This window comes from Prosthecobacter sp. GW821-HT29F12 (assembly GCF_058803405.1).
The window spans coordinates 6,530,741-6,645,765 of sequence record NZ_CM179517.1 but is presented as its reverse complement, the minus strand read 5'-3'; the positions used below and the strand labels follow the sequence as shown (position 1 = coordinate 6,645,765).

Genomic DNA, 115,025 nt, shown 5'->3' with positions numbered 1-115,025 from the left:
CGACGCCGAACTCCAGCACATGGCGAAGCTTGTTGAAGAAGTGCTCGCCTTCTCCAAAGCCGAGACTCTGCCCGAACGCGAAACCGCCGAAGACATCAACCTGCATGATTTGATTGTGGCCGTCATCGCTCGTGAAGCCCCTGAGGCTGATATCCAGCTTGCTGTGTCCACGGATCTGCAGGTGCACTCATTGCGCGACGCGCTCGACCGTGCCATCGGCAACGTCCTGCGCAATGCCGCACGCTATGCCGCTGATTCGGGTCCCGTTCAGATTCATGCCGAGCAGCAGGATGGCAAAACCATCATCCGCATTTCCGATCAAGGCCCTGGAGTGCCACCAGAAACATTGCCCCGCTTGTTCGAACCCTTCTATCGTCCGGAAGCCGCGCGCCGCCGCTCCACCGGAGGCAGCGGTCTCGGCCTTGCCATCACCAAGCGCTGCATCGAAGCCTGCCGTGGCACCGTGACTGCGAAACTGCGCGAACCAACCGGCCTGGAGATCGTGATCTCAATCCCTACGGCATAGCAGCGTTCAGTCCACCTTCTTCAATTCCGCCAGCACCTCCAGCAGATTGTCTGTGAGAATCACACTCGTGTCCTCCTGCACTTGATTTGTACCCAGCCAGGTCTCATAACCTCCGAGCTTGTGCTGCTCCAACGTGGGCAGATAGCCGTGACGACCGTTGGCTAAACCCACGACCATCGTCTGAGGAAATGGGCTGCGTTTTTTCAAGTCGAGACCGATTTCGACAAAAGTCTCAAACGGAATGCCACACACCACAAGGTCGCCGATGCGGATGGCTTGCAGCTGCACTGTGAGAGTTTCTTCCTTGCGCTCCGCCGCAGCGACAACACTGCCCGCATAGTTTTTCGCCAGACGTGGCAGCTTCTCCACCGCCTCCTTGTCCTTCACCGCGAGCACAGCTTTCGCCTCAGCAACATCCTGTTCCGATGGGCGGCGAAACTTGAGCGTGATCTCCCGCTGAAGCATGCCCAGCGTCACATCACCGCGATGCTTTTCGATCTTCCGCTGCGCAAACCAGGCCGTGTCCGCCGCCTTCTGCGCCACGATGCGGATCTGTTCAAACGGCTCACGTGGCGGACGCGTCACGCCAAAGGGAATGTTGTTGATGTCGCCGGAGGTCCCGTTCGACATCATCGCCACGAAGTTCTCATCACCACGCACACGCGAAGGCATGACCCGGGCAAATTCCCCAAAGTAATCCGCAGACATTTGACCTTCAGGCGCGCCCCCGACGTAGTGCAATGAGTAGTTCGCATAAATGGCAATGGGCTTCCGCTTGGCATCCTGAACTGAAATGATCGTGATGTCAGGATCCGTGGGTCCTGCAGGATGATCCAGAGTGTTCGGATCGGTGCCGGGATTCATCTTCACCTTGTCCATCCGGCCAAAGGGATTCAGCGGCATTTTCCCCGGCTTCAAATACCAGCGACGATTGAAAACCTCATCCGGAAGCGGATGCGCCGCCGCACCGACCGACGCCGGCCTCAGCGCCGCATGCGCCTTGATGATTGACTCGGCGATCCCCTCCACAAACCGTTTGTAATAACGCGCAGCCATCTCGCTGCGAGTGTTCACCGAAGGCCCGCTGTGCGTATGCGTGGAGCTGATAAGCATCTTATCCGCCGCCATGCCTGTCTTGGCCGCTGCGATGGCCTTCGCCTCATTGAGCACATCCGGCCCCGCACCCAGAACATCCACCACGACCATGGCCACCGTCGTTTTTCCATCATCCAGCACCAGAGCACGGGCATGAAACGGATCATGCGCCTTGTTCGCCGCATTGGCACTGAATCCTCCCGGCATGTTCATCGGAAACTCCGTGGGCGTGATGTCCACCGCCGCCGCTCCGGCGCGCAGCGTTTTGGTTTGCGCAAACAGGGATGGGGCAATGAGCAGCAGGGCAAAGACAGCAGATTTCATGGCTCTCCAATACGTCTCACTTATGTGGATTCTCATACCAAATCACCCCAAGCTGATCCCGCTCCTCACAGGTGATGACATCGAGATCGCCATCCCCATCGAGATCCAGCGTTTGCATGAGGTCATACTTCAAGCCTTCTGGCCCACCCAGGGTGTGCTGCTTCCAGGGCCCATCACGCTGCTGCTCCAGCCACACGATGCCTTCAAGTTTCCCTTTGGCATTTTCACAGGTGAACAAGAGATCCGGCAGCTTGTCACCATTCACGTCCGCAATTTTCACTGCCTTGGCATCGCCCAAATTTACGCCATCCAGTTTCACTGCGTGCTCTTCCCAGCCACCATCGGCCTTGCGCAAACAGAGCACGATCTCCACAGGTTTCGCCGCCACCGCGACATCCAGCAGGCCATCACCATTCACATCGCCGAGGTCGGCAAACATGACCTGTTTGCCCAGACCACCAATGGCATGCTCTTTCCACGCTGCATGCTCACGATTCCCCGCCGCACCCGGATTTTCCAGCCAGAAGACGCCCGTGCGCTCCCCTTTGCGATCACTGATCACAGCATCCGCGTCACCATCCTTATCCATGTCCTGCGGCGTGAGTGACATCACCCAGCCGGCATCACGCAGCTTGTGAAGTGACCATGCTTTGAGGTCATCCGCCTTCTGCGGAGCCTGCAGCCAGCTCACCGCAGCGCCTTTGTTTTTCGATGCCACCAGCAAATCTGCCCCATGCTGTCCGTCGAGATCCAGCGCTGCCACCTGCATCCACATCTGCGTGTTCGTCGCTGCAGGAAAGGGTTGCGTCGTCCATGCGCCATCCACCCGCCGGTGCCAGTATAGCGTACAGGTCTTGCCTTCCGTGCCACTGACCACCTCCAACTCTCCATCACCATCCAGATCGGTGAAGATCGCCTCCTCGACATTCTTCACCTCTCCCACAGTGATCTGCGGCCACGGCTCGCGCGCTTTCGCCGTGCCCGGATTCAAATATACCCGCACCACACCACCCTCTTCCCAACCGGTCACAATGTCCGGCAGGCCATCCTTGTTCAAATCCCCCAGTTTCACCCCATCGGCCCCACGTGAAGTGTTGTCGATGGTATGCCGATTCCAAGGTGTCCCGGGTGCCAGGATCACCGAATCGTCAGCCATCACCGAGGCCGTGAAACAAAGGGCAGCTAGAAGCAAGTTGGGGCGCATGCCCCTACTGAACGGTGAGGAAGGCCAGCAAATCTCTCAATTCTTCATCTGTCAGCGACACCGCGAGCCCCTGCGGCATGATCGATGTTTTCAGCTCCGTGCGTTTCACAATGTCCGTCTGAGGGAAGGAGCGCTCCTTGCCGGTGAGATCACGAAAGACCTCCGTATTGGAAGAGCGCAGCATGATGCCAATGAACTCGGTGCCGTCCTTGAGCTTCACCTGCGAGGGGTAGTACTGCGGGGCCACCTCACGGCTGGGCTCAAGAATGGAGCGCAAAATCGCCGCGCGATCCCCCTGCTTAGAGACAAGGCTCAAATCAGGACCCACCACGTTGCCTCGCCCACTGTGACGATGGCAGGTGGCGCAAAGCCCCACCTTGGAATGAAAAAATATACGACGTCCTGCTTCCACATCCGCCTTGCCAGGCAGCGCATCCAGCAGCTTCAGCCACGCAGCGGTGTCATCAAACACAGGGCGAGTCGTGCTCATCACAAACGACTTGTCCTTGTCAGTGTAGCGCAGTGCACGCCGCGCTTCATCGCGCAGACTCCCCTGCTTGCCAGCAGTCAGTTTCACCAACAGTGCCTGTTCTTCTGCTTTAGCGGAATTTGCGAGTCCCACGATGGCGTCCGCACGCACCTCTATTTTTTGTGCTTCATCAGCCGCAATCTCCGCCAGCACCGCGCGCGCATCATCTGCATTGCGTGCCACCAGTGTACGCACCACTTCCTGAGACAGCACGGGATCGCCTGCAGCAAAAAGCTCACGCAGCAGCGGCACCGTGAGTTGCTTGTGCGTGGCTGGCGCCAGACGCAGCGCATAGCCTTTGAGCCGTGCGGGCGTCTTGGGGTTGGTGATGCGCTCAACGAGCACCTCAGGATTCGTCACACCTGCGGCAGGATCACCGCGCAGCGTGTTCCAGGTGGCCAGAACGGCTTCAAACAGATGATAGTCGAGCGTCGAGTCTGACAGCATTGCCTCCACCTGCGGCGTGAACTTGGTCAAAACCGCATCCGCAATCCAGCGCAGGCACTCGAACCGCATCTCAGGATCGTTATCACTCAAGAAAGCGCTCACCCATCGGTCATCGTTCAAATCAACCCGCCGCAGAGCCACGAAGGCCCAGAGACGGTCTTGCGCCGGCAGCTGCTTCAGCTTATCAACCGTCCACTTCACACGCGCCAGTGCAGTCAATGCGGCATCAGCCAGATACGCATCCTTGCCACGCGCAAGCTGGAGAAGCTTGTGGGTATCCAGCGTGGCTTTGCCAGTGCGCAGATCATCCGCAAGACGCGCATCATCATTCAACGCATCCGGTTTGCCTTTCACCCAGGCCGCTTTCGCTTTGTCGATCTCCAGCTTCCAAAGACGCCCGCGCTTGTGAATCGGATAAGAGCTGAACACCCAGTCATTGAGATAGTAGGAACCATCGGGACCGACCGCCATGCACGTTGGCCGGAAGAAATCACTGCCTTTGACCAGCGGAATCCGCTCTGAAGTATATCCCGCACCTTTTCGAGTGAGCGGAAAGTAATCAATGCTGTGATCACTCCAGCTCGGGATCAAGACACCGCCGCCGAGTTCCACGATGGCACAGGGGCCTTCGCCAGAAGGATGCACCATGCCAAGCGTACCGCGCAGTTCACCGTTCCATGCCACGAAAGGATGCACCGGCGCGCTGCCATACACCCACTGGAAACCGTAGTCCGCGCCTTCCACGACATACAACAACCGGCACGGCGGGCGGCTGCCTGGATCATTTTCAGCAGCGAAGATCTCTCCATCTTTGCGCACCATCAATCCAAACGGATTCCAGAAACCCCGGGCGATGCGGCGCATCTGCGCACCATCCGCTGTGCAGCGAAACACACCGCCCTCACCACGTCCGCTGACCTTGGAGCCATCCTTGGCCGTGAGCGTCCAGTCCTTGCCAAAATTCTCACCGAGCGAAAAGACCAGCCCGCCATCAGGATGCCAGGCCATGCCGCTCAGCCCATTGTGTGGATAATCCGCCACGGAATCGAGCGTGGCCAGATTCTCCTCCAGATCACCCACGCCATCACCATTGGTGTCCTTCACACGCAGCACGCGGTCCCGCTCCGCAAGGTAGATCCAGCCATCCGGCCCGATCTCCACATGCATCGTCGCATCAGTCTTGTTGTAAAACACCCGGCGGTTCTTGCCGTTCGCATCAAAGACCACCACCTCATCATGCACCGGCCCATCATAGTCTTCCGGCCGGAAATGCGTATGGCAGGAAATCGAATAGATGCTCCCGTTCTTGTCCACAGCGATGCCCGTCGGCGTCACCAGATCCGGATGCTCAGCGAGCAGCGTGAGCTTGACGCCCGGCTGCAACGTTTCGATCTGCGGCGGCAGCTGCGCCGGCACTTCCGGTGATTTGGTCGGTGCGGCACCCAGCGCGGCGAAAGCTGGCAGCAGTAGAAGCAAGTGGAGTGGTTTCATAGAGTTATGCATTGCGGACGCGTTCCAAGGCTGCGGCGATTTCTCTTTCGATGACCGGCAGCGGATTGAGCAGGGTGAGTGGATCTGAGACTGGCGTGACTTCGTTGGTGACCGGATCCCAGTTCACTGGGCCAAAGCGGCAGGGAGCTGGATTCCCAGTCAGGATATGCATCCCGGCATCGTCTTTGTCGAAGTGCCAGAACTCGAACGGGAAATGAATGAAGCCATGCTTTTCCATCATCGCCGCGATCTCTAGCCGTGTGGCGACATGCTCAGGAGCGACGAAAGGCGACCTCATCGGAGTGCATTCGCTCATTTCCAGATACGGATAGCCGCGCCACACCTCGGTGCCATCATCGCGACGAAAAACCGAAATGTCGATGGCTGAACCCGACATGTGCGCCCCGATCTTCGGCATGTTCGCCGTCAGCACAATGGCACGCCTAAACATCATCTCCGTGCTCGGAATCTCTCCCCCGAGCTCCCAGATGCACTTCTTCAAAACCGTGTCAAACACCGAAGGCTTGCGCACCAGCTGCCGCTGCATGTCCAGCGAACGAAACCCGTCCTCAATCTTCAAGATCCAGCCACGCTCGTTCATCTCGCGCCCGATGGTGATGACGTCTCGCACCAGGCTCTCGCGCAGGAAGTAAACGCGGTCCAGATCCCCGGCGATCTTGCTGGTGGAAAACAGCATCTCCACATTCGCCGCCGCAGCGGCATCAGGGATCGAGGCAAACCTCTCGCCACATTCATTGACAGGAAACTCGATGAGCTTCTGCACAATCGCATAGCCTTGCTCCATTTGATCCGCCCAGTAGGCACGGCGTGCTGCTTCGTCGTTGTTCATAAGCAGTTAGTTCAGTTGGTTTTGCGTACCGCCACGGCCTCCACCTCATAGCGCAGCGTGGGCGGCAGGCAGTTCGTGATCGTGGTGCGCGCAGGCGAGGGCTGCGGGAAGTATTCACGGTAGAGCTGGTTGTACAGCGGCACGTCCTCCGCATCTCGCACGTAGTTCCGCGTCTGCACCACGTGGGCGAGATCGCTTCCTGCGGCTTCCAGCACCTTGCGCACATTTTCAATGCTACGACGAAACTCCCCCTCGAAAGTATCGCTGACAATGTTCCCCTCTTGATCCACGGAGGCCTGGCCTGAAACAAAAATCAAATCCCCCACCACCACGCAGGGACTGAAGGGCAAATGTGAAGTCGGCGTATCGGGCAGCTGGGGATAAGAAACAAGTGGATGGGTCATGATGAAAAAGAAGATCAGGGTTTGCCGGCTGGCGCGGACTGCAGGCGCGCTTTTTCCTCGGCTTCGCGCTTCTGCATATCTTTCGGATGTTTCGAGAAACTCTCAAACACATCGCCGACCACTCGATCCGCCAGCGCGCCAAGCTTCTTCAAAATGATCGCTTCAGCTTCGGGCTTGAGCTTGGACAAGTTGGGCTCGTAACCACCCACCGTATGGGCATCCGCCGTGGCGATATAGCCAATGTTTCCGTTCGCGTAGCCGACGATGATGGGCGTGGCCCGGTTGGCGATGGCCTGTTCAAGTTTGAAACCGTATTCCACCATCGGCTCACCCGGCATGGTCAGCAGAAGAAAAGGGCCGATCTTCATCGCCATCAGTTCAGCGCGCACCGGCTGATCTTTGCCCGGCAGTTCCACCACCTCGCTGGCGACACGGATGGGGTAAAAGGTTTCGCGTTTGCGCAGTTGCTCACGTGTCACGCTGAATGCCGCCGCACGCGCCACCGCGCCGCCGAGATCGCGGCCCGCCCACTGGATGTCCGCCTCGTCTGCGCAGCGATACGGATACCCGGGTAGATTGGGCCGGATGTCTCCGGCACAGCCCTGCATAAACAAAGCACTGGTTTTTTGCGCGTAGCACATCTCCACAAACGTCTGTGCCTCTCCTGGGAAGTCAGCGCTCATTTTCGGATACCCCTTTGGATATGGCTGCGATCCTTTGTCGCCCCAGGTGAAAAAGCACGGATGACAGACCGCGTGCATGATCACCGCCAGCGGTGTGAGCGTGCGGCCATCATCAAAGCGCAGCACCTTCACACGCTTGTCATTGGGTCCGTCGGGGTTCAAACTCACCACCGCCCGGCCATCATACGTTTTGCGGCGGTTGATGCCAAAGCTGATGCGATCCTCGCCATAGCCGATGTTCACAGTCTTCATGCTGGCGGCGGCTTCTTTCGCAGCCAGCCCCAGCTTCTTGATCAACTCCGCCGCCCACCGCATGTTTTCCATGTACCCAGGCCCCGAATGATTGTGTGAGGCGGAGACAAGAATATTCGCGGATGGCACTCCTGTGTCAGCCTCAATCCGCGCCCGCGCATCACGCACCATGTCATCCCACGCACCGATGGTGTCCATCGTGACAATGGCCGCTTTCGTTTCGCCATCATCCAGGATCAAAACTCCTGCACGCAGCGGATCACGCACACCACTCACCTGACGCACATGCCCGACGATTTTGGATTCCGCCGCATCAGGCGGGGTGATGTCCACCTTGGCCACCCCGGCTTTGAGATTCGAGATGATGGGAAAACTGCCATCCTTGATCTCCTGCGCATAAGCACTGGAGATGAGGAGGCAAAGACCAAGAAGAAGTGCCGGGCGGAGATGCATGGCTCTCTTCTACGCTCTCAAAAGCTGTAAATCATCACGCGATCAACTCCGCAATCGGCCTGCCATTTTCCACAATGTGAACCGGACGGCCGTTGAGATCATTGAGGGTGACCTTGGAATAGTCGATGCCGAGATGATGATAAATCGTGGCCAGGAAGTCGCTCGCATTGCAGGGGCGCTCGACCACATCTTCACCGCGCTTGTCGCTGGCGCCGATGATGCCACCCGTCTGGATGCCGCCGCCGGCCCACACATTAGTGAAGGCACGCGGCCAGTGGTCGCGTCCTGGCTGCAGCGTGCCGGTGGGTCCGCTGGCATCACCCGCGCCTGTGCTGCGGTCAAAGCTGATCTTCGGCGTGCGGCCAAACTCACCTGTAACAACAACAAGCACGCGTTTATCGAGCCCACGCGCATAAATGTCCTCGATGAGCGCGGACACTGCACGGTCATAGGTCGGCATGCGGAAACGCAGCGCTTCAAACTGATGCTGGTTCACCGCATGGTCGTCCCAATTGTTCACTCGGCCACACAGCGGGCCGCTGAGACTGCTGGTCACAATTTCAACGCCTGCTTCGACAAGGCGACGCGCCAGCAGAAGCTGCTGCCCCCAGCGGTTGCGTCCATAACGGTCACGAATGGCGGCATCCTCCTTGCTCAGGTCAAAGGCATCGCGGGTGTGCGGATTCGTCAGCAGCGTGGCCGCCTGGGCTTCAAATTCATCCAGCGCACCGAGTTCGCCCTCGCGATCAAACGCACGCTCCATCTTGTCCAGGCTCTTGCGCAAAACGATGCGGTCGCTGAGACGGCGATTTTCGGATTCGTCAGCCAGCCCGATGTTCGGCACCTGAAAGCTCGGGCGGTTTGGATCATCGCTCACCGCGAATGGCGCATACGCATCGCCGAGATAAGCCGGACTCGAATACTCTGGCGATGCCGCAGGCACACCGATGTAATTTGGCAGCGGATTCGTTCGCCCGCCCTCCTTGGCACGCAGGTAATGCGCCACCGACATCCAGTCGGGCAGACGCGGCTTCGGCTTGTCTCGTGTGTCACTGTCACCGGAAAACATCTGCATCGTCCCTGCCGGATGTCCGCCCGCCGATTGGTTCATGGAGCGCACAATCGTGAACTTGTCCGCGATCTTCGCATTCATCGGCAGCATCTCGGTGAACTGCATGCCCGGAACCTTGGTGCTGATCGTCTTGAACGGCCCGCGATACTCGCTGCTGGCCTCCGGCTTCGGATCGTAGGTGTCGATGTGCGACTGCCCGCCCGGCAGCCACACCATAATGATGGACTTGCGCTCACCCTTCGGCTTCGCCGCATTTTCCGCACGCAGCTTCAGCAGGCCCGGCCAGCTCAGCGTCGCCATTCCTGACAATCCAAACTGCATGAAACTGCGGCGCGACAGCGGACCGGCGCAGCGAACGAGAGAAGGGGGCTGAATAATGGATGACATGCACTGAAACATACGCTCGGAGATGCATCTCTTTATCGGGCAATGCTTCGGCAAAACTCACGCCATCAAACCTGGAATCGGCCGGCCATGATCGACAATCGGCGTCGGGCGGCCGTTGAAGTCATTGATCGTGACCTTGGAGGCATCAATGCCCAGATGGTGATAGATCGTCGCAAGAAAATCCCCCGCGCTGCACGGCCGCTCGATCACGTCCTCGCCTCGTTTGTCCGTGGCACCAATGACCGCCCCCGTCTGGATGCCACCACCGGCCCAGATGTTGGAAAAAGCCCGCGGCCAGTGGTCGCGGCCCGGTTGCAGTGTGCCCGCAGGTCCGCTGGCATCTCCCGCTCCCGTGCTGCGGTCAAAGGTGATTTTCGGCGTGCGTCCAAACTCACCCGTGACGACCACCAGCACGCGTTTGTCGAGCCCCCGTGCATAGATGTCCTCGATCAGCGCGGACACCGCCTGATCATAGTTTCCCATGCGGAATCGCAGCGCCTCAAAGATGTGGTGGTCCACCGCATGATCATCCCAAACTTGAGTGCGACCGCACAGCGGACCATGCAGGCTGCTGGTGATGATCTCCACTCCCGCCTCCACCAGACGCCGCGCGAGCAGCAGCTGCTGCCCCCAGCGATTGCGTCCATATCGGTCCCGTGTCCGCACGTCTTCTTTGCTCAGGTCAAAAGCATCGCGCGTCTGTGAACTCGTAAGCAGCGACATCGCCTGGGACTCAAACTGGTCGAGCGCACCGAGTTCGCCCTCGCGATCAAACGCGCGTTCCATCTTGTCGAGGCTGCGACGCAGCGCGACGCGGTCGCTGAGCCGGCGCGTCTCCGCCTCATCCGGCAGGCCAATGTTCGGCACTTCAAAACTCGGGCGGTTCGGATCCTCGCTCACTGAGAACGGTGCATAGGATGCGCCCAGATATGCCGGTCCGCTGTAGGACGCATTGATCGGATTGACGCTGACATAGTTTGGCAGCGCCTGCGACCGCTGTGGATTTTTGGAGCGCAGATAGTGCGCCACGGACATCCAGTCCGGCAGACGCGGCACTGGTTTGTCGCGCGTATCAGGATCACCCGAGAGCATTTGCAGCGTTCCTGCCGGATGCCCGCCCGCCGTTTGATTCATCGAGCGCAGCACCGTGAACTTGTCCGCAATCTTCGCCTGCAACGGCATCAACTCCGTGAAATGCGTGCCCGGGATCTTGGTGGAAATCGTCTTGAACGGCCCACGATACTCGCTGCTGGATTCCGGCTTCGGATCGTAGGTGTCGATGTGCGACTGACCGCCCGGCAGCCAGACCATGATGATGGATTGACGCTCACTCTTGGGCAGCGCCGCGTTAGCCGCACGCAGCTTGAGCAGGCTCGGCCAGCTCAGGGTCGCCATGCCGGTCAGACCAAACTGCATGAAAGCGCGGCGCTGCATGGGACCGGCGCAACGCACGGAAGAAGGAGGCTGGATGAGGGAGGACATGGGAAAAATTCACGTAATAAAAAGCGGCCTTTCCTCCCAGCGAATGAGCTACTTCGCCCCAAACGCCACCAGCTCTTTTCCTGCGCCATCCCACACTCGCAGGATGCTGTCTTCACCACCGCCGATGATGGCGCTGCCATTGGGCGCGCTGACGGCGGCCTGCATGTAGTCTGGCAGATTGGCCATGGCGCGGACTTCGGTGCCATCGTCGGTGACAATGCGGATGCGGTTGTCACCCGCGGAGGTGACGATTTGATTCGTGGCCCCGATGAACTGCAACGAAGTGACCTCCTTGGTCCAGCCTTCGATCTTTCTCTTCCGCTCGCCGATGATCATGTCCCAAGTCACCACCGTGCCCTCCGCACCCGCCGTGGCAAGCACGCGGCCATCACTGCGGAACGCAACACCCATGACGTGATGAGTGTGGCCTTCGAAAAGGTTCAACTGCTTGCCCGTGGCGATGTCAGTGACACGCGCGATTTTATCCGCACCACCGGAGGCCAGACGCTTTCCATCCGGCGAGTAATCAAGGCAGAGCACCGTATCAGCATGCTTTTCCTTCCAGGTCTGCGTGGCCTTGCCAGTTGCGACGTCAAAGAAAATGATGTCGCCGCTGCGTGACAGCTCACCGCCCCCTGTGGCGAGGGTTTTGCCATCGGGACTGAACCGCACCGCATTCACACGATCGGCAAACAGCCCCTTCTGATCGATTTTGCGCTCCAAGACCCATTGCTTCGAAGTGCCCGCCGACTGCGTCACGGACTTGCTCGCCACAAATGAACCATCGGGAGAGGAGGTGATTGTCGTAATCGCTGCAGCACTGCCGGCGCTTTCTTCAATCGGCGTACCAGTGGCAGTTCCCCAGACGCGCAGGCTGCCATCATCGAACATCGAGGCCACACGCAGCGCATCGGCGGAGAATGATACGGCGATGGGTTTTGCGGTGGTCTTCGTCAATGCCAGCTTCGCAGCAGCGAGATCGGTCGTGGCCTTGTCCTGCACAGTTTTCGCGGCAGCGATGGCGGCATTCGCAGCAGCAACCGCCTTGGCATTGACGGCTTTGGAATCCGTGATGCGCTTCAAGTCATCCTCGGCGTCTTTCACATTGCTCTGCGTGGCGGAGACGGCCGCGAGCGCGGAAACCTCCGTCATTTTTGCGGTGATGAGCTTTTCTTGCGCGGCCTTGAGCTCCTTCTCAAGCGCAGCATCAGGTTTGCCGCCAGGCAATGCTTTGATTTTGGCAGCGACTTCATCGACAGCTTTCTGTGCCGTCGTTTTCGCCTCGGTGGTCGGCGGCACGGCTTTCTGCTTCTCGGGCAGCACCTTGTTCATGGCCACGATGGCTTCCTTGGCTTTGCCCAGTAGAATATCCAGAGCCTTGTCCTGGGCCTCGATTCGGGTGATCTCACCCTTTTGAAATGCCTGCTCCAAGGTCTGCGCCGCGATGATCCAGTCCAGTTCCGCCATCTTCTTTGCCGCCGCCACACTGCCGCGCAGTTCAATGACCGGCTTCGCGGTCGCCGCATCCCACACACGCACCGAGCCATCCTCACATCCTGTGACCACCTGCTTGCCATCGGCAGACATCGCACTGCTCAGGACAGTGACTTTGCCGGTGGTGGAAATCTTTTTGATCAACTCGGCGCTCGCGGGAGCCGAGGACGTTTTCGCGGCACTCGCCATTGGCTTGCCTTCTGCCAGTTTCCAAATCTTCACCTCACGAAAGCTGCCGCTCGCGAGGCGCGTGCCGTCCGGGCTGAATGAAAGCGACTGCACCAGCGCGCGGTGCGCTGCGCCATTTTTCTCCGCAGGGTCGCTGATCTGCGCGACGAACTGTCGCGTGGCCATGTCATAAACATAGATATGGTTCGAACGCCCGCAGGCGACGTACCGCCCGTCCTTCGTCATCGCCACGCTGTAAATCGGATCAATGCTGGCGGAGAATGCCTGCAGCACCACTGCGCGCTCCACCATCACCGAACCCTTTGCACCCTGGTCAATCCAAGCCTTCAAAGTGGCGATCTGCTCAGGGATCAGATTCACTGCGCCAGACTTGTTGTTCGGCGGCGGCATTTCCATGTCCTTCGTATGCAGCGAAGCCGTAACGATCAGACTTTCTGCCCCGTTGCCCGGAATGATCGCAGGACCGCTTTCGCCGCCTTTGATCATCAACTCCGGTGTCTCCATGTTCAGATCTGCTTTCGTCGTCGTCTTGTTATGACACGAAATGCAGTTCGCTTTCAGGAACGGATAAACGTCCCGATAGTAGTCGAGATCGGCCGCCAGAGCGGCGGTCGATGTGAACAAGAGAACGAGGAGTGAATGCGGCTTCATCACTTGCTGGCGGTGGTGGTTGCTGCGGGTTTCACCGAAACGCGGATCGGTTCAGAAATGAGTATCTCCACAGTGTCGGTGGGCGAAGCCGCCGTGGTGATGGCCTTCATGCGGCTGGTGGCTGCAGCCATCGCTGCCTCGGCCTGCTTTTGCTTCTCGGCGGCCTTCTTCGCGGCTTCCGCATCCGTCGCGGCAAGTTTTTTAGCTTCGGCGGCCACTGCGGCAGCGAGTTGCTCGGCCTTTTTCTGTTCGGCTTCGGCCAGTGGCACGGCAGCAGGATTGTAGCGGTATTTGCAAATGCCCAGGCTCTGGAACGCAAAGGTGTAATCTCCCGGCGCGATCTTCAACGCGGCAAGATCAAGCACAGCCTCGTAGGTGGCTGCTTTGAGAGGAATATCGAACTCCTTGATGGCGCTGAAACCTTCGCCGTAGGCCTTCACCTTGATCGAGGTGCCGTTGAACTCATTGCGCCAGGTGAGCTTGAGCGGGATTTTCAGCGTCTCGCCCACCTTGGCCTCAAAGACCTTGTTTTCAGCAGTGGCGATGGTCAGTGGTGCCTGCTCGGAATCACTCACGGAAACCGGAACGTCAGCCATGAGACGCGGCGCAGGAATCTCGCCCTTCGCATCTTTCACCGGCCATTCCATGCTCGCCACACGCACCGGGCGCGTCACGACTGCCCCATTGACTGTGGCTTTGCCAGTGATTTTCGCCAGCGAGAAACCGCGCTTCGCATCGCTTGAGGCAGTCAGAATCAGATGACCATAGGGCTTGCCTTTCGCGATCTTCAATCCGGCGGCACTCACCCCAGGCGGCAGGTTTTCCATGCCGATCTCAATCTCGCCATCGAACCCGTCGCGACGCTGTACTGCGACCTCAAAGGCACGCGTCTCACCCGCACGCAGAGCCATCGGCTTGGAAAGCGCAGCGCGGTCACCGTTGCGCAGTGTCATGTGAACAGCCCAGGCAGCGAGGGAGAAATCGGGCGTGGCCTGACGCACGATGAGGCGATAAATGTTGTTCGCATCGCTGCGCGTACCCCCGAACAGATCGCGCACCTGCAGGCGGTAGGTCCCGTCTTCCTTGATCTCAAACTTGCCGTTCACATCAGGGGAACCGGCGTCATACGGCGGGCCGTCATAAGAGTAGCCGTTGCTGGTGACCTTCATGGGTGGCGCGATGTCGTACAACTCGGCCACATCGGTCAGCGTTTCTTTTCCACCCGTTGCTTTTACCTGCTGCACGAGCACAAAGGGATCCGTGTTCAAGCCGAGGCGCTCTGAGGCCACTTCGACCCACCAGGTTTCGCCTTTCTTGGCGGTGAACTCAAAGGTATCGACATCCGCCGCGGGGAAAAAGGAACCGGCAATGTCACAAGGCAGCGTGATCTTCTGCGCTTCAGAAGGTTTGTTGTTCGGCTCCGTTTCATTAACCTTCGCAGTCGCAGCAAGACCGGCTGGCGGCCAGGACATTGCGCTGACGGTCTGCGTTTGTGGCTGACGTGGCGCAGGTCCGGTGCCCGGCACTTCCTGCAAAGCGAGGCGATAGAACAGGCGCTCGCCTCCTTGATAGGTGAGATCGCTCACCTTGATCAGGTAGGTGCCATCAGCAGGTGGGGTGAAGTCGATCACGCCTCCCGTGCGGTTCACTTTCAAATCACCGCCCTTGGCGTCCGCCAGAATCAGCACCGGCGTCAGTCGGGAGTCAATGCCCGTAGCAGCGCAGTCCACTGCCACGCGTTTCCCTTTCACGCCTTGGAATGCATAAAAATCCACCGACCGCTTCGTCATCGTCGCATTGCAGATGGTTCCCAGAGGCAGCACCATCGCCGTCTCCACCGAGTTGTTCGCCTTGGTGCGAATCACCTCCGGCAGTTTGTTCACCGAAAACGCACGCGCTGCCGAGACCCCAAGTCGTGACATCACCCGCGCATCATAAACGCCAACCGGTGCATCCGCCGCAATGCTCACGGTGAACTTGTTCTCCGTACCTGCGACCGGCTTCGCGGTGATCTTTGGCGTCGAGAACATCAGTTCGCTGATGTTCTCCGTGTTCTCGCCGGTGATCGTGACCTCAACAGTCGTGCCCGCCTGTCCGCCCATGGGCATGACCGTGAGCAGACGTGGCAACGGCAGTGTGACCTGCTGGGCGAGGGCCGAAGCAGCCATCCATGTGAAGACGGCGAGTGTGAGTGTGGATTTCGCGAGCATAGATTAGTGATTGTACAAAAATTCCTTCGTATTCAGCAGCGCCCAAAGCAGGTCTTCGTAGCCGTTGCGCTTCGCACGCTGGGAATCGAGCGGTTTCCCAGCAGCATCAGTGCGGGGCTTGACGACATAATTTTCACTGATTCGCACTTCATCGGCGGTGGGTTCGCGGGAGAAGGCGGCGAGGTAGAGCTCACGGATGCGCTTGGGCTCGGGCATCTCGGCCTTGCTCAAGGATTCGGCGCGCCCCCCGCTGGCGGTGAGCTTGGCCTTCACGTCGGCGGCGTTCATGAGGTGCAGGCTTTGCGCCAGGCTGGCGGACGACACGCGCTCGCACTCGCAGACGCTGGCGCCTTCAGGACGGCCGAAGACTTTGAGGAAAGGAGCGGCGCGGTTGTAGCTGTTGTCCGGCAGCGATATGGCGCGTGTGCCAGCGGGGAGGTCGGCGAAGTCGGTCTTGGAACCGGTGACCATGTCGATGCTGTCGAGCATGACCTCGGCGGTCATGCGTCTTGGGTAGTAGTGGGAGTAGGCCTGCCGATCGACGGCATTGTACTGGTTCGGCGTGGAACTGAGCTGATATGCATGGCTTTGCGTGATGGTGCGCACGAGTGCTTTCAAATCGTAACCGCTGTCCGTGAAGCTTTTGGCCAACGCCTCGAAGAGATCGGGATTGGTCGGCGGATTCGTGTCGCGCAGATCATCCTCGGGCTCAACGAGACCACGCTTGAAGAAATGCTTCCAGTAGCGGTTCACGAGAGACTTGGCGAAGAAGGGATTGTCCTTCTTGCTCATCCAATCCACCAGCGCGAGGCGGGGATCGTCATCTGGGGCGATGTCCAGTTCCGGCTCGCCGAGACCGGCGGGCTTCAGCATCACGCGAGTTTTGCGATGCTCGGTCTGCGCGATGCCTCGCTTGTGGAAAATGAGGTCTTCGCCGGCGATGGCGGTCGGTTTGCGACCAATCTGGCTGAAGAACGCGGCGAGGTGGTAGTACTCCGCTTGAGTCCAGCGTTCAAAGGGATGATGATGGCATTGCGCGCACTGCATGCGCACGCCGAGGAAAAGCTGTGCAACGTCTTCGAGCTGCGTGGTGGGCTCTTTCACGCGCTTATACCAGGCTACCGGAGGATTTGAAACGATGGTGCCGGTGGAGGCGAGGATCTGACGCACGATCTGGTCGTACTTGGTGTTCGCCAGCAGGCTGTCGCGCATCCAGGCGTGGAAAGCGAAGTTCGAGGTGATGTCTGCCGCTTCCGAACGGGTGTTCTTGAGAAGCGAAGTCCATTTGTTGGCGAAGTAGTCCGCGTAGTCGGGGCTGTTCAGAAGGGTCTCGATGGCGCGGTCCCGCTTGTCAGGCGCCTGGCTCTCCAGGAAAGCCTTTGTCTCTTCCGCCGTAGGCAGGCGGCCACCGATGTCGAGCGAGATGCGGCGCAGAAAGGTCGAATCGTCGCAAAGGGGTGAAGGTGGCACGCCAATCTGCTTCAAATTGGCAAACACATGCTGGTCGATGAAATTCTTTACCGGTGGAAGCGAGTCAACGGGCGCGCCCAGTGGAATCGAGACGCTGCAGACGGAAACACGGCCACCAAAGCGCACCATCACAGCCACATTACCGGGAATATCCAAGGTCTTTACCAATCCCTGCTCTCCTGCCTCGGCCATGGCGCGGTCATTGGCTTCAAAGAGCGCCAGTTTGGTCACATCCCGGCTGCTGCCATCCGAGTAGCGTGCGGTTACTTTGAGCTGCTGCGTGGTCTTAACTTTCATCGTCACGCGCGCTGGTTCCACCAAGATGCTGCTGAGCTTGGCCTCATCCTTTTGCGCATAGTTCATGCCTTCGGCAATCCAGCGCACGAGCATCTTGTAGTCTTCGGAGCCCGGTTCCAGTTTCTTCCCGCCTGTGTGCGGCACGATGGCTGCGCCCTTGGTGATGAGCAGACTTTCCTCCGGGGCCGGCGGAAACACACGCCGCCCCTTCCCCTGCTTCACAATCGCTTCGTAATCTTCTTCAGGCTCAAATCCCAGCACGCTCAGACGGAAGCCGCGCTGCCCGGTGATCGCCTTGGCATGGCATACACCTGCATTGCAGCCTGCCTTGGTGAGGATGGGCTGAATATCATTGACGAAGCTTAAGGGGCGTGACGATTCCGCCGCGAAACTCGTTCCGGCGAGCATCACGATCATCCATGCTTTAAGAGGTGCTTTCATTGTTATCACTTCAAACCTACGGTTTGGGGCACCCCTTTTTCGCATTCAGTAACTTTAGTATTAACTTCAATCACAATGAGACAGCTCGCATTTGCCGCTCTTTTCACCCTTGCAACTCCCTCCTTGGTCTTGGGCTGGGGAGAGCCGCATCATGCCATCACACGTGCGGCGCTGGAGGTTTTGCCGGCGTGGCAAAAGGAGGCACTGGGTGGTGAATTGGCGCAACTGGGAGACAACTACTGCATGATCCCGGATCATGTGTTCTCGGACAAGGAAAACGCCAAGTACGCCAAAATGGAGTCAGTGCCCAACGAGGTGTACTTGAAGATCCTGCACCTGCCGACGCAGCAGCCGGAATATCTTGAGGCGATGCGTTACTTCATGGAGCAGGCGGTTGCATCTTTGCGCAACGGGAAGCTTGGCGATGCAGCGCGTTACATGGGCACGGTCTGCCATCAGATTGAAGATTATGGCAGTCCTTCGCACACGGTGCCCGGGGACAACATGTTTACGCTGCTGCAGCAGTTCCTGCCGCCTTCGGATTCCATGAAGGGCCAGCTCATGCATGGACCGATTGAGAACGGGGACTTCAAGGTGAGCATTGAGGGGTATCAACCGAAGCTGCTTGGAACCACGGTGAATGAAGCTGCATGGAGGCTCATGCACCGGGTGCATGATGAGATTCTGAATGCGCGCAGCACCACGGTGCCGATCATCCAGGCACTGTACAAGGAGGACAAGGGAAGTGTCGTGAAGCATCAGCTGCGGGCGGCGACGATGGACGCACAGGTGGTGGCGGATGCGGTTTATACGATCCTTTGCCTCGGGATGCAGAAGTTTGCAGCGGAAGAGCAGGCGGCGCTGAAGGAGGTGCAGATTGGCAGCTTCTTTCCACTGGAGGCTGCCAGTTGCTACTATCCGCAGTCGCAGTTTTTCAGCTCGCCGAACTGGGGGCATGCGCGCAGCGGGGTGATTTTGGCGGGTGGGACCGCGGAGATTCCGCTCAAACTTTGTGTCGGATCCAGCAATCAGGAGTTCAAAAATGGGATCAGCGCGGGCATGGGGAAGGCGCTGACTTTTTTGCTGCCGAAAGATGTTTATGCGCGCTTCACGGTGCTGGCGGGATTGCATCCGGAATTGGGGGCCAAGGGGCGGGTAGAGTTTACGGTCAGCGGGGATGGCAAGGTGCTGACGACGGCTATTCTGAATGGGACTGATCCGGCGAAGTTGCTGGAATGTGATGTGGCAGGGGTGACGGAGCTTCAGCTTGCGCTGACCTCACGGGGTCTGGATGCGAAGAGCAACTATGCGATCTGGGCGGAGCCTACTTTGGTGAAACCTTGAGGATGCTGTCCAGCCACTCGTAAGCGGCTTGGCGTTCGGCTTCGGGGAAGTCGTGGGGGGCGTCGGGTGTGACTAGGGTGAGGTTTTTTTCGGCTTTGAGTAGGGTGTAGATTTCGGTGGCTTTGGTGAAGGCTTTGCGGACGCCGGTGATGTCGAAGTTGGTGTCGTGGATGGGGGAGTTGGAGAAGACGGCGCGGGGGGCGATGGCGGCGAGGATTTCGTAGAAGTCGAAGGGGATTTTGTCGGCGTTGTTTTCGTACATATCGCGGATGCGGGGCATGTAGCGGTCGCTGGTCCAGCCGGCGACTTTGCCGCTGTAGTAGTCGTGGAAGGGGGTGAAGCCGCAGCTGGTGACGACGGCTTTGATGCGATCATCGAAGACGGCGGTGAAGAGTGAGTTGTGTCCGCCGAGGGAGTGGCCGATGACGCCGATGCGGTCTTTGTTTACCTGGGGGAGCGATTGCAGGAGATCGACGGCGCGCATGTTGTTCCAGATGGCTTTCATGGAGCCGCTGGCGTGGTGAGAACCCTGGGTTTTGAAGTCGTAGGGGTATTCGCCGAAGGAGGGATAGTCGGGGACGAGGCAGACGTAGCCGCGTTCGGCGAGTTCGTGGGCGTAGTGGAGGGAGGGCTTGCCGCCGAGGCCTGCGGGTTCGTCTTTGCCGATCTGGGTGGTTTGATGGAGGCAGAGCATGGCGGGGGCTTTGGTGGCCTCATGGGGAATGAGGAGCCATGCGGGGACGCTATCGCCGAGTTCGGGGGTGAAGTGGATTTTGCGGCGGAGGTACTTGGGTGTTTTTTCTTCGGAGATGATTTTTACATCGAGAGGTGTCCAGCGGGAGGTGTCGTGGAGGGGGCCCATGACTTGCTGCATGTTGTTTTTGATGTGAGTGACGCGTTCGGCCCAGTCGGCGGCGGTTTGGACGGGGCGGTCGGTGCCTTTGCTATCGCGGACGATGAGGAGGCTGGAGTGGTCGGGGTAAGGGATGGCTGATGGTGCTTCAGCGGGTTTGATTTGGTCCGGGCGGGTGAGGAATTCTTTGGGGGTGACGGCATGCACTGCGGTCATGATGCGGTCTTCGACATCGGGGGCGAACTTGGTGGGGCGGTCGTAGTAGACCATGGCACCGGCGCCTTCGTAGCCGCCTTCTTCGAGGATACGACGTGAGGGGACGTAGCAGGGGACGTCGTTGGAGTAGCCGTTGACCCACATGCGGGAGCGGTCGAATTCGCGTTTGATGCGGAGGGAGTAGTCGACGGTGATTTCGCCGGGGAGGAAGACCATGGCCATGTCCTTGCCGAAGCTCCAGCGCTGGACGAGGTAGGGCAGATGGGTAGGGAGTTTTTCGCCGCGATCGAGACGGGCGAGGTTCTTCTTTGCGTGGTAGGCGATGGCAGGCGTTTTGGAGGCGGCGAGGGTCTGCCATTCTTCGCGGGTGGGGAGGGTGTCGAAGGCGAGGTCAATTTGTTTGGCCTGGCAGGCGAGCGGGCCGGTGAGGGGTTTGAGTTCGCTGGTGGCGATGCGCTTGGCTTCGGCGCCGAGGTCTTCGCCGTATTGTTTGACGAGTTCCATGGTGCGGCGTGGGTTGGGATTTTGATCGGCTCCACAGCCGAGGGCGGTGAGGGCGATGGCTCCGGGGAATTCGCGCTGGAGGGCTTCTTGCGCGACGCCTGCCCAGTCGCCGTGGATTTCATCGATGCCGATGGTGGTGCAGTGGCAGGCGTAGCTGGTGAAGATGGCGCGGACTTTGCCATCGGTGCCGGTGATACGAAGGACGGGGAGATCGTGGTCGATGGGCTTCAGTGGGAAAAGGCGGCGGTTGGCGGCGAAGCCGACTTTGCCGATGCCCCAGGCGAGTGTGGAGGGTTTTCTATTTGCGAGTGCGGCGCGGGCGGCTTTTTCGATGTTGTCGGTGAGTTCGCGGGTGTAGCGCTCAATGGCCGGGAGGTGCTCGGCGGGGATGTCCATGCCGAAGAGATTGGGGAGCACGCCGATGAGCATGGGTGCGCAGTGGGTGTGGCTGGAGCAGATGGCGAAGCGGGCGTCGGTGGCTTTGGTGTCTGCTTGGAGACGGCGCAGGACTTCAGCGCGCATGGAGGCTGGGACGCCGACGTTGTCCACGGTGACGAGGATGGCGGGGCCTTCGGCATCAGCGCCGAGGGCGAGGGCTTTGGCGAAGATGTGCTGGGAGACGCCGGTGTTTGGGGCGCGACGGCCACCGTAGCCGCTGAGGCGGACGGGGTAGTCCGGGGTGATGTCGATGGAGGAGGCGCCGGCGGGGATGAGGGTGTCTGCGGAGAAGCCGGTCAGGGGCCAGAGCAGGAGGAAGAAGGCGAGGAGGCGGAGGTGCATGGGCGTGTGCTGGAGCACTACGCGGGGGCGGTGCCTGTTCTTTGCTCGACTGCTGAGGGCACTGACATGAGGGAGCACAGATTTAAACACCGCGAGAGTTTAGAAGACCGCAGAGAAGAGCTTCTGCTCCCGCGGTGGCCGTGATCATGGCTTCTCAGTTGTCGGGGCGGACGCCGGCTCAACCGTAAGCCAAAGAAAACACCGGAAGGTCTCCGCCTGGTCCTTCTTGTGCAACTCCAGCTTCTCAAATGAGGGACGAACGATTTTCATTCGGTGCTTTCCAAGCGCCTGATTCAGCGCTGTCACCGTCGGCGTGGCCATGACGGCCTGCGAAAAGCATGTGTGCAGAGCGGTCATCTTGGGATTGTGCATGTTTCCTGCTGAGCGCCGTGCAGCCTTCAATTCTTCTGGTGCGATGCGCTCCATCTGCTCGAAGAGCTCTCTCTGGAAAGTCGCATCCTCAACTAACTGGTGAATCGTGAGCGTTTGAAGTGAACTCAGATGACCAGAGCTTGAAAGGGTTTTGAGAGAGCCTGCAATGGACTTGGTTCCTCGATCAGCATCCGGCTGGTAAATCATTACATATCTGTCCCCGTCAACGCCTTTGAGCTTTGGGACAACGTTGGTCTCCCATCCCGCAGAGGCGAGTCGGCAACAGAGTACCATTGCGAGCAGGACTGTGCCAAAAGTGTTCATGGCGAGGGGCGCTGTGGGTTGGGCGAACAGGAGGATCAGGCGATGGCGAGCGGGAAGCGTTGAGACACCACAGTTGCCTTTCGATCCGTGGACTGCATCCGTTTTGTTCGCCTTACGTGGCCGATGGCCTGTGGATCTTTGGTGGCCTAAGGCGCGGCATAGACGTCTCGGGTCGTCAGAGAAATCTTTGTTAACTGTTCGGACTGATACTCATAGTGAGCAAAGTGGCTGGGATGCTGGAGACGTATCCAATGTCTCGGTATCCCAAACAACTCGGAGCGGCCTTGTCTCATGGGTAAACCGGCCTTCTCGGCAAATGCAAGCGCCTCCCCCATGGACGCAAAAGGTGTGATCTCACCGTCAAATGCCGGGGTGACATCCACATCCGCGACTTTGATAAAAATAGTCTGCAGCCTCTGATGCTCGTCGAACGTGAGCTCAAGCCCAAGGTCAGCAATCTGGGTGGAATATGAGTCGGGCATGTTCTCGTGGCTCCGGTCAAAGTCATAGGTGACTTCGGCATCGTTCATCTCGAGCAGATCGATGATCTCGTCACTCTTGAGTGGCTGATTGAGGAGTTCGAGTAGCGACATGCTGCGGTGGCTGAGGCGAGGAAATGGGTCAGTTAGGCGAACAGAAGGATCAGCAACAAAATCGTTGGGTTTGTCCCAATACTTTTATAGCCGATGGTTTTGTTGTCATATTGCGCAAAGCCACACAAAAGCGTCGATTCGCACGCAAGAACTTTGTTCTTTTGCACCCTTTCGTCGGATAACGCTCCCGACAACGCTAATACCACGCCTGGAGGAGCAGTTGCGCATGGTCATTCGGCGGCGGCAGATGTCGCCACGCATTGAGGAGACGTACACCGACGTGAGATCGTGAGTTTTGGAGAAAATCAGAATGCGCTCGGCTCAAGGACGGATGCGCAGCGGGGCGTTTTGTAGACGCTGCTGGTGGCCGTGGAGTGTGGCGGAGTGATGGGTTTGCTTTCCGGTGACTGACATGGGTACCAGGGTAGCCTCGCCAAGGCTCGGCAACCCTTCGCTATGTTACGTGACCCCGTTGGGGTCGGCGTATGGCGGAGTGAGGAGGCGGAAGATGGCTGCAGCCTGCGTAGGAGGTGCTGGGAGGCTGGAGGGCGGGCTGAGGAGGAAGGACGGGCTTCACCTCGCGAAAGCGGTGTCGGCGATGCAGGCTTGCGCCTTGCATCTGTGCCACCGCAGTCCACGACGCTGGCGCGTTGATTGAGAGGCCTTGAGCGTTGGAAAGCAGGGTGCCTATTCTTAGCCGATTTTGCTTCGATGAAACAAAGGCATTGAGGATGATGCGCGTGCTACGCGTGAACGCTGGGTGGCTGAAATCTTCTCGCATACCTTCGGCATGCGAACTTGAACACTGAGATCATTATCCCCTGGTCCGGTGGTTCTCGCTCGGCGAGCCTAGCTTCACCACCGGCTAATTTCTCTGCTCCTTCCAGGAGCGACAGCAGTGGTGGTGTTAAGTGAGGTTGAGACTTTTCGATGGTCTGGGGGATTGGGGAACGCTGGTCGACAGACAGGAGTGTCCTATTACAAAACATCTTTTCGGCCCTATTATACCTGCATAATTTAGGTTTGAGACGGTTCTTCTTGAAGTTTTATACACCTGTTTTATACTCATGCCGCCGCCCCTCTCCGTGGGTAACAGCGGCTTCCCCATGAGTGATTCAAAAACTTGGACTTTCTCCGGCATCCCCCATCTCTACCGTCACACGAAGGGCACATATTATGCCCGTCTCTCCATTGGCGGCAAACCGACTTTCCGCAGTCTCAAAACCAAGATTTTGAGCGTTGCGAAACCCCAGCTCAACGAGCTTCTTCAGGACAACGCCCATCGTGATGAGCTGGGCAAGGATACCATCATCACTGAGAAAATGACTGGAGCGGAGGCGCTAGCGATCCGCGAAAGCCAGCTTCAAAACGACCCATCCACCAAAAAGAGCACGAAGCGTTACTGGAGGGAAATTGTCGGCCTCATCAAGAAGACTTGGCCCGACTTCAAAACTTTGGAAATGCGCCGAATCTCTGTTCAGCACTGCGAGCAATGGGCAGGTGAGGCGGTCAAAGTGATGGCTCCCACTCGTTTCAACAATTGCCTCCTGATTTTGAAATCCCTGTTCAAGATCGCCATCAAACAAGGGGTGCGCCGCACCAATCCTGCCCTTGAGGTCAAGCGGGCAAAGATTCGCCCCAAAGACCTTTCCGGTAAGCTGCCCAGCAAAAGCAACTTCAAACAATGGGTGACCACCCTTCGCGCCGCTCGTGGCCGCACATCTCAAGACCAGGCAGATTTCGTGGAGTTTCTGGCATACACGGGTATGCGTCTTGGTGAATCAAAGTTCGTGCTCTGGAAACATTGCGATATTGCCAAAGGCGAAATTCTCGTGCTTGGCGATCCCACCGACGGGACCAAAAACGGCCTGTTTCGGCGCATTCCGATGATTGCAGCCGCCAGGGAGTTGCTGGAGAAGATGAAGGCCCGCAGAAAACCTGTTTCGCTTGATGAGCCGGTAATTCGTGTGAAAAGTGCTTATACGGCAATGGGGCGGGCGGCCAAAAGAATTGGCATCGCACCGCTTAGTCACCACGACCTGCGCCATCTTTTCGCAACGATTTGTATCGAGTCAGGCGTTGATATACCGACTGTCTCGCGCTGGCTGGGTCATCGGGATGGAGGGATTTTGGCAATGAAGGTTTACGGGCACTTGCGCAACGAGCATTCACTTCTGGCGGCGAGCCGTGTTTCTTTCGCTGCTTGAGTGCTGCGGTCCATTTCTTTGCACCCTTCGAGTCAGGCGTTGTCTTCTTCGCCTTCTTCTTGGCAACCCGTTTGGTGTGCGAGGGAGCGCCACGATAGCGCTCCGCGCCGTTTAGCAGTTTATCCACTTCTGACTGTGGGATGAGTGTTTGGCCCAGCTTCGTGATGGCCTTCACTTTCCCGGCATAGAGCTGCCGATAGCCCCAGGTGCGTTCCTTGCCAAAGAGGGCGGCAAACTCCGCTGGAGTGTATGTGGCTTTGTCGGGCATCTTCAAAAAAAGGCATTCATTCATTCACCTTTCGCCCAAAACGATGCTGCTCTACTGGCGGGAAAAGCACGGGAACGGGAAGTTTTAGTGCACTCGAAATCTCAACCAACTCAAGATCTGTCACGCAGCGAATGCCCGACTCGATTTTCGCCAGCGTTTCTCTCGAAACATCCCAACCACTACGCTGACATAAACCCGCAAACTCCGACTGCGACATCGCCAGATGCGTGCGGTGCTTGGCGAGTTGAGGGCCTATGAGATTCTTGGCTGTGCGGGACATTACAGCCTCAGGAAATAAAGCAGATTCCGTTTGCGACGGTTCTGATTTCAGAACAAAGTTCCGTTATCGGAACAAAAGTTCCGATTTCAGAACAAACATCCACCATCATGAACATCATCGTTAAGCGTCGTATCGGTCCCGATCCTCACGAGGACGGGAGACAATCTTCGAGTTCATCAGGCTGCCCTGACATCCTGGAACTCGACAGTGGCGATTTCGCCATCATCGGCCAGGACATCACCGCAGCAGCCATCCCGGCACTTCCCGCTTCCGCAGGCTGCGCAGCGGAGGAGCGGGTGATTCGCATCCCACGCGAGATTCTGCTTCGCGCCAAAGGCGACATCGCTCGCCTTGCATGAGATCTCACCCCTCTTGTCTTCGTCCCCACATTCTGTTACAAGGCAGGGTGTGGGGATTTTTGTGGAGTGGTTCGGGGCCAACTGGTTCAACCTGTTGCAGACCGTCGCTATCGTTGCCGGGTTGTTCTTTACCGGACGTTCCTTTCTCGTGGATACCAGAATCCGCAGGATTTCCAACCTGCTCAACATCACGGAGCATCACCGCTCCATCTGGCAGCAGGTGATCGACAAGCCAAACCTTCTGCGAGTGTTGAGCGCAGAAGCGAAACTCAACATCAAACCAGTCACGCTTGAAGAACGCATTTTTGTCAACCTCATCATCCTCCATCTGACCGCAGTCATGACTGCCATCAAGGGACGGGTTCACGAGCAACCAGCAGGACAGGATGAGGATTTGCGCGAGTTCTTCAGTTTGCCCATTCCCAACAAGGTTTGGAAGGACTCCAAACGCTTCCGAGAACCCGATGTCATCGCCTACATTGAGTCTCTGCTCAAACCCAAGCCGAAGCAGCGTCGTCGAAAGCTGCGCTGGTGGTTCCGCTAGTAGCTCACTTTGAAAGTTGGCGAGTCTTCCGGTTTGGTTTTGCGTCGATCATAGAGCCGCGTGGTCGCAATGCTCGCATGACCCAGCCACTCCTGCACCTTGGCAATGTCAGCTTCATGATCCAGTGCATTCGTTGCCGCTGTCGCCCTCAGTCCATGCACGCACACAGCACTCGGATCGAGGCCAAGCACACGCGCATACTTTCTCACTACATCCTTGTAAACTCCGTGTCCCGTGAGTGCTTTGACAAGATTGCCCGATGAGTTTTTCACCGGACGAAAAAGAGCGTTGTCAGGTTTGTCTCCATGTCCAGCGCGTTCCACGTATTCGCTGATCCGCTGCAAGCTGTGAGGATGCACCGGCAGAAAGCGGATCTTGCCACCTTTGCCGTGAACACAGAAGTGCATCACACCACGGCGCGATTGCAAATCACCGACAGCGAGCGAACACAGTTCTGCACGACGTAAACCATGAAACAACAGGATGGAGAGGATGGCGCGATCACGCAGCCCTTTGAGAGTGTCAGGTGCGGGTGCTTCAAGCAGAGCTTTCGCCTCAGCATCTCCCAACGCAGGAGACTTGCCTTCATTCGTGCCTTGATTGGGGCGCTTTACGCCATTAGCCGGATTGAACGGAACGGCATTGCATTCGCACAGGTAGTCAAACAATGAAGCCACAGCAGAGAGTTTGCGGCGAACCGTGGACGCTTCCAATGTTCGCGTCTCAAGCTGCTTGCGCCATGCAATGAGATGCGACCGTTTCACCAGGCGAAATTCTTCCGCTTGGTGAATGCCTGCAAAGCGCATGAACTCGCGGACATCGTTTCGATAGGCCCGCCGCGTGTTCGCGTTTTCAATGTTCGCGAACCACTCGACTTCCGGCGGCACATTCGCCAAATTCTGAAATTCTGATGCCGTGAGCAAACGCTCGCTCGTTTCGACGACCAACCCTGAAGAAATTTTAACCATTCCAACTACCTCATCATCAACGTATTATAGTAGTGATAAAATACATTATCAATACCATGTGGATCATTTGAAATATTCGCTCCAATTGTGCTCCAAGCGATTCGAATCTGTGCTCTTTTAGCAACAGAATTTTTTGTCGTAAATCGGAACAAACCGGTAATTGTAACCCGCGTTGCTACCACTGACTGACTCGCCAATACAATTGGCAGAAGTCCGTTTCTAATCCTTTGGACACCTGATGGTTCACGCCATCAGGCTTATGGTCTTGCGGAAGCGGGCCAGGGCCACGGAGTAAAAGACCGTGCCGATGGCAAGCAGCAGGACAAACGGCTGCCACACCACTTTGAGGCCCGCGCCGCGATAGAGGATGGCGCGGGATGCTGAGATGAAATGGGTCGTAGGTGCAGCCTGCATGATGTTTTGGACGAATTCCGGCATGCTTTCGCGCGGGGTCATGCCTCCGGAGAGCATTTGCAAGGGCAGCAGGACTAGGATGAGCAGCAGGCCGAACTGCGGCATGGTGCGCGCCAGCGTGGCCATGAAGATTCCCATTGAAGTGGTGGCAAACAAATGCAGCACCGCGCCGGTCAGGAACAGCAGGATGGAACCCTCGATGGGCACATGCAGCAGGCCTTGAACGACGAACAGCAGGGAGAGTGTGGTCGCGACGAGGACGACGAGGGCCATGGACCACACTTTGGAAAGCATGATCTCGGCGGGTTTCACGGGCATGACGAGCAGGTGCTCGATAGTGCCGTGTTCGCGCTCGCGGATCAGCGCCGCGCCGGTCAGGACAATGGAGAGCATGGTGACGAGGTTGATGATTTCCATCAAAGCTCCGAACCAGGCCGGGGTGAGGTTGGGATTGAAGCGGGCGCGTAATGTCAGAGTCACGGGGGCTGCAGGGACGCCGCGATAGCGCTGGAGAAACTCGGTGACCTCGCCATTGATGATCTGCTGGACGTAACCACTGCCCGTGAATGCCTGGCTCATCCGCGTGGCGTCCACATTCAACTGAAGCGTGGGACGCATTCCGGCAAGAACATCGCGCTGGAAATCAGGCGGGATGATGATGGCAAAGGTATAGTCTCCGGCATCCAGCCCCGCATCCACGTCGGCTGCGGAGATCATGGCGGGTGACATGAAGCTGGGTCGCTGAAAACTGGACGCGATTCGGGCTGAGAGCGGCGAAGTGTCCTCATCAGCGATGGCGATTGGGGCATGATGCAGTGCTTCCGGCATCGCCGTGGCAGATATGTAAACCATGGCCGTGAAGGCATAGACGATGAGCCCCATCATCATCGGGTCACGGGCCAGGCTCCAGAGTTCCTTCACCCCCAGGCGATAGATGTTGGCGAGACGGCTCATGATCAGGTGTCTTGCTTGCGGATCAGGGCAATCGCGACTCCCATGATCACAGGGACAGCCAGGATCAAAGGAATGAATGAGGCGTGGAGATCGGAAAAACCAAGCGCCTTGCTGAAGACGCCGCGACTGATCGTCAGGAAGTGCGTGGCCGGGTAGAGCCTTCCGATAACTGCTCCGGCACCTTCCAGTGAGGAGACAGGATTGATCAGGCCCGCGAACTGGGCAGTGGGAATCATGGTGCCAATCATGGTGACAAACATGGCTGCGATCTGGCTGCGGGTGAATGCCGAGGCCAGCAGACCAAAGCCCGTGGCGAACACGACGAAGATGAGCGCGGCGGCAGCAAGTGTGGTGAAACTGCCTTTGACGGGCACGTCAAAGACGGTGACAGCCAGCAGTGTCATCAGCAGGAAATTCAGCATCCCAAGAAAGATATAGGGCGCTTGTTTGCCGATCAGAAACTCGCTGCGCGTCACCGGTGTCACATGGAGGTTGACGATGGAGCCCAGCTCTTTCTCACGCACCACGGAGAGTGCTGTGAGCATGGCCGGAATCATGAGCAGCAGCATGGGAATGACAGCCGGAACCATGGCGGGCCGACTGCGCACATCCGGGTTGTAGCGGAAGCGTGTCTCGATGTTCAGAGCACCCGAAGCGGACTCAAGCCCGGAGCTCCGCGCGGCCATTTGTGCCAGCCAGCCCTGATGCATTCCCGACACATACCCCTGCGCGGTCTCGGCACGCTGCGGCATGGAACCGTCCACCCACGCGCCGATTTGCACGGGGGCTCCACGCTGCGCATCGCGGGCGAAACCGGGCGGGATTTCGATGGCGAGCGCCAGTTCGCCGGAACGCATCCGGCGGTCGAGATCGGCTTCGTCAAGGATGGGAGCCTGCTGCACAAAATAGCGCGAGCCGTTGAGGTTAAGGACATAGTTTTGGCTCAGGGTGGTCTGGTCGTGGTCCAGCACGGCGAAGCTAAGGTTTTCCACGTCCAGGCTGATGCCGTAGCCCATGACGAACATGAGCAGAGCCGTGCCGAAGAGTGACATGCCGGCAAGCACCGGATCGCGGCGCAACTCCAGCGCTTCTTTCCGCATGTAGCTGAATGTCCGGCCAAAGGCGAAGACCCGCTGTACGGGTGGTGCGGAGACACGGCCGGCGTCAGGCATCGGGGACACTGCCAGGGAGGATGCGGCGGGCAGATTGTCGCTGGCCGACGCCTCTTGAAGATGTTTGATGAACACCTCCTCCAGCGAGTGGGCACTGCTGTCCCTCACCAACTCTTCAGGGGGACCGCTGACGAGCACCCGCCCGGAGTGCATCAGCGAGACGCGGTCACACCGCTCCGCCTCGTTCATGAAATGGGTGGAAATGAAAATGGTGACTTTGTCCTGCCGGGCCAGATCGAGCATGAGTTGCCAAAACTGATCACGGGCGATGGGATCGACGCCGGAAGTCGGCTCGTCGAGGATCAGCAAGGTTGGTTTGTGAACCATGGCCACGGCCAGGGACAAGCGTTGCCGCACGCCGAGCGGCAGCGCCTCAGGCATGGATGAGAGCACGCCTTCAAGCCCGAAGCGCTTCGCCATCTCATCCACCCGGGCCGGGATTTCTTCCGCAGGGACCTGGAACAGGCGGGCGTGAAGAACGAGGTTTTGCTCCACCGTCAGTTCCGTGTAGAGGGAGAAGGACTGCGACATGTAGCCGACGCGCCGACGCGTACCGACATCACGCGGATCGACTTCATGGCCCAGCAGCCATGCCTTGCCCTCCGTGGGCGGCAGCAGGCCGGTGAGCATTTTCATGGTCGTGGTTTTGCCGCAGCCGTTGGAGCCAAGGAACCCGAAGATCTCGCCGCGCCGGATGCGCAGATCCACCCGCTCCACGGCAGTGAAGTCGCCGAAACGCATGGTCAGCCCCCGTGCTTCGATGGCGGTCACATCCTTCTCGGAGGGGGCGAAGCGGGAAACCACCACCGGCTGGTGGAGACGCCGTTTTTCCTCCGGCAGCAGGGCGATGAAGGTGGCATCCAGGGAATCCGTCGCGGTGCGTGTGCGCAGTTCGGAGGGAGTGCCGGTGGCCAACACCTTGCCCGCATCCATGGCCACCAGCCAGTCGAAGCGATCTGCCTCCTCCATGTAAGCCGTCGCCACAATCACGCTCATCCCAGGCCGTTCCCGGCGGATGCCGTCCACGAGGCTCCAGAACTGGCTGCGAGAGAGTGGATCAACCCCTGTGGTCGGTTCGTCGAGAATGAGCAGGTCCGGGTCGTGGATGAGCGCGCAGCAGATGCCCAGCTTCTGTTTCATGCCGCCGGATAGCTTACCCACCGGGCGGTCAAGGAAAGGCCGCAGACCGGTGCGCGTCGTCAGTTCGTCGATCCGGCGGCGGCACTCGGCGCGGTCATGCCCGAAGAGACGCCCGAAGAACTGCAGGTTCTCTTCAATGGAAAGGGTGAGATACAAGTTCTTGCCCAATCCCTGCGGCATGTAGGCGATGCGTGAGCACACCGCACGGCGATGTCGGGCGCTGGCCATGTCGCCACCCAGCGTTTCCACCTTGCCCGCCTGCACCTTGTGTGCGCCTGCGATCAGGGAAAGGAGGCTCGATTTGCCAACGCCGTCCGGGCCGATCAAACCCACCAGGCTGCCGCCGGGCAAATCAAGATCAATGCCATCCAACGCAAGCGTGCGTCGATGGCGGAGACGCACTCCGCGCAGACTGGCAACGACGGCGGCGGTGTTCATTGGGGCAGCTTTAATGCCAGATGGGAGGGCCACTCCGCCTGCGCGTCGATCTTCACCCACGCGACTCCCGGCAGCCCCGTCTTCACACGCTCCAGATGTTCTTTCAGCAAGCCACGGTCAATCTGCGCTTTGACGCGAAACATCAACTTCTGGCGTTCGCTCGCGGTCTCCACCGTCTTGGGCGTGAACTGCGCGACGCTCGCCACATACGAGACACGCGCCGGGATCACAAACTGCGGTGCTGCATCCAGGATGAGCCTCACCTCGCTGCCGAGCGCCACCCTGCCCGCCACTGTCTCGGGTAGAAAGAAGGTCAGATACACGTCACCTAGATCCACGAGGTTCAAAACCTTCCCCCCAGCGCCCAGCACCTCTCCTGGTTGCGTGATCAGATACTGCACCCGTCCATCGCGGGGCGCTTTCAGCGTGCAGTCATCGAGTTCGGCCTGCACGCGGCCCACAGTCGCCTGCACTGCCTCCACCATCACCTCTGCATCCTGCACCTGTGCGCTGGCTGCGGCCACAGCACCCCCGGCTGCCGCCACCTGCGCCTTTGCCGCCTTGATCGCCGCCTCTGCGCTTTTCGCGCGGGCACGATCATCGTCGAGGTTTTGTTCGGACACCGCATTCTTTGTCGCAAGCGATTCGGTGCGCACCAGCCGTTGCTGCGCCGCCTGCTCCTCGCTCTCGCGCTGGAGAACCACAGCCTCGGCTGCCAGTTTTTCGCTCTCCCGCGCCGTCACCTGCGCCTGGGCGGTGATGATCGCATTTTTCGCCTGCCGAAGCTTTGCCTGGGCCTCCAGAAACTGGGCATCCAGAATGTCGGTCTGAATCCGGGCGAGCACCTGGCCTTCCTTCACGAAATCGCCTTCACCCACCAGAACCTCCGCCAAACGCCCAGGCACTCGGGCTGCGAGATTGATCTCGGTGGCCTCAATGCGTCCGTTGCCAGATACGACCCCTGGAGCAAGATCGCCCTTCAGGCCATGCCGCCAGAAAAGGACAGCCGCCACGGCTAAGACTAAGGCGAGCACGACGGCTACCGCCAAGATTCGGGATTTCAGCATATTCATCGTGTTAAATAAATCAGCGCAGAAGCGCGTTCATGAGGTGCCCCCCTTCCACTTTGGACCCTTGATCTATGCCAGAGATTCGCCGGTGCCATAGGTGAGGACTTCGGAAACGGAGAGGCGGACTTTGCGGGGCCAGTTGCCCGGAGCTGGATAACCCACCGCCAGGAGCATCACCGGCAGGTAGCGCTCGGAAATTTGGAACTCCCGCTTCACCCCTTCCGGGTCAAACCCGATCATCGGGCCGGAAACCAGCCCTTTCGCTTCGGCGGCGAGCATCAGAGTCATGGCTGCCAGCGAAGCCGACCGGATGGCTTCGTCACGCTGGGCCGCTGGGTTTGCATACATCTGGCCAGCCATGCCGACCATCCCGTCCACCACAGCTTGGTCGATTATGCCAGCCTTGACGGACCGACCTAAAGTTTCGGCTAGCTTCGTGTGGGCCAGCAGGTCGCCCAATACGATGAAGGTGACGGCCGCATCTATCACCTTTTGCTGGCCGTAGGCGACCGCTTTGAGTCGTTCTTTGTCCTGCGGCTCGGTGATGGCAACAAAGCGCCAGTGTTGCTGGTTAAACGAGGATGGTGCCTGTGTGGCGCAAGCGACCAATTCTTCGATTACGGTGTGCGAGAGCGATGTGTCTGGGGCAAACTTGTTGGCCGAGATTCGTTGATTGATGATTCCGAGTGTGTGCATGTCCAAGTGTGGTGAGTATTTGGTGGTGGGTCAAAAAATCGCGCGATCACCACTCACCTCCCAGCGCCTTGATCAGGCGGACGGTGGCGATGTGGCGCTGCGCGGAGATTTGGGCGGTCTGACGTTCCGTAAGGAGGCGGGTGCGCTCGGCGTCGAGGAGTTCGAGATAACTGAGGGTGCCACGCTCATAGGACTCGCGAATGAGGTCAGTGGCTTTGGTGGAGGCGGTGAGGGCATCGCCGATGGCGCTGGCCTGCTCGCGCAGGTAGCGGGTTTGGGCGAGACTGGTCTCCACATCGCGGATGCCGGTGAGGACGGTCTGGCGGTAATTCGCGATGGCTTCTTCGCGGGCGGCTTTGTGACGCTTGACGTTGAAGTGGATGACGGCCCAGCCGGTGAGCGGGAGGCTGACGCTGGGGCCGATGCTCCATACTTTGCTGTTGCCGGTGAGCAGGGTGTCCACTTCTTTGCTCAAGTAGCCGCCGGTGCCGGTGAGACGGACGGCGGGGAAATAGTCGGCGGTTGCGACGCCGATGTCGGCATTGCGGGCTGCGACGATGCGCTCGGCGGCGGCGATGTCCGGACGGCGCTCCAACATGCTGGCGGGGATGCCTGCGGGGATGACGGGCGGGGCTTTGGAGCCGATGGGATGCTCGCGAAGGGTGAAGCTGCTGGCGGGCTGGCCGCACAGGAGGGCGAGAGTGTCGCTGGCTTCCTGACGCTGGCGCTTTACGTCGGCGAGTTCAGCCTTGGCAGTGGCCACTTCGGTCTGGGCTCGGGCGAGATCGGTCTCAGGGATGGCTCCGGCTTTGAACTTGTCGTTGAGAAGGTTCACAAATTTTTCCCGCAGGGCGATGGTGCGGCGCAGGGCGTCGAGTTCGGCATCGGCGGCGCGGAGCAGGAAGTATTGTGCGGCGACATCGCCAGTGAGGGTGAGGATGGCGCTGTGGTAGCTGGCGGAGGTGGAATCGGCGGTGGCGCGGGCGCTCTCGACTTCGCGCCGCACCTTGCCCCAGAAGTCTATCTCGTAGCTGAGGTCGATGATGGTGCTGAAGCTGTTGACGCGCCCACGCGGGATGGCAACGGGCACGGGGGTGGGCAGATTGCCGGAGAACTGCTCGCGCTTGGTGTCGCCTTTGAGGCGGATGTCGGGCGCCCACTCGGAGGCGCTGATGCGGGCGGAGGCGCGAGCCTGATCGACGCGGGCGGCAGCGGACTTCAAGGATGGGCTGGCTTGAAGCGCGAGGGCTTCGAGGCGGTTGAGTTCGCTGTCGCGGAAGACTTTCCACCATTCGCCACGCGCGGTGTCATCGCGCGGGGCAGCGGTCTGCCAGCGCCATTTCGCGGGGGTGATGTCGGCGGTGTCGGGCTGCTTGTAATTCGGGCCGACGGCGCAGGAGGCGAGGCCAAGCGCAAGGGCTGCAAGAAGGGTCTTGGTCATGAGGTGCTAGTGGGTTGGCTGGCCTTGTTCGCGTTCGCGGGTCTTCGTTCCCTTGGCGAGGGCTTTCGCGATGCGCCTCTTTCTGATGCGATCTGGGAACTGAATGAGGTCGTCGAAGATGGAATAGATGACGGGCGTGGCGAGCAGCGTGAGCAGCAAGGATAGGCTCTGGCCGCCGAGAATGACGCCCGCCGTGGCATTGTTATAGGCGGCACCGACGCCCTTCGCAGTCATCATGGGGATCATGCCCGCGACGAAAGCCAGCGTGGTCATGAGGATGGGGCGCAGACGCTCTTTGTTGGCGAGCAGGATGGCATCGAGCCGGTCCATGCCTTTGGCACGAAGCTGGTTGGTGTGGTCGATTTGCAGGATGCCGTTCTTTTTCACCATGCCGAAGAGCACGAGGATGCCGAGCATGGAGAAGATGTTCACCGACTGCTGGAAGAGGATGAGCGAGAGGATGGCAAAGGGCAGCGTGAGCGGCAAGGCGAGCAGAATGGTGAGCGGATGCACCCAGCTCTCAAACTGCGCGGCGAGGATGAGATACATGAAGATGAAGGCCATCAAAAACGCGACCATGAAGGCCTTTCCCGCCTTGGCCATTTCCTTCGAGCGTCCGGCGCTGCCACTGGCGTAGTCGGCCGGCAGGTTGAGCATCTTCACGGCGGTGGCGATGCCATCAAGGATTTCGGTTTCACCCACTCCAGGGGCGTTGTTGGCGGTGATGGTGACCTGGCGGCGGCGGTTGAGACGGTTGATCTGCGAGGGGCTGTCCGTGTTTTCCAGCGTGAGCAGATTGGTGATGGCGACGGGTCCGGCCTTGGTGGAGGGCACGGTGAGGAGATTGAGGATTTCGCGGGTGTTGCGGTAGCTCTCCTCAGCCTGGAGATGGATGTCGTATTGCTCGCCGCTGTCGTCGAAGGTGGAGACGTCGAGACCGCCGACGAGCAGGCGCAGCGTGCCGGAGATGTCCTGGATGCTGGCTCCCATCTCGCCTGCTTTGTTGCGGTCCACGCTGCCGGAGATTTCAGGCTTGCCGGGAATGAGAGTGCTGTCGAGGTCGCGGATGCCGGGGAGGTCTTTGACGTCTTTGATCACTGATGCCGTGGCGCGGGTAAGCGTGTCGAGGTCAGGCCCGGCGATGAAATACTGCACGTTGGCGCTGGACTGGCCCGTGTTGAAAGGCGGGACAGAGAGCACGGTGATGCGCCATTCCGTGGGGAAACGCGGTACGATCTCTTTGCGCACGCGGTCCATGAGGGTCTGCTGGTCTTCGCGCAAAGCGGGATCATTCAGGCGCACGAAGATGCCTGCGAGATTCGGCGTGCGCTGGTCATTGTCCCCGATGGTGAGAAGTGTGCCGTCCACGCCGGGCAGCTCGCGGATCGCACGGGCGAAGCGCTCGGCCATGAGATCGGTGGCGGCGAGGCTGGTGCCCTCCGGCGTGCGGATGTTCACCACGAACTCCGCCTCCTCCACCGGCGGCAGGAAGCTCTTTTGCACGATCTTCATCAGCGTGGGCACGGCGGCGAGAATGCCGAAGCAGCCCAGCACGATGATCCAGCGATGCCGCATGGAAAAGCGCAGCAGCACCATGTAAAACGCCTCCACCGGGCGGTAGAAGATGTTTACCAGATGCTCCAGCCAGGCGTCAAACCGCGTGGCGTGGCCTTTGCGGAACATGCGGGCGGAGAGCGTGGGCGTGAGCGTGAAGCTGACCAGCAGCGAAACCGCGATGGCGAAAGCCATGGTGAGGCCGAAACTCTTCAGGAACATGCCCACAATGCCGCTGAGGAAGGCCACGGGCACGAACACCGCGAGCAGCGATAGCGTGGTGGCCAGGACGGCCATGCCGATCTCCTTCGGTCCTTCCACGGACGCGGTGAAGGAGTCCTCGCCCTTCTCTTCCATGTGGCGGAAAATGTTTTCCACCACGATGATGGCATCATCAATGACGATGCCGACCGCCAACGCGAGGGCGACGAGGCTGATGACGTTTAATGTCACTCCCTGCGCCCACATAACGCCGAACGCGGCGATGATGGAGGTGGGAATCGCGAGCGCGGAGATGATGGTGGCGCGTGAGTTGCCAAGGAAAATCAAAACGATCACGGCGGCGAAAATGGCCCCCAGCACCAAGTGCTCCTTCACCGCGTGAACGCTGGTGCGGATGACTTGCGACGTGTCGCGCACCATTTCGACATCGTAGCCTGCGGGCAGCAGTTTTTTAACATCGCCGAGCTTCTCATTCACCGCATCCACCACGGCCACCGTGTTTGTGCCGCTTTGTTTACGGATGGAGAGCACCACAGAGGGCACGCCATTGTTACGGGCCACGGTTTTTTGCTCCTCGGCCCCGTCTTCCACCCGCGCCACGTCACGCACGCGGACCAGACCGCCGTCCGCCTCGCGCAAGACGAGCATGCCGATCTCCTCCACGCTCCGTGCCTTGCCCAGCACGCGGAAGCCCGCCTCGCTGGCCGCATTCTTCACCGTGCCGGCAGGGATTTGCACGTTCTGTGCGCGGAGGCCGCGCTGCACGTCCGCAGCGGTCAGATTGTAGGAGCGCAGCCGCATCGGATCGAGCCACACATTGATCTGCCGCAGTCTTCCGCCCAGCAGCGTGATCTGCCCCACACCACCCACGCTTTCAAGCTGCCGCCGCAACACCTTGTCGGCAAACTCGGTGATCTCGCGCACCGGCTTGTCGGCCACGAGGGCGATGTTCAAAATAGGCGCGGCATCGGGATCGAGCTTCTCGATGATCGGCGCGTCCACCTCCTCCGGCAGATCGGGGATGATACGGGCGATGCGGTCCCGCACTTCCTGTGAGGCCACGTCGATGTTTTTCTCCAGCACAAAAGTCACCAGCACCTGCGAGATGCCCTCGCTTGAAATGGAGCGCAGTTCATCAATGCCTGCGACGGTGTTCACCGCCTCCTCGATCTTGTCCGTGATCTCGGTCTCGATCTCCTTCGGCGTCGCGCCGTCCTGCCGTGTGACGATGCTGACCGTGGGGAAGTCAATCTTTGGAAACCGATCCACCGGCAGCTTCGTGTAGCCCAGCACCCCCACGACCACGAAAACGAGGATGATGACGCTGGCGAAGACCGGGCGGCGGACGGAGATAGCGGCGAGCCATTGCATGAGCGTGTGAAGTGAAAATTAAGCGGCGGGTTCAAAGCGAAGCCCATCGGCGGCCTCTGCGCTGGGTTTAGCCAGCAACGGCTCACCGGCGGCGACTCCACGCCGGATTTCTGTGAAGCCCTCGCGCGTCTCTCCCACCTCCACGAGGCGTTCGGAGATCGTGTTGTCTTTGGTGATGACGAAGACCTTGCGGCGCGAGCCTTCGATGCGCAGCGCCCCCTCCGGCACCGCGACGGCTTTTTCCTCACGAAGCAGGATGCGCGCATCGCAAAAGAAGCCGGGCCGCAATTTGCTTTCCGCGTTGTCCACCGTCGCCTCAATCACCAGATCACGCGAGGCCTCGCGCATCGTCGCGCCAAGGAATTTCAACTTGCCCGTGAAGCGCTGCGCCGGGAACGCCGCCGTGGTGAACTCCACCACCTGACCGATGACCAGAGCGCCAACTTCCGTCTCCGGCACACTCAGCACGAGCCGTAGCGTGGACAGATCCACCACGCGGGCGACAGGGGAATCCGCCTTCACATACTCGCCTGGCTCCACCATGCGCTCCGCCACCACACCGCCAAACAACGCGCGGATCACGCAGTCATCGAGCGTCTTCTGCGCCAAGGCCTGACGTGCCTCCGAGGCCGCCAGTTCCGCCTCGCGCGCGGCGACTTCCGTGAGCAGCTTTTGGTAATCCGCATCCGCCACCGCCTTTTTCTCCGCCAGCGGCTTGTTGCGCTCCTGCTCGTTCTTCGCCAGCGCCAGCCGCGCCTTCGCCAGACCCACGGAGGCCGCAGCCTCCGCCAGAGAGAGCTTGGGCTGGCGCTCGTCGAGCTTCGCCAGCACATCGCCCGTCTTCACCACGGAACCACGTTCAATCGAAGCCGAGACCACTCGCCCCATCGAATCCGCCGCCACCACGGCGTCATTCTGTGCGGCGAGCTGCCCCGTCACACGCAGGAAACGCGGAAAGGCACGTTCAGCGGCCTGCACGGTGGCCCCTTTCACGATCACCGGCGCTACTTTCGGCTTTTCCGCCTGCGGAGCCGGTGCCGGAGCTTTGTTGCAAGCCACCAGCGCAAGCGCGGCAGCGGTTAAGATGCAGAGTAAGGTCGTTTTCATGCTGAAGTGCGTTTCTTGGAAAGGGTTGTCTTTGGCGTCCCGAGTCCCCGGAGCGCCATGTCCGCGATGCTGTCCGCCAGCCGAGCGATACCCGCCTCCGCCTCCGGCACGGCAAATCCAAGCCGCCCGATCACCTCACGGCTGTGGTCAAAGTGGACGCACATCGCAACAATTTGATGCGCCGCCATCTCCCGCCCATCCTTGTCCAGCGAGTCTCCCGCCAAGGCATTCACAATTTTGACGAGGTTCGCGAAATTCGGCTTGATGATCAGCTTCACCAGCTCGCCCAAGGCTGCCGTCGGCTGCCGCATCTCATGCGCCATCAGCCGTCCCAGCACCGGATGCGCCGTGCGTCTCAGCAGCACAAAGCGCAGGCAAAACTGAATCCATTCCCGCAACGACTGCTCAGGTTCCTCCGTCGGCTTCGGCGGCGGCTCCTGCTCCAGCAACTTCCGGTGCGCCGCCAGCAGCACCTCGCGGTAAAGCCCCTCCTTGCTGCTGAAGTAATAATTGATCGACGCCACATTCACCCGCGCCTTCAGGCTGATCTCCCGCACGCTTCCCGCCGCAAACCCCGCCTTCGCAAACACCACCCCCGCCGCCACCAGGATACGCATCTTGCGCGCCTTCGGGTTACGTTCTCGAGTGGGGCGCGTGAGGGTCATGGGCATTGGAGTTAAATGGCTGTTTATAAACGGACGTTCCATTAACCATGCGCAGACTCTTGTCAACGTGTGAGATGAGAATACCCTGCGGGTGGAGACAAGCGGGTCATCTACCAAGTGGCGTGGGCTATATGCACCAATTGGCAACTGGTCATTCAGGCTGCCATGCCTCCATCGCGTGACTGGCTGCTCCGAGCGCACCAGCGTCATCGCCAAGGGTCGAGGGGATGATGTGCGGCGGCATGTCGCGAAGGGCGGGCATGAGCGTAGCAGCATGGTTCGCGATGGCGCTGCAAAAACGCTCACCCAGGGCCACGCTGAGCGCGGACGAGAAACGCCGCCTGCTCGACCTGCAACGCCAGCACGCCGAAGTGCTGGGCATGCTGCCCGAGATCGCCGGATTTCAAGACCGCCCCGAGGAATATGGAAAGTTTTTCCGTAACATGATCCAGCAGTCCGCCGGCCTCACCGAGCCGCAGGGTGACTCCGTGGATGCCTATATGCGTCAGCGCGCGCAGTTGATGAATCAGCAGGGTCTGAACGCCGGTCGTGAGCCGCAGGACGCGCAGCTCGAAGCCGCCTGGGAGGCACGCCGGGATGCCTTCAACACGCAGACGGCCACCGGCCTGCAAAATCTGCTGCCACCCGGCGCAGCGCAAAAGGCGGGCATCTCCCCGGAACTGTTGGAATTCCTGGAGATGGACTTCGACAAGATACTCGCTCCCGGCACAGCCAAGCCTTGAGCCACGGCATTGCGATTGCGGCTTGCGCGTCCGACGCGCACCGCCAGCACGGGGCGGCACCCAATTTCAATTCTCGTGTTTGCCCTTCGTGTAATGGACGCCTCTGCCGCGCCCGTGGCGCGTCAGTAATCCGGCATCTACCAACTCGGACATCTTCGCCTTGAGCGTATTACGGTTTGCGGCGGTGGCTTTGACCGCCTCAGCAAGCGTTATGCTCTCCGCGTCGTCCAGCAGCCTCATGAGGGATGCGGCCAGCGGTGAACTGGCCTCGACACGCCTTTGCTCGACCTGGACCTTCACATTCAGATTGTCCTTCTGGCGCACCAGACAGCGCAGAAAGAACAGCAGCCAGGCATCCCATTCCACGCGCTTCTTCCGCATCGTCGCCTGCGTCTTTCTCAGCGCCTTGTAGTAGAACTCTTTGTTCTCCTCGATCACCGACTCCAGCGAGGCATACGGCACATAGCTGTAGCCGTGCCGTAGCAGGAGCAGAGTCGTCAAGACCCGCGACAGCCGACCATTTCCATCCTGGAACGGATGGATGGCAAGAAACCAGACCACAAACACGCCCGTGACGAGCAGCGGGTGAAGGTCGCCGTCTCTTTCGGCCTCGATCATCCATTCGACCAGCCGCTTCATGGCAAAGGGCGTCTCAAACGGCGATGCCGTTTCAAAGACGATGCCGAGCTGGTTTCCTTTTGCGTCGAACGCGGCCACATGATTGTCGAGCGTCTTGTAGTCGCCGCGATGCCGCTCGTCTTTGCTCGAAAACTGGAGCAGCGTCCGATGAAGCTGGCGGATGTGATTTTCCGTGACCGGGATGTGCTCGAAGGACTCGAACACCGTGTCCATCGCAGCCGCGTAGCCCGCGACTTCTTCTTCATCCCTGCTTTTGAACTCCTGAATTCTGAGTCCTGACAAAAGCGTGGCGATTTGCTGATCGGTGAGCTTGCTACCCTCAATGCGCGTGGACGAGCCAATGCTTTCAATGGTGGCGATCTTCTTGAGCTGCGAGAGCTGATCCCGTGAGAGGCGCTTGAAGGCACGCCACTGCCCTTTGAACTCATCGAGCGAGGCGATGAGCTTGAGCATTTCTGCGGTTATTGGCGGTTCTGGGGCGAGTTTTTGCAGCATTGCGTATCCATTCAATATCCAATTATATCCATTTCATCTCCAATTTACAAGCCTTCCGTTCATCACTGATTTTCAGGGGGGAAAGGCCTTTCCCTCGCCGCTACTTCGTGGGCGGCTACCCATTCCAACGGGAAGTGTCCCGTAACGCCCTCACCTGCCGCGTGACGCCGTTGACTGTCTCCCGGCGGTTCGTGTTCGTGCATGGCTCCTGATGTTTTCCCGCTGCAAGGGCAGCTTGGTTTTGGCAGAGGCCGTCTGCCCATCAACCCCCGGCCCGCTCCATTCGCTGCCGCTCCCGTGTTGGGGGCATGACTGGCAGCCTCATGACCTCCGCCTTTGCACCAGCGCCCCGCAGCGGGGTAAAAACACAAACCAGGAGCAAAACATGAATCAAAACACACTCACCAAAACCGATCTCCGCCAGTTCACCGGCACGGAGCAATGGCATCGCCACGGCATCGCACGCAACGTGCTCTACACCGACGGCGCACAATACGTCGCCGAAAGCGGCGGAGCCTACTGGCTGCTCGATGAGATCGCCTTCGCCCAATCCATCCGCGAAGTCGCAGCCGAAGCCTTCCAGGTCTGGCGGCTGAAGGTCAATCCTGACCACACCGCCACCCTCGAATGCGAGGATGGGAACTCGAACATCCGCTTCTCCAAGCGGATCGAGTTCACAGACTTCCCTCTCGATGAAGTGGCCTTCTACTTCACCGATCACGTCATCATGCTGCCGAGCGAATACTAGCCCGGCAGCTTGTCCGCCCAAGGCAACTTGGGCGGACATCTCTTTTCATCATGAATACTTGGAGGGGAGTTTCATCTGTCGGGAAAAGCCTTTCCCTCGCGCCTACGATGTGCGGCGCTACCCATTCCAACGGGAGGTGTCCCGTAACGCCCTCAAGAATCCACACCAGGCAACACCGCCACCACGAGCAATCCCGCCATTCGTCGGCGCGGTCGGGACACGCCCTCCACTGCTTCGCCAAACGGCCAGCTTGCTCCCCACCTTCCTCTTGGACCAAACCTCCGCCGGGCAATCCGGTGATTTCCTCAGCCCGCCTTCGCCCTCCTGCGGATCACCCTTCCTTGCCCCGGCTCGGTTCCGTCCGCTCTGATACTCTGAAAGGCGCGGCACGACGCGCCATGCGGAAGGGTGGAATCGAAGCATGGTTTGCTTCCTCGCATGAAGGCTGCGCACGTTGAGTGTGGTTTTGCTGGAAGTCAGGCCATCAGGTTCTCGTCACCGTTTCTTGTGGGCAGTTCTTCATGGCTCCTTGGGTTTCTCACTTGGAATTTTGGAAACGTAGCAGCCGCGCAGGGCAGTCAATGCCCGGCCCGCTCCATTCGCTGCGCTCCCGTGTTGGGCATGACAACGCCCTGCTTCACCGGCTGCTCAGCACGCTCCCAATCCCTTCGGGGAGAAACCACTAAACAAGGAGAACCTATGAATAACAAACCAGCCCACGAAATCAGAAACGGCGGAGTCAAAGTCACCATCTGGTCCAACGAAGACCAGGGCAAAACCCGCCACAGCGTCACCGTGTCCCGCAGCTACAAGGCTGGCGAGGAATGGAAGCAAACCACCAGCTTCCTCAAATCCCACCTGTCGAAGTTGAGCACAGCGCTTGCTCAAGCCGAGCAGTGGATCGCGGAACGCGAACCCGCTGCTGCCGAGGCACATGCTGCCTAAACCACGATGCCGCGCCTTCGGGCGCGGCATTCTTTTTCACCCACTCTCCAAGGAGAACGATCATGACTTTCATTCAACTCGACTACGACACCTGGTTTGAACAGTTCAAACCCATCACCAAAACTGGAACCGACCACATCGCGTTCGACACGCACGACGACATTGACTTCCTGCGCACACAGCCGAACGCGAAAATCTGGACTCTCATCGACTGCCCAGGCTATAACACAGCGGTCATCGTCAATGGCTACTGGCGTATCAACCGTTTGGAATACTACGTCACCGAAATGGCTCATGACGAAGCTGATGAATACAACATCGAATAAGGGTGAGGGGAAAAGTCTTTCCCTCGTGCCGACTGCGTGAGGCACTACCCATTCCAACGGGAAGTGTCCCGTAACGCCCTCGCCCGCCGCGTGACGCCATTCGACCCGCCTTCGGCAAGCCTTGAAGAGTCAAGGCGCGGCGTTTCAAACCACGTCACTGCCTGCCACATGTCGCACACCGAAGCAGCCGGACGCTTCGCTTCTGCCTGACCCTCCGCTTCGCTACCGGCTGCTTCCGTGCCAACGTAACCCGCCACTAGCAATCCCGCCTTCATCATCATGGTCGGGGCAAGCCCTCCCTCTGCTGACAAAGGCCAGCTTGCTCCCCCCCAACCTCTTGGACCGATCCGCAGACGCGCCGGACCGCGACCACTTTGCCCGCCTTCGCCCTCCATTCTTGTCGCCGGTCCTTGCTTCATCTGCGGTTCCGTCCGCTCTGAAGCGTCTGCTCTCGCAGGCGGGGCAAGCGCGTCTCTGTGGAGACTTTCAAAAGATGCCTGCACAGGCGGGCCTTGTGGCACCGCCGCTTGCCCTTAGATTTCACAAAACACTTCTCGGCATCCGGGCCGTTTCATCTACAATTCACGCACACTATGAGCCGCAGATTCCACACCATTCTCGCCGTCACGCTTTGTCTGTTTCCCCTCATTCCGTCTTCTGCGCAGACAGAGCAGCAGAAACAAACGATGGCAGTGCTGAAGGCCGCGAGCGAACGCCTCATGCGCGGCGACATCGCAGCTCTCGACGAGGTGAAAGCCCTGCCGGGGGACGATTCGGTTGCCGGACTTCTGATGTTCTTCAAACAGAACTTCTACGTCTATTCCAAAGAGACACAGAAAAAGGCCATTGCCGCCAAAGCTGCCCAATACATCACCGAATGCCCGACCGCCGCTGACTACATCAAGCGCCTCTTCAAGAAGGAGGAAGGCAGGTCCAAATCGGGATTGCTCATGAATTACCGGCAGACCACGCTGGACAGCCTTACCGCCGCGAACAACAAGTTCGCCGTCAGTCTCCTCATGGAACTTATGGACGAATCCAACTTGGAGGTGCCGCCCGGAGATTTTGCCGTTGCCATCGCCAAGATGGGCATCCCTTCTGCTCCCTTTACAAAGACAGAACTGAAATCCGCCGCAACGCCAGAGGGCGTCGCCAAATGGAAATCATGGTGGAAAGAAAACAAAGACGGCTTCCCCGACAAGTGACGGTGGAGCAGTTAGCTTATTCTGAAACGTCTCCTTCATTTGGATGCCGTCTGTTTAGCGATACGGTTTCATACATGTTGGTTGTAAATCTCTTCGTGTGAACAAGAGCTTCGAGTGGGAAAAGCCTTTCCCTCGCGCCTACTGCGTGCAGCGCTACCCATTCTAACGGGACGCTTCCCGTAACGCCCTCGCTCCGGCCATGTACCGCCATTCGGGCCAGCCTTCAGCAAGCCTTGACGAGGCAAGGCGCGACTGCCCCGAACCACGGCACTGCACACCGCTCCCAGGATCACCAAAGGACGCTGCCTTGCGACGCTACCGGCTTCGCCCTCCGCTAACGCAAGGCACATCCTTCCGTGCAGATGAGTGCTGCTAAGAGCAGCCAGTAACGCCGACCGCTTGTGCCTCGCTTGTCGGCTCTGATGCCTCCCGGACATTCGTGCCGTCAAGGGCATCCAAAGGGTTCCCCAAATTGTCCTCTCTCGTGCCTCGCTGCGGGACTTCGGGGATGCCCCTCCTTCGGAGCCTCCCTGTGACTGCCGCCCGTCCTACGGCGGTTTGGTCATCATGTTTTGCGCGCGCCCGAGTGCTTTGCGCAAACCCGCAACAGGAGGAAACTACATGAAAGCAGACATCTACGAACAGGTCACAGACCGCATCATCACCCAACTTGAACAAGGCGTTGTGCCTTGGAAATCGCCATATTTCTCGAAGGTGGGTTTTCCCCGCAACTTCTCCACCGGCAGAGCCTATCAGGGCATTAACGTCTTGCTGCTTGGAAGTCTGCGCTTCACATCGCCTCACTTCCTGACATTCATTCAGGCCAAGGAGCTTGGCGGACACGTCCGCAAAGGCGAACACGGTTCCCTTGTCGTGAAATACGGCACCTACACCAAGCATGAGGACGATGCCCCGGCCATTGAGGACGAGGCAGAGACGCGCCGCTTTTTGAAGGCTTACACCGTGTTTCATGCTTCGCAGATCGAAGGCATCGAATTCCCGCAGCTCGATAATCTACCCGAGCTTTCCATCACGCAGAAGACAGACCGCGCCCGCGAGATCGTCGCAGCGATGCCCAACGCTCCCGCCATCCATGACGGGAACGCGGTTCCCTGCTATCGACCCAAGACTGACAGTGTTCACATGCCGGAGCGCGGCTTTTTCGACAGTGACGAAGCCTATTATTCCACCCTCTTTCACGAGCTGAGTCACAGCACCGGCCACGCCTCACGCCTTGCCCGTAAGTCACTGCTTGAGAACAAGGGCATTGATGCCGCAGGCGACACCGCCCGCAAAGTCTATGCCGAGGAGGAACTGGTTGCAGAAATGGGCGCTTCATTCTTGAACGCTCACGCTGGCATCATGGAGGACGAAATCAGCAACTCCGCCGCCTACCTGCAAAGCTGGATTGACGCCCTGAAATCAAAGAACGCCAAAGGCTGGGTCATCCGCGCCGCTTCGCAGGCTCAGAAAGCCGCGAACTACATTCTGGCCATCGAACCCGAGGAGGCCCTCTGATGAATGCGCTTCTTCCCCTCTCTGATGCCGAGCTTGTCGAATCGGCGGAGCTTACGGACGCGGAGTTTGACGAACTGGAAAACCAGCTCGCGCTTCGCGCCGCCTGCCTTGGCTGGAATGGCGACCCCATGCGCCAGCCGCTTGAAACCGTCGCCGCCGTCGCGCGCGGCATCCTCGCATGCCGCATTCTCGCCACATGAGAGTGAGAAATAAGACACTCGTCTGGCGCAATTGTTGCTTTGAAATGAGGCTGAGGACCTGAAAGCCTCGGCCTGTTCCAAGCGTTCTCAACCCCGTATGGCTGAACTTCTAGCAAGTGATTCTTTTCGCCGTCTTTATATTCTGGCGATGATCCTTCTCGCCTTCATTCCGATGTGGAGGTCGCGAAACCTGATTTTATTCATTCTTCCCCGCACGCTGTTGCCTCATGCAAAAAAATTTCGCCGTTTCGGCTTCCAAGGGTCAATTGACTTGATAGAGGCCCGCAGATCACTGGTTGAAGCCTTGAAGTCAACCGAGGATCCCAACATTGCGCGGAGCAAATTAGTTTCACTCTTAAAAAGAAACACAGATTCTCTATCATGCAGCACCCTCGCGGCGGTAAACGCGATCCAGCGCTGTCAAAAAAATCATTTGTTGACGCATGGATTGATTCCAACTGCACCAGTGCTGCATTCCCGGCTGTCTGAGAGCCTGCTTAGCTTTCGGTTTTGGGGGCCTTTTCAAGCAAAACTGGGGCTTTTTGGAACATTCTTGGGAGTCAGCGCCGGTCTTACTATCATGTCCGCTGGGATCAAGAACGTTCAACATGAGACGTCACCATCTGCCCAAACTACTGCGTCAAGCGCCGATAGTGGGGACGCTTCTAAACGCGCAGCATTGGTCATTCAGGATGTTATTGCAAGCTGTGCGACTGCGTTTGACACATCCGTAATTGGCCTGCTTTTCGCAATTGCCTTTTCACTTGCTGACAGGAAGTGCTCTAAAATTACTCTGCGTGTAGTTGATCCTGTTGCTACTAAGCTCGACCACTTTGCTAGCGACTGGGCTTTGAGTGATACAGATTCCTTGGACAAGTCACTAGATACCTTGCGCTCGATCGTTGACAATTTACATTCGGCAGCCATCGAAAATGGGCAGAACTCGCAATTGTTAATAAATGGGTTCTTGATGCACTTGGATTCGGCTTTCGGGAGATTTCGAGAAGAAATGACCCAAGCAGTGCAGAAGGCAATGGATGCACGTTATACAGAACACCTAAACTCTGTCGCTATTGTTGACAGCGGCGTCGCTAACCTGATTTCCACTCTGAAGGAAATGCGTCATCTAAATGGCAATCACAACGGGAAAGATCATGATCGCGAAGCTGTGGCAAGTCATCTAATCCGTGAAAATGATAAATCACCGCTCTCTTAGCATGGATGAAGTGACTCAAATTATTTTGGCTGGTGACCGAGAGGCGTTCATCCGCTATTTTAATGGGTTCAGCGGTGACAGGCACGTTTTCATCTGGGCGATTCGAGCGGTTGTCGAATATGCAATTGAGGCAAATATCGCGACTGTGATTGAGCATTCGCTGGAATTCGGGCATCACGTGGTGGATCAGGCGGTTCAAAACAACTACCAATGTGAATGCACGGCAACCCTCAATGGCGATCTGCAAAAGTGGAGGCGTGATGTTTTACTGCGCCGTAATAATCAAAGCCAGAGTCAGGCGCATGCATTTTCCTTTGTTGCGCCGAGGAACACTAAAAGCGCAAACAGCAAACCATCTAGTGAAGAGATTGCTGCGCAACTATTTGCCCTGATTTCGGAAGCTCACTCAAGTATGCTCAATGTTCATCACGACGCCGATTGGTTGCTTGGCAGCACTATTTCAACTCCATATCGAAGCAGCCTTAAACTTATGGCACTGAACGTGGCTGGCCAACTCTCTCGGAATGAAACATTGGTCGAATCCGATGTCATTGCTGTCCGTTTGCTGTCACTTCTCCGTAACACATATCGACTGTGAACTCAACGGACGCGTTATCTCAATTCGACCTGCTACAAGATTTTGCGATCCTGACGGAGAGTGCTCGCCTGTCAATTCGAATTGGTGATCTCGACGAGGCGGGCGATTTGCTTTCCAAAATCAACGCCACTACTCAATCGCTGAATGCCCCATACTTTGACCGCTCCTTTGCGTTGACAAAACAACAACTAATATCAAGGCTTCTCGAACGGTACGATACACCCAGAACCATCCAGGACGCTGGACAGACAGATATCGAATTTTGGCGCTATGCGGCCTCCAGTGGCTCCACCAAGGCGTGCTGGCTTCTGGTAACCGCCGCGCGTTCGAGATTCTACCCTGGTCAAGTTCCAGAAGAAGAGCAAATGCGCTGGCTCGTCGAAGCAGCACGACGCGGGGACGCTGAAGCATATCTCTCGCTGGGTGAAATCTTCGATGAAGGCCGCCGATTTCAAGAACGCGATCATTCCCTTGCAACAGAACATTACATGTTTGGATACCAGCTCCTTCTGGTGCAGGCAGCAATATCACCGTCGGCAGACACAGCTTGTCTCCGGCTCGGAAGAATGGCTGAAAATGGAGCAGCCTCACGTATTACTGAAAACCGCCCTGATGCTTTAATGCAAGACCTCGAGCAGGCAGCGTTCTGGTATCGCAGATCGTTGGAGGGAGAACTCGGGTTTGGTACCGACGGGGATGTTGTAAGGCTCAGAACTAAACCCAGCACCTCAAATGCATCAGCGGCCATGATCAATCTGGCTGAGGTTTTGGAGGTTTCAGGAAAGGAGACAAGCAAACATCTTCTGTTGGCTCGCTACAGGTGGGCGGCGCGGAGCAAAGCTCCTTTTGCACTCCGAGCGCTCGCAGATTTTCTTGGCCGATTATATACCGACGAGTTTGGAATGGGCCGTCGCCTCTGTCTTTACCGCAGGGCAGCAAGAAAAGGCGATGAGACCAGCGCCTTTTGCCTTGCCAAGCTGCAAAGGATCAGGCATGCGCAAAAGAACAAGACCCGCCCGTTCTTGTTAATGTATGATGCCAGCTTCTTTTCCGATCTCGAAAAGCTGCTAACGTGTGGTGAGGCAATTTTTGTGCGTGGCTTATACCGGCTTTTGCTATCACAAGAATCAAACCTGAATTCCATCGTCGACGATTTTAAGACCGCATTAAGCCTAAATTACCGTCCTGATTCCTATTGGCGGCATAACCTAGTTTTAGATGGCTACATCAAAAGCATCCTTGAGTGCCGCTCTGAGATGCTGCGGATTTTTACATCTCCAGAGGGGGTTACACTCCGCTGGCTCTACGTCCAATTCAAATTCATGTTTGTAAAGCATTCTCACTATGACAATCTATTCCTGTGGTTTCATGAAGGGCTCTCAAACGCTGGATTGTGGAAAAATCCAGGTGTAGTGGCTTGGCTCCAACTCACTTCCAAGCTGGCCGACTTATTAATGGATCCAGACAAGCGCTTCTGGAATCAGTTAGTCGTTGATGCTCAACTGCAATCTGGTGCCTTTGCGAAGCATTACGACCCACGTCATCCTTACCGCAATATGTTCAGCTGGAAGAAAATTGATCGCTATATTGGGGAAGCCACCGCTAGAATTGGAGTTTGCCAAAATGAACGAGATGAGTGTGGGTTGCCGATTAAGAACACTTGGCGACCCAGAAACCGAAAAGATGCATCCGGCTGGTCGAAGATTCCGACCTTGACTATCACACCGCTGGGTTTTACGGCGGAGCCATCGCCCCTAGCTGCCGGAAGCCCCTCCCTTTTGATCGAGCAAGATATTTGGGCCATTTTGATTTTGGCTATTCTGGAAGAACGATCGGGGGGCGGATTTTACCTCAGCCTTGAGCCAATTGACGATGCTGAGTTACCGGCATTGCCGTGGAAGTTTTTACGCAAGGAATTCAATCCTCGGTGGCTAGCTGGAACTGAGATGGGTGGCACAATGTACTATTGTGACGCCATGCATGTTCAGGATGCTCATGGCCGCTCCACTTTTTCGCTGAGAAATCCTCGTATCACTGCCGAATATTCTCCCAACTGGAGATTCGAAGCACCATGGAGCACCGCATCCGTTCATGGTTCTTCCGCATGGAACGCCGACAGCTCACGCTCCGCCATCAAACTCGAAGCCCTTATCGACCCTGAGGAAGCGCTTGTTGAAAACGGCAGTATCCAAGTTAGTGCCAATGTTGCCGTCAAGATGGCTTTTGATACGTCTGAGATCGTCTGGACCAATGGAGATTGGTGTAGACGAGTAGGTGCAGGTAATCGCAGGTACAGGTGCGTGCGTGCGGGTGAGTACATGTCGAAGCATTATGAAGTCTATTCAGAACAATATCCTTCATTTCAGCGCCTGGCCCTGCTTCAAGGCCTTTATGCCCAAGTCTCGAGGGTCATCGAACACGCACCTGAGGAACTGCTCGTGCCCCTCAGGGATGTTTTAAAAGCTAAGAGAACTGAATTTGAATCGTTTGCAGCTGTGGAGTTGCGAGATAATCCAAGAAACTTTGTCTTTGACCTTCGCTGATTCTTTATGGGAACCATACTCAACAATTCACCTGCGATTATTTATTCTGATCGCAATGACAAAGCGGATTCATCAGGCAACGGACCCTTGGGACCGCGTCGAACACTCGTGATAGATTACCAGTGCGAGCTGGCAGTCGGGAGTCTGTTTATTGCGCGAGCAGATCCATTGTTTTTTCCCAGCGGTAAAGCTCACTACAGTGACGATCTGTACACGCGCCTCTTGGGGCATCGTCAGGATGTGCCAGATAGGGGCAGAATCTTAGCGATCAATGAGTCAGAAACGCTAGGACTGACGTTTGTTGAAGGCGGCAAACACGAACTAGTGGAAGATGGCAAAAAGCGCGAGGGAGGTTTTGGCTTCAGACATATCTACGCGCGGAATTTTGAGAAACTCCTCACTGAGTCGCATCCACTAGTTTCGACTCCGCAGGAGTTAATGGAATTCTGCGCAGTTGGACTTAATGGCCGAATAGTCGAGCAGAAGGTTGATCGTCCGGGCGTGCTCGAAGTATTGACATCGTTTGAATATAAAGGTATGCCTAGATCAATCACTGCTTGGATTGAGACTACAACGGGTAGGGTACGAAACATTGTAGATAATGGCAGGAAGGACGGACGCAAACATGCAATATGATCAAATTATTCGCGACCCAGTTTGGATTACAAAAGGGTGTCTCTATGAGGTGGAAGGTCCCTGTGTGTTTCCACTGGACGCACCCTTCCCAAACTGGCACTATGCTAAACAGCTGATTTCAAGAGTACGCACATCTTACGAAATTGACTGCATTCCAGAAACATCGCAGGAAGCGCGTGAATATTGTGAGTGTTTGGTAAAGTTTGGTAATGTGATCAAACAATATTATGACGAGTATGAGTCAGATCGTGTTTACGTTGGTGCGTGCCTGACAAGAGACGATATAGAGATGGCGGCCAGGGCAGGTTGGCCAGGGCCACCTCCAGATGCCATGCTTATTACTCCTGAAGATATTGAACGAATTAAGGCAGAACATCTAGCACGGTTAAAAGCGCTCGGCATAGATAGATAAGGTTCCGCAACTTGTGATTTTAATTTTCCCGTCAATCAGTTAATTTAATCATTATCGATCATGCATCTTCGGAAAGCAACCATGGCTCAAGAGCCGGAGGACGAGGATTTCGCTTCCTTCCTGGATTTGTTCACAGGGATATTTTTTCTCATGTTGCTGCTAGTCCTCATGCTTTTTTTATTGATGGGCGATGGTAAATCAAAAGCAGACAAGGAAGCGCTGAAGGAGAAAGAGTCTATCATTGAGAAACTGGAAGAGTCTCTTGGGGTAGCGAAATCACAAGCGGGCAAACTTCCTGGCATGGAACAGGAAGTCACTAAGCTGATTACAAAAAACCAAGAACTAACCGACCTGACCAAGCAATGGAAGTTGGCTGAGGGAGGATGGTTTGCTGAAAAAAAGAAAAAAGATGAAGAAAATGACAGCCTACGTCTTTCGCTCATCAAGGCACAGGAGCTAGCCGGGAAGGTCCCGGGTCTGGAACAGGAAATCACTAAGCTGGTTACAAAAAACCAAGAACTAACCGACCTGGCCAAGCAATGGAAGTTGGCGGAGGGCGGATGGTTTGCGGAACGGAAGAAAATGGAAGAAGAGCGCGGCACCCTGCGTATTTCGCTCATCAAGGCACAGGAGCTGGCCGGCAAGGTTCCGGGTCTGGAACAGGAAGTCGTGAAGCTGATTACCAAAAATCAAGAACTAACCGACCTGACCAAGCAATGGAAGTTGGCTGAGGGTGGATGGTTTGTGGAACGGAAGAAAATGGAAGAAGAGCGCGGCACCCTGCGTGTTTCGCTCATCAAGGCACAGGAGCTGGCCGGCAAGGTTCCGGGTCTGGAACAGGAAGTCGTGAAGCTGGTTGCTGGAAACACAGAGCTTATCAACGTCAACAATCAATGGAAATCGGCGGCGGCGGGATGGGTTGCGGAACTGAAGAAAAAAGATGAAGAAATCAACAGCCTCAAGTCGGGTATGGGAATGATGACCTTGGGTATGGCTCTGACGCGGGATTTTGGCAATAGTATCGAACTCGACGCTTCTGGTTTTAGTTCAGGGAGCGCCAGCCTGCCATCTGGCCTCGCTCATGAGATTAAAGAACGGGTGCCAGGAATGGAGCAGAAAGCCAAAGGCCGGTACAATACCATTGAAATTATCGGACATACCGATGGTGACCCGGTCACCTATAAGTCAGTTACATCCGACGACAACGATCTTGCGGTTGCCATCGCTGGGCAATACGATGGTGCTGTTGAGGGTTTGACGTTTAAATCCAACATGGAACTGGGAATGGCGAGGGCGCTTACAGTATATCGAGCAATTACAAATTTCAGGGACAGCCTCCCATCCATTAAGTTTATGCGAGTATATTCAGCAGGTCAGTACACTAAGGGTGGGAATATCGACCTGACAGATTACAGCGGCTCAGTTATCGACACATCTACACGCAGAAAAATTGAGGTTCGACTGACGTATACACCTGAGTAATTCTATTAATGCCTCACTTCCTATTAGCGTTCAGGGGAACGTCCCCACATTTCCACCGCCTGAATCCTACCCACAGGCTGTTTGAGCTTGGCAACTTCGCGAAGCTCTGAGCCATCCGGCTTCATCCTGAAAATCCCATGGCGAGTCGCGAAGACTACGACCCCAAGCTCGCGCATCAAAGCCAGCGGAGCTGACTTGTCGTAGCCGACAAGGTATGGTTCGGCCAACACTCGCTGCGGTTCACTGCCAATGGTTTTGATCCAGGTGCCGCGAAGTTTCATGTCCGGGATTTCCCGTGAATAGATCAGGGTAGCGTTGCTCACCCAGGTGATATTGTCGGCTTTGATCTCCAGGCGCTCGGCTTTTTTTGCCTGAACATCCACCAGCACAAGCCCGTTGCCGCCAAAGCAAAGCAAATACCGCCCATCCAGCGACGGCATGGAAAATTTCTGGCAATCAAAAGGCAATGTCGCCACTTCCTCTATAGTTCCTTTCATGCGGTCAAACACTCCCACCGTTTTCCCGGCCACAAGGAACGCACAGGCATCATTGTGCAACCATTGATAATCCGACACCTTGCCCGCATTCTTAGGGAACATGGCGGCCTCTGGTTTGTCGATGTCGAAAGCAAAGAAACTTGCTTCCTCCTCACCCAGCATGACTTCGCAATCTGGCGAACGCCGTTTCATGTTGTAATGCAGGGGCAACGATATTTGCTGCAAATCACCTGTGCTCAAATCCACCCGCAGGAGCTTGTTTTGTTGCTTGAGCAAACAAGCCTTCTCAGAGGCAAGCATCAGGTTCGCAGCAAAGTATAGCGCATTGAGCTGACCGTATTTGGTGGCCTGCCGCTCGTTGATGAATTTGAACGCGGTCCAATCAATACCCGCGATCCAGATGTCACCGTCCTTCACATACATGGCCTGGCTGCCGTCATTGGTGAAGGCTGGAGGCGTTTCAACGCCCATCACCCCGTCCTGTTTGCCATCCAGCCCGAACCGCATGATGCCGCGTTCCGCCTGCACCATGAGATGCCTGCTTTCAGGATAGTAGAAGACGCGCAGCGGAATGCCTCGCAGCCAATTTTTGAAGATCAGTTCTCCGGTGCTGATGTCATAGAGGTCACCGCCTACCAGAGCCAGCCAGCCCAGCTTCTCGGGAAGCGTATCTGCCTTCTTCTTGATCTCTGCCTGCACGGCAGGGTCAGGCTTCGCGAATTCCCAGTGCGGCATGGAACGCTTGAAGAACCACCATGTGCCAAACAAACCCGTGCTGAGCACCACCACGCCGACCGCTATGGCGTATTTCGGGAACGCTTTGATGATGCGCCAGTTCATGAAGGTTAGGCGGCGGCAGGTGCTTCCTCGGTGAACCCTTTGGGCGGAGTGATGCTGATCTCTTCAACGAAGCACTCATTCTCCTTGTGGTCCTGAAGGTCGGTGTCCGCTTCCTTCACCCAGGCAACCCGTTTGCCCTTCACACCGTTGAAGATCGTGCGCAGGCCACGGCCTTTGATCGTCACCAGGAAGCCGCCAAATTCCAGGTCGATGCAGCCGCTTTCCGGGTCATGGTTGAACCATAGCAAATCCGTATAGCTGAAACAGGTTTGCAGCCCGTTGCGGAACTGCAATTCCAGGAAGTTCTCCTGCATCCCTTCACCGATCAGAATGGAGAAAAACTTATCGCCATCAGGCGTCAGTTCGGCAGGCTTTTCAGCCGCCTGTCTTGCCTTGAGAATTTCGTCAATTTTGTCAGCCATAGTGCCTCATTTTTTGATGACGACGGGACGCGGCGCGGCCTGCTTCGTCTTGGTTTCAGTTCTGTTTTTAGCCTGCCCCTCGCCGGTCTTCCTAATACTTGCTGCTTTTTCCTTTTTGGAGTGCTCCGCCGCACGGTCCGCGTTGCTGTTCTGCAACGGTTTTACTTTTGCCCTCCCCATCTTGACCTCTTTCTCTTTGTCTCCCTGCGCAGACCTACCACGCACCTTGTCCGCCACTTTCTTGAAATGGCTGGCCGCTGACTCGTAAGCTTTCACGAGCCGCTCTTTGCGATCTTGAGGGGCTTTCGATGCCGGAGGTTTTTCTTGAGCGGCTCCTGTCTTTTTGGCTTCATGAGCCGCCTTCAGTTCAGCCACCCTGGCCTCAGAGTGCTGGCTGATCTTGGGCCGTGCGATGCCTTTGCTTTGACTGCCCTTTCTCGGTTCTGAAGGATAGCCCTTGGAACGGCTTTTGCCATCCGCGCCGACCAGATTGCGACGCATCTCGACGTAGCCTTTCCAGTCGATGACTTCGCCCGTTTTGCGAGGTTCGACCTTCCGGTGCTCGGTGAGCTGCTTGACGAAGGTTTTGGCACCGTCCAGCCCTTTGCGGCTGTGAACAGCCTCCCGCCATTGTTTTGCACCCAGTTCGCCGTTCATGAAGTTGGAGAGTTCTTGCGGGGTCAATTCCGCCAGTTCCACGCCGGACATTCGAGTGGACGTGTTGCCGACCGCCTGCTGCAATTCGCGGCGGTCGTCGGTGTAAATGCGGAGGGTTTGTTTACCACGGCTGCATGACACATAAAATTGTTCACGAGAACTGGCAAGGAACGAATCGGCGCTTTGTGCCACCAGCACGTCGCGGACGCTCCGGCTCTGGCTGGAATGCGAGGTCTGGCAATAGCCATGTGCGATATGGCCGTGGTTTGCCGGAAGAATGGCCCCATTGCTGAGGATGATCTCGCCCTTCCTGCCGAACTTCTCCACAGTTAAGAGGTTGCCGTTGCTCAGGCGTTTGCCGTTCGCACTCTCCCCGTTTCGTGTGATGCGGATGCGGTCGCCTTTTGCGAGAGCCATCTCTCGCTGCTCATAGACCAGGAACTTCGCCGCCTCATTGAGGGGCAGCGTGCGGGTTTTCCCGGCCTGATTTTGAATTTGAACCGTGCCGTCTTCTCCCTGCCCCAGCACCTTGAAAATCTCGCCGCGCTTCACACCCTTGGCGTTTTGATGGAACTGCACCACCTGACCGGCACGGTAGTTCTCAGGAAGCTGCCGCTCCGCTTCCTCCCACTGCAAGTTCTGGTATTGAAGGAACCTCTTTTCCGGGCCGAGCTGTCCCGCCTCCCGGCGAGCCTCACGAATGGCGTTCGTGACCTTGGCACCCTCCGCATGGGTCGGAGAGACGACCAGCGGAAACTCGCCCCGTCGCCCGAGGGCGATGTAATCAGCCGCAAGTTCCCGGTGACGCTGCGCTTCATCCGCGATCTCCACGAACGCGCCCAGGCTGTCCAGGCGACGGAAACCGGTTCGGAGGTCGCCTTTGCTGATGGCTTCGATGGCTTTTTTGTAGTCCTCGACTTCCTGCCGCCGGATCTCCGTCACTTCCGCGACGCGAAGACCAGCATGTTTTTGCAGGATGCGAAACGCATCACCCCGCGCCACTGGCGCGTGTTGCGCGGTGTCGCCAGTGAGGATGACGCGCGTTTTAGGCCCCGCGATTTCCATGATGCGCCACAAGTCCCTTGTTCCGAGCAGGCCCGCCTCGTCGATCCAGATGACCTGCCCCCGAACCTGCTTTTGCAGCTTCGTGTTGAGCATCAGATGGGCGACCGTATCGGCACCCGCGAACCCCGCTTCACGGAGGGTTTCACGGGAAGCGACGGCAGAGGGAGCAAAGGCGAACACCTTCAATCCTCGCGCCTCAATCGCCGCAACAGCATCCTTCATGAGCGTGGTTTTGCCCACGCCAGCACCGCCGCGAATTGCCATCACCTGATCGCGGCTGGTGAGCAGATGTTTGACCGCTGCCCGCTGTTCCTCGGAGAGCTTTTCAGAATATGAGAGCCTGCCCTTGCCGCCAAGCGGCATGGCCGAGTTCCGGCCACCACGAACAAAAGCCAGCAGGGCGATTTCTTCCGCCAACACATCCACCGAAGTACAAAGATGCTCATCGCCGATCTTGCGACCGATCAACTGCCGCCGCTCAAATTCAGCCTTGATGGCCTCCGGGGTCGTTTGACCGACCCCAAAACGAAGCGCAGCCGCCAGGATGTGACCGCGTTCCACCACCGACTGGCGCTCGAACAGTTTTGCTATGGCATAGTCCACGGCCTGCACCGCAGTCACCCTTTCGGCCCTGCCCTGCCCGCGCTCATAGCAAACCTTGGAGATTTGCACCTTTTCGTCATCGGTGAGCCGGACACTCCACGCCGCCAGCAGGTCCGAAAACGTCATGCCATGCCGTTTGCCCTCACGGCTCGCAGCCCCCAGCGCGTCCTTCGCTTTGGCGTCCTTGATGCCCATTTCATCGGCCAGCCGCTCAATTTGAGCGGTGCGCCGCGAGAACTTGGCAATGACACTGGCAGGCATCCCTTTGATTTCCCAGCCGCTTTTCCGGCGCTCGATGGCGTAGCCTTGAGCCACTAAACTTGCCGTCAGGCGGGCATGAAACGCCGCTTCAGCGTAATGCGCTTCGCGCTTGATGGCCCCGAACTCCGCAGCTTTCCATCGCGCCTCTGTTTGGTCGAAAGTCGCGTTGAAGGTGAAGCAGTGGACGTGAAGATGCGGATCGGGAATGCCACCGACCGGGCGGGAAGTGAAGTGAACAAATTCTGCCCAGGCGAGGTTTCCAGTGATGCGGTTCTCCCGCGCCCCCTTTCTGCGGACCCGCGTTTCTGCCCTCGCCTCAAGTTCCGTCATGGTGTCAGAAACCGCCTGCCGGAACGCCTTCAAGACATCCTTGTCCTGCGTCAGCGCATAAAGCACGGAGAGACTTTTTGGCGCGTGGAAATTGAGGTCATACCCGACGCGGCGACCTTCCTTCGTGCGGGGTGTCAGCTTCTCGCCAGTGAGCGGATTGCGGTTCTCCACCAGCGACGCGAACTGCTCCCGATCCACGTCCCCGGACAGCCCCAGCAGGCCAGCAGCGCGGCCATGCCACTTGCCTACCACCTCCTGTTTCTCGGAGTAGTAGTCCTCGCGTTTCAGACCTTCCGCATAGTATTTGCGAGCGGCTGCCGCGCTCGTGTGCGCCACAACTCTGAGCATCGTTTCATTCTACCACATCTGATTCCGCGAATCCATTTTCGCCGCTTACTCGGCAAAATTTGCCTGCTAGCAAGCTATTGAGCGAGCCAGCAAGGCAGCGAACTTGCCACCTTGTCAGGTTGCGAGCTAGCAAGCTGGGAAGGCAGTTTTCGAGCAAGTTTGCCGTCTAGCAAGGAGGCTACCGAGCTAGGAAACTAGCAAGCTAGCAACATAGCAATATGATCTTCAGACATCTCTCCTTAGCAATGCTAAGGCTGTGGTTTTTGCTCGCCGCAGAGCGGCTGCGCGGCTAGCTTGCAGTGACCCGAACGCCCTCCCCTCATGGATGAATTCAGCCTCGCCAAACGTCCCCAGTCTGCCCAGGCAGGCGCAAAACGAAACTGGCCCGACGACGACGAGGCGCTGCTGGAACTGAGCGCAGACGGCAAGACCAGCAGGGCGGAAAACTACTGGTGCCTGAAGGATGCGTTTGAGGGAGTGCAGATTCTGGGCGCGACCGGCTCCGGCAAATCATCAGGGAGCGGACAGGCTCTCGCCAAGGCATTCATGGAGTCCAATCTGGGCGGGCTGGTTCTAACCGCCAAGAACGACGAAGTGCTCTCTTGGAAGCGTTACGCCAAGGCCGCAGGACGTGAGTCAGAATTGCTCATTGTCGGGCCGGACTCACCGCACCGGTTCAACTTCCTGCGCTACGAATTGAAGCGGCCAGGAACCGGGGCAGGGCACACCGAAAACCTAGTGAACCTGTTTTGCAGCGTGCTTGAAGCCGCCGAGCGAAAACAAGGGCAGGGCGGCGGGCAGGATGCCTATTGGCAGCGCACATTGAAGCAGCTTCTCAGGAATGCGATAGACCTCGCTGTTCTCGCCCTTGATGACATCGACCTGCCGTCCCTCTACCGGATCATCACCTCCGCGCCGCGCTCCACAGATGAGGCCGAGAATCCCGACTGGCAGAAAAAATCGGCCTGCTTTGCCTTGCTGGAAGTGGCGACGGGGAAAACCAAAGAGAAGGGCAGGGCGAGCGATTTGGAACTGACTCGCGACTTCTGGCTGCGCGAATTTCCCAGCCTCGCCCCTGAAACCCGCTCCGTGATCGTCTCTACCTTCACCAGCATGGCCGACTGCTTTCTGCGCGGCCTGCTGCGTGACCTGTTCTGCACCGACCTCACCTTCACCCCGGAGGACACATTCAATGGCAAGATCATCATTCTCAATCTGCCGGTGAAGGAGTTCAATGAGCTGGGCCAGTTCGCCCAGGTGCTTTTCAAGTTCATCTGGCAGAGGGCCGTGGAACGGAGGATTTCTGCGGACATGAGCCGCGAAGCTGCCCAGGCCGCAGCTCGCCCCGTTTTCCTTTGGGCGGACGAATCACAGTTTTTCGTCAATTCCTACGATGCCCTTTTTCAGAGCACGGCACGAAGCTCCCGCGCCTGCACCGTTTACCTTACCCAGAACCTCCCCAGCTACTTTTCGGCCTTCGGCGGTCAGAACTCCCGCTCCGATGCGGAGAGCTTCCTTGGCAACCTTCAAACGAAGATTTTCCATGCCAACGGCGACCCGACCACGAACAACTGGGCGGCGGACTCCATCGGCAAGACGCGGCAGGCCACGTTCTACGGTGGGCTCTCCGAAGCCATGACACGCGGAGCCGGAGGACTCAGCCAAAATGCCGGAGGCAGCATGGTGGTGGAATACGTCGTGCAGCCGCAGGAGTTCACCATGCTGCGCACTGGTGGCCCGGAGTCAGAATTCCTTGTGGACTCCATCATTTTCCAAGGCGGGCGGCGATGGCTCGCCACCAAGAAGGGCGAGCCGGTCGCTCAGAATTTCATCCGGCATGTCTTCTCGCAAAAGTCATAGGGCAGGGCAACGGTGAACAGATCCACACATGAAGGACCGGCAAATTCAATCCACGGGAGCGCAGCCAAGCATCCCCATCCTCAGTCCCATCCTGCACTGGCTGGCGATGCCGGCCATCGTTTTCCTGCGCTCCCGATTCGGCTTTTCGTTTCTCAGTCCCAAAAGCGTTTTCTTCGCCTTCGTTTGGGCGCACGTCCTGTTCTCGATCTACGCCTGGATAGAGCAGGGCGCTTGGTTCAAGTATTGGGCCGTGGTGGGCTTCGGCCTTGGCGCGGCTGCGTTGTATCTTCTGCACCTCCTGCTGGCCTTTTCACGGGAGGTAGGCAGGCAGGGCAAGCACGACTTCTATTCAGGGACATCGCACCTGCTGCGGCTCCCAGGATTCAGCCAGCTTCGCGGCAACCCTCGCTCCGAGCTGATGGTGCATCTCTGGGTCGAACCTTTTCTGGCCTTAACCGCTGCGGCGATGCTCCGCGCTTTTTTCTCAGAGCACCGCCTTTCAACCTGGCTGGTGCTTGTGGCCGTCGCCATGTGGCTGAAGGAGTTCATCAATTTCTGGTATGGCATCCGTTCCGAGAAGAAGCATGAGGATATCATCGAAGACGCCGAGGAGAAAATGCCAGGAAGCGGCGCTGCTGAAGTGCCGCTGCCAGCGGCAGGCACACGCAAGCCGCGAGCGAAGCGACCTCCCCAGAGGGCCGAGGACGAGGAGGCGATGAAGGCTTTGGAATTCCGCTTCGCAGAAGTGCTGCGACTGATGCCGCCCTATTCCCTGGAGCAGGCCGAGCAAAATTACCGCCATCTCATCAAGTCCGTGCATCCAGACCCGAACAGCGCCGAAGCAGGGAGCAGCGAAAAAGCGGCAACTTTGAATGAGGCCATTGAGTTTTTTCGCCAAAGAAGCGCCTGACTCAAGAGCCTGAGCTTTTCCCAAACCCTCAAAGAGAATTCAACAATGCCTTCAAAATACTACTGCCATTCCTGCGCTATCCGTCTCGGACATGTGACCCCAATAACAACCTCGTCGCCTGATCTTACCGGCAACTCATACCTGTTCTCCAAGTATCTGAAACACACTATGCCGACGAACTATGGCGGCGTCCTTAGCATCTTCGACAGGCCAGAATACTCACAATATCAGGGCTACACGGTCACAGGCTCCCTGTCTGGCTGCTGCGAGATTGACGCGCAGAACAGGACAAACCTCATTTGGTATGCTGGTAAGCATGTCGGCATGACGTTCAAGGACGGCAAGTATTTCTGTCCTGACGACGCCATCAAGGTCGTGCTTCATCATGACTTGACCCTGATTCACACATTTCCCGTCAATTACGAACTACAGTTTATCAATCGTTGCCTGGAATGCGATAGCGTCATTCCACTGTAGCAGTGAGCACGAGACGGATTTTACGCGGCCTTTTTCGTGCCGGTTTCGATGTGGATTGTGCTCACGGGCTGTCCGACCGACTGCCAAGCAGCTTCCAACTTGTGTTTGAAGTTGGTTTCCACCCATTGAGCAATGAATTTTGTTGGAGCACGATAGGTAAGGGTTTCACCTTCGAGACTGCATAACCGAAGTCTTTCCAGCCAAGCTTTCACTTGGTCTGTGCCAATTTGCTTGCGCATCAGCTCCAGCACGTTTTCCCAAGCTTCTTCCAAAGGCGACCGCTCAATGAGCACGAGCTGCACTTCTTCAACCGGAGTGTTCTTGGCTTCAATCACTCCCCGCTTTTCCGTGCGTTCCATGAGAAGCATGTCTTTGCCTTGAGCCGAACTCACATGCTCCAGCCGGAACCCCGGCAGGTCATTCTTCTTCACCAGCTTTCTGAGAGTGCTCGCATAATGCTTGTATGCCTGCTGCGAAGCTGATTTCTGATACAGACTTTTGAATGTCTCTTTCCAAACGCCCGTAGGGCCACCCGTTGCTTTGCGTGCATAGAGGTAAAGCCAGCGCTCGACGCTGCCGGGAATATCAAAATATCGTTTGTCGAGAGTCAGCACATGGAAGTCCTGAATGCTTTCAAAGAGCCATTCGGCCAGCACGACTTCAATGCCGCGAATTTCGCCTTTTTCTTCTGTGATCTCCCATTCTGAAATCCACGAGAACTGCCTGATGCGTTTGCGACTACGCTTGCCTTGTTCGGAACGGATCGTGGTTTGAATGCTCGTCATCTTGAGACGGTGCAGGGCATCTTTGAGACGCTGATATTGCCCGCCACCAGGCTCGCGGTTCATCCACGCAAGAAACTGATACGGGGTGAAATGAATGCGGCGTGAAGGCTCAAGCCCCTTCCTCTTGGCTTCAATCCACTGCGATATGGCATAGATGAGCAAATCCTGATCATGGATCGTGGCGATGCCATGTTCGGTGCTGCCGGTGATGCGAACCGTTTCAGTCTGGCCCGACCGGGCATCCACATACTCATGCTGGATGGCCTCAGTTCTGCCGGGTGTCAGGCTGAACCAGCAACGCGCCATCAGATCAATCTGGTCTTTGGGAGCGATGTCAGCCGAGGAGGCTATGAACCTTTCCAAGTCCTGATGTTCCTTTATCCCACCCTCAATTGTCCTGCCCATGCCCTTCGGCATAGCATGATTGATTTGAAAAAACAATATCGTCAGACCGGCGACCTTTTAGCAGGATTTATCCGAACCTTCCAACCATCGTCAGACCAGCAACCCTTTGAATCGTCATGCCAGCGACCGTATCGTCAGACCAACGACCAACCCACGTCAAGCTAGCGACTTTGCTATCGTCAGAGCAACGACCTGACATCGTCAGAGCAGCGACCTGAACGGGCCTCAAGCCCAAGCCTGCCGCGCCGTTCCAGTGCCCTAAACCTTACTTAAACAATAAAGAATAAAACCTTTAAACCCGTCGGCAGCCGACGCGCCTTTTTGAAAGGCTCGTCTGCCTCCGGGTGTCTGGCAGGGAAGAATAAAAACTAGCAAGCTAGCTAGTAAGCTGTGTTGCAAGTTTGCAACCCTCCGAAGAAAAATGCAGTTAGGTGGCACCTAGGCGTTCGGTATGCTACCGGCGACAGGAGTGAACCACTATTCTGCCAAAAAGAGGCAGACATGATCTACGGACTCACAAATTCAAAAGGCGGTGTTGGCAAAACAACCATCGCAGTTCACTTGGCAGCTTGGCTCGTCAAAAAGAAGCGCAGCGTGATCTTCATTGATGCCGACCCTCAATCTTCGGCATCACAATGGATCAAAGAACTGGGCCTGCCGATCCAGCTTGAGCAGATCGACTCGCCGGAGGAAATAATTCATCGGCTCGCGAAACTCGCGGGCGATGCGAATGACATCGTCATTGACGGCCCCGCAGGACTTTCAGCAACGACCAGGGCCATCATGCTTCGTGCTGACCGCGTGTTCTTTCCATGCGGACCGTCAATTCTTGATCTCCGAGCAGCCTCCAAAGCCGTGCAGCTTCTTCGCGAAGCTCAGAAAACCCGCAAAGGCAAACCTGCCGGTCTGCTGATCCCCAACAAACTGCAAAAGCGCGGACGCCTCAGCCGTGAAATGATGAACGCCGCCAAAAAACTTGGCGTGAATGTCACCGCTGGAGTGTGCCTTCGCCAGAGTTTCGCGGATGCCGCAGGGCAGGCAAAAGTAGTCTGGCAAATGGGCACAGGGGCTTTGCTCGCTTCTCTCGAAATGCAGCAGCTCATGAAGGATATGACCCGTGGTTAAACGACGCTCACTCGACGATGCGCTCACACCCGACGAGCAGAATTTCCTTGAAACCGGCAAGACTGCCAAGGCAGCATCGAAACCAAAAGCAAACCCTGAAGCAACCTCAAAGAAGGAGAATTCCCCTATGGCAAGCCCAGCTCTGAAGAAAGATTTTGCAGAACAATCAAGCCCCCCGATGTCGCCAAGCACTGTGCTTCCACAGTTCACGATGGCAGGAGCCGTCTCCCTGAATGTTCGCATTGAACCGGAGATCAGTACGGCGCTGCTGAGAGCGTCCATGGACCGAAAAATACAGAGGCTTGATCCCTTCACCCAGCGCGACATCGTTGCCGAAGCACTCGCGGACTGGTTACGAAAACATGCGTATCTTGGGTGACAGACGCTTAAACACCAAGACTAACCTTGAAGGGTTGCGCACCCTTAAAATTGTTTTGGCAGACTTTTTGTCAGCAGGAGCCCGCTGCTCATTCAGGCTGTATTCCTTGCGCTTCACGCACCATGTCTGCTGCCACGCTCTTCATTGCTTTTTCCCTGGATGATCTTAGCTTGAAGTAGATCCAGTTAAATATCAGGGGGTTTTTGTTCCGGTTTTCAAAAAGGGTGTCCTGAATCTGTCGTGCCGTATTTTCCAACGCTGCGCCCGCAAGTTTTCCGGCGATGAGCTGCTTCCATACTCCTTCCACAGCACCTCGTGATTTCTCCAGACTTCCTGCTGCATCCAGCTGCCGCCTCGCTTCGCGAAAACACCAAATAATTGCAGGGGCAAGCGGGGCATAGAGTGAAAGGATCATGTCTGACACAGCCATATTATGCCAGATCGCCAAAAGCAGCACTGAAATGATTGCGGCCGTCATCAGCCCAATGAGGCAGAGACCATAAAAGCGTCGCTGCGTAGTATCCCACCAAAGGCAGGCTCTCTGGCAAATCACCCGAGCAACCGGAAGCGGGGCAGTTCCCACTTCGACAGGATACCAGTCCTGAAAACGTGAAAGATCGGGATTGCGCTTTTTGAAGTCAGCAGCACCAGAATGAACGGCTTCTTTCTCAAGGGGCTTTCCGCATCGTAGCTCATTCCACTCCAGCCCGAAAAGAGCGCAGTCTCTTGCCTCCTGAATGAGCGCTCCGCGCTTTCGAAAGTAAATCTGGATGCGGTCGATCACCAGGACATCCAGCCACGTAATGGTGATGCCCAACGAGGTGGCCCAAATCTTGAAGCCCGGATACAGAAGGGCAAGGATGGTCAGAACCACAGGTGCGCCTACAGTCAGGCCGATCTGGACTGCGAGCGCGATTTTTCCATAGCCGTAGAGCTGGCTTGATGCTGCCAAATAGTCAATGCTCTCAGCGGAGTTTTGATATTCTACGATTTGATTGCGCATGTCATCCTCACATTCAAGTTAGACGCCCCCTTCAAGACAGGGGGAACATTGATCCGAAAACGTCGTTTCGCCATGTGTCAAGCGCTTCACCAACGCGGCCTTGTTTCTCATGGAGTATCGCCCGATCAATGGCTACGCAAATGGTCTTGAGGGTGGCTTTTGCAGCGGACTTCTTGCTGAAGGTCATGTTGTCCGAAACGGGTGGACCTACGCCTGCCGGATCGGGCCAGGTGCTGTCGATCTGTTGCTGGGCGCTGGCAAAGAAGCTCTTGATCTCGTACTTGTAGCCGCCGCTGAACGGAGGAGTGATGAGTTGTAACGCCATAACCTCTGCCAGAAAAGACGGATCAATGGGTTTGCCGTGGTTGGAATTGCACTTTTTGATCATCTTGACCAAGGTCACCCACTTGCCATCCATGGCTTTGTTTGCCTTGGTGGCAAGCTCTGCATGAATCTCGGGATCGGTTTTCATCCATCCAGTGGGATGATAGGCATCGGGAATCTTGTAAGCCTTGCCGTCTTCAAACGCAGGCACGACGTCAACGCTGAAGACCCCGTCTTCATTTCCCTCGGAAGCTTCACCGAATGACACGGTGACGCACTTGTCGTCCACTTTGACGTTCTGCTCTCCATATTCTTTTTTCAAAGGCTTGCCGAAGGCATCAAGCAGAACACGTGAAGACTTGTTCAGGTATTCGCCTTCCTTTTCCTTGTCTAGGATGCAGAATAGATCAACATCGCGCAACGGCTTGGTTTTGGTCCACCGGCCGTAGGAACCGGTGATGATGACCCTGAGAAGATGGAAGTTTTCCTCCAGGATCTCCTTCACCCTTTCACGCCGCCTTTTGGCGTCTGCTTCCTCGCGCTCTCCGGGCTCCAGCCTGCTCTTGAACTTTTCAAATGCTTCCGCGACGCTGATCATGATGCTTTCCTCCAGAAATTGGTTGAGCTGCCGATGCCATTGGCCCCGATGGTCGTGCCGATGCTGTGCGTTATAAAGCCTGCGGTGGACCTGTAAGAGCGTGGCCCCAGCCCCGAGACTGCCGGCGCACCGGGCTTGTGTTTAAACAAGAACTCATAATTGCAGGTTGCTGCGACCGCCCCGCATTTAGCAATGGCAAAACGGATCGCGTCGCCATCTGCCCACAGCGAGCCGTCATCATCGGAGCCGTAGGAGAAATCGATCTCGAAATCCCAGCGACCAACCAGCGCCCCCGTTGCCGGAGTATAAATCTCCAGAGTCACACGCTCAAGATCGCGGGACGCGAGCCACGTGTGAATTGCTGTCTCTACCGTGCTCCAGTTGTTTAGCAGGTTGCCCTGGCTGAGACCTGACCAGCGAATGATGTCCTTGAGGGAGCGCACCATTTCGGCAGTCACATGGGTGACACTGTGCGTGAATGTGTTTACTGATACTCTTGTGCTCATTTTTTGTTAAATGCCTCCCAATCAACTGTGATGCCACCCGTCGCAGCAGCGCCTTTTTCGGCCTCGCCTTCATCTCGCTCAAAACCTTCTTCTATATTGTAGACCGTGAAGCTCGATGACTGCCCCTTCACCAGAGTTGCATACTCATCAAAGTCTTCTGGCCCACAAGGAAGATACCCGTGCCATTTTCCAGCTGTGGGGTTCCACGACAGAGGAGCCTCACTTCGATCATCTTCACTGATGGCCTTGTCGCCATAAAGGCAGTACACCCGCAGCCGCGGGCCGTCATTCACAATGACCAGCGGATGATTTTCCATGCTGCGGTCGGCAATGACGCTGCTGGCAAGGCCAGCCACTTTTTGAAACTCAGCCTTGGCCTTTTGCTCAGCACCACAGACTAGCGCTGTTATCGCATTCCAGGTGGCGGACGGCAGGCGCTCAGGGGTTGCCGCAAAACGGCGTGCTACAATGCTCATGCGTTCTTTCCCTTCGCGTGTTTAAGTGCTTCAGCGACCTGCTCAAGAGTGAGAGTGTTTGGATCACGTGCGCTTACCTTCGATGAGGCGCAGGCTTGCAAGATGGCTTTGCGGATCTGCCGTCCATCAAGACCGACCGCAACTTTTGCGGTCGCGGCGAATCCATCGTGATCTGCCAGCTTTTTGAGCTTGCTCCATTTCTCGCCCATGATTGCCAGGGTATCCTGAATGATGGCTGCACAGGCCTTGGCATTCGGTTTCTCGATCTGAAGGATGAGATCAGCCCGGGAAAGCAGTGCGGAATCCACTGCTGCCTCGAAGTTGGTGGTGGCAATGAAAAGCAGATCAGGAAACTTCTCCGCAAGGTGGTCGAGACTCGCCAGCACCGCATCAGTAGCCCGGTGGACGTCGATGGGATTGGCTTCCATGCTCAGTTTTTGACGATCAACAGCCAGGGTCTCCACTTCATCCAGCAGCACGATCAAAGGCCCATGCTGTGCATGCTCCGCGATAGTACCGCTCAAGAACTGGTGTGTATCCTTTTGAGTACGTCCCAGGGCGGAACTGGTCAAACTATGGGGTTCGACCTGAATAAATCGTACTTTTTGCCCTTTCAGAAAGTGCGCTGCCTGTGATGCCGCAGCCTTGGCAAGGGTGGTTTTGCCAGTCCCAGGAGGACCAGCCAGAAGAATCAGGCCGTGAATGGGCAAGGCACCACGCGGGATTTCCCGGCGAACTGTGAATTCCAGCAAAATCTGGCTGATCAGGCGTTCCTTCTGCTCTTCGGGAACAATGATACGGTCCCAAAGGTCATCGAATTCGGGGCGGGGAAGGGAGACGTGGGAGAGGATGCCTTTTTGGTCTGACATGAGAGCCGGGGAAAGAAATGAGTGTGTCTCCTATTTGAACACATGGCTGGAAAAGTGTCAAACATATTTGGCGTCATCATTTTCAATGTCCGAATTGCTGACGTTAACAATTGTTCTTGAAACCTTGTGAAAAATTTCACAAACTAAAACCCACATGAAGAATCCCCAAGAAAAAGCCTTTTACAGACTCGTTGGGGCGAGGATTCGAAGCCTCAGAGGCAAGCTTTCACAGGAGCAGCTCGCCAAGGCTATCCACATGACTCGCACTTCAATTGTTAACATCGAGACGGGTCAGCAGAAGCTACTTGTGCACAACTTGTTCAGAATTGCTGAAGCCCTGAATCTCAAGCCTTCCGATATTATTGCACCGTTAGAACCTACCGGAGATGAACCGCCGCCAGTTCCGGTTTCAGAGCATGTCCATGCGGACGTCAATCAGTGGATCACACGCGGCGTAGCCAAAGCCTTTGAAAGGAGCACGTCATGATCCGAAGAAAATTGATAGGCGCAACTGTTCGGCAGCTGCTTTCAGAAATGGAAATCACGCGTCCTCCCGTGGATGTGCAGATGATCGCCGAGAAGAAAGGGGCCATCGTGGTTGATGAACCCTTGGCAGACCAGAGCTTTTCAGGCTTCCTTTACAGATGCAGCGATGCACGTCCGGTAATCGGCACAAATTCAAATCATCCGATCAACCGTAAACGTTTCACTATTGCACACGAGCTCGCCCACATGCTGATTCACCCCAAGACGGGTGTCCATCTAGATCAGGTCGTGATTCAAATGAGGGACTCCACATCATCCACGGGCCAGGATGAAGAAGAGATGGAAGCGAACAGGTTTGCAGCAGAGTTGCTTATGCCCGAACAATTCCTCGCAACTGACATTGTGGCAATGGGCGCGGTTCATGCCGACGATAGCCACGCGGTAGAAATTCTGGCAGAGAAGTATGAAGTCAGCGTTCAGGCCATGACCATCCGCCTCAGCGCACTGGGTTTGATTTGCATGTAACACATCATCTCTGGCTTTATTTTTATACGGCAGTTTTATACAGTCACCGCCCAAAAAAGTGCAATTCAGGAGAACAGATTGCAATTGGGTGCAAAGCTCAATCATGGCCGAACCCTTGATTTGCAAGGCTTTGCAAATGGTTGCAACACCATGCTACATTGTGGAATACAACAGGAGTGTCTGTCGTACTTCGGGAGCGGCAAAAGAGGCTCTGTTCAGTGAGGTGGACAGTGTCCGTCGGTCTGAGGAGATTGGGGAGCGCTGGTCGACAGACAGCAACTGTGTCAGTTGGCAAGCTGGAATTTTGGGTCGGTGATCAAGCGGTTGAGCACGCAGAGCATTTTGCGCATGACAGCAGTGATGGCGACCTTGAAGGGTTTGCCGCGTTTGAGCAGGCCTTGGTAAAAGGTTTTGAGGATGGGGTTGATGCTCACGCAGCGCACTGCGGCCATGTAGAGCACGCGGCGCACCTTTTTGCGCCCGCCCTGGATGTGGCGCTGGCCGCGCATCGGCCCGCTGTCGTAGGGATGCGGGGCGAGACCGGCGAGGGAGGCGATGCGCGAGTCGTCGAGGCTGCCGAGTTCGGGCAGTTCGGTCATCAGGGTGGCTGCGGCCACCTCGGCAATGCCGTTCATCTGCTGGAGCCGCTCGGCCTTCTGCCGTGCGTCCTGGTGGTTGAGTGCGGTTTTGATGAGCTTGTCGAGCTGCGCGATCTGCTTGCCCAGAGCTTTGATCAAGGTCTTGGCCTGCGCGATGATCTGGGGATGGCTCAGCTGCAGGAGCTGGGTCTTTTGGATGGCACGTGCGGTGACCAGCTGCTCGCGGCGGCCGACCAGGCTGGAGAGTTCGAGCTCCCAGTCGGGAGGCAGGATGTCGGGCTGCGGCTTGAGCGCGGCACCGAAGGCGGCGAGCACAGCGGCGTCGATGGCGTCGGTCTTCGCCAGCTTCATGCTGGCCTTGGCGAAGTGGCGCACGCGGGCGGGATTGAGTTTGCTCACGGTTTTGCCTGCGCGCAGCAGGGCCAGCCAGAGGGCCTGTTCGTAGCCGCCGGTGGCCTCGAGGATGACGTGTGCACCAGGCGGCAGCATGGCGATGAGCTTGCGGTGGCCGGCAGTGGTGTTGGCCAGTCTGAAGGCCTTCTTTTTGCGGGGAATGCCGTGGATGTCGAGCCATTGGGCGCAGACATCGATGCCGACATGGACAACCTCCGGGGTGGAGGTAGAATGGGTGTTCATGGATGGGATGGGTTTGAGTGTTCGACTTCTTCCTTGCGATGCGAGCTTCTGCTGCGGGCATGGCCTGCGGCAGGCTCAGTCAACTGTTCGAGTTCGAGCTTGTCCTGGTGTGCGGGTGACTGGCTGCCTGACGATCTCAAAGGATCAGGAGTGCCTCCGGTCTGTCCCGCACACGCTCAGGCTGGTTGGCCGTCACCACCCAGCCTGAGTTCCAAGCCCGCTGTTACTTCGCAGCGTCCGGGAATCAGGACGTCTCCAACATACAAGGAGTGTCTGTCGTACTTCTGGTTCAGGGTTTTGGGGCGGGCTTGGGTTTGAGGAAGAGGACTTCGGCGCGTTCGATCCAGCCTTTGCGGAGGTCCATGCGGAACCAGCCGTCGGTGTTCTTTTTGTTGATGCGGCAGCCGCTGCGAGCACCGAATTCTTTGAGGTCGTACTGGGCCCAGGTTTTGCCCATGTCGGGGGACCAGATGATACCACACTTGTAGGTGGAGGCGGGGGCGCAGTGGGTGGCGAGGAAGACGCCGTCCTGCAGGAGCATGTTGGCGGATTCGAACATGGGATTGAAGAGGAGGGTGTGCCTGGAGGTGTCGGTGATGTCCGAGGGGGCGCAGGTGAAGATGCCGCGGTCGTAGCGGTTGGCGATGGCGGGGCCGTTGGCGTCGGCGATCCAGTAGAGCTTGTCGCCGAGGAAGTTGAGGCCGCCGCATTTGAAGCGGGAGTTTGAGTTGACGGAAATGAGGACTTTCCAGTCCCAGGTGTCGGCGGTGGCATTGTAGGTGCCGCGGAGCCAGTGGCATTCGTTGCCGTGGCCGCGGTCGATGTCTCCGGTGACGGCGTAGAAGGCGTTTTCGGCGGGGTTGTAGGTGACGTTGTGAACGTGGCGGGCGATGAGGGTGTTATTCGGATTGCCGAGGAGAGGGGCGGTGGGTGGGGCGTCTTTTTGCTGGAACTTGGGGTTTTGACCGAAGGAGTAGGCGAGCTTGACGGTCTGGCCGTTGTCGGTGGAGTAGTAGATGTTTACGGGGACGGGGCCGCCGATGACGTTGCAGTAATTTCCCCAGACGAGCATTTCTTTGCCGCCGACTTCGAAGCAGTGCTCGCCATCGAGGGAGTGGAAGTACCAGCCGGGCTGGTCGGGCTTGACGGGGGTGTGGGGAAGGTAGTCGGTGCCGTCGGATTTTTTGACGATGATCTCGCGATGGGTTTTGAGGTTGTCGGTGGAGAGGAAGAGGTGCTGGCGGGTGGCGAAGAGGATGCTGCCGTTTTTTAGGATCACGGAGAAGGTGATGTTTTCGGCGTCGGGGAATTCGGCGGTGTGGGGCCAGGTGGTGCCGTTGTCTTCGGAGAGCATGATGCGGGTGCCTTTGAAGGCGAAGGCCTTGTTGTCGCGCTGGGTGTCGATGTAGGGGGCATCGCTAGACGGCATGCGGTAGAGGAAGTGCTCGGTCTCGCCGGTGATGGGTTCAGCGTGAGCTTGCAGAGAGAGAAGGACCGGGAGGAGGAGGGTGAGGAGGTGCCGTTTCATGTGCGTGTGCGGGAGATTACGTGGGGGGAACAGGTGAGCTTGCCGGGTTGAGGTGAGGGGGGCTCGATTTAGGAGATGAGGAGACACTGGGGGTGCCCGATTTGCCGCAAAGGAGCTGAGGCGGAGATCATGCTGTGCGCCCTTTGCTTTTTCACCTCACCGAGTTTCTTGGGAGGGCGGATGCGATGGCTGTCGTTTTCGAGGGTTTCGCGGCATGAGTGATCTGGCAGGCCTGCGGAAAGCGGTAGCTGCGCTCGTGCCTCGCTGCGCAACCGCACTCCAAATGAGGAGCGGCTCGGCTACGCGTAGCTCAAAGAAAACTCTGAGACACTGGATGATAAGACTAAAGCATAAGCCGGTGGACACGGCTCAACTGAGTGGTGGGACTTGTCAGACGTCATCATCGTCGTCGAAGATGTAGCAGGTCTTTGAATTTTCCTGGCCGCTGAGGCGGGTGTCGCCGTGGCGCATGGTGAGCTCCTGGACGCGGATTTTGCAGAGGGTGGCGAGGCAGATGAACTGGAGGGTGCGGGGGAGATCATGGGCCTGCCACGCGAGGCGGAACCACTCGCCACACTCGAAGTGCAGGGCTGATCCTGGGAATGCCTGCTGCAAGGAAGCATGAAATACCATGGCTTCGTTTGTCCATTGGCCGCAGGCGCGAAGCTGGCAGTGTGCGCCTGAGTGCCGAGGCACCGCACATCAAACGTGCGGCCCCCGCCGCGCTGGAGCGGGGCGGGGGCCTGGAACGTTCGTGCTGCGGGCAGGATTGCCCGCGCTACTTTCAACTGGCAGGGGGCAAGAATGCCCCCGTTACATGCGGCAGATGAGGAGCTCGCGCTCGTAGATGAGTTCTTTGGGGAGGTGGCTCTTGAGATCGATGAAGAGTTCTTCGTGGGAGAGGATCTCGGTGCGCCAGGCGGCGCGGTCGAAGTGCTGGAGCTCCTCGAACTTTTCCTTGGAGAAGTCGAGCCCCTTCCATTCGATGTCTGCATAGCTGGGCACCCAGCCGATGGGGGTTTCCTTGGATTTGCCGTGGCCGTTGGAGCGGTCCACGATCCACTTGAGGACGCGCATGTTTTCGCTGAAGCCTGGCCAGAGGAACTTGCCGTTGGCGTCCTTGCGGAACCAGTTGACGTGGAAGATGCGCGGTGTCTCGCTGAGGGTGCGCTGCATGGAGATCCAGTGGCGGAAGTAGTCGCCCATGTTGTAGCCGCAGAAGGGGAGCATGGCCATGGGATCGCGGCGGACTTTACCGATGGTGCCGGCGGCGGCGGCGGTCATTTCACTGCCCATGGTGGCGCCGGTGTAAACACCGCCGCTCCAATTGAAGGCCTGATAGACGAGGGGCATGGTGGTGGCGCGGCGGCCGCCGAAGATGATGGCGCTGATGGGGACGCCTTCGGGCTTTTCCCAATCGGGATCAATGGTGGGGCACTGTGAGGCGGGTGCGGTGAAGCGTGAATTTGGATGGGCGGCCTTGGTGCCTTTTTCCTTGGCGATGTCCGGGGTCCAGAGATTGCCCTGCCAGTCGGTGCATTGAGCGGGGGGAGCATCGGTCATGCCTTCCCACCAGACACCGCCATCGGGTGTGAGCGCGACGTTGGTGAAGATGGTGTTCTTCCGCAGCGAGGCCATGGCGTTGGGATTGGTCTTGTCGCTGGTGCCGGGGGCGACGCCGAAGAAGCCAGCCTCAGGATTGATGGCGTGAAGACGGCCATCCGCGCCGGGTTTGATCCAGGCGATGTCGTCACCGACGGTCCAGACCTTCCAGCCTTTTTGAGCGAAGTGCTGGGGAGGGATGAGCATGGCGAAATTGGTCTTGCCGCAGGCGCTGGGGAAGGCGGCGGCGACGTAGGTCTTTTTGCCTTTGGGGTCTTCGACGCCTAGGATGAGCATGTGCTCGGCCATCCAGCCTTCATCGCGGGCCATGGCGGAGGCGATGCGGAGGGCGAAGCATTTTTTGCCGAGGAGGGCATTGCCGCCGTAGCCGGAGCCGTAGCTCCAGATTTCACGGGATTCGGGGAAGTGGACGATGTATTTCTCCTTGTTGCAGGGCCATGGGACGTCCTTCTGGCCCTTTTTGAGGGGCATGCCAACGGAGTGCATGCAGGGGACGACGCGCTTCTTTGCCTGATCGATCTTCTCGAAGACCTTTTTGCCGATGCGGGCCATGATGCGCATGTTGACCACGACGTAAGGTGAATCGGTGAGCTGCACGCCGATTTGTGACATGGGGGAGTCGACCGGGCCCATGCTGTAAGCGAGGACGTACATGGTGCGACCGCGCATGCAGCCATTGAAGAGCTTGCGCAGCTTTTCCTTCATTTCGAAGGGGTTCATCCAGTTGTTGGTGGGGCCGGCGCCGTCCTTGGAGTTGCTGCAGATGAAGGTGCGCTCCTCGACGCGGGCGACATCGCTGGGATCGGACTTGGCGTAGAAGCAGCCGGGCCACTTTTTCTGATTGAGGCGGGTGAAGGTGCCGGCATCGACCATTTCATTGCAGAGGCGGTCGTATTCGGTCTTGGAGCCGTCCACCCAGTAAATGCGGTCGGGCTTGCAGAGAGCGGCCATTTTTCCGACCCAGCGCTGAAGATGGATGTTTTTACTGAGGGGTTTTGAGGAGGGGATCGGCGTCATGGAGTGGGGGTTTTGTGGATGACAACAACATGCCGAAATCATGCCAAGTGTCACGGTGGTTCATGCCGCCAATCTTGGCGAAGCCAGCGCAGCACTCAGCCCCCACGGAGCCCCTGCTGGATGTTTCCCGGCTTGCTCTCATCCTGCGCAGACACCGGAGCACCCACCAAGCGGCAGAGGCAAAAACAGGAGGGGATGGAATGTCTTTGTGACCTGAGATGATTTACTTCAGCTGTGCTTCAATCGACTTCGCCACCTGCTGGCCCATGAGTTCGTAGCCTTTGGCGTTGAAGTGGACGTCCTGCGGATTGGCGATGCCTTGGAGCTGGGGAGCGAGGAAGGAGTAAAGATCATCGATGGCGATGCCGTGCTTTTTCATGACGCGCAGGGCGATTTCGTTTTTCTCGGCGATTTGAGTGACGATTTCGGGGCCGTCCTTGGTGTCCGGTGGAACGGGGGTGGTGGTGGCGAAGATGATCTTTGCGCCGGTCTTCTGCATGCGGGCGATGAGGGTTTCGAGGCGCTGCTCGTAGTCTGCAGCGGGCGTTTTGCGGTCGTGGATGCCGAAGTTGAAGTGGATGACGTCCCATTTGCCGTCGCCGAGCCAGATGTCGATTTTCTTCACGCCATTGGCGGTGGGTCCGCAGTTTTCGGGGGCGCGGTGTACGTTGGCCTTGCCGGCCATGGCCTTGCGCACGTCCTGGGTGTAGCCGCGGGAGATGGAGTCGCCGATGAGGAGGACGCGGGGGAGCTTGGGGTCATCCTGCACGAAGTCCCAGGCGTTTGAGCGACCGGCGATCTTGTCTTTCTTGTGCAGCGGGAGGTAGAAGCCATTGCCGAGGTTTTGCTCGAGCACGGTTTCCCAGGCCTGCTGATCCGCCGGGAGGGTGGCTTTCAGGGCCTGATATTTTTCATCCACCGCCTTGTCTTCGGCCGCTTTTTTTGCAGCGGCTTCAGCGGCATTGGTGGGCTCGTTCTGAGATTTGACCTGGGCGTGGGAGAGGCTGGCGAAGGCGAGGAAGATCAGGGCGTATTTCATGCGGGAGGTTAGTGAAGATCGTTTTTTAATTGGGAGCACTGCGTGGCGGCGGCGTGAGTGTGGCGGCACTTGTTGCAGGCGCTGCTGGTGAATGCTGAGTGACAAGGAGTGCTGGGTTTGCTTCCCGGAATTTTAGGCCCAACCCAGGGTCGCCTCGCTGAGGCTCGGCTGCCCCTGGGCTCAAATCCGCAGCCCCGTTGGGGCTGAAGAGGTTTGTTTCCGAGAGTGTGGGCGATGATTGCATTCGATTACGCGGCAAGTCTCACGATGACAGAGCTCGATGGTGCCGCAGCCTTCATTTCCCGCTTATTTTTTGGGCAGGTTTTCGGCGATCACGGCGGCGACTTTTTCGGCGAGGTAGTGATAGCCTGAGGGAGAATAGTGGACGTTGGCAGGCAGCTGCACGTCTTTGAGTTTGGCGTTGGCGTGGGTGCAGAGATCGTCGGTGGGGATGCCTGCGGCGGTCATGACGCGGGCGGCGGCTTCGTTGTATTTCTTTTCATCGCCTTCGACGCGGCCATCGGAACCGGCGGGGACAGGCGTGGTGTTGCACCAGATGAGTTTGGCGCCGGTGGCCTGCATGATCTTCACAAGTTCGGCGAGGTTCTTTTCATAATCGGCGAGTGGCACTTGAAGATGAGAGCCGGGGGCTTTGGGGTCGGCGGGCTTCGAGGGATCTTCGGCGATGTATTTGAGATCGTGCAGGCCCCAGTTGAAGTGGATGACGTCCCACTTGGAGTCGCCGAGCCAGGCCTTGATGTTTTTGAGGCCGTTCGTGGTCGGGCCGCCGTTGGTGGGAATGCGATGGACGTTAGCCTTGCCTTTGAGCATCTCGCGCACGTCGAGGGTGTAACCCATGGAGATGGAGTCGCCGATGAGCAGTACGCGAGGGAGGCCAGCGACGTCTTCGACTTTGGCGAGTGAGGGATGAGGGGCGCGTTTGGGGGCTTTCTTGGGCGCTGCGGTGGGAGTCTCTGCGGCGAGGGCCGTGCTGGCGATGAGAGCGAGGAGCAGGATGGATTTCATGTGGCGGATTTAAACGCTGGGCTGGTGAGGGAATATCAGGTTGTTGGAGCGATTTCGAAAACTCGTCAACGTGCGGAGATTTGTGTCACCGCTACGCGGTTCTACTGGGTGATAATGCCGGTTTGTGGGCAGACCGAGGGTTGGCATCCACGGCTACGGTTATGTCAGCGCTACACGCGGAGGGAGGACTGCTGGGAACTCGTTTTTGGCAATGGCTGTGAAAAAGATGCTGGCAAGTCCGTGCTCACGACGTTTGATGTCGCCAGTCTTCCCCACCAACCCCTATGCGCACGCTGCTCTCCTTTCTCGCCATCGCCACATTCGCCACTGCCGCCGAACCGACCTTTCTGACGCTGGCTGATTTCACGGACACCAAGGATGCGGCGCCATCGGGTGGCTGGACGACAGAGGGTGACAACACGATTCATCTCGTCGGCAAAGGCGGTGGAAACCTCATTTCGAAGAATGAGTACGCGAACTTTGAGCTGGAGTGGGAATGGAAGGTGAACCCGAAGGGCAACAACGGGATCAAGTACTGGGTGACCAAGATCGGCGGCAAGGAATGGCTGGGCATTGAGTACCAGATGATCGACGACAGCGGGCATCCGGACGGGCTCAAGGGTGGATCACATACGACGGCTTCGATTTATGACATCAAGGAACCGGTGGCCGGCAAGGCGGTGAAACCGGCGGGTGAGTGGAACACGAGCAAGATCGTGGTGCAGGACGGGAAGATTCAGCATTGGCTGAATGGCGCGCTGGCCTGCGAAGCGGATACGACGACGCCGGAGTGGAAGGAGCGCGTGGCGAAGAGCAAGTTTAAGAGCAAGGAAGGTTTTGCGCCGGGCAAGGGCAAGATCATGCTGACGGAACACGGGGACGAGACGTGGTTTCGGAACATCAAGCTGACGGCGAAGTAGGACGGTTTTCGGAAACGATGTGGCCAAGCGACGGACGCTGGGTTTGCAGTGAGAGTGGCGAGAAACACTCCGTCATCCTGCGCACGGTTCTCGCATACCTCCGGCATGCGGCCTTGGGCTTGAACCATTTTCCCACGTGATCCGGTGGTTCTCGCTCGCCAAGCCTCGCTTCACCACCGGCTAATCTCTCTGCTCCCTCCGGGAGCGGGCGGCGAAATGGCGCGGCAGTGATTTGCGGAGTGCTGTCTTCTTCGCCAAGGCTACGAAGGACACAGACGAGTGCGGAGACCCGCGTTCCAAGGGCTTTTTTGCGTAAGGCTATGTTTCTTCGGCGCGGCCGATTTCCCAGGCTTGGTCGTTGTCGGCGGGTAATTCGGCGATGTCTCTTTCAAACAACTGAGTGAGTTCGACGCGGCGCTCACGGACGATGCTGGCGTAGGCGTCTTCGTCTTCATGCACGGGTATGAGGAGGTGGAAGGTCTCGTCATCGTAGCGGCGCCAGCGACGGGCGGCACGCTCGGTGGCGTAGGCGGGCTGGCCCAAGGCACGCAGGGCGCGGACGGCGAGTTCCTGGGCGCTGCCCATCTGCTCGTGCACGGTGTCTTCGGCAGCCAAGCCGAGGTTGATGAGTTCTACGCGGTGATCGTAATCGTGGGCGCGAGCGAGGATGCGGAGCTTTGGGAATCTTTCGCGCACATCTGCGATGAGCTGTGCAACTTTGGCCTGATCTGCGAGGGCGATGATGAGCATGCAGGCCTGCTCAATGCCGGCGGCATGAAGGAGATCGAGGCGGGTGGCGTCGCCGTAGAAGACCTTGAAGCCGAATTTGCGCAGCATGTCCACGTGATCGGGGTCGCTCTCCAGCACGGTGACTTTGACGCCCTGGGACATCATGACGCGGCCGACGAAATTGCCGAAGCGGCCGAAGCCAGCGAGGATCACGGGGGCGTGTTCGTCGATGCGATCGGGTGCGCGGGTTTCCTTGCTCACGGCGGTGTAGCGGGGTGCGATCAAGCGATCGTAAATGATGAAGAGGAGCGGGGCGATGGCCATGGAGAGGGCGACCACGGCCACGAGGAGCTTGGAGGTTTCGGCATCGAGGATCTCCTGCTGGATGGCCATGGAGAGGAGTGCGAATGCGAATTCACCGCCTTGTGCGAGGGCGAGTGAGAGAAGCCAGCGGTGGCTGCCGCGAATCTTGAGCAGGGTGGCAATGACAAACATGACCGCGGCTTTCAGAGCGATCAATGCAACCACCAGCGTGGCGACAAGCAGCGGCTTTCCGGCGATGACGCTGAAGTCGAGCGAGGCACCGACGGCGAGAAAGAACAGGCCGAGCAGCAGGCCTTTGAAGGGCTCAAGATTGCTCTCCAGTTCATGGCGATAATGACTGCCAGCGAGGACGACACCCGCGACGAAGGCACCTAGCGCAGGGGAGAGGCCGACCTGCGTCATCAGCAGGGCGACACCGACGATGAGGAGGAGCGCTGCGGCGGTGAGGAGCTCGCGCAGGCCGGTTTTTGCCAAAATGTTAAACCCGCGCGGTACGATGAAACGGCCGCCGATGACAATGACCGCCACGGCCCCCAGAGTGATGAGAGGCTGGACCCAGTGGGGGAGTTCCTGCAACCAGCCATGGTGCTCCACCTTGGCCACGCTGGCGGCGAGCAGAGGAAACACGGCGAGCATGGGGATGACGGAGATGTCCTGGAAGAGGAGGACGGCGAAGGAATCAGCGCCGCCATCGGTGCGCATGAGGGCTTTTTCCTGCAGAGTCTGAATGACGATGGCGGTGGAGGAGAGGGCCAGAATCATGCCGGTGGCGATGGCGGGCTTGGTCCCCAGGCCGCAGGCGATCGCGATGCCAATGACGGCCAGTGCGGTGAACACGACCTGCATGCCGCCGAGGCCGAAAATGGGACCGCGCATGCGCCAGAGGCGGGCGGGCTCCAGTTCAAGGCCGATCATGAAGAGCATGATGACGACGCCGAATTCTGCGAAGTGCATGGCTTCCTCACCCTGTGCACCCCCGACCCAGCCGAGAGCGAAAGGGCCGATCAGAGCGCCGCCGATGAGGTAGCCGAGCACGCTCCCGAGGCCGAGGCGATGTGCGATGGGCACCAGAAGCACGGCGGCACCCAGGTAGATGAAAGCGGAGATGAAAAAATGCGGGGCGTGCATGAGCTATGCAGGAATGAGGTCGTTGATCTTTTCCGCCGAGGCCGCCAGTTCCAGAGGCAGTGTTTCATCCCGCAGGGCTGCGAGGAGGCGTGCGTAGCGCTGTGCCAGGGGCTGGATGGCTGCGGCGTCCGCCAGTTGATTGGCGCTGTAAACGATGTGCGGGGCGAGGTAGCGCATGCCGCAGAGGAAGGCGGTCTGATCAAAGGGCGCGAGGAGCTGGCGGATGGTGAAGCGATTGCGCCCCTGCGAGCAGTAAACTTCTTCGGAACCGCCGGCGCTGATGGCCTGCAGCATGACCTTGCCCTGCAAAGCGGTGCCCCCTTCCCCGTAGGCCCAGCCGTAGGTGAGCACGAGATCGAGATATTCCTTCACCAGCGAGGGGGCGCTGTACCAATAGAAAGGGTGCTGAAAGACGATGACATCGTGTTCTTTCAGCAGCTTTTGCTCCTCTTCGACATCGATCAAGAAATCGGGATAGATCTCGTAGAGATCGCGGAAGGTCACGCCTTCCACATCACGCGCAGCGGCTGCCAGCCTGCGATTGATGCGTGACTTGTGAGGGGCGGGATGAGCGTAGAGAACGAGAACCGAAGCCATGATGAATGCGCGGCAGCATGGCCGCTGAGAATGGCGCGGCAATCGTTTTCAGGGATCGGTGAGCTCAATGCACAATTTATCCTCAACGCGGCCTTTGAATTTCCAGACGCCGTCGACGCGGAGGGCGTCGTCCAGTTCGATGCGGAGCTTGGTGCCGTCTGCGGCGAGGAGATGGATGTCCACTTCGTCAAAGGCTGCCTCGGGGTCGGCGGCATCGTCATCGGGATCGACTTCGAGCTCCACGAATTTGAGGGCGGAGATGTCGCCAAAGTGTTTGGTGATGAGGGCGCGGATTTCATCGATGCGCTGCTTGTTGCGGAGCATGTCCTTCTCGCGGCGTTTCAGCTCCTTCTCGCGTTCCTTGTCCACATTGATCTCGGTGGGAGAGGTGCCAGAGGCGGCGAGGGCCTCGTCTGCTTTGAGTTTTGCCATGACTTCGGGCGAGTGCCAGCAGGTGGCGAGAGCCGCGTCGTCTTTTGACTTGATGGTATTTACCAGGGTCTCCGCGAGGGCCTTGAGTTCCGCTGGCGGTGGGGTTTTGGGATCGTCGGCACGGAGAACCGGAACGAGACAGGAGGCGACGATGAAGCAGAGGAGGAGTTTCATGACGGAGCGAGGTAGAGCAGGATGGCCGGAATTCAACTCACGGAAGTGACACGTGAGGGGGATGCTCAGGGTATCCTTGCATGTGCCGATGAAGAGGAGGATGATTTAGGTGAACGCAGAGTGTCGTGCTGAAAAGGAGTGAAAGGATCGAGGACGAGTTCGAGTAGGAGGACGAGGACGATGCAGCCGAGACGGAGCGGAAGAGTGACGCGGCGGGCTTTGTGCTGCCACCTTGATGGGTTAGCGGGCGCGAGCGAGCCAGACGCCGAGGACGGCGACGGCCATGCCGATGAGGGAGAGACCGGTGAGGGTCTCGCCGAAGATGGCCCAGGCCATGAGGGCTGTCACGGCGGGCACGGTGTAGAAGAGGCTGGCGACGTTTACTGCGGTGCCGCTGCGGATGAGGTGATTGAGGAGGCTGATGGCGCCGATGGAGAGAACGAGGGCCACCCACAGGAGTGCGAAGACGAACTGACCGCTCCACTGGATCTGCATGGTCTCGGTGGTGACGGCGAGCACGGCGGTGATGAGGAGACTGGCGGCGTATTGCACGACGGTGCTGGTGCGGAGATCGAAGGCGGGGCAGTGGCGCTTCTGCCACATGGTGCCGACGGTGATGCCGACCAGCGCGGCAATGGCGGGCAGTGTCATGAGGAAGGTGAGGCCGCTGCCGGTTTTGTGCGCGACGACGAGTGCGGTGCCAATGAAACCCAGCGCGAGGCCTGACCACTGACGGGGCAAGACACGCTCGCCCAAGGCGACCCCGGCAAAGGCGGCGGTGAAGAGGGGCTGAAGGGAGACGATCAAACTCAGGATGCCTGCCGGAAGGCCGAGGCGGAGCGACCAGACGCAGCCACTGAGATAGAGGGCGTGGATCATGAGGCCGGCGAAGGCGACGTGGGCAAGCTGGGCTTTTCCCTTTGGCCAAGGGGCACGTGTGAGCAGGGCGATGGGGATCAGGATCGCGAGGACGATGCAGTAGCGCAGGGTCAGGAAGGTGAAGGGCTCGGCGTAGGGCACGCCGAGCTTTGAGCCGATGAAGCCGCTGCTCCAGAGGAGGACGAAGAGCCAGGGGATGGCGGATGTCCAGCCCTTAGAAATATTCATCTTGAACAATTAAGAAATCGCATTGCATACACTGAATCAACAAACTATCGATTATTCACCTGATAAAGGTATTTCATATGAAACCTCGAGTATTTATAGGGTCGTCCGTTGAAGGTCTTAATGTGGCTTATGCCGTTCAACAAAATTTGCTGCATGATGCTGAAGTAACTGTCTGGGATCAAGGCGTGTTCGAGCTTTCATCCACAACTATTGAGTCCTTGATCAAGGCTCTGTCGTCTGCCGATTTCGGAATTTTCGTTTTTAGTCCCGATGACATATCGAAAATTCGAGGGAACGATGTTAAGTCTGTCCGGGACAATGTCCTTTTCGAACTGGGCCTCTTTGTTGGAAAACTGGGTAGAGAAAGAGTTTATTTCCTTGTGCCTGATGGCGTGGATATACATATCCCAACGGATCTAATCGGAATTACTCCAGGAAAATTTGATTCTAATCGGGCAGATGGAAGCCTCCAAGCGGCAACTGGCCCAGCTTCACATCAAATAAGAATTCAGATCAAAAAGCTGGGGCCTATTGAAACTAGAGAGTCAACGAATACTCCATCTGCAAGCTCGGAAGAAGTATATGACCACTGGATAATGGATGTCATCGACGACAAATTTGAATCTGCCATAACAAAATTGGAAAAAGAATTGCAAGGACAGAGTGGTGATGATGCCTTGAGAAACCAAGCATGGCTCTACTATTGCAAATTTAAGTTAGATCCAAACATAGGGCATGTAACTCTTTATGAGCATGCCCTAGCTAATCAAAACTCCGTTGCGTGCCAAGAAGTAGTGGCAAATTTGCTCAAAAGGGAAGGATATGTCGATAAAGCAATTGAAGTGTTAGAAAACGCTCAAAAAGTTCATCCGGATAGTGGAAAAATTAGTGTTGAACTGGCTAGTCATTTGGATCAGGCAGGAAATCAAGAACGCGCAATCTTTTTGTTGGAATCTACTAAACCCACTATTAATGCTGAAGTGGCTTTAAAGTTGGCCGAAATATTTGAGCACGAAGAAAAAACTTCTGATGCCTTTAAAATCATTCGGCAATGTTACATTTCAAATCCATCCAACAAAGAAGTTGCCTTAAAATATGCGCGTCTCGCCCAAGAATGTAATGAACATACTATTGCCCTTTATCTATTAGATACGCTGTCATACAGTAACCCTGACTCGATCCAATACTGGGGATATTTAGGCAACACCTGTCTAGCCTTAGGCTTGAACAACGCAGCTCTCGAAGCCTACCGCAGCGCGGAAAAGCTGATAAAGCCAAATCAAAATGAAGAATGGATTGTCAGTAATATCGGTAATTTGTTATCAAATGTAGGCCTGGTTACAGAAAGCTGCACATACTTCGAAAGCGCATTGAAAATGGATGCTCGTTCAGAGTATGCGCATGACAGAATGGCCTCAGCTTTAAAAAAGAAGACGGAACTCGCTAAAGCTTATAAAAAGAAAGTTCAGGAAGGCATGCGGCTATCACGCGAGCTTCCAAAAAAAGAAATCGCAATTGATTGAAAAAGGCGGCGCTCAAACACTCTAAATCATCACCTTCGAAAAACCTTGCGCGGCTGCAGATTATTCTTCGACCACGATCTCAAATAAAGTTAGGGGCTCGGAAAATAATTTAACTCGTCAAGCATCGAGCTGCTGGATTCTAGCCAGGTGGCGGCCGCCTTCGAAGGGGGTGGTGAGGAAGGTGTCCACGATCTGGAGGGCGGTGGGGAGGTCCATCATTCGTTCACCAAGGGAGAGGATGTTGGCGTCGTTGTGGAGACGAGTGAGGCGGGCGGATTCGAGATTCCAGCAGAGGCCGCAGCGGATGCCGCGCAGGCGATTGGCGGTGATGGCTTCGCCATTGCCAGAACCGCCGAGGACGATGCCGCGCTCGAAGGTGCCAGCGGCGACGGCTTCAGCCACGGGGCGAATGAAGCGGGGGTAATCGACGGGAGCTTCGGAGTGGGTGCCGAAGTCTTCGACCTCATGGCCTGCGGCCTGCAGGTGCTGGAGGATGGCCTGCTTGTAGAGGTAGCCGGCGTGATCGGAGCCGATGGCGATTTTCATGGTGGGGGTGAAACTCGCGCAGCAGGCAGTTGCTCACAAGTGTTGATGCGGCCGAGTGACATGCCGGGGTGGGCGAATCGTCCGACGTTACGCTGACGCGAGGCGGGGCGTTTGGGGGGACGCTGCTGGTGAGGTTTGGGTGCGGCGAGGTGCTGGGTTTGCTTTCCGGTGGGGTGGTGCAGACCCAAGGTTGCCTCGCTGAGGCTCGGCGAACCCTGGGCTTAATTACGGAAGGCCGTTGGCCTTCAAGACCTTATTTGCAGTGAGGCTTGGAGTGAAGGAGAAGCTGATATGGAAGGCTGTTGATCGTTTAAAAATGGAGTCCGCAGGACCTGAAGATCGCTGGGGTGCATATGGCAAATAGGGACGCGACGCAGCTTTGTCCGACTGGATGCTGGGCTGGGAATGAAGGGAGTCCTTTACCCGGCGAAAGCGGTAGCTGCGATGCAGGCTTGCGCCGTGCATCTCCGCGACCGCACTCCAAAAACGCTGTCGTGCTACTCTTTCATCCATCATGCAAAACACACGATGTGTCCTCTTAGCCTTATGTCAGCCTCAATTGAAGCGGTCGCGGATGACGACTTCGTCGTAGGAGAGCTGTCCGCCTTTGGGCCATGGGGGCTGGGTGCCTTTGCCGACGGCGATCATGAAGGAGATGACGTGGTCTTCGGGGAGATTGATGATTTTGCCGACGGCATCGAAGTCGAAGCCGTCCATGGGGGAGGTGTCGTAGCCCATGGCTTTGGCGGCGAGCATGATGGTCATGCCGGCGAGGCCGCAGGAGCGCATGCATTCGTCGCGCTGGACCTGATCGCGGCCTGAATAGTATTGGCCGATGGCGGGGACGAGGAAGTCCTGCACGGGCTGGGCTGCGTTTTTCCAGTAACGGCCGGGTTCTTTTTTCCATGCGTCTTTGTCAGCACACATGACGATGAGGAGGGAGGCCTCGGTGATCTGAGCCTGATCCCAGCCGACGGCGCGGATTTGTTTCCGTACTTCAGGATCGAGCACGGTGACGAAGCGCCAGTTTTGGATGTTGAAGGCGGTGGGGGACTGCATGGCGGCCTCGAGAAGCTGATGAATTTCAGCTTCGGTCATGCGGTGGGCGGGATCGTAGTGCTTGATGGCGCGGCGGGAGGCGATGGCTTCGAGGGTGTTCATGGAGTGTGTTTGAGGGTGAGGAGTTTTTAAATCTAGCTGCGTTTTGCGTGGAGTTTGATGTGGAGGTGGACGTGGTCGTTGACGACATGTTTGCCGAGGAAGGCGAAGAGTCTGCCGGAGCCGTAGTGGCTGTCGAACTGGGTGCGGTCTAGCTCGAACTGTGCCTGACCGGTGAGATGATCTGCATCCGCGGCGGCGATGACGGCGGGGAAGCTGAGTGGCTTTGTGACGCCGCGCAGGGTCATGGTGCCGTGCAGGGTGTAGTTTGGTGTGCCGGGGGTGCAGGATGGGAGAGGGTCTGCGTGATCGCAGATGAACTCGGCGGTGGGAAAGCGATCCACGGCGAAGAAGTCGTCATCGCGCAGGTGGCGGATGAGCATGGCATTGAATGCGGTATCGACGAGGTCTTCACAGGCGATGCTGTTCATGTCGAGGGTGAAGCGAGCGGACTGGAGGACGCCGTTTTCTATTTCAATGTGGCCGCTGGAGAGCTTGAGGGTGCCGTGGTGATGGTTGAAGAGATTGCGACCGGTCCAGCGGACGAGGCTGGTTTCGGTGTCGAGATTGTAATGGCCGTGGGGAGTGGCGGAGGAGACATCGGCGTGAGTGCCTTCGAGTGGGAGATTGTTTTGTTTCCATTCGGCGATGCCGCCGGTGAAGGCAGCCACGTTGGTGTAGCCGACCTTGGTGAGTTTTTCGGCGGCGGTGGTGGCGTCCAATGAATCGCCGCCTGCGCCGTAAACGATCAGTGGCGCGTTTTTGTCGGGGGCGAGTTCGGCGATTTTGGAAACGAAGATGGTTTCGTAGACGCAGGCATTGATGGCGCCGGGCAGATGAGCGCAGTCGAAGTGCTCCTCCGGCAGGACGTGGATGAGGGTGGCGGTGTTTTTCTGCGCCTGGAGTTCGGTGAGGGAGAGCGTTTTCATGGCTGTGAGGGGGCTTCCGCGAGAAGGGCGTCGAGATCGAGATGTTCGGTGGTCATGGTGAGCTCGCCTTTGGCGTCGCGCGGCCACTGTGAGGGATCGCGATCGACGTAAAGTTCGAGGCCATTGCCATCGGGATCGTGAAGGTAGAGGGCTTCGCTGACGCCGTGATCGGAGGCGCCGTCGAGGGGGATTTTGTTTTTGATGAGGCGGCGCAGGGCATCGGCCAAAGTGGCGCGGTCAGGGTAGAGAAGGGCGACGTGATAGAGGCCGGTGGTGCCGCGAGGCGGGGCTTTGCCGCCGCGGCTTTCCCAGGTGTTGAGGCCGATGTGATGATGGTAACCGCCGGCGGAGACGAAGGCGGCCTGGGTGCCGTAGCGCTGGGTGAGTTCGAAACCGAGGACACCGCAGTAGAAGGCGAGGGAGCGCTCCAGGTCCGCCACCTTGAGATGGACGTGGCCGATGCGGACGGCGGGATGGATGGGAGTGCTCATGGGAGTTGACGGTGGTTTACGATTGTTGACGGTGGTTGACCGTTGTTTTCCGGAGGGGATCGAAGAAGCGGGCCGGACTCATTGATGAATCCGGCCCGCGTGGGGTTGCCTTATTTGGCGGAGAAGAGGGTGCTGAGGTAGTCTTTGCGACCGGAGAGGGCCACCAAGGAGAGAACTCCGAGGACTACTGGCATTTCATAGCCGCCTTTGACGAGGAAGAAGTGGTAGAGGGCGATGTTTACCACGACAGGGCCGAGGAGAGTGAGGGCGAGGTTGGTGAAGCGGCCGCTGAGGAGCAGGAGGCCGCCGGTGACTTCGAGGACCTTCACCACGGTGAGGTAGCCGCTGCCGTAGATGGCGAACATGAAGTTGGCAGCAGGACCTTCGGGTGGGGGAGGAATCGGGATGAAGTGGAGCCACATGTTGGCACCGAAGACGGTGAAGATGAGGCCGAGGAGGAGGCGGGCGATGGTAGGGATGTGTTTCATGGGAGCGGGGAGTTGACGGTGGTTTACTGTTCTTTGGTTGGGATTAGGCGAGGTCGAAGAGGAGGGCTTCGGCGTTTTGGGTGGCTGTGATGGTGAGGGTGCCGGTGTCGTCGGTGCTGACCGCGTCGCCGGGATTGAGGGTGGTGCCGTTGACGGTGAGGGTGCCTTTGATGAGCTGGAGCCAGGCGCCGCGACCGACGGTGACTTCGTGGGTGGTGGATTTGCCGGCTTCGAGGCGCACGCGGTAGATGTCGGCGTCTTGATGGATGGTGGCGGAGCCGTCGCGGCCATCGGAGGAGATGACGAGGACTTTCTCGGCGGTCTCATGTTCGGGTTTGGGGTGCCACTCGGTGTAGCTGGGTTTCAGGCCGTTTTGACGCGGACGAATCCAGATCTGGAGGAGGCTGCCGGGTTCAGTCTTGGAGGGATTGAACTCGCTGTGGGTGACTCCGCTGCCGGCGCTCATGAGCTGGATCTGGCCGGGGAGAAGGGTGCGTCCGTTGCCCATGCTGTCCTTGTGCGCGAGTGCGCCGTAGAGGATGTAGCTGAAGATTTCCATGTCGCGATGCGGATGGGTGGGGAAACCTGCGCCGCCGGTGATGACGTCCTGATTGATGACACGAAGGCTGCGGAAGCCCATGTGCGCCGGATCGTAGTAATCGGCAAAGCTGAAGGTGTGGTAGCTGTCGAGCCAGCCGTGGTTGGCATGGCCGCGTTCGTTGGAGAGGCGAAGATTGAGTTTCATAACGACGCTGTACTCGCGCCGTGATGGTCATTCCTCCAATGCTTCCTGCTTCACAAGTTCATGCCCTGAGGTAATGAATACCCGTCAGGAGTACCAGTCTATTACGCCGTCTGAATTGAGAACGGCGAGCGCTTTGTCGCTCCAAGATGAATAACAGCTGGCATCCGGCACGCGGTTCTTATCTGTGAGCTGAAGCAGCGCATTTTGGATGAGACTGGTTTCGGGGTAAGCGGTGTAGATGAGGCAGGCTTTGCCATCTCCCACGGCGATGCGTCCGTCATTGAGGAAGCAGCCATGGGGTGAGCCGCTGTCTGCTCGGGAGTAGAGCTGCACGGTATCGAGATCCCTGAGATTTCCTGGGGAGAGCAGCACCACTTCGAGACTCGTCACCGCGAGGAATGCAGCCGGCTGAACGGGTTTGGTCGCGTGCAGTGCGAGGATGCGAGAAGGGAGTTCGGTCTGATTGATGACGTCGCCGTTTTTGATGCGCAGGAGATGAGTGCCGACGCTGAGCATGACGTTATCACCATGCACAGCCAGGCAGACAGGCCCGGCCAGCTCTGGAGGGGCCCAGCCGAGGGCATGAGTTCGGACGAGACGCCCCGGGTAAAAATAGTAACTGAGATCGATTGTTTCGGTGGTGTTGACGTGAAGGATCCAGACACCTTCTTTCTGAGGATGAACGGCGAGCACGCGTGGAGGCATCCAACTGAGCTGAGAGACCAGCATGTCACGGGTGTTTGGGCTGGAACAGAAATCTGCCAGCCCGGCCTGACCGTAGCGGGCCACCTCCCCTTGCCTTGCAAACGGGAGCCAGACATGGTCGCCCAATGGCGGAAGAGAAGGACTGAGATTGGTCAGGTAGGCCCAGCCTGATGCCGAGGTGAACTTGCCCATGATCTTTTCACCTTTGCCGAAAACCCAGACATCCTGTCGTGTTTTGTCGTTTTGGCCGACAGCGAGCCACTTGGTGTCTGTGGTGATGAGACGCCACCATTGAGTGCCGTCTTTGGGAAGGCTCAGCGAGCCGCGATGCGTGAGCGCATTTCCTGACCGCCGCGAAGATCCAGCCTGGAGGGCTTTTCGTTCCTGGCGGCGGGTGCGTTCGCGAGCATCGGCAAAACGGAGGGTGTCGCGTTTTAACAAGAGATCGCTGGCGGCAAAATGAGGCAACACGGCAAGAAGATAAGCCTCCTTGTCATTTCCAGCCGCCACAGCTTCACCAATGATGCCGGTGGCGACCCGTGCAATGCGCTGACGCACTTCAGGATCCGCCTGAGACTGATGAATGACACGCAGCGATTCCGTCATTTGAAGGCGGTCTGAAATCTGATGCGCTGGATCACTCAAGGAGCGGGCAAGCGCCAGAGATTCGGTGACGGCATCAAGCCGGGCAAGGTATTCAAAGTGGCGCTCAAGGCACTGAGATGCCTGCGGCGAGTTAGGGTGGCCGCTGGCCAGCACGGAGATGGCAAGGCCGTGCTGCTGGAGCTTTTCAAAGAGAATGCGGGCATCGTGCAGCCGGTCTCCGCCATTCTTGATCGCTTCATGGTAGGCAGCGACGGCCTCGCGCTCACGGCCGATCTGGCGCAGTAGATCGCCGCACTTTTCATGCTGTGCCAGCTCCGCGTAAAGCAGCACGGCATCTGCGAGCAGACCGCCGTCTTCGAGGCACTTGGCCGCCTGCGCTTTGTTGTTGAGTTTGGTGAGGTAGATGCGGGCCGCCTCCTGATGCCGGCGACCGCGTGCGAGGGCACCGGCAGCGGCATGCCAGTCTCCCAGCAATTCGGCAAAGATGTAGGCGGCGCGATCAAACCGGCCTGCGGCGATCTCACGATTGGCCAGGTCACGGTATTTTTGCTGGAGCTGCCACTGCGTTTGAGGTGCGAGATTCCAGACGTCTGCGGGACCTCCGCCACGGCGTGAGCCAAACACGGGATTGCGTTCGCCGAGTTTCCAGCTGGGCGGAGCCTGACCGCGAGAGGCGTTCCCTGCTTCCGAGAATGGCAGGGCATAGCGCAAGCCCAGCTCGGGATTGGTTTCCAGAAGCTTCATGAGACGCTGCAGCTCGTGCTCACGCCTCTGCTGGAGTTTTTCAAACTGTGCCGCAGTCCATTGCATGAGGCGATCCATCATGGGAATGCCGCGCGCGTTGGAGTCGCTGGGGCGAGAAGAACCCGTGTCTGGTTTTGAACTGCCCTCCAGAGCTTTTCCGGCACCCAACAGTTTGGCAAATCCACCGAGTATCCCCAGCATGCCCAGACCTGCCAAGGCGACAGCGCCGAAGAGCTTGTCACCGAGGCGTTCGAGGAAGGGGGCTTTGTCCTGGAGGTCTTTGGGCGAAAGCGAACCGATGTCCTGCGGAGCTTCGCCAAAGAGGTCGTGCAAATCCTCTGGAAGACTGAGCGTGACGCGAGTGAGGCGCGGCAGCGGTGAATGTCCTGACACTGCATGCAGCCATGAGGTCTCGCGTGGCAGTGGTGGTACGATCAACGTTTCCGCCGTGATGGCATCGGTTTCCTCAAAAGCCACCAAGCCAAGCGCAGGATGGAAAAAATAGAATGCGTAATGCAGGAGCCGCCGCGCCTCCTCATCTGTGAGGGCAGGATCAAGCCGCATGGAACTGGGGACGGCGACACTGCCATGCTCCAGAGCACAGACCATGACGCGCGGACCAAAGGCCACAGCTTTTCCAGTCGAGGGCACAATGAGCAAACCACCTGCCGAAGCTTCCTCCACCGAACTCGGCACGACAAAGAACCGAGCGCCGGGCTGACGCGCCATTTCTTCCAGCCAGGCCCCGACGTCTGATCCTGGGAGAAAGCCCGCACGCACCGGCTGAGCGACAGCGGCTGGAATGAGGCGGAGCGGGAAGGTGCGCATGGGTGGCGAGTTATTCTGTAGAGAGATACCTTTTAAAATTGCTCTTCACCATGGATGCAGTGTGCTTAGGTTTGCCGGGCTCACAGGCGCGGAAGAGAGTGCGAGACAATGTTTGCAGCACAGAGGCGGCACCGATGGCTTCATCCCAGAGGAGGTTCTGTTCGCCATAATAAAAGCCTTTGCGCTGCCAGGCGGCCGTGTGGCCTTTCACCAGCACGAGGCTGATCTCCTGGGAGTCATCGCCGGAATCGCATACATGGAGGAAGCCACGGGAATCATAAATCACACGGCGGCCATCCGGGAACTCTGCCTGGGAGAGTCCACAGTCGGACCAGTCGGATAGAATCAGCGGCTGCAAAGGGTGGAAAGTGGCGGGAGCATCGGCAGGAGCATGCCATTCGAGGCCGCCTTTCAGATGGACTTTGAGCTGATATGCGCGGCCCTTTTCTTTTCTCAGGTACAAGCCTCCGGTGAGGCCGAAACCCACATGAGTAATTTCGGAGATACGGTGGCGTTTGGCGGTGGTTCTCACGGGAGCCGCATTCTTGGTTATCAAGAGGCTGGACATGGGCATGTGCTCTCCATGAGGGTGGAAAGTTTCACCATCAAACCACGGGATACCGGCAAACTTGCCCAATTCCTCTGAGGCGATGACGCGGCCATTGTCGAGTGAGAGAGCCTTGGCCACTTTGCTGTCTATCAAGACGAGGGCGCCTGACTGCACGCGAAACTGTGACAGTTCATCAAGAAGTCCGTGATAGGAGATGAGATGCGCTGGCTCCTGACCGGTGAGAGAGAGGACGAGAATCTGCAGCTGTCGGTATTCGAGGCCGCCGAAGAGAAGCAGCACGCGGTCCTCGCCTTCGGGATCGACCACCATGCCCTTGAAGTCCGTGCTCGGAGCGGTCGGATAAAGCACACGGCCCGCATGGACGCGGAGGGTCCACCAGCACACGGCACCTGAGGTGGAGATGCCTATGAAGCCTTTGCCGCCAATCTGATACGCTTTGCCAGGCATAGGCGATCCCGGGATGTAGAGCGGCCAGACACTCTGCCGATAAAAATGCGGCAACCGTCCGATCTCGCTGGTCAATGTGGCGGATGAAGGGTTCAGCGCAAGAGCTGCGGACTGAGGCGCGAAGAGATCCTCGGCATCGACACGGGCGTGGGCCAGAGGGCGTGCGCCGGCGAGGCTGTGGCGGGAGAGTTCGAGATTGCCATCGCGATCCACCAGCAGTGCATGCAAGGGCACTGTATTGGCGAGATGCCGCCACACCGGGAGATGACAGAGCGTCTCCAAGGCCGCGGGATGGGTGATGACAAAGACCTCTTCGTTGGGTTGAAAAGGCGAAGGCTGGGCATCGGCGAGCAACTGCAGGGCAGAGCCGGGATGAGGCTGCGGCTGAAGACGTGCGAGCTGCACGCGGACATCCGACACCGTTTCCAAGGTGATGTTTTTGAAGCCGCCTGCATCGATGGCGAAAACGGAACCGATGGCTGTCTGCTCGCCATGCTTTTGCCGCAGCAGGGCAAGCGCGGAGCCGAGGGCAAAGAGGCGTGGCTTTCCCCACATGAAGAGGCCGGTGTCGATCAGGATCAGACGGCGAGGTGGAGGCTCGGCGGGAGGAGATTCGCGGCGGAGGTAGAGAGCCTCTCCCTGCGCAAGGCGTACAGCGAAAGTGAGATCGTCCCAGGCGAGCTCGGTCATGAGGAGGCGGGAGGGATCGCCGCGATTCGTGATATCGGAGACGCCACCCAAGGGCAACTCATCGCGCTGGGTGACGGCTTTGGGTACATGCAGCATGGCACCAATGCGCCGCACGAGGCCGGCCACCTGAGCCAGCTCGCCACCCTCGTGTTCCAAGGCACGAAGAAGGTCTGCGGGAGGCTCGGGGACGGGCACTTCAGCCGGTGCAGGCAGGGGGAGCTCAAGCTGACGTAACGGGAGGCGGTCGATGCCGGTGCGCAGACGTTCCTCCAGGTGCTCAGGCGGACAGTGGGTGAAGGCGTATTCGAGAAGGCTAAGATCCGCAAGCAGGCGAGCGATGCCATTGAGGCCGGGTGAGCGCTGCTGAAAAACGTGCAGGGAAGGAGTCTGAACAAACTCAGCGATGATATTCGCGGCTTGGGGCGGCGTGATTCGAATTGCTGCGGGATCTTCAAACAAGGTCTGCAACAGCCTGCGGCGAGCCGGGCCGCCAGATCTGAGCTCAGCAGGCAATGAATGGATGCGGTCAAGCCCAGCGCCGACCGTCGTCCACAATGAGAGAATCCCTGCGGGCACCTCTTTGCTGCCCGTGGCACGCGCCGCCGCCGCCCACAGGCGACCACGGGTGGAGTCAGCATCGTAGCTCTCTGATGCAGCGGCGAGAACCAGAAGGATGGAGCCCAGCGGCGGAAGGCCACCAGATGCACATGCCTCCAGCAATTCAGGAAGCTCCTGACGAAAGGCGATCAAGGCATTGTCTCCCGACCATACCACGGCCTGATTTCCATCTGCATCCTCCCACTCCCAGAGTAGTCCCGGAGGTGCGCAGAAATAAGCGAGTGTGGCGGGAGAATGCATGGTGCTCAGTTCTCCAGAGAAGATGGACTCATGGCATTCGCAGCAGTGGCGCGAAGGGCGCTGCGGGTGAGCTCAACGAATGCCTCTGAAGGGAGGCGCTCGGCAGTGCCATCTGGATGCAGCAGGGCGATTTCACCTGTGCCCAGTTTCATGCTGGAAGCCACCAGCGCAGCGGTGATTCCCTTTGGCAAGGACCAGCCAGCGGGAATGGCGATACGGTACTCCACACACCACGGTGTGCCGGGAAGAGGAGGCAGCGGGGTGCCCATGACGCAGGTGCGGCCATCACCTGCCAAGGCAAAGCGCAGCGGCTGCAAGCGTACGGCAGGGGCCGTGAGACCCCAGCGTGTGAGTTCCTCAAAAGGCAGCAGCATGAGAGCGGGTGGATGAAACTGCACTGCAGGCACGAGTGTCCAAGCCACCGGAGCGACATGGAGTGCAGGCAGCGCTGCAGCAGGAGGACGCACGCGAAGAAACTCTGCCAGAGGCTGCCATGGCCCCTCGGGAAGACGTGCCGTGGGCAGCGTGAGGCCCAGAGGGATGAGACGGCCAGAATCATCTGCGGTGAAGCGTGTCAAAGCGGGCAGACGATCCCACTCCGCACCTGCAGGTCCACGAACCCAGAGGTGTCCGCCCGCTTCGCAGGCTTCATGCCCTGGAAGCGTGCGCCAGCGGCCAAGCCAGGGAATGTCAGATGCTGCCAGGACGGCGACGCACTGCCCAGCCTGAACCGTCATGCTTCAGCCCTCCGCCAGAGGGTCTCGACTTTTTCCTGCAAGGCTTCACGAGTCTCGGTCTGCCGCACCCAGGGCACACGCGCCGCAAGTGCAGCGAGCCGGTCCTTGGCCACGCCGAGGGCGAGATCTGCCCAGCCCTCCGACAGAACATCGAGGTCACGTGCGAGGCTCTCAGGATCTGGGGCGCTGCCGCCATGGGCCTGCGGGTGATCGCCACTCTCGGGGGTGTCCTTGTTGATCGTCTCCTGCACCATGGCGGCGAGCATCTCGCGCTGCTCTTCACGATCCCAGATGCAGCGCAGCACCCAGAGATCTGAAACACGTGCCTCCTGCCGACCGCACATGAGGGCACTGGCGGCGATGACGCGCTGAAGTTTCACGGCACGGCGGTCTGAGACTTCCATGCCGGCGGCGCGCAGGCGGGCGATGAGCTCCAAGTAAGGACTGCGGATTGAAGTGAGATCCACCAACGGCAGGGCCTCCTGCAGGGTGCGGATGTCATGCGCGGACAAGCCGGCGGCAGGAGGTGCGGAGCGGCGAGATTTTTCCAGCGCCCAGCCTGCCTCAAGCACGGCCGCGAGTTCGGCCTCCGGCACGTAGCCGCAGTGAACACGCAGCAGAAAGCGGTCAAACAAAGCGCGCAGAGCTTCTTCTTCAGGAAGGTGATTGCTGGCGCTGACGACGAGCAGCGCGGGCAGGCGGCGAGTTTCGCGGCCACGGCGGAAGACGCGCTCATTCAGCACGAGCAAGAGGCTATTGAGGATGGCGCTGTTCGCATTGAGCAGTTCATCCAGAAAGATGAAGTCAGCCTCCGGCAGCATGCCTTCGGTGTTGGTGACGAGATCCCCTTCCCGCAGACGGCGGATGTCGAAGGGGCCGAACAGTTCACCCGGCTCCGTGAAGCGTGTGAGGAGGTAGTCGAAGGCGCGCGCATCGAGACGCCTGGCGAGTTCATTCACCAGCGCACTTTTGGCCGTGCCGGGAGGACCGTGAAGAAAGAGATTTTCACCACCGGCAAGGGCGATGCCCATGACATCAATAATCTCCTCCTTGCCGACGAAGACGGCTTTCATGGGGCGTAGAATTTGATCGGAGAGATGCTGGGCGATTTCGAGAGGGGTCATGGAGCAAGAATGGAAAGTGGGGAGGCCTCCAGCGCGAGGCGGGCGGCGAGCTTCGGGGCGAGCGAGAGGGCGTGCTCGCCGAGGGCATTTGCGACGGCCAGCCTGGTGTGCGCATCATGCAAGCGGGAGGCATCCTGGCGTTCGATGATGCGATCTATGTACAGCTGCCACAGGCCATCGTGACGACGAAGAGGCGTAAGGTCTGGTGCTTCCTGAAGAGCGATGCCGACGGACGAGAGCGGGAAGTGCTTTGCAGCGGCTTCGATGCCGGACACGAGGGGATCGCTGTCGCTCATGGACCTGGCCATGGAGTGAAGCTCCGGCAGATGCCGAAGTGCGAGATCCTGCGAAAGCAACTCGCCTGGAGAGGAGGGCGGCAAGGGCAATGCAGCGCAGATTCGACTCACATCTTCCTCCGTCATGGCGCGATCCACCAACGCCTGGCAGAGACGGTAGATGTAATGCAGGGCATTCACTGCGGCCTTGGGATGCCATTCCAGATCCACTTGAACGCCACCGGGCAAATCATCGCAGAGGTCATGAAAGGCTCTGCTGAGAAGAGAGGCGGTTTGTGCGGGATCAGGATCTGCCAAAAGCTCTCTAGTCACGCCTGCCTGTCCTGCTACGTGCAGGGAGGAAAAGAATTCGGCGATTGAGACAGTGACCGGCATGCAGTGCCGCCTAAGAAAGAACTGGAATCAGCCACTGACAAGTTTCTCTCTGAAGCGATTTTGCAGAAGGCTTTCTCTCACTCGCGGCCTTTGACGACTTTTACGAGCGGACGATAGCCGTACTCGTTGAGGAGGGCGATGGCGCCGCGATCGCTGGAGTCGCGGGCGACGTCGGACCAGGAGTTGAGGGCGTTGTAGATGCTGTCCATGGCGGCTTCGAGGGATTCGGAGCGGGTGGCTGCATCGTGGGATTTGTAGAGGGACTCGATGGCGCTGATGTAGTGGAAGGTGAATTCGAGGCGCTTGGCGTTGTAGAGTGTGAACGTGCGCGAGCCTTCGCGGGCGCGGGTGTTGGCGCGGTACATTTCGTTCATGGCGGTGGCGTAGAACGTTTTGGCTTCGGTGAGCCATTCGGGCAGGCTTTTCTTGGAGTTCAGATGGCGCAGCAGCATGTCTGGTGCGGGGATGCCGAGATTGGGATCATTTTTGGCGATGAGCTGCGAGGCTTTGTCGATGGCCTGGAAGCCGAGCCACATGCGCTCGGCGACACCTTCACCGCACATGGGTGTGACGAAATCGCTGAGAGCCTTTTCGCTGGTGAAGTCGTTTTTGGGCAGGACGGAAACGACCACGGGTTCGGCGGCGACGATTTCAAAACCGAGTTTGGTGGCGTGCTCGCGAAAGCGTGTGGTGATGGCAGCGACGTCGGGATTGCCGAAGGTGGACGCACCGTGGAAGGCTTTGCGGCCGCCGGTGTCGCCATCGACGCGGATGGGTTTGAATGGGGCGATTTTTGCGGGAATGGCGATGGAGGTGTACTTCAAGGTTTGGAGGCGCTTGAGGAGTTGTTCGAGTTCGTCCTGGGTCCATGACTCCTGCCCCATGGCGTTGCCGGTGTAGCCATTCCAGACACGTGAGCCATGCGGGGGCTGCGCGGTAATGATCTCGATGGTGTCCGAAGTGGAAGCAGACTTGGTGGTCTCCGCCAAAGCGGGTGCGGTGGAAGTGGATGAAACACACAGAAGGCTTTCGCGGGTGCGGACGAAGAGGCGGCCATCGGCGATGGCGGGTGTGGCGATGATTTCTTCGCCCATGTCGTGCTTGGCGAGGACCTTGAGCTGCGGCGCGTCTTCGAGTTCGACGATGAAGCCGTTCTTGGCGGCGATGTAGACTTTGCCAGCGGCGGCGATGGGTGAGGCGAAGTAGTCGCCGAAATTGCCGAGGCGGCTGCGGTCCCAGAGGGTTTTGCCGTTCTTGGCGTCGTAACAGCTCGACATGCCGCCGCTTTTGACGACGTAGATGCGGTCGTTGAAGAAGAGCGGTGAGGAGAGGTTTGAGGGAGTTTTGGGATCGATGTTCCAGAGGACGTGGGTCTTGGTGACATCGCCACTGCCGCCGCCTTTGATGGCCTGGATGATGTTGCCGCCTGCGGCCATGTTGTCAGGGGATTGGAAGGCGGTGTCGATTTCTTCGGGGCCAATGACTTTGTCTTTGTTTTTGTCGGAGGCGTCGAAGCGCTCGTGGAACTCTTTGGGGGTTTCTTCGCGGGAGAGGATTTTGTCCTGGTTGGTGTCGAGCCATTCGAGCAGGGCGTGCTTCAGGGTGCGGGTGGAATCGCCGTAGCTCTGAACGGCGATGTAGATGACGCCGTCATGCACGACGGGCGAGGTCATGATGGTGCGGAGGAGGGTGTTGCAGGTCCAGAGTTCCTTGCCGGTGGCGGGATCGTAGCCTTTCAATTTGCCGCTGCCGGCGATGACGAGGTCGGTGCGGCCATTGGCCTCACAGAGGACAGGGAGCGAATAACCGGCGAGCATTTCTTTGCGCAGCGTCTTCCATTTTTCTTTGCCGGTTTTTGCATCCACGGCGACGACGAAGGGAGCGAGGTCATCGTCCTGGCAGAAGATGACGGTGTCGTTGTAAACGATGGGCGAGGAGGCAGCGCCCCAGTCCATCAGGTAAGCGGGCCGGGGCATGGAGTGGCGCCAGACTTCTTTGCCGGTGGTGAAGTCGAAAGCGAGGAGGCCGATGGTGCTGAAATAGACGTAGACGCGTTCGCCATCGGTGGCGGGAGTGGAGGAAGCGTGGCTGTTTGGCGGGGTGATGCGCGGGAGGGTGCCGGTGTCGAACTCGCTGCGCCAGAGCTGCTTGCCGGTGGTGGCGTCGAAGCTGAAGACGCCGAGTTTCTGATCTCCCAGCATGGCGGTGGTGAGGACGCGGCCGTTTTTGATGATGGGAGAGCCGATGCCGTCGCCAATCTTGGCTTTCCAGGCGATGTTCTTTTCGGCGGAGAAATCCTGGGGGATATTTTTGGAGGAGGAGATGCCGGTGCCATTGGCGCCGCGGAACTGGGGCCAGTCTTCGGCGTGGAGGGTGATGGAGAGGAGCAGGGCGGTGAGGAGGATGCGATGCATGAAGGGCATTCAGTTAAAGGCGTTGATCTTGGGAGGCTGGGCGCACAGGCAGCGGCGGTGGTGCGTTGAAGACGCTGCTGGTGCGCGCGGTGTGCGAAGAAGGCGCTGGGTTTGCTTTCCGATTTCTTGCTGCCATACCCAGGGTCGCCTCGCTGAGGCTCGGCTGACCCTGGGCTAAATTCCGCAGCCCTTTCAGGGCTGGTGCCAGCGCGGAGTGAGGTGACGAAAGAAAGCGGCGTTCTCGTCGGAGAACGCGAAGTGCTGACATCTCTCCTACAGGCCCTCGCTGCCGCCCGCCCCGGTGTTCTGGGCTGAAAACGGAGAGTGCTGGCGTGATGGAACAAACGACAGCCCGCCTTGACCGAGTGGCATTCATGCAAGGCATCATGAAAAGAATCAGCCGAAGAGCTCGGTGAGGGGTTTGCCTTCATCGAGGAGGTTGTAGGCGCGGCCGAGCTTGTCTTTGGCTTCGAGGTCCTGGATGCCCATGGCGTAATAGACGGTCTTGGTGATGTCTTCGGGGTAGATGGGGCGGTCTTTGGGGAGTTCGGCGCGGGCGTCGGTTTCGCCGACGACCTGACCGCCGCGAATACCAGCACCTGCCATGAGGACGCTCATGCAGGAGGTCCAGTGATCGCGGCCGGCACCGAGGGTGCCGCCGGAGCGGCGATCACCGACTTTCGGCATGCGGCCCATTTCGCTGGTGACGAGGACGAGTGTTTCATCGAGCAGGCCCCGGCCTGAGAGGTCTTCCATGAAGGCGGAGAAGGCCTGATCAAACTGCGGGAGGAGGTACTTGCGAAGGCAGTTGAAGTTGTCGCCGTGGGTGTCCCAGCCGCCGGCGCTTTTGCATTGTTTGGCGGTGCTTTCATCTTCCTTCCAGAAGACGGTGACGAAGGGGACGCCGGCCTCGACGAGGCGGCGTGCCATGAGGAGGCTGGTGCCGTTGATGGTGTTGCCGTAGCGCTCGCGCAGTTTGTCGGGCTCGGACTTGATGTCGAAGGCGTTTGAGGTGCCGCTGGATGACAAGAGGTCAAAGGCACGCTCCTGCTGCTTCACGTAGTTTTGTACGGCGGCTTCGTGATCGAGTTCGCGCCGGGCCTGATTCATGGCGTTCAACAGGGCGTGACGGTCCTGCATGCGGGCAGCGGTCATGCTGCCGGACATGGAGATGGTGGGGGCGCTGAAATTCAGGGGTTCGTCGAAGCTGCCGGTGAGATAGAAGGGATCGTACTCCATGCCGATGCGGCCGGCGAACTGGCCGGGGCGGGTGAAGGGCAGCTTGCTGGGCTTGTGCGGGAGCGAGATGATCTGCGGGAGCGTGGGATGCTGCGGACGCTTCATGCCGATGACACTGCCCATGTAGGGCCAGTCTTCGGGATAGGGGCGGCGGTCGTTCCCCTGCTGCTTGAAGGTGGGATCGGGGGCGTGGCCGGTGAGGTTGTAGTAATAACCGGCGTGGTGATCGCCCGTGGCGCGACCGCCATCGGTGACGCCGTGCACGAGGGCGAAGTTGTGCGCTTGTTTGGCGAGAAGCGGGAGGTGCTCGCAGAGGCGGATGTCTGCGCCGGTGGTGCGGATGGGTTTGAACTCGCCGCGAAATTCCATAGGGGCTTCGGGCTTCATGTCCCACATGTCGATGTGGGAGGCACCGCCGCAGAGGAAGAAGAGCACGGTGGATTTTGCGGGCTTTGCGAGGGTGGCGGCGGGAACTCCAGGGCCGGTGGAAGCTCTCAAAGCAGGGCCGAAACGCAGTGATGCCAATCCCAGCGTCGAGGCCGTGAGAAAGGCCCGGCGGTCCATTGAGGGACGAAAAAGCGGTGAGTCCATAAGATGCGCGCAAGCCACCTACGTTCGCCAAATGGCCGCCTTACGGAAGTGCGGACGATTTGCGCATAGAGCCGGAGTGTGGTCTGATCCGGCGTGGAATTTCACCAGCTTCGTTACTTCATCGCCGCCGCCGAGGATTTGAGCATTTCTGCCGCGGCAAAGCGACTGCATGTGACGCAGCCTGCGCTGAGCCGGCAGATTGGCGTGCTGGAGGCGGAGCTGGGAGTGGCGTTGTTTGATCGCATTCGGAAGCGTATTTATCTGACTGAGGCGGGTCGTTTTTTTCTGCCGAAGGCGAGGCAGATTGTTTGCGATGCGGAAACGAGTGCGCAGCAGCTGCGCGAGCAGTATGGCAAGGCGCGCCGGACGCTGCGTCTGGGATTTCTGGCGCCGTTTCTGGATGATCTGGTGGTGCCTGCGGTGCGTGAGTTCCGGCAGCGGCATCCGAAGGCGCAGGTGAGCTTGTTTGAACTGCCGCCGCGTGCGCAGCTGGACCGGCTGCGAAACCATGAGCTGGATGCGGCGATTCTTGGAAACATCTCCGAGAGTGACCGTGCCTTTTTCAACACGCGGACGCTGTCACGCCACAAGATGGCGGCGCTGCTGCCCGAGGATCATGCGCTGGCGAAGAAGAAGACGATCAAACTCGCGGAACTGAAGAACGAACGGTGGGTGTCGCTTTCTGACACGTCTTTCCCGGGGCGGCGGGAGTTTTTGCGCTCGATTTGTCAGCAGGCGGGGTTTGATCCGCAGATCGTGAGCGAGGTGGATTCGCTCTCGATGATGCTGGGGACGGTGACCACCTTGGGCGGGGTGGCGTTGATTCCCGGGCATGCGAGCAAGATGCCGCACGGGGGATGTGTGTTTGTGCCGCTAGCTGCGCCGGTGCCGACGACGGAACTGCTGCTGGTGCTGCCGAAACAGGAGGCGAGCAAGGAGCTGACGACGCTGACGAGTTTGATCGCGGAGCTGGCGGCGCAGTTGGCGAAGGTGTAGGCGGTACTGGGGCGTTGGGTGAACTCAGCCCGCATGCGCGGCGGGGCTCATTGCAGACGCTGCTGGTGATTGCAACGTGTGGCGGAGTGCTGGGTTTGCTTAACGGTCGGTTGCGAGTTGACCCAGGGAAGCACTCGCCTAGGCTCGGCATCCCTGGGCTGAATTACGCAGCACCTTTGGTGCTGGTGTGAGGCGGAGCGGATAGGTGAAAGAGTGCGTCAGTTCGCCAATTGTGCCGTTCTCAAAACGCCTTTCCGTTAAGCTGGCGGCGCAGTTGGCGAAGGGGTAGGCGGTTTTGGAGCGCCTCGGAGTGCGGCGGCGTTGAGGCACCACTTTCGCACACTGATTGGCATGCGAGATCTGACCGGCCTGCGGAAAGCGGTAGCTGCGCTCGTTCCTCGCTACGCAACCGCAGTCCAAATGAATTGCTTCACTCCCTGCGATATGACTTATCCCTGAGCACCGGCCGTGGAGGCGCGGAACTGGGGGAGGTCGGCGAGGATGTTCTGGCTGCGCATGAGGGTTTCGCCGATGAGGAGGGAGTCTGCGCCGGCTTCGGCGAGGCGGAGGGCATCGGCGGGAGTTTTGATGCCGCTTTCGGAGACAAGGACGATATCGTCGGGGATTTCTTCGGCGAGTTGCTCGGTGGTGGCGAGATCGACGGTGAAGGACTTCAGGTTGCGGTTGTTCACGCCGATGATGCGGGCGTCCGTGGCGAGGGCGCGTTCGAGCTCGGGGAGGTTGTGAACTTCGACGAGGGCATCGAGCTGGAAGGTGTGGGCGACTTCGAGGAGGTGCTCGAGAGTGGGCTGGTCCAAGGCGGCGACGATGAGGAGGATGGCATCGGCACCGGCGACGACGGCTTCGAAGATCTGGGCCTCGTGAATGATGAAGTCTTTGCGCAGGCAGGGGATGTCGAGCTGCTCGCGGATGAGAGAGAGGTATTCGAGGCGGCCCTGGAAGTATTTTTCGTCGGTGAGGACGGAGATGGCGCTGGCACCGGCCTTTTCGTAGCCACGGGCGATGGTGAGCGGATCGAAGTCAGCGGCGATGGTGCCGACGGAGGGTGAGGCGCGCTTGACCTCGGCGATGATGCTGAGGCGCGTGGGGTCTGCGCGGAGGGCATCGTAAAAGGAGCGGACGTCATTGCGCAGGGCGGCGGCGGCGCGGAGCTTTTCAGCGCGCGGCAGCAGGCGTTGCAGTTCGGTGTGCTTGTGGGCGATGATTTCGTCCAGCTTGTTCATAGGGGGGCGCACGGTGGCGGAGGGATGGCGTTGTGCAACTCTCTACTGAAGGCAAAATACGCGTGCAGGGGTTTCTTGACGCCGTGCGTGATGCAGGCTCTCTCTGCATGGAATGCCCGAAGTGCCCATCAGTCCCGCCGCCGTGATCGAACTGCTCACCACCGAACACATCCTGGAACCGCAGGAGCCCCTCGCCCCTGACACGGACCTGTTTTCCATGGGACTGGATTCCATGGCGATGATGCAGCTGCTGCTGCTCATTGAGGAACGATTCCAGCTGACGATCAATCCAGCGGAGATGACGCGGGAGCGTTTTGCCACGGCCAGTGCGCTGGCGGGCTTTTTGGGAGAAAAACGCCGCCTAGCCGCCTGATGCCAATACTGCCCGCCACCACAGTCGATTTTTTCCTCGCTGGGCTTGAGGCGTTCATGCGCCGAAGCGGGCAAGGAACTCACTGGGGGGTGACCGTGCTGCAGCTGGAGGCGAAACCGGACGCGCAGACTTTGACGCAGGGGTGGGAGCAGGTCCACGCGCAGCACCCGATGCTGGGGGCGCGGCTGAAGCGGCAATGGCGCGGCTGGCGATGGGTCTGGGAGACGCATGGTACTATTACTGCACCGCCCATCTGCTGGCACGGGGTGCAATCACTCCCGCCTGGCGCAGAGGTGATCCAAGAACGGCTGCAGGGCAGAAGCAGCAGCGGAGCACTGACCACCCCTTTATGGATGGAGGTCTTTCCGTGGGGGACGGACGGCGCGCATGTGATCCTCCTGACCTGGCGGCATGCGCTGCTGGACGGGACGGGGATCAATCTGCTGCTGGAAAAACTGGCTGCGGGAGCGTGTGCCGCGGGACCGCCAGCCCAGACCATGCCGCCGCGTGAAAGCATGGCCCGCGTGTATAAGAGAGCCAAACCACTGACCGACAGGCTGCATGAGATGACCTCTGCCGGATGTCTTTCCGCATGGAAGAAGGGAATGCCCACCGGCGGACGGCCGGAATACCGGCTGATCGAACTTTCCAGGGAGGAGTCTGCGAAGGCCACGGCGCGACTGCGCGCGCTGTGCGGTGACTTTTTGCAGATGCCGTTTTATGCGGCGATGGCCGCACGTGCTTTACGGCTGCTGCATGAACGGCGTGACTGGCAGAGTCCGGAGATCCACCTGCACCTGCCGATGCAACTGCGAGGAAGAAGCCGCGAGCTGATTTTCGGCAACCACATGGGCGCCATGCCGCTGTTTCTAGATGCCGGGGCGCTGGGCTCGGTGGATCAGGCGGTAGCGCATGTGCTGGACAAGTACCGTGAGGCGATGAAGCAGGAGAGGGCGCAGGCCTCCGAGGCACTGACAACGCTGGCGGCTCAATTACCACTAATTACGTTCATCCCCATGGTACGCTGGACGAACATGGGGCAGATTTGCAGCCTGTTTCACTCACATACCGGCTCTTTTCTGCCGGGACGCAAAGAATTTGCGGGAGCTGCGGTGCAAAATATCTACACCATCCCAAGCGTCAGCACGCCGCCGGGACTGGGCATTTTTGTCTCTGATTATGCCGGACTCATCACGGTGACGCTGGCATGGAGGGGAGACGGAGTGTCTCAAGCAGAGATCGAAGCACTGGATCGGCGCATTCGGACGGATTTGACCGGCATCGCGGAAGAGTGACCGCAATGAAATTGATTAAAGTGCCAGGGAACCGCGACATGGACAGGCAGGCTGCCGTTGCTTCCGTCAGGACCTGGCGGGGTTCGCAAGCTGAACATCCGCGGCCCCTGACGCTGGTGTTCTAACTGCTGGGCCCATCGGGCACAAGCAAGATTGCAGCCTAAAGACAAAATGGGTGAAAATTGGTGTTGTCGAAACCCGGTGGTTCCGGTAAAAATTAGACTTTAAATTCTCAAATTACGCTTTCGTATGGTCTGGAAAATTCTATCTGCTCTCTCTGCCGTCTGTCTGGGCACCGCCTGCTATTTTGCCTGGGCAAACCAAAAACTGCTCGTGGAGGAGCGTAAACGCGAGGGTTTTGCCAATGAGAACCTGGCAGCCATGACGGCCCACATCGCCAAGGCAGAAGAGGCGAAAAAGAGCCGTGAGACGCAGCGCGACATGGCGAATCAGGAGCTCGAAACCACCAAAACTTCCGTGGCAGACTTTGCCGCCAAGGTGCAGACAGCTGAGCAGGAACTGGCTGCGGTGAAGACCAATCTGGAGCAGACCGCCAAGGTGGTGGCTCAGAACCAAAAGCTGATCGATGAAGCTGGCGACATCAAGGCTCTGCTGGCCCAGATTGATGCCATCAAAAAAGAACGCGCTGAAGCCGAGTCAGCACTGGCCAACCAGACCCAGCATCTGGCTGCCGCCCAAGAAAGAATCACCAGCCTGACCAATGCAGCGAAAGAGGCTGAGGAACGCGAAGCCCGTGGCCGCCGTGGCATTGTGGACGACGATTTCACTGCCAAAGTCGCCTATTCTTATACCGACTGGGGCTTTGTGGTGCTCAACAAGGGCAACGGTGGTGGTGTTTTTGCCAACGCGGATCTCGAAGTGAAACGCGGCAAGGACGTGGTCGCCAAGCTGAAAGTGCGCGATGTGGAGCAGAATTCCTCCGTGGCCGATCTGGTCAAAGGCAGCCTTGCCGAAGGCGAGCACATTCGCTCGGGTGATCTGGTGGTGGCTGCTGCTGAACAGAGCGCCAAGACCTCTGCACCCAAAACGCCTGATGGAGCCGCCGCTCCTGCAACTGGAGCCGCAGGCGCTGCCCCAGCCGCCACTCCCCCTGCAGCAGGTGCCGCGATGGGTTCTGATCCTTTTGGTGCGCCAGCACCAGCTCCGGGCGCAGCTCCTGCCGCCGCTCCCGCCATGGGTGCTGATCCGTTTGGCGCCCCTGCGGCCCCGGCCCCGGCAGCGCCTGCGGCTCCCGCCATGGGCGCTGATCCGTTTGGCACCGCTCCTCCTGCGACACCTCCAGCCGGAGGCGCCGCGCCAGCACCAAGCACTGCGGACCCCTTTGGTACAGCACCACCGGCCGCCAAGTGATCGCACACATCCGTTAGTCGCCTGACACCTTTCCCAGCTCCCCTTTTCCCATGACCAAAGTTCTTTTCATCCTTAGCGCAGTGGTGATCCTTGTAGCCAGCTTCTTCGCCTACCAAAACGGGCGTGAGTTTGCCGACGTACGCACCAAGGTGGCGGGGATTAACGCCAGCATCACGAGTCAAAAGAGCGCCCAAGAAAAGCTGCTGCGCCCAGGCTCGGGTGAAGTGCCCAAGCTGGTGGCAGACATCGCCCGCGTGCAGGGTGATCTGGACGTCGAAGCAGAGAAGCTCAAGGCGCAGAAGAACAAGCTGGCTCAAACCCAGGAAGAAATCACGCGCACCCAAGAAGAGTTTGCGGTGAAAGAGAAGAAGAAGCAGGAACAGGACGCCCTCCTCAAAGATCTTCCGCAGGGCATGAAGCCAGAGACCATGGTCGAAGGCATCCAGAAGTTGAAGAAGGAAAAGCTGGACTTTGAGGCGCAGGCCGAAATCAAAAAGAAAGAAGTGGCCGCTGAGGAAGACAAGGTGGCTGGCATCCAGAAGCGTTTGGATGAAGTGGTGCACAAGATTGAAGACCGCCGCAAAAACTTCGAACGCAACAGCCTGAGCTCACGCGTCATCGCCGTGAACTATGACTGGGGTTTTGTGATCATTGACGCAGGCAAGATGACGGGCCTCACTGAACAGACCAAATTGATCGTCACCCGTGGCGCGCAGACTGTGGGTAAAATCAGCATCATGACGGTGGATGGCAAAAATTCCATGGCCGCCATCGTGCCGGATGCAGTCGTCAATGGTCAGGTGATCATGCCAGGAGATCGTGTAATCCTCGAAAACTTGGTGCAAAACTGATTTGTCCCGTGCATAGGGAGGACCTCATGAAGACACGACTGCTCAGCTTTCTGCTTTTGGCAATCACCGCCGCATGCTCCCTGTCCTCCTGTGCCTCGGATGAACCGAAGCGCAAGAAAGTGGTGGGGCCGGATGGCAGTCAGTACAGCAACCTCCCGTGGAACCGTCCGCGGTCCTGGGAAGGCAACGCCAAATACGGCGGCATGGTTCCTGGCAGCCGCTAAGGTGCTGACACGCCAACGGTTTGGTGGACAACTTCGTGGGTGAGGGTTCGAGAGAGCCTTGGAGCTCGGTATGCTAAAAGGAGGTCATCCTTGCTTGGCCCCTGTTATTTGGAAGGGATGGACGAAGCGGAGTTCAGAGTGATCAAAATGATCCCCTTCCTTTGTTACCAACGCCGCAAAAGACTCCAAATATGGTTTTCGACTGGGTGCTGTAGCGAATTCGGAAACTGATTTTCGAACCGGGTGCCTGGGGACGTTCGGCGGCGGTTGGAGGACCAACCGCCCTACCTTCGCGCCATGAGCACTTGTACACCCAGCACTAGGCTGGGCTGACGGCCCCCAGACAGGCGCCATCGAAGCCCGTCATCCCCGAACAAGAGACAGCTGGCTGCTCGGAAATGAGTTTCGGAAAAGGATGCTGGCGGCCAAGAGGCTGCTTATTCCACTGCTTCCAGCAGGGCTTCGCCGTCAGCTGTTTTGACGATGCGATAGAAGCAGGTGGGACGTTTGGTGTGGCAGCAGCCGCCGCCGTGCTGTTTTACACGCAGAACCAGGGCATCCTGGTCACAGTCGGTGCGGATGTCGATGATCTCCTGAAATTCACCGCTGGTGGCCCCTTTATGCCAGAGCTGATTGCGGCTGCGGCTCCAATAAACGGCCTGACCGAGTTCCAGCGTCATTTTGAGGGACTGCTCGTTCATGTAGGCGAGCATGAGAGGCGCACCGGTCTCGGCATCGACCGCCATTGCAGGCATGAGGCCATGTTCATCGAATTTGGGGGCAAACAGCATGCCTTCTTCAATGGCATGCTTCGACTCGCGGGCGGCGAAGGAGATGGGAGGGGAGGCGGACATGGAAAGAATCTATGCTAGCGGCACATCCCCGCCGTGCAACCACCTCATTTTCCAGGAAAGATGGGGAGGACACTCTTGAGGAGGCCGGATCCGGCGTTTACTCCGTTTTCGATGACGCCGCTGGCTCCGTTGATGACTTTGCCGGGCAGTTTGGCTGCGTCCTCGCCAAGCACTGGTTTGAGCAGAGTTTCAGCCCCCTGGCCGACGATGGCACCGGGGGTATCCAGGAGGAGGGACATGCCGGCAGCACCGATGAGGCGGCTGCTAAGGTCCTCCATGGGGGCATCGAGCGTACCGACGATGTGGACGCGCGTCCATTGCAGGCCGGGAGGTGCGCCCGGGTTGCTCTCCACAAAGACGCGGTTGTTGGCGCCGGGGATGCCGCTCAATGTTTCTGGCGTGACGCCGAGAAGGAAATCGCCCTCCAGAGCCCGGCCGCGAATGGTCAGGGCGCCTTCAATGCGGAGGAGGCCGTTGGACTGCACGATGATTTTTTCGATGCGAAGAGCGTCGCCTTGAGGCCGGATGGAGGCGCTGCAGATGTCGAGCACGAGGCGTTTGAACCTGTGAGTGTTCGTGTAGGTCACGAGTTTGTCGAGAATGGGCAGCCCGGTGAGCTCGCCATCCTTGAGTGAGAGGTCGGCCTTCCATGCGGGCGGTGCATTGCGTGCCCCGGCCATTTCGAGATCGCCTTCGATCTTGCCGGAGAGACGCTGTTTCCACCAAGCATCGAGAAATTCGTCCATGGGGACGGCTTTGACATGGGTGAAGATCTGCCATGCGCCGGTTTCATACTTCACAGTCCCACGCAGTGTGGCCTCAGAAGCCTGCTTCCAACGCAAGGCGGCGTCACTGATTTGCAGCTGGCTGTCGCTCACACGAAGCGTGGCCCTGGTGAGGTCAAACTGGAGAGGCTCTTTTTGTTGGGGAGCCAGGATGGGGGTGTGCAATCTACCCCCGTTCAATTTGGCGGACACGGATACTTCTCCGGTGTGCCAGTCGCCAAGGCGCAGCTGGGAGTCTGCAATCTTCCATCCTTCCTGCTCAAACATGAAACGATGCACCTCGAAGCCGCTGATGCGCGTCTGGGTGGGGATGTAGCGACGCAGAAAGGAGGGAATCCCGTCGTTGCTGTCGTCGAATTTGGCGGCGTTTGAAGGGGGAGGACTGCTTGCAGCGGCGGTATGGCGCAGCGTGAGGTCGTCTGCTCCGGCATTTTGAATGCTCCACTTCCCCTGCCGGATGGCACCGAAATCGAGGGCGGCACGCAGGCCCCCTGCCTCCACGCTCCAGCCGGGATTGGAAAATGACAGTTCGGTGACGCTGGCGGTGTCGTCGTTCCAAGTGATCGGGGCGATGTGCGCGCTGCCGTCGATGCGTGCGGCAATCAGATCCTCGGCCTTCTGACGGAAATCATCCTTCTGGACATACGCACGTATGTAACTGGTAACGAGAGTGGGAGCCAGCAGCACAAGAACGACCCCGCTGACGAGGAGCAAACCCGCCAGCCACCACAGCCAGCCAAAAGAAGAGGAGGAGGGGCGCTGGCCCGGTCTGTTGCGGCGTTGCATTTTGGTGGTGGATTGAATTTTTTCGTCGCCAGAGCAGGACTCCCCGGCCTAGTGTCAGAAACCTATTTAACCTGTATGCTCAAAGCTCTCAACGTTTGTCTTGAAGTCGAAGGTCCGAAAGACTCGGAGAACAGCACGCTGCACCTGCTCCGAGAAGTGAGCTTCAATGTTCCCCCCGGGCATCTGGTGGCGATCGTGGGCCCTTCAGGCTGTGGCAAGACGACCTTGCTGAAAGTGATCACGGGCATCCAGCAGGAGACATCCGGAGAACTGCTGTGGGACGGCAGGAATTTGAGCGATGAAGAGGATCTGCATCCTGGAGATCTTGGGTATGTGCCGCAATTCAGCGTGGCCTATGATCTGCTGACGGTGGAGGAGAGCATTGCCAGCGCGATGGTGCTGCGGACGCAGCTGTCGCAGACGGAAGATTTCATCCCGGCGCTGGACCACATCCTGGAGGTGACGGGTTTGACGCATCTCTCCGACAGACAGGTGAAGGTGCTTTCCGGAGGGCAAAAACGCCGCCTGGGTCTGGCGCTGGAACTGGTGACCGATCCCTGCCTGCTGCTGTGCGATGAGGTCACCAGCGGCCTAGACCCGAAATCCGAAAACGAGATCACCAATCTGCTGCGCGTGCTTTCGCGCGGGCATCCAAAGCGTGTGGTGGTCAATGTCACGCACAGCCTTGCGAGCCTGGACGCCTATGACAGCGTGATGGTGATGTATCAGGGAGTGCTGACCTATCATGGCCCGCCGAATGCGATGATGCATTACTTTGCGGCCGAGCACCCCGAAGAGGTGTATCTCAAGCTCACGGAGCGCAAGGCCGGGGACTGGCATGAGTCGTGGGAAAAGCACCGTGACACCTATTACAAGCGCCATGGATTCGACGGTAAGCGGGTGCTGCCAGAAGACACGGAAAAGGAAGTTAAGAGGAGCAGCGGCCCCTCCAAGACCACGGTGCGTGAGGAGCGTGCGGTGGCAAAAGTAGAGCACGTTGAAGCGCCTGAGCACCTGGACCTGCCGCCGGTGGAAATGCCGTCCATGACGACGCAGTTGTTTGAGCTGCTGCGCCGGCGCTGGACGATTTTCCGCCGTGACAAGGCACAGGTTTGGCTGCACCTGGCCATGCTGCTGGGCTTTCCGCTGCTCGTCGTGATTTTCGCGCTGGACGGCATCAAGCCGCTGCGGGCGCTTTCGACCCATCAGGATGACAACTTTGCGCAGGAGATCATCCAGGTGTCGAAATATAAAGAGGAGCAGCTCAAGGCCGGAGGGCTGGTCTCCGGACTCATCATGCTGCAGGTGGTGCTGGTGACCCTGATGGCGAGCAACAATGCGGCGCGTGAAATCGCCTCTGAACGACTGATTTTGGAGCGCGAGAAACTGGGAGGACTGCACCCGTTTGCCTATATCGGCAGCAAGGTGATCTTTCTGGGCATGTTCGTGCTGGCGCAGAGTTTATGGATGGGGTTCTTCGTGGACATGGTGACCGGAGGGCTGCCTGGGGATCTGGTGACCAAGCTGGTGCTGCTAGTGCTGGCCTCTGCGGCGATGACCAGCGTGTGTCTGGGCATCTCGGCCATGAGCAAGACACCGGAAAAGGCCACGATCCTGTGCATCTACCTGGTCGGCTTTCAGCTTCCGCTTTCGGGTGCGGTGCTCACTCTGCCTGACTGGCTGGAGAACTGGGTGCAGCCGCTGGTGGTCGCCTTCTGGAGCTGGAGTGGCAGCCTGAGCAGCATGCGCAGCACGGCCTTTTATGACGCGGTGAAGCAGGTGACTTCCACGGATCTGATCGGGCCCGGCATCGCTGGATTCGTGCTGTTTGTGCATGTGCTGGTCGGCCTTGGCATGACGTTCATCGGCGTGCAGCGGAGCCAGTGGGACTCTTGAAGAGGATTACGGTTGTTTTCCGAGCCGCTGAATAGCCGTATTCGCTGGGCCTGAAAATGGGCGTCAGAATTTGTCGGCCATTTTTATGCCGAGCCAGAAGGCGGCTGGGATGATGGCGGCGAAGAAGGTCCAGTGGCGCTGCGGCGGAGGAGCGGGGCGAGGGTAGGCGGGAATGAGGCCGGCGGATGTCATGCGATCGTAGAGATCGGGGTGTGACAATCGTTTCGTCATCACTGCGGGCATCTGGTTGGCCTGGTAGAGCTTCTCAAGAGCACGGGCGTAGACCGGGCCTTCGGCTTCATTCGTGACGGACATGGAGTCGGCGCGGTTTTCCATGCGCTTGGCGGTGTTCGCGGCCAATTTTCGCAGCAGCCAAACACCAATAAAAAGCCAGAACACGCCACCGATCTGGAAGTGGTGCACGACAGGACGGGTGAATGCGAAACCCAGCCAGCTCAGGCCACCCAGCATTCTCGAACAGAGTACGGAACGAGATTCGCTCAGATGCGCCATTTCATGCTGCACGAGTGTGCGCAGTTCGGCATCGTCCAGCACCTTCATCGCCGGCGTGGTCACGATGATGCTGCGGATGTACATCAGGGCGAAAGCATTGGCCATGATGGCATCCATCACCCACGCACGGACGGGAGGCACGCCGGATGCCGCGGTGACTTCGTCGACGATCTGCCGCAGACGCGGTGTGTGTAGATTTGCACCGAGTCCAGGCAGGGCACGCAACCAGACGCCGGAGTAAATCAGGACCAGCAGCAGGGCCGCCACGCCCAGCCTGAGCCAGTCACTCGATTCAAGATTTTCGGAGGTGGAGATGGCAGCCCAGACAATGACGCCAAGCCAGGCGGAAGTGAGGAGCAGCATCCACAACGTCTGCTTCAGCCAAAGACGGAGCGAGAACTTCGGCCATACAAGGCGGTCGATGAAAAACTGTGCGGTGAAAAAACCGACCAGTGTAACGAACAGCACCATGCTGACAGCAGGCCCATCAGCAGCGAGTTCATGGCGCAAAATAAATCCAAGACCGATGACACTCATGGCAACGGCGGTGCGTGTCTTGCGCGCCAGCCACAGCCAGCGTGCTCGTTCCGTCCAGTGCTGATCCCAGGCCCGCACCCAAGGGCGCAATGACAACCACATCAACGTGAAGCTGTAAAGAACGCTGGCGACGAAAAGCAGGCCGAGAAGGAGTGCTGGAGAATGCATGATCAATGAGGCAGGCCGAAAAGATAATAAGCGGCGCAGAGCAAGGCGAGAACAATGGTTCCGGCGTTCAGTTCGCGTGCGCGACCTGAGGCCAGTTTCAAGACCGGATGCACGACCAAACCGGCGGTGAGACCGTTGGCGATGTTGTAGGTGAAGAGCATCATCACAATGGTGACGAAGGCTGGGACCCACTCGGTGAGATCATCGAAGTCAATGCGGCGCACGGAGCCGGTCATGAGAACTCCGACGGCGATCAAGGCGGGGCCGTAGGCAAAGCGGAGCTGCTGCAGGGGCTCGATCAAGGGGATGAAAAACAGCGAGAGGGCAAACAGGGCCGCCGTGACAAGCGAGGCGAGGCCGGTGCGTGCGCCTGCGCTGATGCCGGTGGCGGATTCAATGTAGGCGCCGCTGGTGGAAGTGCCCACGAGACCGCTGAACATGCAGGTGAGCGCATCGACGAGCATGGGCTTCTCGACCTGGGGAAAGTTGCCTTTTTCATCGAGCAGGTCCGCTGCGGCACCGAGTCCGGTGAGTGTGCCCAGGGTGTCTAGAAAACTCATCAGGAAGAGGGTGAGCAGCACTGGAAGGAAGCTGAACTGGAGAACGCTGGTGACGTCCAGTTTGAAGGCGATGAGACTCAGGTCATACTCACCGGTGAAGGGCAGCGCAGCGATGGCCTTGGGCATGTGGCCGAAGCCGAGAGCGCCGCCGATCAACGCTGTGATAATGATGCCGATGAGGAGTGCGCCGCGCACTTTGAGAATCATGAGCACGGTCATGAGCAGGAAGCCGCCGAGTGCGAGCAGGACCTGAGGATCGCGCAGATTGCCGATTTTGACGGGGACTGCGGGAGAGAGGAACAGACCGTGAGCATCGGTTGGCAAAGCGGGAGGCGGCAGGCCTGTCACAAAGCTGGTGACGATGCCGGTTTCATACAAACCGATGAAGGCCAGGAAGAGCCCGATGCCGACGGCGAAACTGTGTTTTAATCCGGCAGGCACGGAATTCGCCAGCCAGCCGCGAATGCCGAGCAGTGTGATGATGAGAAACAAAACACCGCTGACGAAAACTGCGCCTAGACGCTGCTCCCAGCCAATGCCGAGTGCGGCGAGACCAAAGGCGATGAAGGCATTTTCCCCCATGTAGGGTGCGACTGCGATGGGGCGGTTGGCGATCAGGGCCATCAGCAGGCAGCCCACTGCCGCCGTCAAAATGGTGGCCACTGTGCCGGGACCCACGGGAATGCCGGCGAAGGAGAGGATCGCCGGATTCACCACCATGATGTAGGCCATGGTGATGAAGGTGGTCACGCCGCCGATGATTTCGGCGCGGACGGACGAGCCATGCTGATGCAGCTTGAAGAAGGCAATCATGCTGGGGTGGAGAGGAGCGTGGAAGAGCCGAGCTGCAATTTGATTCCGCGTTCCAATGAGGCGTGATTTTATACGCAATTCCAGGCTGGCAGCGGTCGTTCACAGCGGGCCATGAAGTCCCTGCTGCTGCTTTCATCCTTTGTTCTCCTCCACTCATCCTCATGGGCCCAACCCAATGTGGTGCTCTTTCTGGTGGATGACATGGGATGGATGGACAGCGGGGTGTATGGCTCGAAGTACTATGAAACGCCCCACATCGACAAGTTCGCGACGCGGGCGATGCGGTTTACGAATGCGTATTCGCAACCGCTGTGCTCGCCGACACGGGGGAGCATCCTGAGCGGGCAGTACACGGCGCGACATGGCATCACGACGGCGAGCGGGCACCAGCCGCCGCAACCGGCGGGGCATGTGTTTCTAGCGGAAACCGGTCCGGCGAATGCGCCGATGCTGATGCCGGAGAGCAAGAACTACCTGGAGCCAGCGCAGATCACACTGGCGGAGACTTTGAAGGGGGCAGGCTATCGCACGGCGCACATCGGCAAATGGCACCTCGGGCTAACGCAACCCTACTGGCCGGAGCAGCAGGGCTTTGATGTGGCGTTTCACTGCCACCCAGATCCCGGACCACCGGGTGAGTATTTTTCGCCTTATGGGGTGCTGCTTGATGGCAAGCCCGGCGGCAAGACGAAAGTAGGAACGATCACCGACGGGCCGCAGGGGGAGTACATTGTCGACCGGCAGGCGGCGGAGGCGGTGAAGTTCATCGATGCGAGCAAGGGTGGCCCGTTTTTTCTCAACCTGTGGTGCTATGGCGTGCATGGACCGTGGGGGCACAAGGTGGAATACACGAAGTACTTTGCGTCGAAAAAAGATCCGAGCGGTCGGCAGGGGAATCCGATCATGGCGTCCATGCTGAAGAGCGTGGACGAGTGTTTTGGGCGCATCCTGGCGGAACTGGATCAGCAGGGCATTGCTGACAACACGATCATCATTTTCACATCGGACAACGGTGGCAATGCGCACAGCAATGTACCCGGTACAGGAAAAACGGAGGCGGCGGAGAAGAACAAGAGTGAGTTTCTGGCTGACTGGCGCAAGTGGGCCGGTGATCAACCGCCGACGATGAACACCCCGCTGCGCGATGGCAAAGGCACGCTGTATGAGGGCGGCACGCGTGTGCCGATGATGTGGGCCTGGGCGGGCAAGATCAAGCCTGCCAGCATGAGCGAGACCATTGTGGGGCCGATTGATATTTACCCGACAGTGATCGATCTCCTCGGCATCGCGAAACCGCAGGAGCAGGTTTTTGATGGGGTGAGTTATGCGAAGGTCTTGAAGGGTGAAGGCGAGCTGAAGCGCGAGGCCTACTTCAACTACCATCCGCACGGCGGTGCGAACCGCGCCGGTGGCGTGTGGGTGCGCCGTGGGGATTTCAAGCTGCTGCGCTGGTTTGGCAATCCCAACACACACGAGCTTTACAACCTGCGCGAGGATCTCAGTGAAGCGCA

Annotated in this window: 98 protein-coding genes, 1 other RNA gene and 1 pseudogene (2 of these 100 running past the window's edge); 36 read left to right on the top strand and 64 right to left on the bottom strand. The window is 58.3% G+C overall.

The annotated features are described in order from the left end of the window. Positions 1-526: the 3' end of a sensor histidine kinase gene (locus AC3RLQ_RS27470; protein ID WP_493031833.1), read on the top strand. The gene continues 914 nt to the left of window position 1, outside the view; 526 of the gene's 1,440 nt are visible here — the last part of the coding sequence; its start codon lies off the left edge, out of view; the stop codon is at positions 524-526. 6 nt (positions 527-532) lie between these two features. On the opposite strand, the gene AC3RLQ_RS27465 is transcribed toward AC3RLQ_RS27470, so the two are convergent. Genes AC3RLQ_RS27465 through AC3RLQ_RS27415 form a run of 11 tightly spaced genes read right to left on the bottom strand, consistent with a single transcriptional unit; the run spans position 533 to position 17,951 of the window. Further along, a complete protein-coding gene (locus AC3RLQ_RS27465) occupies positions 533-1,945 on the bottom strand; it encodes a neutral/alkaline non-lysosomal ceramidase N-terminal domain-containing protein (protein ID WP_493031832.1) in 1,413 nt (470 codons plus the stop codon). Between the two features lie 16 nt (positions 1,946-1,961). Then, positions 1,962-3,101 carry an FG-GAP repeat domain-containing protein gene (locus AC3RLQ_RS27460; RefSeq protein ID WP_493031831.1) on the bottom strand — a complete coding sequence of 380 codons (1,140 nt, stop codon included), beginning with the start codon at positions 3,099-3,101 and terminating at the stop codon, positions 1,962-1,964. Positions 3,102-3,153: 52 nt separating this feature from the next. Beyond that, complete coding sequence (locus AC3RLQ_RS27455; protein WP_493031830.1) at positions 3,154-5,616, bottom strand: PVC-type heme-binding CxxCH protein; 2,463 nt, start codon at positions 5,614-5,616, stop codon at positions 3,154-3,156. 4 nt (positions 5,617-5,620) lie between these two features. Then, positions 5,621-6,466 carry a M15 family metallopeptidase gene (locus AC3RLQ_RS27450; RefSeq protein WP_493031829.1) on the bottom strand — a complete coding sequence of 282 codons (846 nt, stop codon included), beginning with the start codon at positions 6,464-6,466 and terminating at the stop codon, positions 5,621-5,623. Between the two features lie 11 nt (positions 6,467-6,477). Then, positions 6,478-6,870 (bottom strand): RidA family protein, encoded by a 393-nt coding sequence (locus AC3RLQ_RS27445; protein WP_294403385.1) that lies wholly within the window; start codon positions 6,868-6,870, stop codon positions 6,478-6,480. Positions 6,871-6,884: 14 nt separating this feature from the next. Beyond that, a complete protein-coding gene (locus tag AC3RLQ_RS27440) occupies positions 6,885-8,258 on the bottom strand; it encodes a hypothetical protein (RefSeq protein WP_493031828.1) in 1,374 nt (457 codons plus the stop codon). Between the two features lie 34 nt (positions 8,259-8,292). Continuing rightward, positions 8,293-9,717, bottom strand: coding sequence for a DUF1501 domain-containing protein (locus tag AC3RLQ_RS27435; RefSeq protein WP_493031827.1), 1,425 nt, complete (start codon positions 9,715-9,717; stop codon positions 8,293-8,295). A 57-nt stretch (positions 9,718-9,774) separates the two neighbouring features. Beyond that, positions 9,775-11,199 (bottom strand): DUF1501 domain-containing protein, encoded by a 1,425-nt coding sequence (locus AC3RLQ_RS27430; RefSeq protein ID WP_493031826.1) that lies wholly within the window; start codon positions 11,197-11,199, stop codon positions 9,775-9,777. A gap of 48 nt (positions 11,200-11,247) precedes the next feature. After that, positions 11,248-13,533: a c-type cytochrome domain-containing protein gene (locus AC3RLQ_RS27425; protein ID WP_493031825.1), complete on the bottom strand. Its 2,286-nt coding sequence runs from the start codon at positions 13,531-13,533 to the stop codon at positions 11,248-11,250. After that, positions 13,533-15,743: a PPC domain-containing protein gene (locus AC3RLQ_RS27420; protein ID WP_493031824.1), complete on the bottom strand. Its 2,211-nt coding sequence runs from the start codon at positions 15,741-15,743 to the stop codon at positions 13,533-13,535. The genes AC3RLQ_RS27425 and AC3RLQ_RS27420 overlap by 1 nt, the downstream gene beginning before the upstream one ends. 3 nt (positions 15,744-15,746) lie before the next feature. Further along, entirely contained in the window at positions 15,747-17,951 is a 2,205-nt protein-coding gene (locus AC3RLQ_RS27415; RefSeq protein ID WP_493031823.1) for a DUF1549 and DUF1553 domain-containing protein, read from the bottom strand. Between the two features lie 75 nt (positions 17,952-18,026). Between AC3RLQ_RS27415 and AC3RLQ_RS27410 the strand changes: the two genes are divergently transcribed. After that, on the top strand, positions 18,027-19,295 hold the full coding sequence (locus tag AC3RLQ_RS27410) for an NPCBM/NEW2 domain-containing protein (RefSeq protein WP_493031822.1): 1,269 nt from the start codon (positions 18,027-18,029) through the stop codon (positions 19,293-19,295). On the opposite strand, the gene AC3RLQ_RS27405 is transcribed toward AC3RLQ_RS27410, so the two are convergent. The 3 genes from AC3RLQ_RS27405 to AC3RLQ_RS27395 all read right to left on the bottom strand — a co-directional run bounded on the left by AC3RLQ_RS27405 (position 19,276) and on the right by AC3RLQ_RS27395 (position 22,937). Beyond that, positions 19,276-21,648 carry a neutral/alkaline non-lysosomal ceramidase N-terminal domain-containing protein gene (locus AC3RLQ_RS27405; protein WP_493031821.1) on the bottom strand — a complete coding sequence of 791 codons (2,373 nt, stop codon included), beginning with the start codon at positions 21,646-21,648 and terminating at the stop codon, positions 19,276-19,278. The two genes, AC3RLQ_RS27410 and AC3RLQ_RS27405, sit on opposite strands and share 20 nt — an antisense overlap. Before the next feature lie 144 nt (positions 21,649-21,792). Continuing rightward, positions 21,793-22,344: a hypothetical protein gene (locus tag AC3RLQ_RS27400; protein ID WP_493031820.1), complete on the bottom strand. Its 552-nt coding sequence runs from the start codon at positions 22,342-22,344 to the stop codon at positions 21,793-21,795. A gap of 146 nt (positions 22,345-22,490) precedes the next feature. Continuing rightward, positions 22,491-22,937: a hypothetical protein gene (locus AC3RLQ_RS27395; protein ID WP_493031819.1), complete on the bottom strand. Its 447-nt coding sequence runs from the start codon at positions 22,935-22,937 to the stop codon at positions 22,491-22,493. Positions 22,938-24,004: 1,067 nt separating this feature from the next. Here AC3RLQ_RS27395 and AC3RLQ_RS27390 point away from each other — a divergent pair. Beyond that, entirely contained in the window at positions 24,005-25,144 is a 1,140-nt protein-coding gene (locus AC3RLQ_RS27390; protein WP_461525601.1) for a site-specific integrase, read from the top strand. Positions 25,145-25,428: 284 nt separating this feature from the next. On the opposite strand, the gene AC3RLQ_RS27385 is transcribed toward AC3RLQ_RS27390, so the two are convergent. Beyond that, complete coding sequence (locus AC3RLQ_RS27385) at positions 25,429-25,692, bottom strand: helix-turn-helix domain-containing protein (protein WP_493031818.1); 264 nt, start codon at positions 25,690-25,692, stop codon at positions 25,429-25,431. Between the two features lie 107 nt (positions 25,693-25,799). On the opposite strand from AC3RLQ_RS27385, the gene AC3RLQ_RS27380 reads away from it, so the two are divergent. Both AC3RLQ_RS27380 and AC3RLQ_RS27375 read left to right on the top strand, forming a co-directional pair. Next, complete coding sequence (locus AC3RLQ_RS27380; protein WP_493031817.1) at positions 25,800-26,051, top strand: hypothetical protein; 252 nt, start codon at positions 25,800-25,802, stop codon at positions 26,049-26,051. A gap of 94 nt (positions 26,052-26,145) precedes the next feature. Beyond that, on the top strand, positions 26,146-26,595 hold the full coding sequence (locus AC3RLQ_RS27375) for a hypothetical protein (protein WP_493031816.1): 450 nt from the start codon (positions 26,146-26,148) through the stop codon (positions 26,593-26,595). Here the strand turns inward: AC3RLQ_RS27375 and AC3RLQ_RS27370 are convergent. The 9 genes from AC3RLQ_RS27370 to AC3RLQ_RS27330 form a co-directional block, all read right to left on the bottom strand. Continuing rightward, positions 26,592-27,563, bottom strand: a complete 972-nt coding sequence (locus AC3RLQ_RS27370) for a tyrosine-type recombinase/integrase (protein WP_493031815.1) — start codon at positions 27,561-27,563, stop codon at positions 26,592-26,594. The genes AC3RLQ_RS27375 and AC3RLQ_RS27370 overlap by 4 nt on opposite strands. Before the next feature lie 243 nt (positions 27,564-27,806). Then, on the bottom strand, positions 27,807-28,931 hold the full coding sequence (locus AC3RLQ_RS27365) for an ABC transporter permease (protein ID WP_294229189.1): 1,125 nt from the start codon (positions 28,929-28,931) through the stop codon (positions 27,807-27,809). Positions 28,932-28,933: 2 nt separating this feature from the next. Then, positions 28,934-31,681 (bottom strand): ribosome-associated ATPase/putative transporter RbbA, encoded by a 2,748-nt coding sequence (gene rbbA, locus AC3RLQ_RS27360; RefSeq protein ID WP_294229192.1) that lies wholly within the window; start codon positions 31,679-31,681, stop codon positions 28,934-28,936. After that, entirely contained in the window at positions 31,678-32,748 is a 1,071-nt protein-coding gene (locus AC3RLQ_RS27355) for an HlyD family secretion protein (RefSeq protein WP_345780995.1), read from the bottom strand. Before AC3RLQ_RS27355 ends, rbbA begins: the two co-directional genes overlap by 4 nt. 72 nt (positions 32,749-32,820) lie before the next feature. Further along, positions 32,821-33,447 carry a nitroreductase family protein gene (locus AC3RLQ_RS27350; protein WP_294229198.1) on the bottom strand — a complete coding sequence of 209 codons (627 nt, stop codon included), beginning with the start codon at positions 33,445-33,447 and terminating at the stop codon, positions 32,821-32,823. A 46-nt stretch (positions 33,448-33,493) separates the two neighbouring features. Further along, positions 33,494-34,888, bottom strand: a complete 1,395-nt coding sequence (locus AC3RLQ_RS27345; RefSeq protein ID WP_294229202.1) for an efflux transporter outer membrane subunit — start codon at positions 34,886-34,888, stop codon at positions 33,494-33,496. A 6-nt stretch (positions 34,889-34,894) separates the two neighbouring features. Next, complete coding sequence (locus AC3RLQ_RS27340; RefSeq protein ID WP_422320715.1) at positions 34,895-38,035, bottom strand: efflux RND transporter permease subunit; 3,141 nt, start codon at positions 38,033-38,035, stop codon at positions 34,895-34,897. 18 nt (positions 38,036-38,053) lie between these two features. Beyond that, positions 38,054-39,142 (bottom strand): efflux RND transporter periplasmic adaptor subunit, encoded by a 1,089-nt coding sequence (locus AC3RLQ_RS27335; RefSeq protein ID WP_294229208.1) that lies wholly within the window; start codon positions 39,140-39,142, stop codon positions 38,054-38,056. After that, positions 39,139-39,807, bottom strand: coding sequence for a TetR/AcrR family transcriptional regulator (locus tag AC3RLQ_RS27330; protein ID WP_294229211.1), 669 nt, complete (start codon positions 39,805-39,807; stop codon positions 39,139-39,141). The genes AC3RLQ_RS27335 and AC3RLQ_RS27330 overlap by 4 nt, the downstream gene beginning before the upstream one ends. 260 nt (positions 39,808-40,067) lie before the next feature. Between AC3RLQ_RS27330 and AC3RLQ_RS27325 the strand changes: the two genes are divergently transcribed. Continuing rightward, positions 40,068-40,550 carry a hypothetical protein gene (locus AC3RLQ_RS27325; RefSeq protein ID WP_294229214.1) on the top strand — a complete coding sequence of 161 codons (483 nt, stop codon included), beginning with the start codon at positions 40,068-40,070 and terminating at the stop codon, positions 40,548-40,550. A 66-nt stretch (positions 40,551-40,616) separates the two neighbouring features. Here the strand turns inward: AC3RLQ_RS27325 and AC3RLQ_RS27320 are convergent, their stop codons facing one another. Then, on the bottom strand, positions 40,617-41,642 hold the full coding sequence (locus AC3RLQ_RS27320; RefSeq protein WP_294229217.1) for a Fic family protein: 1,026 nt from the start codon (positions 41,640-41,642) through the stop codon (positions 40,617-40,619). Between the two features lie 427 nt (positions 41,643-42,069). Between AC3RLQ_RS27320 and AC3RLQ_RS27315 the strand changes: the two genes are divergently transcribed. The 12 genes from AC3RLQ_RS27315 (at position 42,070) to AC3RLQ_RS27260 (ending at position 53,513) form a co-directional block, all read left to right on the top strand. Beyond that, entirely contained in the window at positions 42,070-42,432 is a 363-nt protein-coding gene (locus tag AC3RLQ_RS27315) for a DUF6876 family protein (protein WP_294229220.1), read from the top strand. A 699-nt stretch (positions 42,433-43,131) separates the two neighbouring features. After that, positions 43,132-43,377 carry a hypothetical protein gene (locus tag AC3RLQ_RS27310; RefSeq protein WP_493031814.1) on the top strand — a complete coding sequence of 82 codons (246 nt, stop codon included), beginning with the start codon at positions 43,132-43,134 and terminating at the stop codon, positions 43,375-43,377. 62 nt (positions 43,378-43,439) lie between these two features. Next, positions 43,440-43,703 (top strand): hypothetical protein, encoded by a 264-nt coding sequence (locus AC3RLQ_RS27305; RefSeq protein ID WP_493031813.1) that lies wholly within the window; start codon positions 43,440-43,442, stop codon positions 43,701-43,703. Between the two features lie 593 nt (positions 43,704-44,296). Next, positions 44,297-44,908, top strand: a complete 612-nt coding sequence (locus AC3RLQ_RS27300) for a hypothetical protein (RefSeq protein ID WP_493031812.1) — start codon at positions 44,297-44,299, stop codon at positions 44,906-44,908. A gap of 621 nt (positions 44,909-45,529) precedes the next feature. Continuing rightward, positions 45,530-46,426 carry an ArdC family protein gene (locus tag AC3RLQ_RS27295; protein ID WP_493031811.1) on the top strand — a complete coding sequence of 299 codons (897 nt, stop codon included), beginning with the start codon at positions 45,530-45,532 and terminating at the stop codon, positions 46,424-46,426. Beyond that, on the top strand, positions 46,426-46,626 hold the full coding sequence (locus AC3RLQ_RS27290) for a hypothetical protein (protein ID WP_493031810.1): 201 nt from the start codon (positions 46,426-46,428) through the stop codon (positions 46,624-46,626). Before AC3RLQ_RS27295 ends, AC3RLQ_RS27290 begins: the two co-directional genes overlap by 1 nt. Positions 46,627-46,723: 97 nt before the next feature. After that, positions 46,724-47,842 carry a hypothetical protein gene (locus tag AC3RLQ_RS27285; RefSeq protein ID WP_493031809.1) on the top strand — a complete coding sequence of 373 codons (1,119 nt, stop codon included), beginning with the start codon at positions 46,724-46,726 and terminating at the stop codon, positions 47,840-47,842. A gap of 1 nt (position 47,843) precedes the next feature. Then, on the top strand, positions 47,844-48,440 hold the full coding sequence (locus tag AC3RLQ_RS27280; RefSeq protein WP_493031808.1) for a hypothetical protein: 597 nt from the start codon (positions 47,844-47,846) through the stop codon (positions 48,438-48,440). Continuing rightward, positions 48,437-50,983, top strand: a complete 2,547-nt coding sequence (locus AC3RLQ_RS27275; RefSeq protein WP_493031807.1) for a tetratricopeptide repeat protein — start codon at positions 48,437-48,439, stop codon at positions 50,981-50,983. Before AC3RLQ_RS27280 ends, AC3RLQ_RS27275 begins: the two co-directional genes overlap by 4 nt. 6 nt (positions 50,984-50,989) lie before the next feature. Next, positions 50,990-51,619: a hypothetical protein gene (locus tag AC3RLQ_RS27270; RefSeq protein WP_493031806.1), complete on the top strand. Its 630-nt coding sequence runs from the start codon at positions 50,990-50,992 to the stop codon at positions 51,617-51,619. After that, a complete protein-coding gene (locus AC3RLQ_RS27265; RefSeq protein ID WP_493031805.1) occupies positions 51,609-52,031 on the top strand; it encodes a hypothetical protein in 423 nt (140 codons plus the stop codon). Before AC3RLQ_RS27270 ends, AC3RLQ_RS27265 begins: the two co-directional genes overlap by 11 nt. An 81-nt stretch (positions 52,032-52,112) precedes the next feature. Beyond that, entirely contained in the window at positions 52,113-53,513 is a 1,401-nt protein-coding gene (locus AC3RLQ_RS27260) for a hypothetical protein (RefSeq protein ID WP_493031804.1), read from the top strand. A 23-nt stretch (positions 53,514-53,536) separates the two neighbouring features. On the opposite strand, the gene AC3RLQ_RS27255 is transcribed toward AC3RLQ_RS27260, so the two are convergent. The 4 genes and pseudogenes from AC3RLQ_RS27255 to mobF form a co-directional block, all read right to left on the bottom strand. Further along, positions 53,537-54,850 (bottom strand): hypothetical protein, encoded by a 1,314-nt coding sequence (locus tag AC3RLQ_RS27255; RefSeq protein WP_493031803.1) that lies wholly within the window; start codon positions 54,848-54,850, stop codon positions 53,537-53,539. A 5-nt stretch (positions 54,851-54,855) separates the two neighbouring features. After that, positions 54,856-55,272: a hypothetical protein gene (locus AC3RLQ_RS27250; RefSeq protein ID WP_493031802.1), complete on the bottom strand. Its 417-nt coding sequence runs from the start codon at positions 55,270-55,272 to the stop codon at positions 54,856-54,858. 6 nt (positions 55,273-55,278) lie between these two features. Next, positions 55,279-57,615: an ATP-dependent DNA helicase gene (locus AC3RLQ_RS27245; protein ID WP_493038767.1), complete on the bottom strand. Its 2,337-nt coding sequence runs from the start codon at positions 57,613-57,615 to the stop codon at positions 55,279-55,281. Positions 57,616-57,738: 123 nt separating this feature from the next. Beyond that, a pseudogene (gene mobF, locus AC3RLQ_RS27240) lies at positions 57,739-58,536 on the bottom strand (MobF family relaxase); the annotation flags it as partial. 321 nt (positions 58,537-58,857) lie between these two features. Between mobF and AC3RLQ_RS27235 the strand changes: the two are divergent. From AC3RLQ_RS27235 to AC3RLQ_RS27225, 3 genes are all read left to right on the top strand, one after another. Continuing rightward, positions 58,858-60,396: a type IV secretory system conjugative DNA transfer family protein gene (locus tag AC3RLQ_RS27235; RefSeq protein WP_493031801.1), complete on the top strand. Its 1,539-nt coding sequence runs from the start codon at positions 58,858-58,860 to the stop codon at positions 60,394-60,396. A gap of 28 nt (positions 60,397-60,424) precedes the next feature. After that, the gene (locus AC3RLQ_RS27230) at positions 60,425-61,306 is read left to right on the top strand and encodes a J domain-containing protein (RefSeq protein ID WP_493031800.1); all 882 of its coding nucleotides are present in this window, start codon (positions 60,425-60,427) and stop codon (positions 61,304-61,306) included. A 168-nt stretch (positions 61,307-61,474) separates the two neighbouring features. Further along, complete coding sequence (locus tag AC3RLQ_RS27225) at positions 61,475-61,783, top strand: hypothetical protein (protein WP_493031799.1); 309 nt, start codon at positions 61,475-61,477, stop codon at positions 61,781-61,783. A 20-nt stretch (positions 61,784-61,803) separates the two neighbouring features. Here AC3RLQ_RS27225 and AC3RLQ_RS27220 read toward each other — a convergent pair whose 3' ends face one another. Further along, positions 61,804-62,985: a replication initiator protein A gene (locus tag AC3RLQ_RS27220; RefSeq protein WP_493031798.1), complete on the bottom strand. Its 1,182-nt coding sequence runs from the start codon at positions 62,983-62,985 to the stop codon at positions 61,804-61,806. Positions 62,986-63,249: 264 nt separating this feature from the next. On the opposite strand from AC3RLQ_RS27220, the gene AC3RLQ_RS27215 reads away from it, so the two are divergent. From AC3RLQ_RS27215 to AC3RLQ_RS27205, 3 genes are read left to right on the top strand one after another with little or no spacing between them, the layout of a single operon-like run. Beyond that, on the top strand, positions 63,250-63,345 hold the full coding sequence (locus AC3RLQ_RS27215; RefSeq protein WP_493038765.1) for a twin-arginine translocation signal domain-containing protein: 96 nt from the start codon (positions 63,250-63,252) through the stop codon (positions 63,343-63,345). Between the two features lie 21 nt (positions 63,346-63,366). After that, positions 63,367-64,098: a nucleotide-binding protein gene (locus AC3RLQ_RS27210; RefSeq protein WP_493031797.1), complete on the top strand. Its 732-nt coding sequence runs from the start codon at positions 63,367-63,369 to the stop codon at positions 64,096-64,098. Beyond that, positions 64,091-64,477, top strand: coding sequence for a hypothetical protein (locus tag AC3RLQ_RS27205; RefSeq protein WP_493031796.1), 387 nt, complete (start codon positions 64,091-64,093; stop codon positions 64,475-64,477). The genes AC3RLQ_RS27210 and AC3RLQ_RS27205 overlap by 8 nt, the downstream gene beginning before the upstream one ends. A gap of 88 nt (positions 64,478-64,565) precedes the next feature. On the opposite strand, the gene AC3RLQ_RS27200 is transcribed toward AC3RLQ_RS27205, so the two are convergent. From AC3RLQ_RS27200 to AC3RLQ_RS27180, 5 genes are read right to left on the bottom strand one after another with little or no spacing between them, the layout of a single operon-like run. Continuing rightward, on the bottom strand, positions 64,566-65,480 hold the full coding sequence (locus AC3RLQ_RS27200) for an S-4TM family putative pore-forming effector (protein WP_461525094.1): 915 nt from the start codon (positions 65,478-65,480) through the stop codon (positions 64,566-64,568). A gap of 31 nt (positions 65,481-65,511) precedes the next feature. Next, on the bottom strand, positions 65,512-66,402 hold the full coding sequence (locus AC3RLQ_RS27195; protein ID WP_461525093.1) for a CBASS oligonucleotide cyclase: 891 nt from the start codon (positions 66,400-66,402) through the stop codon (positions 65,512-65,514). Beyond that, positions 66,399-66,908 carry an HORMA domain containing protein gene (locus AC3RLQ_RS27190; protein WP_461525092.1) on the bottom strand — a complete coding sequence of 170 codons (510 nt, stop codon included), beginning with the start codon at positions 66,906-66,908 and terminating at the stop codon, positions 66,399-66,401. The genes AC3RLQ_RS27195 and AC3RLQ_RS27190 overlap by 4 nt, the downstream gene beginning before the upstream one ends. Further along, entirely contained in the window at positions 66,905-67,384 is a 480-nt protein-coding gene (locus tag AC3RLQ_RS27185) for a hypothetical protein (protein WP_461525091.1), read from the bottom strand. Before AC3RLQ_RS27185 ends, AC3RLQ_RS27190 begins: the two co-directional genes overlap by 4 nt. Next, positions 67,381-68,136, bottom strand: a complete 756-nt coding sequence (locus AC3RLQ_RS27180; protein ID WP_461525090.1) for an AAA family ATPase — start codon at positions 68,134-68,136, stop codon at positions 67,381-67,383. Before AC3RLQ_RS27180 ends, AC3RLQ_RS27185 begins: the two co-directional genes overlap by 4 nt. Before the next feature lie 271 nt (positions 68,137-68,407). Here AC3RLQ_RS27180 and AC3RLQ_RS27175 point away from each other — a divergent pair, with 271 nt between their 5' ends. Then, positions 68,408-68,740, top strand: a complete 333-nt coding sequence (locus AC3RLQ_RS27175) for a helix-turn-helix domain-containing protein (protein ID WP_461525089.1) — start codon at positions 68,408-68,410, stop codon at positions 68,738-68,740. Continuing rightward, complete coding sequence (locus AC3RLQ_RS27170) at positions 68,737-69,264, top strand: ImmA/IrrE family metallo-endopeptidase (RefSeq protein ID WP_461525088.1); 528 nt, start codon at positions 68,737-68,739, stop codon at positions 69,262-69,264. Before AC3RLQ_RS27175 ends, AC3RLQ_RS27170 begins: the two co-directional genes overlap by 4 nt. A 284-nt stretch (positions 69,265-69,548) precedes the next feature. On the opposite strand, the gene AC3RLQ_RS27165 is transcribed toward AC3RLQ_RS27170, so the two are convergent. The 6 genes from AC3RLQ_RS27165 to AC3RLQ_RS27140 form a co-directional block, all read right to left on the bottom strand. Then, a complete protein-coding gene (locus AC3RLQ_RS27165; RefSeq protein ID WP_493031795.1) occupies positions 69,549-70,499 on the bottom strand; it encodes an IS110 family RNA-guided transposase in 951 nt (316 codons plus the stop codon). A gap of 289 nt (positions 70,500-70,788) precedes the next feature. After that, complete coding sequence (locus AC3RLQ_RS27160; RefSeq protein WP_493031794.1) at positions 70,789-72,027, bottom strand: hypothetical protein; 1,239 nt, start codon at positions 72,025-72,027, stop codon at positions 70,789-70,791. A gap of 390 nt (positions 72,028-72,417) precedes the next feature. Continuing rightward, positions 72,418-72,660 carry a hypothetical protein gene (locus AC3RLQ_RS27155; RefSeq protein ID WP_493031793.1) on the bottom strand — a complete coding sequence of 81 codons (243 nt, stop codon included), beginning with the start codon at positions 72,658-72,660 and terminating at the stop codon, positions 72,418-72,420. A gap of 180 nt (positions 72,661-72,840) precedes the next feature. After that, a complete protein-coding gene (locus AC3RLQ_RS27150; RefSeq protein WP_493031792.1) occupies positions 72,841-74,667 on the bottom strand; it encodes a phosphoenolpyruvate carboxykinase (GTP) in 1,827 nt (608 codons plus the stop codon). A gap of 223 nt (positions 74,668-74,890) precedes the next feature. Next, positions 74,891-75,706, bottom strand: coding sequence for an SGNH/GDSL hydrolase family protein (locus tag AC3RLQ_RS27145; RefSeq protein WP_493031791.1), 816 nt, complete (start codon positions 75,704-75,706; stop codon positions 74,891-74,893). A gap of 306 nt (positions 75,707-76,012) precedes the next feature. Continuing rightward, a complete protein-coding gene (locus AC3RLQ_RS27140; protein WP_493031790.1) occupies positions 76,013-76,732 on the bottom strand; it encodes an SGNH/GDSL hydrolase family protein in 720 nt (239 codons plus the stop codon). Between the two features lie 284 nt (positions 76,733-77,016). Here AC3RLQ_RS27140 and AC3RLQ_RS27135 point away from each other — a divergent pair, with 284 nt between their 5' ends. Further along, positions 77,017-77,652: a 3-keto-disaccharide hydrolase gene (locus AC3RLQ_RS27135; protein ID WP_493031789.1), complete on the top strand. Its 636-nt coding sequence runs from the start codon at positions 77,017-77,019 to the stop codon at positions 77,650-77,652. Positions 77,653-77,970: 318 nt separating this feature from the next. Here the strand turns inward: AC3RLQ_RS27135 and AC3RLQ_RS27130 are convergent, their stop codons facing one another. The 4 genes from AC3RLQ_RS27130 to AC3RLQ_RS27115 all read right to left on the bottom strand — a co-directional run bounded on the left by AC3RLQ_RS27130 (position 77,971) and on the right by AC3RLQ_RS27115 (position 82,143). Then, on the bottom strand, positions 77,971-79,833 hold the full coding sequence (locus tag AC3RLQ_RS27130; RefSeq protein WP_493031788.1) for a monovalent cation:proton antiporter-2 (CPA2) family protein: 1,863 nt from the start codon (positions 79,831-79,833) through the stop codon (positions 77,971-77,973). A gap of 3 nt (positions 79,834-79,836) precedes the next feature. Then, complete coding sequence (gene kefF / locus AC3RLQ_RS27125) at positions 79,837-80,430, bottom strand: glutathione-regulated potassium-efflux system oxidoreductase KefF (RefSeq protein ID WP_493031787.1); 594 nt, start codon at positions 80,428-80,430, stop codon at positions 79,837-79,839. 48 nt (positions 80,431-80,478) lie between these two features. After that, positions 80,479-81,036, bottom strand: coding sequence for a hypothetical protein (locus tag AC3RLQ_RS27120; protein WP_493031786.1), 558 nt, complete (start codon positions 81,034-81,036; stop codon positions 80,479-80,481). A gap of 240 nt (positions 81,037-81,276) precedes the next feature. After that, on the bottom strand, positions 81,277-82,143 hold the full coding sequence (locus AC3RLQ_RS27115) for a DMT family transporter (protein ID WP_493031785.1): 867 nt from the start codon (positions 82,141-82,143) through the stop codon (positions 81,277-81,279). Positions 82,144-82,220: 77 nt separating this feature from the next. On the opposite strand from AC3RLQ_RS27115, the gene AC3RLQ_RS27110 reads away from it, so the two are divergent. Beyond that, positions 82,221-83,666, top strand: coding sequence for a TIR domain-containing protein (locus tag AC3RLQ_RS27110; protein WP_493031784.1), 1,446 nt, complete (start codon positions 82,221-82,223; stop codon positions 83,664-83,666). A gap of 117 nt (positions 83,667-83,783) precedes the next feature. Here the strand turns inward: AC3RLQ_RS27110 and rpiB are convergent, their stop codons facing one another. From rpiB to AC3RLQ_RS27045, 13 genes are all read right to left on the bottom strand, one after another. Next, positions 83,784-84,212 carry a ribose 5-phosphate isomerase B gene (gene rpiB, locus AC3RLQ_RS27105; RefSeq protein WP_493031783.1) on the bottom strand — a complete coding sequence of 143 codons (429 nt, stop codon included), beginning with the start codon at positions 84,210-84,212 and terminating at the stop codon, positions 83,784-83,786. 555 nt (positions 84,213-84,767) lie between these two features. Then, entirely contained in the window at positions 84,768-85,373 is a 606-nt protein-coding gene (locus tag AC3RLQ_RS27100) for a nitroreductase family protein (RefSeq protein WP_493031782.1), read from the bottom strand. A gap of 32 nt (positions 85,374-85,405) precedes the next feature. Beyond that, positions 85,406-86,299 carry a YceI family protein gene (locus AC3RLQ_RS27095; RefSeq protein ID WP_493031781.1) on the bottom strand — a complete coding sequence of 298 codons (894 nt, stop codon included), beginning with the start codon at positions 86,297-86,299 and terminating at the stop codon, positions 85,406-85,408. After that, positions 86,296-86,790 (bottom strand): VOC family protein, encoded by a 495-nt coding sequence (locus AC3RLQ_RS27090; protein WP_493031780.1) that lies wholly within the window; start codon positions 86,788-86,790, stop codon positions 86,296-86,298. The genes AC3RLQ_RS27095 and AC3RLQ_RS27090 overlap by 4 nt, the downstream gene beginning before the upstream one ends. Before the next feature lie 110 nt (positions 86,791-86,900). Beyond that, entirely contained in the window at positions 86,901-87,278 is a 378-nt protein-coding gene (locus AC3RLQ_RS27085) for a DoxX family membrane protein (protein ID WP_397379945.1), read from the bottom strand. Between the two features lie 43 nt (positions 87,279-87,321). After that, positions 87,322-88,023, bottom strand: a complete 702-nt coding sequence (locus AC3RLQ_RS27080) for a pirin family protein (protein WP_493031779.1) — start codon at positions 88,021-88,023, stop codon at positions 87,322-87,324. A gap of 84 nt (positions 88,024-88,107) precedes the next feature. Continuing rightward, positions 88,108-90,906 (bottom strand): hypothetical protein, encoded by a 2,799-nt coding sequence (locus AC3RLQ_RS27075; protein ID WP_493031778.1) that lies wholly within the window; start codon positions 90,904-90,906, stop codon positions 88,108-88,110. A 10-nt stretch (positions 90,907-90,916) separates the two neighbouring features. Continuing rightward, on the bottom strand, positions 90,917-93,472 hold the full coding sequence (locus AC3RLQ_RS27070; RefSeq protein ID WP_493031777.1) for a hypothetical protein: 2,556 nt from the start codon (positions 93,470-93,472) through the stop codon (positions 90,917-90,919). A gap of 5 nt (positions 93,473-93,477) precedes the next feature. Then, positions 93,478-94,209 carry a hypothetical protein gene (locus AC3RLQ_RS27065; protein WP_493031776.1) on the bottom strand — a complete coding sequence of 244 codons (732 nt, stop codon included), beginning with the start codon at positions 94,207-94,209 and terminating at the stop codon, positions 93,478-93,480. After that, a complete protein-coding gene (locus tag AC3RLQ_RS27060; protein WP_493031775.1) occupies positions 94,206-95,333 on the bottom strand; it encodes an AAA family ATPase in 1,128 nt (375 codons plus the stop codon). Before AC3RLQ_RS27060 ends, AC3RLQ_RS27065 begins: the two co-directional genes overlap by 4 nt. Continuing rightward, entirely contained in the window at positions 95,330-96,004 is a 675-nt protein-coding gene (locus tag AC3RLQ_RS27055; RefSeq protein ID WP_493031774.1) for a hypothetical protein, read from the bottom strand. The genes AC3RLQ_RS27060 and AC3RLQ_RS27055 overlap by 4 nt, the downstream gene beginning before the upstream one ends. 77 nt (positions 96,005-96,081) lie before the next feature. Continuing rightward, positions 96,082-98,418 carry an outer membrane protein assembly factor BamB family protein gene (locus AC3RLQ_RS27050; RefSeq protein WP_493031773.1) on the bottom strand — a complete coding sequence of 779 codons (2,337 nt, stop codon included), beginning with the start codon at positions 98,416-98,418 and terminating at the stop codon, positions 96,082-96,084. Between the two features lie 396 nt (positions 98,419-98,814). Further along, positions 98,815-100,248, bottom strand: a complete 1,434-nt coding sequence (locus tag AC3RLQ_RS27045; RefSeq protein ID WP_493031772.1) for a DUF1501 domain-containing protein — start codon at positions 100,246-100,248, stop codon at positions 98,815-98,817. A gap of 93 nt (positions 100,249-100,341) precedes the next feature. On the opposite strand from AC3RLQ_RS27045, the gene AC3RLQ_RS27040 reads away from it, so the two are divergent. Further along, the gene (locus AC3RLQ_RS27040; RefSeq protein WP_493031771.1) at positions 100,342-101,244 is read left to right on the top strand and encodes a LysR substrate-binding domain-containing protein; all 903 of its coding nucleotides are present in this window, start codon (positions 100,342-100,344) and stop codon (positions 101,242-101,244) included. Between the two features lie 449 nt (positions 101,245-101,693). On the opposite strand, the gene trpC is transcribed toward AC3RLQ_RS27040, so the two are convergent. After that, entirely contained in the window at positions 101,694-102,488 is a 795-nt protein-coding gene (gene trpC / locus AC3RLQ_RS27035) for an indole-3-glycerol phosphate synthase TrpC (RefSeq protein ID WP_461528629.1), read from the bottom strand. A 112-nt stretch (positions 102,489-102,600) separates the two neighbouring features. On the opposite strand from trpC, the gene AC3RLQ_RS27030 reads away from it, so the two are divergent. Further along, a complete protein-coding gene (locus AC3RLQ_RS27030; RefSeq protein ID WP_493031770.1) occupies positions 102,601-102,861 on the top strand; it encodes an acyl carrier protein in 261 nt (86 codons plus the stop codon). A gap of 56 nt (positions 102,862-102,917) precedes the next feature. Beyond that, positions 102,918-104,156, top strand: coding sequence for a hypothetical protein (locus tag AC3RLQ_RS27025; RefSeq protein WP_493031769.1), 1,239 nt, complete (start codon positions 102,918-102,920; stop codon positions 104,154-104,156). An 18-nt stretch (positions 104,157-104,174) separates the two neighbouring features. On the opposite strand, the gene ffs is transcribed toward AC3RLQ_RS27025, so the two are convergent. Continuing rightward, positions 104,175-104,269, bottom strand: an RNA gene (ffs, locus tag AC3RLQ_RS27020) — signal recognition particle sRNA small type. A 136-nt stretch (positions 104,270-104,405) separates the two neighbouring features. Here ffs and AC3RLQ_RS27015 point away from each other — a divergent pair. The 3 genes from AC3RLQ_RS27015 to AC3RLQ_RS27005 are packed head-to-tail and all read left to right on the top strand — an operon-like array spanning position 104,406 to position 106,602. After that, positions 104,406-105,527: a hypothetical protein gene (locus AC3RLQ_RS27015; protein ID WP_493031768.1), complete on the top strand. Its 1,122-nt coding sequence runs from the start codon at positions 104,406-104,408 to the stop codon at positions 105,525-105,527. Between the two features lie 50 nt (positions 105,528-105,577). Next, a complete protein-coding gene (locus AC3RLQ_RS27010) occupies positions 105,578-106,378 on the top strand; it encodes a hypothetical protein (protein ID WP_493031767.1) in 801 nt (266 codons plus the stop codon). 26 nt (positions 106,379-106,404) lie between these two features. After that, positions 106,405-106,602, top strand: coding sequence for a hypothetical protein (locus AC3RLQ_RS27005; RefSeq protein WP_422319879.1), 198 nt, complete (start codon positions 106,405-106,407; stop codon positions 106,600-106,602). Between the two features lie 437 nt (positions 106,603-107,039). Here the strand turns inward: AC3RLQ_RS27005 and hisI are convergent, their stop codons facing one another. Together hisI and AC3RLQ_RS26995 are read right to left on the bottom strand one after the other, a co-directional pair. Continuing rightward, entirely contained in the window at positions 107,040-107,456 is a 417-nt protein-coding gene (hisI, locus tag AC3RLQ_RS27000) for a phosphoribosyl-AMP cyclohydrolase (protein ID WP_493031766.1), read from the bottom strand. 44 nt (positions 107,457-107,500) lie between these two features. Continuing rightward, the gene (locus AC3RLQ_RS26995) at positions 107,501-109,027 is read right to left on the bottom strand and encodes a hypothetical protein (RefSeq protein WP_493031765.1); all 1,527 of its coding nucleotides are present in this window, start codon (positions 109,025-109,027) and stop codon (positions 107,501-107,503) included. Between the two features lie 75 nt (positions 109,028-109,102). Here AC3RLQ_RS26995 and AC3RLQ_RS26990 point away from each other — a divergent pair, with 75 nt between their 5' ends. Next, a complete protein-coding gene (locus AC3RLQ_RS26990) occupies positions 109,103-110,923 on the top strand; it encodes an ATP-binding cassette domain-containing protein (RefSeq protein WP_493031764.1) in 1,821 nt (606 codons plus the stop codon). A gap of 63 nt (positions 110,924-110,986) precedes the next feature. Here AC3RLQ_RS26990 and AC3RLQ_RS26985 read toward each other — a convergent pair whose 3' ends face one another. Both AC3RLQ_RS26985 and AC3RLQ_RS26980 read right to left on the bottom strand, forming a co-directional pair. Next, complete coding sequence (locus AC3RLQ_RS26985; protein ID WP_493031763.1) at positions 110,987-112,141, bottom strand: M56 family metallopeptidase; 1,155 nt, start codon at positions 112,139-112,141, stop codon at positions 110,987-110,989. Between the two features lie 2 nt (positions 112,142-112,143). Continuing rightward, positions 112,144-113,514: an NCS2 family permease gene (locus AC3RLQ_RS26980; RefSeq protein ID WP_493031762.1), complete on the bottom strand. Its 1,371-nt coding sequence runs from the start codon at positions 113,512-113,514 to the stop codon at positions 112,144-112,146. Between the two features lie 111 nt (positions 113,515-113,625). Here AC3RLQ_RS26980 and AC3RLQ_RS26975 point away from each other — a divergent pair, with 111 nt between their 5' ends. Then, a protein-coding gene (locus tag AC3RLQ_RS26975) for a sulfatase (RefSeq protein WP_493031761.1) crosses the window boundary here: on the top strand, positions 113,626-115,025 show its 5' portion. It continues 526 nt past the right edge of the window; only the first 1,400 of its 1,926 coding nucleotides appear in the window; it begins with the start codon at positions 113,626-113,628; its stop codon lies beyond the right edge, outside the window.

Bases quoted from the DNA above. Each gene is read 5' to 3' on its own strand.
- AC3RLQ_RS27465 (WP_493031832.1), bottom strand. From the start codon at position 1,945: ATGAAATCTGCTGTCTTTGCCCTGCTGCTCATTGCCCCATCCCTGTTT.
- AC3RLQ_RS27460 (WP_493031831.1), bottom strand. From the start codon at position 3,101: ATGGCTGACGATTCGGTGATCCTGGCACCCGGGACACCTTGGAATCGG.
- AC3RLQ_RS27455 (WP_493031830.1), bottom strand. From the start codon at position 5,616: ATGAAACCACTCCACTTGCTTCTACTGCTGCCAGCTTTCGCCGCGCTG.
- AC3RLQ_RS27450 (WP_493031829.1), bottom strand. From the start codon at position 6,466: ATGAACAACGACGAAGCAGCACGCCGTGCCTACTGGGCGGATCAAATG.
- AC3RLQ_RS27445 (WP_294403385.1), bottom strand. From the start codon at position 6,870: ATGACCCATCCACTTGTTTCTTATCCCCAGCTGCCCGATACGCCGACT.
- AC3RLQ_RS27440 (WP_493031828.1), bottom strand. From the start codon at position 8,258: ATGCATCTCCGCCCGGCACTTCTTCTTGGTCTTTGCCTCCTCATCTCC.
- AC3RLQ_RS27435 (WP_493031827.1), bottom strand. From the start codon at position 9,717: ATGTCATCCATTATTCAGCCCCCTTCTCTCGTTCGCTGCGCCGGTCCG.
- AC3RLQ_RS27430 (WP_493031826.1), bottom strand. From the start codon at position 11,199: ATGTCCTCCCTCATCCAGCCTCCTTCTTCCGTGCGTTGCGCCGGTCCC.
- AC3RLQ_RS27425 (WP_493031825.1), bottom strand. From the start codon at position 13,533: ATGAAGCCGCATTCACTCCTCGTTCTCTTGTTCACATCGACCGCCGCT.
- AC3RLQ_RS27420 (WP_493031824.1), bottom strand. From the start codon at position 15,743: ATGCTCGCGAAATCCACACTCACACTCGCCGTCTTCACATGGATGGCT.
- AC3RLQ_RS27415 (WP_493031823.1), bottom strand. From the start codon at position 17,951: ATGAAAGCACCTCTTAAAGCATGGATGATCGTGATGCTCGCCGGAACG.
- AC3RLQ_RS27410 (WP_493031822.1), top strand. From the start codon at position 18,027: ATGAGACAGCTCGCATTTGCCGCTCTTTTCACCCTTGCAACTCCCTCC.
- AC3RLQ_RS27405 (WP_493031821.1), bottom strand. From the start codon at position 21,648: ATGCACCTCCGCCTCCTCGCCTTCTTCCTCCTGCTCTGGCCCCTGACC.
- AC3RLQ_RS27400 (WP_493031820.1), bottom strand. From the start codon at position 22,344: ATGAACACTTTTGGCACAGTCCTGCTCGCAATGGTACTCTGTTGCCGA.
- AC3RLQ_RS27395 (WP_493031819.1), bottom strand. From the start codon at position 22,937: ATGTCGCTACTCGAACTCCTCAATCAGCCACTCAAGAGTGACGAGATC.
- AC3RLQ_RS27390 (WP_461525601.1), top strand. From the start codon at position 24,005: ATGCCGCCGCCCCTCTCCGTGGGTAACAGCGGCTTCCCCATGAGTGAT.
- AC3RLQ_RS27385 (WP_493031818.1), bottom strand. From the start codon at position 25,692: ATGTCCCGCACAGCCAAGAATCTCATAGGCCCTCAACTCGCCAAGCAC.
- AC3RLQ_RS27380 (WP_493031817.1), top strand. From the start codon at position 25,800: ATGAACATCATCGTTAAGCGTCGTATCGGTCCCGATCCTCACGAGGAC.
- AC3RLQ_RS27370 (WP_493031815.1), bottom strand. From the start codon at position 27,563: ATGGTTAAAATTTCTTCAGGGTTGGTCGTCGAAACGAGCGAGCGTTTG.
- AC3RLQ_RS27365 (WP_294229189.1), bottom strand. From the start codon at position 28,931: ATGAGCCGTCTCGCCAACATCTATCGCCTGGGGGTGAAGGAACTCTGG.
- rbbA (WP_294229192.1), bottom strand. From the start codon at position 31,681: ATGAACACCGCCGCCGTCGTTGCCAGTCTGCGCGGAGTGCGTCTCCGC.
- AC3RLQ_RS27355 (WP_345780995.1), bottom strand. From the start codon at position 32,748: ATGCTGAAATCCCGAATCTTGGCGGTAGCCGTCGTGCTCGCCTTAGTC.
- AC3RLQ_RS27350 (WP_294229198.1), bottom strand. From the start codon at position 33,447: ATGCACACACTCGGAATCATCAATCAACGAATCTCGGCCAACAAGTTT.
- AC3RLQ_RS27345 (WP_294229202.1), bottom strand. From the start codon at position 34,888: ATGACCAAGACCCTTCTTGCAGCCCTTGCGCTTGGCCTCGCCTCCTGC.
- AC3RLQ_RS27340 (WP_422320715.1), bottom strand. From the start codon at position 38,035: ATGCAATGGCTCGCCGCTATCTCCGTCCGCCGCCCGGTCTTCGCCAGC.
- AC3RLQ_RS27335 (WP_294229208.1), bottom strand. From the start codon at position 39,142: ATGAAAACGACCTTACTCTGCATCTTAACCGCTGCCGCGCTTGCGCTG.
- AC3RLQ_RS27330 (WP_294229211.1), bottom strand. From the start codon at position 39,807: ATGACCCTCACGCGCCCCACTCGAGAACGTAACCCGAAGGCGCGCAAG.
- AC3RLQ_RS27325 (WP_294229214.1), top strand. From the start codon at position 40,068: ATGAGCGTAGCAGCATGGTTCGCGATGGCGCTGCAAAAACGCTCACCC.
- AC3RLQ_RS27320 (WP_294229217.1), bottom strand. From the start codon at position 41,642: ATGCTCAAGCTCATCGCCTCGCTCGATGAGTTCAAAGGGCAGTGGCGT.
- AC3RLQ_RS27315 (WP_294229220.1), top strand. From the start codon at position 42,070: ATGAATCAAAACACACTCACCAAAACCGATCTCCGCCAGTTCACCGGC.
- AC3RLQ_RS27310 (WP_493031814.1), top strand. From the start codon at position 43,132: ATGAATAACAAACCAGCCCACGAAATCAGAAACGGCGGAGTCAAAGTC.
- AC3RLQ_RS27305 (WP_493031813.1), top strand. From the start codon at position 43,440: ATGACTTTCATTCAACTCGACTACGACACCTGGTTTGAACAGTTCAAA.
- AC3RLQ_RS27300 (WP_493031812.1), top strand. From the start codon at position 44,297: ATGAGCCGCAGATTCCACACCATTCTCGCCGTCACGCTTTGTCTGTTT.
- AC3RLQ_RS27295 (WP_493031811.1), top strand. From the start codon at position 45,530: ATGAAAGCAGACATCTACGAACAGGTCACAGACCGCATCATCACCCAA.
- AC3RLQ_RS27290 (WP_493031810.1), top strand. From the start codon at position 46,426: ATGAATGCGCTTCTTCCCCTCTCTGATGCCGAGCTTGTCGAATCGGCG.
- AC3RLQ_RS27285 (WP_493031809.1), top strand. From the start codon at position 46,724: ATGGCTGAACTTCTAGCAAGTGATTCTTTTCGCCGTCTTTATATTCTG.
- AC3RLQ_RS27280 (WP_493031808.1), top strand. From the start codon at position 47,844: ATGGATGAAGTGACTCAAATTATTTTGGCTGGTGACCGAGAGGCGTTC.
- AC3RLQ_RS27270 (WP_493031806.1), top strand. From the start codon at position 50,990: ATGGGAACCATACTCAACAATTCACCTGCGATTATTTATTCTGATCGC.
- AC3RLQ_RS27265 (WP_493031805.1), top strand. From the start codon at position 51,609: ATGCAATATGATCAAATTATTCGCGACCCAGTTTGGATTACAAAAGGG.
- AC3RLQ_RS27260 (WP_493031804.1), top strand. From the start codon at position 52,113: ATGGCTCAAGAGCCGGAGGACGAGGATTTCGCTTCCTTCCTGGATTTG.
- AC3RLQ_RS27255 (WP_493031803.1), bottom strand. From the start codon at position 54,850: ATGAACTGGCGCATCATCAAAGCGTTCCCGAAATACGCCATAGCGGTC.
- AC3RLQ_RS27250 (WP_493031802.1), bottom strand. From the start codon at position 55,272: ATGGCTGACAAAATTGACGAAATTCTCAAGGCAAGACAGGCGGCTGAA.
- AC3RLQ_RS27235 (WP_493031801.1), top strand. From the start codon at position 58,858: ATGGATGAATTCAGCCTCGCCAAACGTCCCCAGTCTGCCCAGGCAGGC.
- AC3RLQ_RS27230 (WP_493031800.1), top strand. From the start codon at position 60,425: ATGAAGGACCGGCAAATTCAATCCACGGGAGCGCAGCCAAGCATCCCC.
- AC3RLQ_RS27225 (WP_493031799.1), top strand. From the start codon at position 61,475: ATGCCGACGAACTATGGCGGCGTCCTTAGCATCTTCGACAGGCCAGAA.
- AC3RLQ_RS27220 (WP_493031798.1), bottom strand. From the start codon at position 62,985: ATGCCGAAGGGCATGGGCAGGACAATTGAGGGTGGGATAAAGGAACAT.
- AC3RLQ_RS27200 (WP_461525094.1), bottom strand. From the start codon at position 65,480: ATGCGCAATCAAATCGTAGAATATCAAAACTCCGCTGAGAGCATTGAC.
- AC3RLQ_RS27195 (WP_461525093.1), bottom strand. From the start codon at position 66,402: ATGATCAGCGTCGCGGAAGCATTTGAAAAGTTCAAGAGCAGGCTGGAG.
- AC3RLQ_RS27190 (WP_461525092.1), bottom strand. From the start codon at position 66,908: ATGAGCACAAGAGTATCAGTAAACACATTCACGCACAGTGTCACCCAT.
- AC3RLQ_RS27185 (WP_461525091.1), bottom strand. From the start codon at position 67,384: ATGAGCATTGTAGCACGCCGTTTTGCGGCAACCCCTGAGCGCCTGCCG.
- AC3RLQ_RS27175 (WP_461525089.1), top strand. From the start codon at position 68,408: ATGAAGAATCCCCAAGAAAAAGCCTTTTACAGACTCGTTGGGGCGAGG.
- AC3RLQ_RS27170 (WP_461525088.1), top strand. From the start codon at position 68,737: ATGATCCGAAGAAAATTGATAGGCGCAACTGTTCGGCAGCTGCTTTCA.
- AC3RLQ_RS27165 (WP_493031795.1), bottom strand. From the start codon at position 70,499: ATGAACACCCATTCTACCTCCACCCCGGAGGTTGTCCATGTCGGCATC.
- AC3RLQ_RS27160 (WP_493031794.1), bottom strand. From the start codon at position 72,027: ATGAAACGGCACCTCCTCACCCTCCTCCTCCCGGTCCTTCTCTCTCTG.
- AC3RLQ_RS27155 (WP_493031793.1), bottom strand. From the start codon at position 72,660: ATGGTATTTCATGCTTCCTTGCAGCAGGCATTCCCAGGATCAGCCCTG.
- AC3RLQ_RS27150 (WP_493031792.1), bottom strand. From the start codon at position 74,667: ATGACGCCGATCCCCTCCTCAAAACCCCTCAGTAAAAACATCCATCTT.
- AC3RLQ_RS27145 (WP_493031791.1), bottom strand. From the start codon at position 75,706: ATGAAATACGCCCTGATCTTCCTCGCCTTCGCCAGCCTCTCCCACGCC.
- AC3RLQ_RS27140 (WP_493031790.1), bottom strand. From the start codon at position 76,732: ATGAAATCCATCCTGCTCCTCGCTCTCATCGCCAGCACGGCCCTCGCC.
- AC3RLQ_RS27135 (WP_493031789.1), top strand. From the start codon at position 77,017: ATGCGCACGCTGCTCTCCTTTCTCGCCATCGCCACATTCGCCACTGCC.
- AC3RLQ_RS27130 (WP_493031788.1), bottom strand. From the start codon at position 79,833: ATGCACGCCCCGCATTTTTTCATCTCCGCTTTCATCTACCTGGGTGCC.
- kefF (WP_493031787.1), bottom strand. From the start codon at position 80,430: ATGGCTTCGGTTCTCGTTCTCTACGCTCATCCCGCCCCTCACAAGTCA.
- AC3RLQ_RS27120 (WP_493031786.1), bottom strand. From the start codon at position 81,036: ATGAAACTCCTCCTCTGCTTCATCGTCGCCTCCTGTCTCGTTCCGGTT.
- AC3RLQ_RS27115 (WP_493031785.1), bottom strand. From the start codon at position 82,143: ATGAATATTTCTAAGGGCTGGACATCCGCCATCCCCTGGCTCTTCGTC.
- AC3RLQ_RS27110 (WP_493031784.1), top strand. From the start codon at position 82,221: ATGAAACCTCGAGTATTTATAGGGTCGTCCGTTGAAGGTCTTAATGTG.
- rpiB (WP_493031783.1), bottom strand. From the start codon at position 84,212: ATGAAAATCGCCATCGGCTCCGATCACGCCGGCTACCTCTACAAGCAG.
- AC3RLQ_RS27100 (WP_493031782.1), bottom strand. From the start codon at position 85,373: ATGAACACCCTCGAAGCCATCGCCTCCCGCCGCGCCATCAAGCACTAC.
- AC3RLQ_RS27095 (WP_493031781.1), bottom strand. From the start codon at position 86,299: ATGAAAACGCTCTCCCTCACCGAACTCCAGGCGCAGAAAAACACCGCC.
- AC3RLQ_RS27090 (WP_493031780.1), bottom strand. From the start codon at position 86,790: ATGAGCACTCCCATCCATCCCGCCGTCCGCATCGGCCACGTCCATCTC.
- AC3RLQ_RS27085 (WP_397379945.1), bottom strand. From the start codon at position 87,278: ATGAAACACATCCCTACCATCGCCCGCCTCCTCCTCGGCCTCATCTTC.
- AC3RLQ_RS27080 (WP_493031779.1), bottom strand. From the start codon at position 88,023: ATGAAACTCAATCTTCGCCTCTCCAACGAACGCGGCCATGCCAACCAC.
- AC3RLQ_RS27075 (WP_493031778.1), bottom strand. From the start codon at position 90,906: ATGCGCACCTTCCCGCTCCGCCTCATTCCAGCCGCTGTCGCTCAGCCG.
- AC3RLQ_RS27070 (WP_493031777.1), bottom strand. From the start codon at position 93,472: ATGCATTCTCCCGCCACACTCGCTTATTTCTGCGCACCTCCGGGACTA.
- AC3RLQ_RS27065 (WP_493031776.1), bottom strand. From the start codon at position 94,209: ATGACGGTTCAGGCTGGGCAGTGCGTCGCCGTCCTGGCAGCATCTGAC.
- AC3RLQ_RS27060 (WP_493031775.1), bottom strand. From the start codon at position 95,333: ATGACCCCTCTCGAAATCGCCCAGCATCTCTCCGATCAAATTCTACGC.
- AC3RLQ_RS27055 (WP_493031774.1), bottom strand. From the start codon at position 96,004: ATGCCGGTCACTGTCTCAATCGCCGAATTCTTTTCCTCCCTGCACGTA.
- AC3RLQ_RS27050 (WP_493031773.1), bottom strand. From the start codon at position 98,418: ATGCATCGCATCCTCCTCACCGCCCTGCTCCTCTCCATCACCCTCCAC.
- AC3RLQ_RS27045 (WP_493031772.1), bottom strand. From the start codon at position 100,248: ATGGACTCACCGCTTTTTCGTCCCTCAATGGACCGCCGGGCCTTTCTC.
- trpC (WP_461528629.1), bottom strand. From the start codon at position 102,488: ATGAACAAGCTGGACGAAATCATCGCCCACAAGCACACCGAACTGCAA.
- AC3RLQ_RS27030 (WP_493031770.1), top strand. From the start codon at position 102,601: ATGCCCGAAGTGCCCATCAGTCCCGCCGCCGTGATCGAACTGCTCACC.
- AC3RLQ_RS27025 (WP_493031769.1), top strand. From the start codon at position 102,918: ATGCGCCGAAGCGGGCAAGGAACTCACTGGGGGGTGACCGTGCTGCAG.
- AC3RLQ_RS27015 (WP_493031768.1), top strand. From the start codon at position 104,406: ATGGTCTGGAAAATTCTATCTGCTCTCTCTGCCGTCTGTCTGGGCACC.
- AC3RLQ_RS27010 (WP_493031767.1), top strand. From the start codon at position 105,578: ATGACCAAAGTTCTTTTCATCCTTAGCGCAGTGGTGATCCTTGTAGCC.
- AC3RLQ_RS27005 (WP_422319879.1), top strand. From the start codon at position 106,405: ATGAAGACACGACTGCTCAGCTTTCTGCTTTTGGCAATCACCGCCGCA.
- hisI (WP_493031766.1), bottom strand. From the start codon at position 107,456: ATGTCCGCCTCCCCTCCCATCTCCTTCGCCGCCCGCGAGTCGAAGCAT.
- AC3RLQ_RS26995 (WP_493031765.1), bottom strand. From the start codon at position 109,027: ATGCAACGCCGCAACAGACCGGGCCAGCGCCCCTCCTCCTCTTCTTTT.
- AC3RLQ_RS26990 (WP_493031764.1), top strand. From the start codon at position 109,103: ATGCTCAAAGCTCTCAACGTTTGTCTTGAAGTCGAAGGTCCGAAAGAC.
- AC3RLQ_RS26985 (WP_493031763.1), bottom strand. From the start codon at position 112,141: ATGCATTCTCCAGCACTCCTTCTCGGCCTGCTTTTCGTCGCCAGCGTT.
- AC3RLQ_RS26980 (WP_493031762.1), bottom strand. From the start codon at position 113,514: ATGATTGCCTTCTTCAAGCTGCATCAGCATGGCTCGTCCGTCCGCGCC.